Source organism: Enterovibrio makurazakiensis, from assembly GCF_050336585.1.
In the GTDB taxonomy this organism is placed as follows: domain Bacteria; phylum Pseudomonadota; class Gammaproteobacteria; order Enterobacterales; family Vibrionaceae; genus Enterovibrio; species Enterovibrio gelatinilyticus.
In genome coordinates this window covers 1-115,343 of the sequence record NZ_JAKJSE010000014.1, presented here as the reverse complement: position 1 = coordinate 115,343, position 115,343 = coordinate 1, and the positions used below count along the sequence as shown (strand labels likewise).

The 115,343-nt window shown below is 47.2% G+C and carries 86 protein-coding genes, 2 tRNA genes and 1 other annotated feature (1 of these 89 running past the window's edge); of the genes, 60 read left to right on the top strand and 28 right to left on the bottom strand.

The genetic code is table 11. The features are described from left to right. The 3 genes from gltB (L4D06_RS11870) to gltB (L4D06_RS11860) all read right to left on the bottom strand — a co-directional run. Positions 1-2,707, bottom strand: the 5' portion of a protein-coding gene (gltB, locus tag L4D06_RS11870; RefSeq protein WP_429739584.1) for a glutamate synthase large subunit. 1,760 nt of this gene lie to the left of the window's left edge; the window shows 2,707 of its 4,467 coding nt (coding positions 1-2,707); the start codon lies at positions 2,705-2,707; its stop codon lies beyond the left edge, outside the window. 394 nt (positions 2,708-3,101) lie between these two features. After that, on the bottom strand, positions 3,102-4,571 hold the full coding sequence (locus L4D06_RS11865) for a glutamate synthase subunit beta (RefSeq protein WP_429739582.1): 1,470 nt from the start codon (positions 4,569-4,571) through the stop codon (positions 3,102-3,104). After that, the gene (gltB, locus tag L4D06_RS11860; RefSeq protein ID WP_274165001.1) at positions 4,564-9,111 is read right to left on the bottom strand and encodes a glutamate synthase large subunit; all 4,548 of its coding nucleotides are present in this window, start codon (positions 9,109-9,111) and stop codon (positions 4,564-4,566) included. Before gltB (L4D06_RS11860) ends, L4D06_RS11865 begins: the two co-directional genes overlap by 8 nt. Positions 9,112-9,695: 584 nt before the next feature. Between gltB (L4D06_RS11860) and mnmL the strand changes: the two genes are divergently transcribed. The 3 genes from mnmL (at position 9,696) to arcB (ending at position 14,966) form a co-directional block, all read left to right on the top strand. Further along, positions 9,696-10,622, top strand: a complete 927-nt coding sequence (gene mnmL, locus L4D06_RS11855) for a tRNA modification radical SAM protein MnmL/YtqA (RefSeq protein WP_274165000.1) — start codon at positions 9,696-9,698, stop codon at positions 10,620-10,622. A 135-nt stretch (positions 10,623-10,757) separates the two neighbouring features. Then, positions 10,758-12,506: a sensor domain-containing diguanylate cyclase gene (locus L4D06_RS11850; protein WP_429739579.1), complete on the top strand. Its 1,749-nt coding sequence runs from the start codon at positions 10,758-10,760 to the stop codon at positions 12,504-12,506. 114 nt (positions 12,507-12,620) lie between these two features. Further along, positions 12,621-14,966: an aerobic respiration two-component sensor histidine kinase ArcB gene (gene arcB, locus L4D06_RS11845; RefSeq protein WP_429739577.1), complete on the top strand. Its 2,346-nt coding sequence runs from the start codon at positions 12,621-12,623 to the stop codon at positions 14,964-14,966. A gap of 169 nt (positions 14,967-15,135) precedes the next feature. On the opposite strand, the gene arcA is transcribed toward arcB, so the two are convergent. Then, positions 15,136-15,855 (bottom strand): two-component system response regulator ArcA, encoded by a 720-nt coding sequence (gene arcA, locus L4D06_RS11840; RefSeq protein WP_028023885.1) that lies wholly within the window; start codon positions 15,853-15,855, stop codon positions 15,136-15,138. 732 nt (positions 15,856-16,587) lie between these two features. On the opposite strand from arcA, the gene L4D06_RS11835 reads away from it, so the two are divergent. Then, positions 16,588-17,085, top strand: a complete 498-nt coding sequence (locus L4D06_RS11835) for a putative 4-hydroxy-4-methyl-2-oxoglutarate aldolase (protein WP_274164997.1) — start codon at positions 16,588-16,590, stop codon at positions 17,083-17,085. A 43-nt stretch (positions 17,086-17,128) separates the two neighbouring features. On the opposite strand, the gene L4D06_RS11830 is transcribed toward L4D06_RS11835, so the two are convergent. Together L4D06_RS11830 and aceK are read right to left on the bottom strand one after the other, a co-directional pair. Beyond that, positions 17,129-17,605, bottom strand: a complete 477-nt coding sequence (locus tag L4D06_RS11830; protein ID WP_429739575.1) for a hypothetical protein — start codon at positions 17,603-17,605, stop codon at positions 17,129-17,131. Between the two features lie 222 nt (positions 17,606-17,827). Then, positions 17,828-19,543 (bottom strand): bifunctional isocitrate dehydrogenase kinase/phosphatase, encoded by a 1,716-nt coding sequence (gene aceK / locus L4D06_RS11825; RefSeq protein ID WP_429739573.1) that lies wholly within the window; start codon positions 19,541-19,543, stop codon positions 17,828-17,830. Between the two features lie 242 nt (positions 19,544-19,785). After that, positions 19,786-19,904, top strand: a sequence feature (Thr leader region). 49 nt (positions 19,905-19,953) lie between these two features. Here aceK and thrA point away from each other — a divergent pair. From thrA to thrC, 3 genes are read left to right on the top strand one after another with little or no spacing between them, the layout of a single operon-like run. Then, positions 19,954-22,413, top strand: a complete 2,460-nt coding sequence (gene thrA, locus L4D06_RS11820) for a bifunctional aspartate kinase/homoserine dehydrogenase I (protein ID WP_274164994.1) — start codon at positions 19,954-19,956, stop codon at positions 22,411-22,413. A gap of 2 nt (positions 22,414-22,415) precedes the next feature. After that, positions 22,416-23,375: a homoserine kinase gene (thrB, locus tag L4D06_RS11815; RefSeq protein ID WP_274165034.1), complete on the top strand. Its 960-nt coding sequence runs from the start codon at positions 22,416-22,418 to the stop codon at positions 23,373-23,375. Further along, a complete protein-coding gene (gene thrC / locus L4D06_RS11810; protein ID WP_429739572.1) occupies positions 23,372-24,655 on the top strand; it encodes a threonine synthase in 1,284 nt (427 codons plus the stop codon). The genes thrB and thrC overlap by 4 nt, the downstream gene beginning before the upstream one ends. Before the next feature lie 93 nt (positions 24,656-24,748). Here thrC and grcA read toward each other — a convergent pair whose 3' ends face one another. Further along, the gene (gene grcA / locus L4D06_RS11805; protein WP_274164992.1) at positions 24,749-25,126 is read right to left on the bottom strand and encodes an autonomous glycyl radical cofactor GrcA; all 378 of its coding nucleotides are present in this window, start codon (positions 25,124-25,126) and stop codon (positions 24,749-24,751) included. A gap of 402 nt (positions 25,127-25,528) precedes the next feature. Here grcA and nfo point away from each other — a divergent pair, with 402 nt between their 5' ends. The 3 genes from nfo to L4D06_RS11790 all read left to right on the top strand — a co-directional run bounded on the left by nfo (position 25,529) and on the right by L4D06_RS11790 (position 27,815). Beyond that, on the top strand, positions 25,529-26,404 hold the full coding sequence (gene nfo / locus L4D06_RS11800; protein WP_429739570.1) for a deoxyribonuclease IV: 876 nt from the start codon (positions 25,529-25,531) through the stop codon (positions 26,402-26,404). Positions 26,405-26,430: 26 nt separating this feature from the next. Next, positions 26,431-27,111 (top strand): uracil-DNA glycosylase, encoded by a 681-nt coding sequence (gene ung / locus L4D06_RS11795; RefSeq protein WP_429739568.1) that lies wholly within the window; start codon positions 26,431-26,433, stop codon positions 27,109-27,111. 179 nt (positions 27,112-27,290) lie between these two features. After that, positions 27,291-27,815 carry a hemerythrin domain-containing protein gene (locus tag L4D06_RS11790; RefSeq protein ID WP_274164989.1) on the top strand — a complete coding sequence of 175 codons (525 nt, stop codon included), beginning with the start codon at positions 27,291-27,293 and terminating at the stop codon, positions 27,813-27,815. A gap of 134 nt (positions 27,816-27,949) precedes the next feature. Here the strand turns inward: L4D06_RS11790 and L4D06_RS11785 are convergent, their stop codons facing one another. Continuing rightward, positions 27,950-28,132, bottom strand: coding sequence for a DUF3545 family protein (locus tag L4D06_RS11785; RefSeq protein ID WP_028023874.1), 183 nt, complete (start codon positions 28,130-28,132; stop codon positions 27,950-27,952). Positions 28,133-28,759: 627 nt separating this feature from the next. Between L4D06_RS11785 and L4D06_RS11780 the strand changes: the two genes are divergently transcribed. Both L4D06_RS11780 and yaaA read left to right on the top strand, forming a co-directional pair. Continuing rightward, positions 28,760-30,208: an alanine/glycine:cation symporter family protein gene (locus tag L4D06_RS11780; protein WP_429739566.1), complete on the top strand. Its 1,449-nt coding sequence runs from the start codon at positions 28,760-28,762 to the stop codon at positions 30,206-30,208. 139 nt (positions 30,209-30,347) lie between these two features. Then, positions 30,348-31,121 carry a peroxide stress protein YaaA gene (gene yaaA, locus L4D06_RS11775; protein ID WP_429739564.1) on the top strand — a complete coding sequence of 258 codons (774 nt, stop codon included), beginning with the start codon at positions 30,348-30,350 and terminating at the stop codon, positions 31,119-31,121. 104 nt (positions 31,122-31,225) lie between these two features. Here yaaA and srmB read toward each other — a convergent pair whose 3' ends face one another. Then, the gene (gene srmB, locus L4D06_RS11770; protein ID WP_274164986.1) at positions 31,226-32,485 is read right to left on the bottom strand and encodes an ATP-dependent RNA helicase SrmB; all 1,260 of its coding nucleotides are present in this window, start codon (positions 32,483-32,485) and stop codon (positions 31,226-31,228) included. Positions 32,486-32,599: 114 nt separating this feature from the next. Continuing rightward, positions 32,600-33,304, bottom strand: coding sequence for a tRNA1(Val) (adenine(37)-N6)-methyltransferase (locus L4D06_RS11765; protein ID WP_429739562.1), 705 nt, complete (start codon positions 33,302-33,304; stop codon positions 32,600-32,602). A gap of 308 nt (positions 33,305-33,612) precedes the next feature. On the opposite strand from L4D06_RS11765, the gene brnQ reads away from it, so the two are divergent. Next, on the top strand, positions 33,613-34,938 hold the full coding sequence (brnQ, locus tag L4D06_RS11760; RefSeq protein ID WP_274164984.1) for a branched-chain amino acid transport system II carrier protein: 1,326 nt from the start codon (positions 33,613-33,615) through the stop codon (positions 34,936-34,938). Between the two features lie 102 nt (positions 34,939-35,040). Here the strand turns inward: brnQ and fldB are convergent, their stop codons facing one another. After that, complete coding sequence (fldB, locus tag L4D06_RS11755; RefSeq protein WP_429739560.1) at positions 35,041-35,559, bottom strand: flavodoxin FldB; 519 nt, start codon at positions 35,557-35,559, stop codon at positions 35,041-35,043. A gap of 194 nt (positions 35,560-35,753) precedes the next feature. On the opposite strand from fldB, the gene xerD reads away from it, so the two are divergent. The 7 genes from xerD (at position 35,754) to L4D06_RS11720 (ending at position 45,683) form a co-directional block, all read left to right on the top strand. Then, positions 35,754-36,650, top strand: a complete 897-nt coding sequence (xerD, locus tag L4D06_RS11750) for a site-specific tyrosine recombinase XerD (protein ID WP_429739558.1) — start codon at positions 35,754-35,756, stop codon at positions 36,648-36,650. A 146-nt stretch (positions 36,651-36,796) separates the two neighbouring features. Then, complete coding sequence (gene dsbC / locus L4D06_RS11745) at positions 36,797-37,531, top strand: bifunctional protein-disulfide isomerase/oxidoreductase DsbC (RefSeq protein WP_429739556.1); 735 nt, start codon at positions 36,797-36,799, stop codon at positions 37,529-37,531. 229 nt (positions 37,532-37,760) lie between these two features. Further along, positions 37,761-39,488, top strand: coding sequence for a single-stranded-DNA-specific exonuclease RecJ (recJ, locus tag L4D06_RS11740; RefSeq protein ID WP_429739554.1), 1,728 nt, complete (start codon positions 37,761-37,763; stop codon positions 39,486-39,488). Between the two features lie 184 nt (positions 39,489-39,672). Then, positions 39,673-40,771, top strand: a protein-coding gene (prfB, locus tag L4D06_RS11735; protein WP_274164979.1) for a peptide chain release factor 2 whose coding sequence is annotated in 2 segments (ribosomal slippage) — positions 39,673-39,747 and positions 39,749-40,771 — 1,098 coding nt in all. Because the reading frame shifts where the segments join, the coding sequence is not laid out codon by codon here. A 28-nt stretch (positions 40,772-40,799) separates the two neighbouring features. After that, positions 40,800-42,314: a lysine--tRNA ligase gene (gene lysS, locus L4D06_RS11730; protein ID WP_274164978.1), complete on the top strand. Its 1,515-nt coding sequence runs from the start codon at positions 40,800-40,802 to the stop codon at positions 42,312-42,314. A 208-nt stretch (positions 42,315-42,522) separates the two neighbouring features. Then, positions 42,523-43,929: an amidohydrolase gene (locus tag L4D06_RS11725; RefSeq protein ID WP_429739552.1), complete on the top strand. Its 1,407-nt coding sequence runs from the start codon at positions 42,523-42,525 to the stop codon at positions 43,927-43,929. A gap of 419 nt (positions 43,930-44,348) precedes the next feature. Next, positions 44,349-45,683, top strand: coding sequence for a sigma-54-dependent transcriptional regulator (locus tag L4D06_RS11720; RefSeq protein ID WP_274164977.1), 1,335 nt, complete (start codon positions 44,349-44,351; stop codon positions 45,681-45,683). Positions 45,684-45,767: 84 nt separating this feature from the next. Here L4D06_RS11720 and L4D06_RS11715 read toward each other — a convergent pair whose 3' ends face one another. After that, complete coding sequence (locus L4D06_RS11715) at positions 45,768-46,196, bottom strand: PACE efflux transporter (protein WP_429739550.1); 429 nt, start codon at positions 46,194-46,196, stop codon at positions 45,768-45,770. Between the two features lie 625 nt (positions 46,197-46,821). Here L4D06_RS11715 and L4D06_RS11710 point away from each other — a divergent pair. Continuing rightward, the gene (locus L4D06_RS11710) at positions 46,822-47,073 is read left to right on the top strand and encodes a hypothetical protein (RefSeq protein WP_274164975.1); all 252 of its coding nucleotides are present in this window, start codon (positions 46,822-46,824) and stop codon (positions 47,071-47,073) included. Positions 47,074-47,183: 110 nt separating this feature from the next. Here the strand turns inward: L4D06_RS11710 and L4D06_RS11705 are convergent, their stop codons facing one another. Then, entirely contained in the window at positions 47,184-48,218 is a 1,035-nt protein-coding gene (locus L4D06_RS11705) for an NADP(H)-dependent aldo-keto reductase (RefSeq protein ID WP_429739548.1), read from the bottom strand. A gap of 303 nt (positions 48,219-48,521) precedes the next feature. On the opposite strand from L4D06_RS11705, the gene L4D06_RS11700 reads away from it, so the two are divergent. Further along, positions 48,522-48,821: a DUF6482 family protein gene (locus tag L4D06_RS11700; protein ID WP_274164973.1), complete on the top strand. Its 300-nt coding sequence runs from the start codon at positions 48,522-48,524 to the stop codon at positions 48,819-48,821. 50 nt (positions 48,822-48,871) lie between these two features. On the opposite strand, the gene mutH is transcribed toward L4D06_RS11700, so the two are convergent. Then, positions 48,872-49,552, bottom strand: a complete 681-nt coding sequence (gene mutH / locus L4D06_RS11695) for a DNA mismatch repair endonuclease MutH (RefSeq protein WP_429739546.1) — start codon at positions 49,550-49,552, stop codon at positions 48,872-48,874. Between the two features lie 630 nt (positions 49,553-50,182). Here mutH and rppH point away from each other — a divergent pair. The 5 genes from rppH to L4D06_RS11670 all read left to right on the top strand — a co-directional run bounded on the left by rppH (position 50,183) and on the right by L4D06_RS11670 (position 55,594). Next, a complete protein-coding gene (rppH, locus tag L4D06_RS11690; RefSeq protein WP_274165032.1) occupies positions 50,183-50,710 on the top strand; it encodes an RNA pyrophosphohydrolase in 528 nt (175 codons plus the stop codon). Positions 50,711-50,769: 59 nt separating this feature from the next. Then, the gene (gene ptsP / locus L4D06_RS11685; protein ID WP_274164971.1) at positions 50,770-53,028 is read left to right on the top strand and encodes a phosphoenolpyruvate--protein phosphotransferase; all 2,259 of its coding nucleotides are present in this window, start codon (positions 50,770-50,772) and stop codon (positions 53,026-53,028) included. A 10-nt stretch (positions 53,029-53,038) separates the two neighbouring features. Continuing rightward, positions 53,039-53,845, top strand: coding sequence for a sulfite exporter TauE/SafE family protein (locus L4D06_RS11680; protein ID WP_274164970.1), 807 nt, complete (start codon positions 53,039-53,041; stop codon positions 53,843-53,845). A 13-nt stretch (positions 53,846-53,858) separates the two neighbouring features. Next, positions 53,859-54,659, top strand: a complete 801-nt coding sequence (gene lgt, locus L4D06_RS11675) for a prolipoprotein diacylglyceryl transferase (RefSeq protein ID WP_429739543.1) — start codon at positions 53,859-53,861, stop codon at positions 54,657-54,659. Positions 54,660-54,754: 95 nt separating this feature from the next. Next, on the top strand, positions 54,755-55,594 hold the full coding sequence (locus L4D06_RS11670; RefSeq protein ID WP_429739541.1) for a thymidylate synthase: 840 nt from the start codon (positions 54,755-54,757) through the stop codon (positions 55,592-55,594). Between the two features lie 123 nt (positions 55,595-55,717). Here L4D06_RS11670 and L4D06_RS11665 read toward each other — a convergent pair whose 3' ends face one another. Next, the gene (locus L4D06_RS11665) at positions 55,718-56,863 is read right to left on the bottom strand and encodes a Na/Pi symporter (protein WP_274164967.1); all 1,146 of its coding nucleotides are present in this window, start codon (positions 56,861-56,863) and stop codon (positions 55,718-55,720) included. Positions 56,864-57,285: 422 nt separating this feature from the next. Between L4D06_RS11665 and nhaA the strand changes: the two genes are divergently transcribed. From nhaA to L4D06_RS11650, 3 genes are all read left to right on the top strand, one after another. Continuing rightward, positions 57,286-58,473 (top strand): Na+/H+ antiporter NhaA, encoded by a 1,188-nt coding sequence (nhaA, locus tag L4D06_RS11660; protein ID WP_274164966.1) that lies wholly within the window; start codon positions 57,286-57,288, stop codon positions 58,471-58,473. A 112-nt stretch (positions 58,474-58,585) separates the two neighbouring features. Then, entirely contained in the window at positions 58,586-59,473 is an 888-nt protein-coding gene (nhaR, locus tag L4D06_RS11655) for a transcriptional activator NhaR (protein WP_429739539.1), read from the top strand. 137 nt (positions 59,474-59,610) lie between these two features. Next, complete coding sequence (locus L4D06_RS11650) at positions 59,611-59,913, top strand: ArsR/SmtB family transcription factor (RefSeq protein ID WP_274164964.1); 303 nt, start codon at positions 59,611-59,613, stop codon at positions 59,911-59,913. Between the two features lie 71 nt (positions 59,914-59,984). On the opposite strand, the gene rpsT is transcribed toward L4D06_RS11650, so the two are convergent. Then, complete coding sequence (gene rpsT, locus L4D06_RS11645) at positions 59,985-60,245, bottom strand: 30S ribosomal protein S20 (protein WP_028023845.1); 261 nt, start codon at positions 60,243-60,245, stop codon at positions 59,985-59,987. 294 nt (positions 60,246-60,539) lie between these two features. Between rpsT and murJ the strand changes: the two genes are divergently transcribed. From murJ to L4D06_RS11595, 10 genes are all read left to right on the top strand, one after another. Next, entirely contained in the window at positions 60,540-62,099 is a 1,560-nt protein-coding gene (gene murJ / locus L4D06_RS11640; protein ID WP_429739537.1) for a murein biosynthesis integral membrane protein MurJ, read from the top strand. Between the two features lie 61 nt (positions 62,100-62,160). Further along, positions 62,161-63,120: a bifunctional riboflavin kinase/FAD synthetase gene (gene ribF / locus L4D06_RS11635; RefSeq protein WP_429739535.1), complete on the top strand. Its 960-nt coding sequence runs from the start codon at positions 62,161-62,163 to the stop codon at positions 63,118-63,120. Between the two features lie 7 nt (positions 63,121-63,127). Further along, positions 63,128-65,974: an isoleucine--tRNA ligase gene (ileS, locus tag L4D06_RS11630; protein WP_274164961.1), complete on the top strand. Its 2,847-nt coding sequence runs from the start codon at positions 63,128-63,130 to the stop codon at positions 65,972-65,974. Positions 65,975-66,042: 68 nt separating this feature from the next. After that, positions 66,043-66,555 carry a signal peptidase II gene (lspA, locus tag L4D06_RS11625; RefSeq protein WP_274164960.1) on the top strand — a complete coding sequence of 171 codons (513 nt, stop codon included), beginning with the start codon at positions 66,043-66,045 and terminating at the stop codon, positions 66,553-66,555. A gap of 159 nt (positions 66,556-66,714) precedes the next feature. Beyond that, positions 66,715-67,146: an FKBP-type peptidyl-prolyl cis-trans isomerase gene (fkpB, locus tag L4D06_RS11620; RefSeq protein WP_274164959.1), complete on the top strand. Its 432-nt coding sequence runs from the start codon at positions 66,715-66,717 to the stop codon at positions 67,144-67,146. A 27-nt stretch (positions 67,147-67,173) separates the two neighbouring features. Next, the gene (gene ispH, locus L4D06_RS11615; protein WP_274164958.1) at positions 67,174-68,118 is read left to right on the top strand and encodes a 4-hydroxy-3-methylbut-2-enyl diphosphate reductase; all 945 of its coding nucleotides are present in this window, start codon (positions 67,174-67,176) and stop codon (positions 68,116-68,118) included. A 208-nt stretch (positions 68,119-68,326) separates the two neighbouring features. Next, positions 68,327-69,136, top strand: a complete 810-nt coding sequence (dapB, locus tag L4D06_RS11610; protein ID WP_429739612.1) for a 4-hydroxy-tetrahydrodipicolinate reductase — start codon at positions 68,327-68,329, stop codon at positions 69,134-69,136. Positions 69,137-69,629: 493 nt separating this feature from the next. After that, positions 69,630-70,769 carry a glutamine-hydrolyzing carbamoyl-phosphate synthase small subunit gene (gene carA / locus L4D06_RS11605; protein ID WP_274164957.1) on the top strand — a complete coding sequence of 380 codons (1,140 nt, stop codon included), beginning with the start codon at positions 69,630-69,632 and terminating at the stop codon, positions 70,767-70,769. A 16-nt stretch (positions 70,770-70,785) separates the two neighbouring features. Further along, positions 70,786-74,022 (top strand): carbamoyl-phosphate synthase large subunit, encoded by a 3,237-nt coding sequence (carB, locus tag L4D06_RS11600; protein ID WP_429739534.1) that lies wholly within the window; start codon positions 70,786-70,788, stop codon positions 74,020-74,022. Positions 74,023-74,601: 579 nt separating this feature from the next. Continuing rightward, the gene (locus L4D06_RS11595; RefSeq protein WP_274164955.1) at positions 74,602-75,453 is read left to right on the top strand and encodes a magnesium transporter; all 852 of its coding nucleotides are present in this window, start codon (positions 74,602-74,604) and stop codon (positions 75,451-75,453) included. Here the strand turns inward: L4D06_RS11595 and dacB are convergent. After that, the gene (gene dacB, locus L4D06_RS11590; RefSeq protein WP_429739532.1) at positions 75,428-76,843 is read right to left on the bottom strand and encodes a serine-type D-Ala-D-Ala carboxypeptidase; all 1,416 of its coding nucleotides are present in this window, start codon (positions 76,841-76,843) and stop codon (positions 75,428-75,430) included. The two genes, L4D06_RS11595 and dacB, sit on opposite strands and share 26 nt — an antisense overlap. A 101-nt stretch (positions 76,844-76,944) precedes the next feature. Continuing rightward, positions 76,945-77,877, bottom strand: coding sequence for a porin (locus L4D06_RS11585; protein WP_429739530.1), 933 nt, complete (start codon positions 77,875-77,877; stop codon positions 76,945-76,947). Positions 77,878-78,385: 508 nt separating this feature from the next. Here L4D06_RS11585 and greA point away from each other — a divergent pair. Further along, a complete protein-coding gene (greA, locus tag L4D06_RS11580; protein WP_274164952.1) occupies positions 78,386-78,859 on the top strand; it encodes a transcription elongation factor GreA in 474 nt (157 codons plus the stop codon). Between the two features lie 65 nt (positions 78,860-78,924). Here greA and yhbY read toward each other — a convergent pair whose 3' ends face one another. Next, positions 78,925-79,221 (bottom strand): ribosome assembly RNA-binding protein YhbY, encoded by a 297-nt coding sequence (yhbY, locus tag L4D06_RS11575; RefSeq protein WP_028023831.1) that lies wholly within the window; start codon positions 79,219-79,221, stop codon positions 78,925-78,927. Between the two features lie 131 nt (positions 79,222-79,352). Here yhbY and rlmE point away from each other — a divergent pair, with 131 nt between their 5' ends. The 15 genes from rlmE (at position 79,353) to nlpI (ending at position 95,268) form a co-directional block, all read left to right on the top strand. Beyond that, the gene (gene rlmE / locus L4D06_RS11570) at positions 79,353-79,982 is read left to right on the top strand and encodes a 23S rRNA (uridine(2552)-2'-O)-methyltransferase RlmE (protein WP_028023830.1); all 630 of its coding nucleotides are present in this window, start codon (positions 79,353-79,355) and stop codon (positions 79,980-79,982) included. A 41-nt stretch (positions 79,983-80,023) separates the two neighbouring features. Beyond that, the gene (gene ftsH / locus L4D06_RS11565) at positions 80,024-81,967 is read left to right on the top strand and encodes an ATP-dependent zinc metalloprotease FtsH (RefSeq protein ID WP_429739527.1); all 1,944 of its coding nucleotides are present in this window, start codon (positions 80,024-80,026) and stop codon (positions 81,965-81,967) included. Positions 81,968-82,054: 87 nt separating this feature from the next. Beyond that, positions 82,055-82,906, top strand: coding sequence for a dihydropteroate synthase (gene folP, locus L4D06_RS11560; RefSeq protein ID WP_429739525.1), 852 nt, complete (start codon positions 82,055-82,057; stop codon positions 82,904-82,906). Beyond that, the gene (gene glmM, locus L4D06_RS11555; RefSeq protein WP_429739523.1) at positions 82,903-84,240 is read left to right on the top strand and encodes a phosphoglucosamine mutase; all 1,338 of its coding nucleotides are present in this window, start codon (positions 82,903-82,905) and stop codon (positions 84,238-84,240) included. The genes folP and glmM overlap by 4 nt, the downstream gene beginning before the upstream one ends. Positions 84,241-84,450: 210 nt before the next feature. Beyond that, the gene (gene secG / locus L4D06_RS11550) at positions 84,451-84,789 is read left to right on the top strand and encodes a preprotein translocase subunit SecG (protein ID WP_274164948.1); all 339 of its coding nucleotides are present in this window, start codon (positions 84,451-84,453) and stop codon (positions 84,787-84,789) included. Between the two features lie 11 nt (positions 84,790-84,800). Continuing rightward, positions 84,801-84,887 (top strand) — tRNA-Leu (locus L4D06_RS11545). 75 nt (positions 84,888-84,962) lie between these two features. Next, positions 84,963-85,039, top strand: a tRNA-Met gene (locus tag L4D06_RS11540). A gap of 169 nt (positions 85,040-85,208) precedes the next feature. After that, positions 85,209-85,664, top strand: a complete 456-nt coding sequence (gene rimP, locus L4D06_RS11535; protein WP_274164947.1) for a ribosome maturation factor RimP — start codon at positions 85,209-85,211, stop codon at positions 85,662-85,664. Between the two features lie 21 nt (positions 85,665-85,685). After that, positions 85,686-87,173, top strand: a complete 1,488-nt coding sequence (gene nusA, locus L4D06_RS11530) for a transcription termination factor NusA (protein WP_274164946.1) — start codon at positions 85,686-85,688, stop codon at positions 87,171-87,173. A gap of 21 nt (positions 87,174-87,194) precedes the next feature. Beyond that, the gene (infB, locus tag L4D06_RS11525) at positions 87,195-89,891 is read left to right on the top strand and encodes a translation initiation factor IF-2 (RefSeq protein WP_028023823.1); all 2,697 of its coding nucleotides are present in this window, start codon (positions 87,195-87,197) and stop codon (positions 89,889-89,891) included. Between the two features lie 85 nt (positions 89,892-89,976). After that, entirely contained in the window at positions 89,977-90,375 is a 399-nt protein-coding gene (rbfA, locus tag L4D06_RS11520; RefSeq protein WP_028023822.1) for a 30S ribosome-binding factor RbfA, read from the top strand. Beyond that, complete coding sequence (gene truB, locus L4D06_RS11515) at positions 90,375-91,322, top strand: tRNA pseudouridine(55) synthase TruB (protein WP_274164945.1); 948 nt, start codon at positions 90,375-90,377, stop codon at positions 91,320-91,322. Before rbfA ends, truB begins: the two co-directional genes overlap by 1 nt. Positions 91,323-91,466: 144 nt before the next feature. After that, on the top strand, positions 91,467-91,736 hold the full coding sequence (rpsO, locus tag L4D06_RS11510; protein WP_274164944.1) for a 30S ribosomal protein S15: 270 nt from the start codon (positions 91,467-91,469) through the stop codon (positions 91,734-91,736). A gap of 422 nt (positions 91,737-92,158) precedes the next feature. Beyond that, positions 92,159-94,288 (top strand): polyribonucleotide nucleotidyltransferase, encoded by a 2,130-nt coding sequence (gene pnp, locus L4D06_RS11505; RefSeq protein ID WP_274164943.1) that lies wholly within the window; start codon positions 92,159-92,161, stop codon positions 94,286-94,288. Between the two features lie 74 nt (positions 94,289-94,362). Further along, the gene (gene nlpI / locus L4D06_RS11500) at positions 94,363-95,268 is read left to right on the top strand and encodes a lipoprotein NlpI (RefSeq protein WP_274164942.1); all 906 of its coding nucleotides are present in this window, start codon (positions 94,363-94,365) and stop codon (positions 95,266-95,268) included. 98 nt (positions 95,269-95,366) lie between these two features. On the opposite strand, the gene L4D06_RS11495 is transcribed toward nlpI, so the two are convergent. From L4D06_RS11495 to L4D06_RS11485, 3 genes are all read right to left on the bottom strand, one after another. Next, the gene (locus tag L4D06_RS11495; RefSeq protein WP_274164941.1) at positions 95,367-96,233 is read right to left on the bottom strand and encodes a U32 family peptidase; all 867 of its coding nucleotides are present in this window, start codon (positions 96,231-96,233) and stop codon (positions 95,367-95,369) included. Positions 96,234-96,245: 12 nt separating this feature from the next. After that, entirely contained in the window at positions 96,246-97,241 is a 996-nt protein-coding gene (gene ubiU / locus L4D06_RS11490) for a ubiquinone anaerobic biosynthesis protein UbiU (RefSeq protein ID WP_429739517.1), read from the bottom strand. Between the two features lie 175 nt (positions 97,242-97,416). After that, positions 97,417-99,465: a sensor domain-containing protein gene (locus L4D06_RS11485; protein ID WP_429739515.1), complete on the bottom strand. Its 2,049-nt coding sequence runs from the start codon at positions 99,463-99,465 to the stop codon at positions 97,417-97,419. A gap of 353 nt (positions 99,466-99,818) precedes the next feature. Between L4D06_RS11485 and ubiT the strand changes: the two genes are divergently transcribed. The 4 genes from ubiT to rimI all read left to right on the top strand — a co-directional run bounded on the left by ubiT (position 99,819) and on the right by rimI (position 101,838). Next, positions 99,819-100,346, top strand: a complete 528-nt coding sequence (ubiT, locus tag L4D06_RS11480) for a ubiquinone anaerobic biosynthesis accessory factor UbiT (protein ID WP_429739512.1) — start codon at positions 99,819-99,821, stop codon at positions 100,344-100,346. Then, positions 100,330-100,833, top strand: coding sequence for a GNAT family N-acetyltransferase (locus L4D06_RS11475; RefSeq protein ID WP_274164937.1), 504 nt, complete (start codon positions 100,330-100,332; stop codon positions 100,831-100,833). Before ubiT ends, L4D06_RS11475 begins: the two co-directional genes overlap by 17 nt. Before the next feature lie 173 nt (positions 100,834-101,006). Continuing rightward, positions 101,007-101,402 (top strand): DNA polymerase III subunit psi, encoded by a 396-nt coding sequence (locus tag L4D06_RS11470; RefSeq protein ID WP_429739510.1) that lies wholly within the window; start codon positions 101,007-101,009, stop codon positions 101,400-101,402. Further along, positions 101,392-101,838 carry a ribosomal protein S18-alanine N-acetyltransferase gene (rimI, locus tag L4D06_RS11465; RefSeq protein ID WP_429739508.1) on the top strand — a complete coding sequence of 149 codons (447 nt, stop codon included), beginning with the start codon at positions 101,392-101,394 and terminating at the stop codon, positions 101,836-101,838. Before L4D06_RS11470 ends, rimI begins: the two co-directional genes overlap by 11 nt. A gap of 36 nt (positions 101,839-101,874) precedes the next feature. Here rimI and L4D06_RS11460 read toward each other — a convergent pair whose 3' ends face one another. The 6 genes from L4D06_RS11460 to L4D06_RS11435 form a co-directional block, all read right to left on the bottom strand. Then, positions 101,875-103,809 (bottom strand): EAL domain-containing protein, encoded by a 1,935-nt coding sequence (locus L4D06_RS11460; RefSeq protein WP_429739506.1) that lies wholly within the window; start codon positions 103,807-103,809, stop codon positions 101,875-101,877. 79 nt (positions 103,810-103,888) lie between these two features. Continuing rightward, on the bottom strand, positions 103,889-104,482 hold the full coding sequence (locus L4D06_RS11455; protein ID WP_429739504.1) for an OmpA family protein: 594 nt from the start codon (positions 104,480-104,482) through the stop codon (positions 103,889-103,891). Further along, positions 104,482-105,885, bottom strand: a complete 1,404-nt coding sequence (locus L4D06_RS11450) for a TolC family outer membrane protein (RefSeq protein ID WP_429739502.1) — start codon at positions 105,883-105,885, stop codon at positions 104,482-104,484. The genes L4D06_RS11455 and L4D06_RS11450 overlap by 1 nt, the downstream gene beginning before the upstream one ends. Positions 105,886-105,905: 20 nt before the next feature. After that, a complete protein-coding gene (locus L4D06_RS11445) occupies positions 105,906-107,288 on the bottom strand; it encodes an HlyD family type I secretion periplasmic adaptor subunit (protein ID WP_429739500.1) in 1,383 nt (460 codons plus the stop codon). Beyond that, positions 107,281-109,461 (bottom strand): type I secretion system permease/ATPase, encoded by a 2,181-nt coding sequence (locus tag L4D06_RS11440; RefSeq protein WP_274164930.1) that lies wholly within the window; start codon positions 109,459-109,461, stop codon positions 107,281-107,283. The genes L4D06_RS11445 and L4D06_RS11440 overlap by 8 nt, the downstream gene beginning before the upstream one ends. Before the next feature lie 89 nt (positions 109,462-109,550). Beyond that, a partial coding sequence (locus L4D06_RS11435) for an Ig-like domain-containing protein (RefSeq protein WP_429739498.1) occupies positions 109,551-115,343 on the bottom strand: 5,793 nt, incomplete at its 5' end.

Genomic DNA, 115,343 nt, shown 5'->3' with positions numbered 1-115,343 from the left:
AGTTAAAGCGGCGTGGATCTTCGCCACCTTCGCCCGAGTTGGAATTACCGCCAAGGCGGTTCATCGCAATCGCGAGGGCTTCATGCGCTTCTGGGCTCAGAGCACCAATGGACATGGCGGCGGAGTCGAAACGTTTAAACAGTTCGCTGGAAGGTTCAACGTGCTCAAGAGCGGCTGGCTTTTCGACGGGCTTGAGGCGCATCAAATCGCGAATTGACGAAACAGGGCGACTGTTGACGGTTTTCGCGTAAGTCTTGTAATCGACACTTTCGCCGGATTTCACCGCAGATTGCAGCGAGTTCACGACATCTGGGTTATACGCGTGGTATTCGCCATTATGGACGTATTTGAGCAAGCCACCGTGTTCGAGTGGTTTACGTTTGAGCCAAGCGCGACGTGCCAGATTGATAAGGTCTTGCTGGAAGTCATCAAAATCTGCGCCTTGAATACGGCTTGCCACACCTTTAAAGCAAAGGTTTACCACGTTGTCATTAAGGCCGACGGCTTCAAACAGCTGAGAACAGCGGTAAGAGGCAATGGTTGAGATACCCATTTTAGACATGATTTTAAACAGGCCTTTATGGATACCATTTCGGAAGTTAAGTGCCGCTTCCGCCATGGTTTTGGCAATGACCTTGTTGTCGACCATCTTGCCGATGGACTCATACGCGAGGTAGGGGTAAACCGCTGTCGCGCCAAAGCCAAGCAGAACGGCAAATTGGTGTGGATCGCGAGCAGACGCGGTTTCGATAACAATGTTGGCATCACAGCGTAGATTGGCGTTCACCAAGCGTTGTTGGACTGCACCTACCGCCATGGCTGCTGGAATCGGGAGTTTGTCTTTTGTAATGCCGCGATCTGACAATACAACCAATACTGTGCCGTCACGAACGACGCGTTCTACTTGGTCACAAACATCAATAATGGCTTGTTCGAGATCTTTCTCTTCTGGGTTGAAGTTGATGTCGATAATGCTGTTTTGATAATACTCATCGTCCAGTTCAAGTAACTGCACCATGTCTGAATAGAGTAGGACAGGACTTTTGAATGAGACGCGATGTGCGTGACCATCGGTTTCTGAGAAGACATTTTTCTCACGACCAATCGAGGTTGCCAGCGACATGACGTGGTTTTCACGCAAAGGATCGATCGGTGGGTTGGTCACCTGCGCGAATTTTTGTCGGAAGTAATCCGCAACGTTTCGTTCTTTGGAAGAGAGCACTGCCATCGGCGTATCATCACCCATTGAGCCTGTTGCTTCTTGACCAATGTCACCGAGAACACGCAGCACTTGATCGAGCTCTTCGCCGGAGACGCCATAGAGTTTTTGATAAACCTGAAGTTCATCATCGTCCATGCTGCGCTGACTTGCGTGATCGCTTTGATCCATGTCTTCAAATGGCGTGAGGCGTCGAACGTTTTTGTCGAGCCACGCTTTGTACGGGTGGCGACCTTTGAGATCGTTGTCGATGTCGGCAGAGTGCCAGACTTCACCGTCAAAGGTATCAATAACCAGCAGCTCACCAGGGCCAACACGGCCTTTCTCTGCGACTTCATCCGGCGCATAATCCCAGATGCCCACTTCGGAGGCGAGGGTGATCAGTTTGTCTTTGGTGACAACATATCGCGCAGGGCGCAGACCATTTCGGTCGAGGTTACACGCGGCATATCGACCGTCTGACATGACGATGCCAGCTGGGCCGTCCCACGGTTCCATGTGCATGGAGTTAAAATCGTAAAACGCGCGTAAGTCTTCATCCATGTCTGGGTGGTTTTGCCATGCTGGTGGTACAAGCATGCGCATCGCACGGAATAGATCCATGCCGCCAGCCAAAAAGACTTCCAGCATGTTATCAAGGCTAGAGCTGTCAGAGCCTGTTTCATTAACAAACGGCGCGGCTTGTTCTAGGTCAGGCAATAGCGGCGATTTGAATTTGTAAGCACGGGCACGGGCCCATTGGCGGTTGCCTTCAATGGTGTTGATTTCACCATTGTGCGCCAAATAACGAAACGGTTGAGCCAATGGCCAGCGAGGTGTGGTGTTGGTTGAAAAACGCTGGTGGAACAAACAGATCGAAGACTCAAGGCGAAGATCAGCGAGATCAAGGTAGAACCTTGGCAGATCAGCAGGCATACACAAGCCTTTGTAGACAATGGTACGCGTCGACAGGCTGGTGATATAAAAATCAGGGTCTTCTTGAAGGGCTTTTTCTGCGCGGCGACGGGCGATATACAGACGTCGCTCAAGGTCACGGGCGCGCCAACCAGCAGGACCGTTGATGAAGACTTGCTCAATGGTAGGGACTGAGCTTAAGGCAATTTCACCCAGTACGTCTGAGTTTGTTGGCACTTCGCGCCAACCGACGATAGACAGGGTTTCGGCTTCAATTTCCCGCTCAAAGATCGCTTTGGCTTTTTTTGCCTTCTCGGGATCTTGGCTGAGGAATATCATGCCGACGCCATAGAGTTTACTGAGGGTCCAGTTGTTCTCTTCGGCAATAATACGGAAAAAGTTATCGGGCTTTTGAAGTAGTAAGCCGCAACCATCACCGGTTTTCCCATCGGCGTTAATCGCGCCACGGTGGGTCATTCGGTCTAGTGCGGAAATAGCGGTTCGGACAAGTTTGTGGCTTGCCTCGCCCTCGGTATGGGCAATGAGGCCAAAGCCGCAGTTGTCTTTCTCCAGCATTGGATCATACAGCGACATTGCAATTCTCCCTTGCGACTGCTCCAAGCAGTGACTGCAGTTCTATGCCTTCCTGGCATTTAGGTTGAGTCATTGTGCTCAACGGTATTTATTTTGGGCAGAACAACTTATCGGTTAATGATGACTAGGTCAAATTTCGTCACATCACATTAACCTCGTTTTTAAACAGATATATATGTCGAATTGTAGGGGGTGATGTAGCATTTTGTGGTGGTTTTTTTAACTCTGTCGCAGAGATTCACTTATCCGTATGCTGAGAATCATCTAAGCGTGTTGCTGGCTTTTTGCGAGGAGTTGGGGAAGTTGAGGCGGAAGTGACACGAATGCTGGGAATCAAAAAGAAAAAAGCCAGCCGCGGGGGCTGGCAAAACTGGAAGATAACACTTACTTATAGTTATGCGGAGAGCATCAAAGAGTCTGCTTTAGCCTCAAGATGCGTATCACCCATTAGATAAGTATCAATTGCACGGGCACATTCGCGGCCTTCATTGATACAACGTACAACGAGAGACTGACCAGTACGCATATCGCCAGCGGCAAATACGCCTTTTTGACTTGTTTGATAATTGGTCGCTGCGACGTTGCCGCGGTCATCCAAGGCAACATCTAGCTGCGCAAGCACACCGTGAGGTTCTGGGTGGAGAAAGCCCATTGCCAAGAATGCGTTATCACAAGGGATAACACGCTCAGAGCCTGCGACCTCTTCAAAGCCTGGACGTTCGCCTGGCGCTGCATCTTTCCAAACAATATCAGCGATACGTAGTGCTTTTACATTGCCTGCATCGTCACCGATAAATTCTTTGGTCAGGATGTTCCAATGACGATCACAACCTTCTTCGTGAGAAGTCGAGGTACGCATGATCATCGGATATTGCGGCCAAGGCATATTAGCGGGACGCTTCTCTGGTGGGATCGGCATGATTTCCACTTGGGTAATGCTCTTCGCACCATGACGGTTTGATGTACCTACACAGTCAGAACCGGTATCACCACCACCAACAACCACGACGTGCTTGTCTTTTACGTGGATTTCTTCAGTTTTCAAATCCATGCCGTTTGCACGGCGGTTGTTTTGACCGAGGAATTCCATCGCAAAATGAACGCCTTTCAGATCGCGACCCGGGATTGGCAAATCGCGTGGCACGGTTGAGCCACCTGTTAGCAATACCACATCGAAATCTTGACGGATTTGCTGTGCGTTAACGGTAACACCGACGTGAGCATTTACTTCAAATTGAACGCCAGCTTCGGCCATTAGGTTGATCTTACGATCGATAATGTCCATACCTAGCTTGAAATCAGGGATGCCGAAACGTAGCAAACCACCGACTTTCTCATCACGTTCAAAGACGGTGACGGAATGGCCTGCACTGTTAAGTTGCTCGGCAGCAGACAGGCCCGCTGGACCTGAACCGATGATCGCCACTTTTTTACCGGTGCGAGACGTTGGGATTTTTGGTTTGGCATAGCCTTCACGGTACGCCGTCTCAACGATGGTTTTCTCGATATTACAAATCGTGATTGGGTCTTGGTTAATACCAAGAACGCACGAAGTTTCACAGGGAGCAGGGCACACACGTCCTGTGAATTCAGGGAAGTTGTTGGTAGAACTTAAAATGTTCCACGCTTCTTCCCAGCTGTCGCGATATACCGCGTCATTGAATTCAGGAATGATGTTACCGATTGGGCAACCGTTATGACAAAACGGTACGCCGCAATCCATACAACGTGACGATTGCTCGTTAATCTTTTCACCAAACTCTTCGTTCAGGACAAATTCCTTGTTGTCTTGAATACGAACAGCAGGGTCTTTTTTGCCCGGGAGTTCACGGCCAAATTCTAAAAATCCAGTTGGCTTACCCATTTACAGCCTCCACTTCTTCCTTGTTTGCGGCTTCTGCTTTGCGTTGTTCCAGCACAGCTTTGTAATCGCGTGGCATCACTTTCACAATGCGCTTGAGGTTCTCATCAACATTTGACAAGAAGGTCTTCGCAACGGCACTGCCAGTCAATGTTTGGTGCTTACCAATCATTTCTTTCAGCAGTTCGATGTCTTCTGCATCCAATGGATCCAAGTCAACCAACTCAGGGTTTAGCTTAGATTCAAAGTTTTCAAATTGATCCCAGATATAAGCAACGCCGCCGCTCATACCCGCTGCAAAGTTGCGGCCGGTTTGACCAAGAACGATAGCAACACCACCGGTCATGTATTCACAGCCGTGGTCGCCAATGCCTTCAACAACCACTTTCGCGCCGGAGTTACGAACACAGAAACGCTCGCCTGCTACACCGCGAATGAATGACTCACCAGAGGTTGCGCCATAGAAACAAACGTTACCTACAACAATGTTGTCTTCGGCAATGATGTCGCTCTTCGCATCTGGGTACAGCACCAAAGTACCGCCAGACAAACCTTTACCCCAGTAATCGTTCGCGTCGCCTTCGACTTCGAACTTCACACCTTTCGCAAGGAATGCACCGAAGCTTTGACCTGCAGAGCCTTTGAATTTCACATTCATTTGCTCAGGTAAGCCTTGGTCTTTGTAAATTTTCGAAATCTCATTCGACAGCATGGTACCGGCACTGCGGTCCGTGTTGACGATAGCGAACTCGGCATCCACTTTGCGGCCTTCATAAAGCGCACTAGAAGCGACTTCAATCAAGCGGCGATCCAGAATGGTTTCAAGACCGTGGTTTTGCTCGCGCTGGCAGTACATGCCGTCGCCTTCGCGTGGTTCTTCTTTGTGAAGAACAACGTTGAGGTCAAGATTCTGGTATTTCCAGTGACCCACATCGCTACGTACTTTCAAATGCTGAGATTGACCGACCATTTCATTAATGGTGCGGTAGCCTAGCTCTGCCATGACTTCACGCAGGCCTTCAGCCATGTAAGTGAAGAAGGTCACGATGTCTTCTACGCGGCCGTCAAAACGTTCACGCAGGGTTTTATCTTGTGTTGCGATTCCAACAGGACAGGTGTTGAGGTGACACTTACGCATCATGATACAACCTTCAACAACCAGTGCTGCGGTTGCCACGCCCCATTCTTCAGCACCTAGTAGTGTTGCCACTGCAAGGTCTCGAGGTGTTTTCATCTGACCATCTGATTGAACGACGATACGGTTACGTAGGCCGTTTTTCAGCAGTGTTTGGTGTGTTTCCGCCAAACCCAGTTCCCATGGCAGACCCGCGTGTTTGATTGACGACAGTGGTGATGCACCTGTACCGCCATCAAAGCCCGCAATCAGTACAACGTCAGCTTTTGCTTTTGCTACGCCTGACGCGATGGTACCTACACCTGCTTCAGAAACCAGCTTGACGTTGACACGTGCTTCGCGATTCGCGTTCTTGAGGTCATAAATCAGCTGCGCCAAATCCTCGATAGAGTAGATATCGTGGTGTGGCGGTGGAGAAATTAGACCGACGCCAGGGGTGGAGTGACGTGTGCGACCAATCCAGTCATCAACTTTGTGACCTGGAAGTTGACCACCTTCACCTGGCTTCGCGCCTTGCGCCATTTTAATTTGGATCTCAGCGGCATTGGTCAAGTAGTAAGACGTTACGCCGAAACGACCCGATGCAACCTGCTTGATCGCAGAACGTTCCCAATCGCCGTTTTCTTTCTTCTCAAAACGTGCTGGGTCTTCGCCGCCTTCACCTGAGTTAGATTTCGCGCCAATACGGTTCATGGCAACAGCAAGGGTAGAGTGCGCTTCATGTGAGATAGAACCAAAGCTCATTGCACCTGTAGCGAAACGCTTCAGGATGCTTTCAATTGGCTCAACCTCTTCAAGAGGAATGCTGCCCGCTGGGTTTTTCACGAAGTCGAACTGGCTACGAAGCGTTGCAGCGTCATCACCTTGGCTGTCTACTGCGTGGCAATACTCTTTGAACTGCTTAACGTCTTTGTTACGCGTTGAGTTTTGCAGCAAGTGGATAGTTTCAGGGTTGAACAGGTGCTTTTCACCACGTTGTTTCCACTGATACACACCACCTACATCCAGCATTTGCACGGGGATTTCACGGGTTGGGTAACCCAGACGGTGACGGATCAGTACTTCTTTCGCAATGTCATCAATGCTCAAGCCTTGAATACGTGAAACCGTGCCGGTGAAGTATTTGTCGACAACTGCTTTACTGATACCCAGTGCTTCAAAGATTTGTGCGCCGTGGTAAGACTGAAGGGTTGAGATACCCATCTTCGAGAAAATTTTCAGCAAGCCAGCGTTGATAGACTTACGGTAGTTCTCGAACAACACATCCACATCTGCTTCAGGATCCAGCTTCTTCGTGCGCTGTAGATCGACCAAAGTTTCGTAGACCAGGTACGGGTTAACAGCATTCGCACCGTAGCCAACGAGTGTGGCAAAGTGATGGGTTTCACGAGCATCGCCCGTTTCGATAACAATGTCCGCTTTTGCACGAAGGCCTTTACGGATCAGGTGGTGGTGAACTGCGCCAACTGCAAGCATCGCTGGGATAGCAGCATGGTTAGAGTTCACGGCACGGTCAGTCAGAAGGATGATGGAGTAACCATCGTTAACGGCATCTTCTGCATACTGACAAATACGTTTTAGTGCACGCTCTAGCTTGCCATTCTCGCCGCTTGCGCGGAATACGATATCCAGCGTTTTCGCTTGAAGGTGATCGTTATCGATAGCGCGCAGTTTTTCGAGCTCTGCATTGCTCAGAACGGGGGTTTCCAATTCTACTTTACGGCAATGCTCAGGTGTTTCAATCAGCAGGTTCTGGTCTTGACCTAGGTAGGTTTTCAAAGACATAACCATACGCTCACGGATCGGGTCGATCGGTGGGTTGGTGACCTGTGCGAACAATTGCTTAAAGTAGTTTGATAAGTGCTGAGATTGGTGAGACAGAACAGCCAATGGCCAGTCTGCGCCCATGGCACCAAGAGGCTCTTTGCCATCTTTTGCCATTGGCAGAAGAATCTCATTTACTTCTTCAGTGGTGACACCAAACGCTTGTTGATGATGCAGCAGACGAGCTGGTGAAGGCTGGTGGTTTTTCGTGCCAGCTTCAGGAAGCTTATCGAGTTGCAACAAGTTCTTTTCAACCCACTCTTGGTAAGGTTGAGCAGAGGCAATTTCGTTCTTCACTTCTTCATCAGAAATGATGCGGCCTTGTTCTAAGTCAGCAACGAAGATACGACCAGGTTGCAAACGACCACGGAAGTGAACATTTTCAGGTGCGATTTCTACAACACCTGACTCGGATGCCATGATGAGGTAGTCGTCTTTCGTCACGGTATAGCGGCTTGGGCGAAGACCGTTACGGTCAAGTGTTGCACCAACTTTCACGCCATCGGTGAAACATAAAGAGGCTGGGCCATCCCATGGTTCCATGATGTTGGCGTGGAATTGGTAGAAAGCACGGAGTTTAGGGTCCATGTCTTTCTTCTCTTGCCAAGCTTCCGGCACCATCATCATTAAGACGTGCGGCATGCTACGACCAGAAAGGGTCAGCAGTTCTAGCGCCATGTCGAAGTTAGCCGAGTCCGATGCACCTTCTTGACAGATAGGCAGTAGCATCTTGAGCTCTTGATCGCTAAACAGCTTTGATTCCAGCAGGGCTTCGCGTGCTTTCATCCAGTTCAAGTTACCACGAACGGTATTAATCTCACCGTTGTGTGCAATGTTACGGAAAGGCTGTGCCAAGCGCCAACGTGGGAACGTGTTGGTCGAGAAGCGGGAGTGAACCAGTGCCAATGCCGTGACCATCGAAGGGTTTTGCAGGTCTAAGAAGTACTGAGGAACTTGCTCAGTTGTTAGCTGACCTTTGTAAACGAGGGTCTTGGCGGAGAAAGAGTTGATGTAGAAATCGTCGCCAATGTTCGAGATGCTTTCTAGGCAAACACGTACTGTGTAGTTACGAAGCACAAACAGTTTACGTTCAAGTTCATCAATTGAAAGGTGGTCGCCACCGGTGACAAATGCGTGTTCGAATTGAGGTTCTGTGCTGAGTGGGTCAGCACCAATCATTGAATTGTCGGTTGGCAATACACGATAACCGATCACTTCTAACTCAAGACGTGCAGCATTACGCTCGAAGATGTCACGGCACTGCTGGCGTTTGTTCTCATCTTTCGGGAACAACATAACACCAACACCGTACTTATCAGCAGATGGCAGTTGGAAGCCTTGCTTACGGGTTTCTTCGAGTAAGAATTCGTGAGGTTTTTGTAAAAGAATACCTGCACCGTCACCACTACAAGGGTCACAGCCTTGGCCACCGCGGTGTTCCATGCGGGCCAGCATATCAAGTGCCTGAGTAACAATCGCGTGCGACTTTCTGTTTTTTAAGTGGGCTACAAAGCCAATACCACAGGCGTCATGTTCCATTTCGGGCACATAAAGCCCCTCTGTGCGTAGCACTGAATCAGTCATTTTTACGTCCTTCCAGTTGACACAAATGCAGCGGGCGCATTTGTCTTCCCTTGCTGTACCTGTTGCGGGTACAGGCTGAGCGGGTGCCAATTTTGAATAAACAAACATTGTCTATTCGCGGTACCCAAGCCCGGTAACTACTTTGAAAGTAGTCACCTTCTCCGTTCTGCAATCCTATGCAGTAGTGCTGCGTTTCATTTGAATAGCCAGATAAGTCACTGGATAAGTGCCATATCTCGCGAATTTTATTGCTCACAATTTAGACGCAGCTGTAGCTATCCTACATATTTCGAAATTTAATTACCATCAAAAATTGCCAATCAATTGCTCTGAAATCGCCTTCTCTTGACTGTGTTTTCGAAAATAATGAATAAAAAATCGCCCATCTGGGGTGGGGGTGAATATTGATGTTTTCTCCGAAGACGCTTCCTTAACTTGAGGAAATTGAAATGTAATTAACTTTCATAAGAAGTGGCTAAATTTAAATCAACATTGATTTGATCGAGGTTTTCAGTGACGTATCGGTGATAGTATCCCGCGCTTTTTTATTCCCCCTCTCAATCTAACAATGCAGGTAGACGACAATGGAGCTTCATCACTTGGTGAATACCTTTGGTCAGGACTTACAACGCAGGTATGGCGAAAAAGTTCACAAGCTAACGCTTCATGGCGGATTTAGCTGTCCTAACCGTGATGGAACGATCGGGCGAGGAGGGTGCACGTTTTGCAATGTCGCCTCATTTGCGGATGAAACGGCGCAGCAGTTATCGGTGTCAGACCAACTCTCTCGCCGCGCGATAGAGGTAAACAGAGCCAAGCGTTATTTGGCGTATTTTCAGGCTTATACCAGCACTTATGCGGAAGTGGAAAAACTGAAGGCGATGTATGAAGAAGCCTTAAAGCACGCCGATATTGTCGGGCTTTGTGTTGGCACTCGACCTGATTGTGTGCCAGATGCGGTGCTTGATCTTCTGGCGAGCTACAAAGATCAAGGGTTTGAGATTTGGCTTGAGCTCGGCTTACAAACAGCCAATGACAGAACATTGCAACGCATTAATCGTGGTCATGATTTTGCATGCTATGACAGAGTAACTCGCCGAGCACGTGCATTGGGCTTGAATGTTTGTACGCATTTGATCGTGGGTTTACCGGGTGATACTAAAAATGATCACATTCAAACCATTGAACGCGTCGTCGACACGGGCACGGATGGTATTAAGTTGCATCCGCTGCATATTGTTGAAGGCAGCATCATGGCTAAATCATGGCGAGCAGGGCGTTTACAAGCTATCTCTCTTGAAGACTATGCCGATAGTGCCTCTGAAATGATTTTGCGGACGCCTGCAAACATCGTTTATCACCGTGTGTCGGCAAGTGCACGTAGACCTACGTTGCTCGCTCCTGAATGGTGTGAAAATCGTTGGTTAGCCATGACAGATATCGCACGCTCTTTGACAGTTAAAGGTGCACAAGGAAGTTTGATTGGCGATCCGTTTAATGCCGCACAATAGTGTGACAAGCGTTTAATTGTCAGAAAAATTAGTAAGCCCTGTTCGTGTTCTCTCATATCAATGTGGCAAGATAAAGCGTGATGTTTATTCAAAAATACAATGCTGCTTCAAGGATGTTGAGCAAAGGACGAGTTAATGAGTGAGTGGGTGCCCTTCGCGGTATTGATTCTATCTGTGGTTTTCTTCGTGGGGTCTTTCTTGATTTCCCGCCGACGTGTGATGTCAATGAAGACGTGGCAGGCTTATCTCGCAAACCTTCATTCTCCGAAGGCAATGGTGAGTGAAAAAGACGGCAGCATTCTCTACGCTAACCGAAGCTTCGTTCGCCTATTCAATATTGAGCATGAGAACAACGCTTATCGCATTCAAGGTGAACGCGAGCGTCAGTCAATAGAAGCCTTGCTTGCCAATCGATGCTGGCCACACCCATTTATTGAAGTTACCCCTGATTTTCGATCATCGTCGGATACCCGTGTTCGACGCTATGCGCGTTTTTCTGCACTTCCAGTTTGGTGCAATGGGCAGCGGACTTGGATTGTTTCATTAGAACCTGAATCGGACTCTATCTATAGCGAACCGTTTGTCGAGAACGATAATCAGATTTTTCGAAGTGTCATTAACTCGCTTGCAGAACTGGTGTGTTTTCAAGACAGAGATGGCAAAGTTGTTGGTTCCAACCTGGCCTTTGATCGGTTTTGGGAAGGGAGAGAAAAAGAAGGTGTGCTCCTTCACTCTCATCGAGGAATAGAAGGCCGCCGAACACAACAAAGTTGGACGACTAACCCTAATGGCGATAGTTGTTTGCTTGAAACTAGCCAGACTGTTTTGCGAGATGACCATAATCGAATCTATGGCACCTTGAGCATTAGTCATGACGTGACAAACTGGCACATGATGCGACAAGTCATGGAACAAGAAATCGAGGCGCGACAGGAAGTGGAGCAGCAGCTCAAGAAGCACTCCAACGTCTTGGCTTCTATATTCAAAGCCAGTGTCGACCCTATTGGTATTTACAACAAAGACTATGAGTTCCTAGGGGGTAATGCTGCGTTTGCAGAAGCTATGGGTGCGACGCATGATAACCTTGAAGGCGAGCATGCTGTTGATGTGATGGATCCGGAGATCCTGACTCAACATCAACGTATTGACGTACCTGTGATTGAGCAAGGTAATACCGTTAAATACGAAGATTTGGTCATGAAGCGTGATGGATCTCAGGTTTGGTATGAGCTAACAAAAACCCAATTCTGCGACCCGACTGACGATACGATCGGTGTGTTAGTTATTGCTCGGGACGTGACCGAGCGGAAAGCGACTCAGCAAGAACTGGCTGATGCGATCATGGAGCTTGAAGAGTTAAGTTTCATGGACGGATTGACCAAGGTAGCCAACCGACGCAGCTTTGATGAGCAGTTAGTGAAGATGTGGCACTCACACATTCGCGAACAAGAGCCGTTGTCGTTGATCCTCTGTGATATTGATTATTTTAAACCCTTCAATGATAACTATGGTCACCAACAAGGCGACACTGCGTTGCGTCGTGTTGCGGAAGTCTTCCAACATGTGATTCGTCGTCCATTAGATGCGGTTGCACGCTATGGGGGTGAAGAATTTGCCATTTTGCTTCCTAATACGTCAGAAGAAGGGGCTCGAGTGGTGGCAGAAAACATTGCGTACGAGCTTTCTCTTGCAAATATTCCACATGAATTCTCCAAAGTCTCAGAGCGCCTCACGCTGAGCCAAGGTGTCGCTACCTTGTACCCTAAAGCTGGGCAAGATTACGGCGATGTAGTATCGATGGCTGATAGGGCGCTATATCAAGCCAAAAATGCGGGGCGTGATCGGATTGCGTCAAATACTGAGGCTAAAGTAGAAACATCCTAATATTCCTCCCCATCGTGTACAGCTAACGTCTTAAGTGGCTCTGCGCGTCTTTTTCTTTTTCTTCCCAACGTGCAACGCTATCATGGCTGCAATTCACGTTGATCAGGAAGTTCAATGAAGCAGATAAAGCTATTAGCGCAATATTATGTCGATTTACTTGTCAAACTCGGCATTGTTCGCTTCAGCATGTTGTTGGCACTTGCATTGGTGGCACTTGCTGTCGTTGTGCAAGTGGGAATCACCTTATTTCTTAGCGGCACCGTTCATGACAGCGATATTGTTCGCTCTGTTTTCTTTGGCCTGCTTATTACACCTTGGGCGGTGTACTTTCTCTCCGTTGTCGTTGATCAACTTGAAGAGTCACGCCAACGTCTCACCAAATTAGTGGCAAAACTTGAAGAAATGCGCGCTCGCGACATGGAACTCAATCGCCAGCTTACGGATAACATCACCCAGCTAAATTTAGAAATTGAAGAGCGAAAACGCGCGGAAGAAGCCCGTGAAGAAGCCATGCTCGATCTTGAAAACGAAGTGTATCAGCGGGAAAAAGCGCAGGTAGAATTGGCAGAACAAACCGCGCTTCTTCGTTCCTTTATTGATGCCTCTCCTGATTTGATCTATTACCGTAATGAAAAAGGCCAGTTCTCCGGCTGCAACAAGGCAATGGAAGAGCTGACAGGTAAGAAAGAAACAGACTTAGTGGGACTAACCCCGTGGGATGTCTACAGCGAAGATGTCGCCAGCAAGGTTGTTGAAACCGATCAGCAAGTGTTTGATAACCGCGTCTCTCTCACTTACGAGCAGTGGCTCGAATACAAAGATGGCCGAAAAGCCTACTTCGAACTGCGTAAACTCCCGTTTTATGCGCGTGATGGACGCCGATTGGGGTTGGTTGGCTTTGGTCGAGAGATCACTGAACGTAAGCGTTATCAAGATGCCTTAGAAAAAGCCAGTCAGGACAAAACCGCATTTATCTCAACCATTAGCCATGAGTTACGCACTCCTCTAAATGGTATCGTTGGCCTAAGTCGAATGTTGCTCGACACCAAACTCTCTGACGAGCAATTGGGGTACCTGCGAACCATTCATGTAAGTGCGATTACGCTAGGCAATATTTTTAACGACATTATCGACTTGGATAAATCGGATCGCAGCCGTTTGGCATTGATGCCGGAGCCTGTCGATTTACCTGATTTTGTCTCTGAAATTGATAACATTAGTGCGCTGATGGCTGAGCAAAAAGGTCTGCGGTTTAGCCTCGATAGATTGACCTCTCTGCCTGCCTCTGTCAAAGTTGATGCAACGCGTCTTCGTCAAATTCTGTGGAATTTGGTGGGGAATGCCGTGAAATTTACTAAGCAAGGTGCCGTGAATGTCACAGTGAGCTGTGATGTGGAAGACGATACGGCCTATCTGCAATTTGATATTGAAGACAGTGGAATTGGTATTCCCCAAGAGGAAGTCTCTAAAATATTCGCTATGTATTATCAAGTGCAACAAGGCGAAGATAATTTGCACGCGGTAGGTACAGGTATCGGTCTCGCGGTGTCGCGTAAGCTGGCGCGTTTGATGGGCGGTGATATTACTGTTGATACCGAAGAAGGAGAAGGCAGTACGTTTACGGTTTCTTTGGCTGTGCCGATTTGCGAATCAGCTGTGAATACTGAAGTGGTGAGAGTTGAGCAAAGTCCGCTTCATATTTTATTGGTAGAAGACATCGAACTGAACATTACTGTGGCGTTGAATTTGCTTGAGAGTTTGGGCCATACAGTGACTGTTGCTCGAAGCGGACAAGAAGCGTTAGATACCTTCCCTACTGAATCGTTTGACCTGTTGTTGTTGGACATTCAATTGCCAGACATGACAGGATTCGATATCGCAAAGGTGTTAAGAGTGAGTGGCAAATCATTGCCGCCATTAGTGGCTTTGACTGCCAATGTTATCAAAGACAAAACAGAATACATCCGCAAAGGGATGGATGACGCGATCAGTAAACCTATCAGTGTCGCAGCCGTCACCGATGTGATTGAGCGTCTAGCTTTGCAGAGTGAAGCTGATCACGAGTTAGTGATTGAGTCTCGCCGCCATCAGCCAGCGACAGAGATGTTTGAAACCTTGTTAGACCTCGATATGTTGACCTCTTATGTCGATATCGTTGGTGCGGAACCTGTTTATCAAAGTATTGCCATGTTTGAAGAGGTGATGCCTGACTACCTGAAGATTTTAGACAGTAACATGATGGCGAAAGATCAGGATGGCATTGCCAGTGAGGCGCATAAGATAAAAGGTGCAGCTGGTTCAATTGGTCTGAAACATATTCAGAAGATCGCCCAGAAAGCTCAATCTCCTGAACTGCCTGCATGGTGGGAAAATATTGATGATTGGGTTGATGAAATCAAAGAAGGTTACAAACACGACTTGAGTGTACTGAAGGAGTGGCTGGACGAATACAGCAAGTAGCCCTGCAGTTTGCTATGAAGCTATGAAGCCATGACGAAGGGATGAAAGTTGACGCTTTTGTCCCTTTTCTTTTAGCTGGATTCTGCCAATCAATATGCGGGTGGAAGCAGACAACAAAAAGGCCTGCAATGCAGGCCTTTTCAGTATGTGTCGTTTGCGTCACTGAAGATTAAATATCTTCAAGCTCGCCGCAGAAACGGTAACCTTCGCCGTGGATCGTAGCGATGATTTCTGGCGTATCACCAAATGACTCAAAGTGCTTACGGATACGACGGATAGTCACGTCAACCGTGCGGTCATGCGGCTTCAGTTCACGGCCAGTCATCTTTTTAAGAAGATCAGCACGTGTTTGGATTTTGCCTGGGTTTTCACAGAAATGCAGCAGAGCACGGAACTCAGAACGAGGCAGTTTAAACTGCTCTTGATCTGGGCTAACCAGTGAGCGGCTGTTGATATCAAGCGTCCAACCATTGAATACATAGCTTTCTACTGAACGCTTGTCTTCTGGCAGAGCGCCTTGGCTCATTGCGCGAGTTAGCAAGTTGCGTGCACGGATAGTCAGTTCACGTGGGTTAAATGGCTTGGTGATGTAATCATCCGCACCGATCTCTAGACCCAAGATTTTATCGACTTCGTTGTCGCGGCCAGTTAGGAACATCAGCGCCATGTCGCCTTGTTCGCGTAATTCACGCGCAAGTAGCAGACCATTTTTGCCTGGCAGGTTGATGTCCATAATGACCAAGTGAACCTGACTGTGAGACAGCACTTGATGCATTTCTTCGCCATCGTTGGCTTCTAGAACCGTGTAACCTTCTGCTTCAAAGATACTTTTTAGCGTGTTACGGGTTACGTGTTCGTCTTCAACAATCAGAATATGAGGGGTTTGCATTGGCGTTACCTAATTTCTTTAAGGAATCTGGTATTAACAATCACAGAGTACTCAGACTCTATGAAGAAAATTTACAAACAGGACAAGTATATCAAACATGTTCAAGTTGCTTAACAAGCATACTTTCCTGATACAAACGCCATCCTTAGAGAAGGTGATTGCAGATGCGGTTAATCGCGCTGCATGCTACTAGTCAATTCAATCTGACTAGCAAATCCATTGGATAGGGTGATTGTATTCATTTAACAGCGTGCTAACAATATTTAGTAATAAATCAACGCAACTTTTTTTAATCTTTATTGATATACGTCAATCTCAGCCGCTGTGGTCACAAATGATGGAATATTGTGTCAAAAAGCGCTTTAGAGTTTACCAGTAAGTTTAATCTATTTCGTAATATTACAACAGCTGTGAAAATTGTGTAACAACATGGTGGTATCACACCACTTTGTGTTGAAACGGTCAACCGTTTCACTAAGAGAGTAATGCGGTTTTCTTAGCCATGTGTGCAAAATCTGAGTGTTTTCTCGAAGAACAATCAAAGGATAGTATTTGTTGCTTAATATTTGATTTTGAACATTTTAATTTTATATTTCTCGCCATTTTTGTGACGTTTAGTGTATTGCCATATTCGTTGGGTTGTAAGAGGGTCTCATTTTGAGGCGGACGGACGGGCATTACTCGCTGCTGTTGCTACTTTTATGGGGTATACGTCAAGCAGAGGAAAATGACATGGACGATTTATTGCCAGACATTAGTGATGCACACGGAGACGAAGTTCACTGGATCCCTATTCAATGGCGGGATTTTGGTGGGAATCCTGCATTTTCAGGGCGAGCAGAAACCTTGAGGTGTTTCGAAGACAATACCAAGGTCAGAGATATCTTGGGTAAACCTGGCCAAGGTCGAGTGCTGGTGGTTGATGGTCACGGTAACTTGAACAAAGCACTATTGGGGGATCAACTTGCTGAGTTAGCCGTAACAAATGGGTGGGAAGGTGTTGTTGTATTCGGTGCCGTGCGTGATGCGGGCGCATTGAGCAATATGCAGTTAGGTGTAAAAGCCTTGGGTGTGTGTCCGATAAAAACAGAGAAGCGTGGAGCAGGTGACGAAAATGTTCCTCTTCGCATCCATGATGTCCCTATCTCTCCAGGAGACTATGTATTTGCTGATCTGAACGGGGTGATGGTAAGTCAACACCCCATTGAGTTTGGTGAACACGAAAAGTGAGCAATGAATAGTAAGCCATAAATAAAGGTGTTGGATATTGCAGTTAGAAGCGGTATCCGACACCCAGCTGATAGTTGGCTGAGGCCGCGGGTTCTTGATTCAAGCTGTAATCAAACTTGGCTTCAAGGTTCAACTTTTCTGTGAGTCTGAACTGACTGCTCATTCCCACGCTGCCAACGGTTTCTTCATTGACACGCTCTGCTTGAACCGAACTCCCAAAGCTGAGCGAATCGCTAAAATTAAACTCTAACCCGCTGAGCACACCTTTAGCACTGGCGTTGTAGTCTGACTCCGTGGTCATTTCCGTCGCCAAGTAGACATTAATGTTTTTCAGAACGGGATAATGATAACCAGAGCTCATGGTCCAGCTGTCAAAGTGTTGGCCACCTGTTGACACTGAGTGCGAAAACCATGGTGTTTGGTTATTGTCTTCTATGTATTCATACAGCGGTAACGAACCCTGCGCGAATGTCAAAAAAGCCACTGATTGCAGGGTGATGGCAAGCAAGAATTGTTTCATTGATACCCTCCCTGATTCGTTTTTATTTGATTGCGTGATTCAGTCTAGCTCACTTGTCTTAAGTTTGTTACTAGACTGTCATGAAATTTGCGCCACTTCTAACTCACCTCTGCCATAGCGATGTCAGTACATTGCCGCCATGACGAGGTGATTAAAAATGAAGCAATTTTCGCGCCTGAAATAATGACGTTTTTCTGTCAGAGGGTGCGTAAGCTCTCATATTTAAAGGTTGGAAAAACGAGATACCTCACTGTATGGGAATACATCGTTGAACTGGCCTTGCTGAATGTTGTTTTGAAGGCTCTTCCAGTAGTTAGCATCAAACAAATCTGAGTGCAGTTCGTCGAACAACGCTCGGATTTTAGGATTGATTAACAAAAAGGTGCGAAACTCTTCAGGGAAGACATCATATTCTCCCACGCTATACCAAGGCTCGGCGGCCATTTCATCTTCAGGAAAGCGTGGTGCTGGTATATGGCGAAAGTTCACCTCAGTGAGATAGGAAATTTCATCATAGTCATAGAAAATGACGCGGCTGTGGCGTGATACCCCAAAGTTTTTGAACAACATGTCTCCGGCAAAAATGTTGGCTGCGGCTAACTGTTTAATGGCATCGCCATACTCTTGCACAGCCTCACGCAATTCATCGTCATCAGCCTGTTCAAGATACATGTTAAGCGGGATCATCCGTCGTTCCATATATAGGTGGCGAATGTGCACTTCTTTGTTTGTCAGTTTGATGTTTGATGGGGCGACCTCTAACAGCTCTTCAATCAATGATTCACTAAAACGGTGTCGCGGAAATATGAAATGGCGGTAATCGAGTGTGTCGGCCATTCGACCCACACGGTCGTGTTCTTTAACTAACTGGTATTTCTCTTTGACCACGGCGTGAGTGACATCTTTTTGAGGGGCAAATTTGTCTTTTATGATTTTGAACACAAAGCCATAGGATGGCAGTGTGAACACGGACATCACCATGCCTTTGATACCGGGCGCGACAACAAACTGATCATCGGAATTGTCCATGTGTTGCAAGAACTCTCGATAAAGCTCGGTTTTACCGTGTTTCTGACAACCAATCGCCGTGTAGAGCTGTGCTGGCGTTTTGTGAGGCATCAGTTGATTCAGAAAATCTACGAGTGCTGCCGGCGCAGGGGCGTACACCATAAAGTAAGAGCGAGCGAAACCAAAGATGACACTTACTTCATCAGAATCGGTGATGCAGGCATCGACATACAGCTCACCGTGAGAATTGACTAGAAGCGGAAGGACTAAAGGACGGGTTTGATTTGTCATATCAATTCGTCCGATTAAGTAAGCGGCCTTATTACGAAAGAAGGGCTCGCGCACCATATCGATAGTAATTTCGTTGGTCAATTGCGGCCCTAATCGGTGTTGAAGCGATTCAACAATACGATGGACATCTCGCGCCTTATTCACCCAAGGGAGCGTAAAAGGGGTGTCATCAAGGATGCGCTCAACGGTTTGAATAAGGTTTTGTTGTGAAGGGTAACGTTTTAGCAGTGGCGTTGGGTATTTGGGAATTCGGCCACCTTGGGAGCTGTTAACAAACAACTTGTCGCGACGAATATTTCGATGGTCGAACATCCGACAATAGACCGAGTTGAAAAAACTCTCCGCAATGTCGTACCGAGGATAATCGTCTAGTAGGTGGCTGTAAGACTCTTTAACGGCCATTAAAAATGAACGCGTAGCATGCTGTTTGTCCAGCATGGTTTTTAGCTGTTGGCTTACCAGTGCCACATGATGGTCGTAAAAGTTAATGCGGGTTTTTAGTGCGCTTTGCACGCTTTTCCAGTCTCGCTGTTCAAACCGTTCTTGTGCGCCAGCAGTGACATCTAAAAAGCGCCCATACATGGCGTCAGAGCCTTGTAATATGGTTTGTGCAACCAGTTCCTCCATTTCAACAGCCATGGTTCCCTCCTTTGCCATTGGTGGTTTTCTGTTCGATTCAATTCACTATGTCGTGCTCACTGAACAATCGCAAGCGTCAAGGGGCGGAATGCTGCGCTCTCTCATCTTTTAATAATGTTAATTTAATCTTGCGAATTGATGCGTTTTTTTGACAGATAACTTAAATTTTTGTTGACCTGATACCCTGCCTTGAGTAAAGGTTATAAAAAAGCAGCAAGGAAGGTCCGAAGCGATGCTTCATACAGTCGGCACCACGAACATTATTACCATTATTACCATCACCACAGGTGAAGGTGCGGGCTGACATGCACAGAATTTTTAAAAGAAGCCCGCACTAAAAAGATGTGCGGGCTTTTTTTTCGCTTATTTGTTATTGAATCTTCGGATTCAGGAAGGAGTTGGAGGTAAGGATGCGAGTTTTAAAATTTGGTGGCACATCGCTAGCCAATGCGGAACGATTTAGCCGCGCAGCAGAGATCATAACAAGCAATACCTGTCAAAGTGACGTATCAGCGGTATTGTCCGCCCCCGCAAAAATCACCAATGCATTGGTCGATGTCATTGATAACACCGTCAAGCATGGTGAAGCAGACAGCCAAGTCGCACTCATCGAGTCAATTTTCTCGGCGCTATTTGATGGCCTTGCTGATATGGAAGCGGATTTTGATAAAGCTTCTTTGTACGTTGAACTAGAACGCTCAATTGGCCAGCTCAAGCAATACATTCATGGTATTGCACTGCTAGGCCTTTGTCCTGACAACATTTACGCCCGCATTATCAGTAAAGGTGAACGCCTCTCTATCGCGACCATGTCAGCCTTGCTGCAAGCCCGCGGTCACAAAACATTTGTGATCGACCCTGTACATTATCTGCAGGCGAAAGGGGATTACCTTGAAGCCATGGTTGATATTGAAGTCTCTTCAGACAACTTCAAGCGAGAGCCAATTCCTGCGAAACACATTGGTCTTATGCCTGGGTTCACGGCTTCTAACGAAAAAGGTGAGCTGGTGACTTTGGGCCGAAACGGTTCTGATTACTCTGCAGCAGTGCTTGCCGCGTGTGCGCGTGCCGAGTGTTGTGAAATTTGGACTGACGTAGATGGCGTATATAGCTGTGACCCACGTTTGGTGCCGGATGCGAAGCTACTTAAGTCACTCAGCTACCAAGAGGCAATGGAACTGTCTTACTTTGGTGCTAAAGTCCTCCACCCGAAAACCATCCTTCCCATCGCGCGTTTCCACATTCCATGCTTGATCAAAAACACGGCCAACCCTCAAGGTGCAGGGACGTTGATCGGGATCGACAATGGTGAAGATAAGCTGGCAATCAAAGGCATTACCACGTTGAGTGACCTTAGCATGGTGAACGTGTCAGGGCCTGGCATGAAAGGCATGGTAGGTATGGCGGCTCGTGTATTCGGTGCGATGTCTACCGCTGGCGTTTCTGTTGTGCTTATCACTCAGTCTTCTTCTGAATACAGCATTAGTTTCTGTATTGAAGCTGACGATAAAGCGTTGGCTGAGCGTGCGCTGCACGATAGCTTTGAGCTTGAACTAAAAGACGGTTTGCTAGAGCCCGTTGATTTCGTTGATAACGTGTCGATTGTGTCATTGGTCGGCGATGCAATGCGTACCGCGAAAGGCGTAGCGTCTCAGTTCTTCACTTCATTGGCTGAAATGAACGTCAACATCGTGGCGATTGCGCAGGGCTCCTCTGAGCGCTCAATCTCTGCGGTTATTCCTGATAACCGTGTATCAGAAGCGGTGAAAGCGTGTCACGAGAACCTCTTTAACAGTAATCACTATCTCGACGTGTTTATTGTCGGCGTGGGTGGCGTAGGCGGTGAGTTGGTTGAGCAGGTTAAGCGTCAACAAGCCAAACTGGCAGGGCAAGGCATCATCATTCGCGTTTGCGGCCTTGCGAACAGCCGTCAAATGAAGCTAGATAGTAAAGGCATCGACCTGAACAACTGGCGTGAAGCGTTGGTGAATGCAGAAGATAGCTTCAGTTTGCCACGCATGGTTAAGTTGGTTGAGCAAAACCACATCATCAACCCTGTATTTATCGATTGTACTTCTGATCAATCGATCGCTGATCAGTATGCGGACTTCTTATCTGCAGGCTTCCACGTGATCACACCGAACAAAAAAGCCAACACGGCTAGCATGGCCTACTATCAGCAGCTTCGAGCGGCTGCGCGTGGAACACGTCGTAAGTTTATGTACGACACCACGGTTGGTGCAGGCTTACCCGTTATTGAGAACTTACAGAACCTAATTTCAGCGGGTGATGAGCTTGAGAAGTTCACTGGCATTCTGTCGGGCTCATTGTCTCATATCTTCGGTAAGTTAGATGAAGGCCAGAGCTTTAGCGAAGCGACCACCGTTGCGCGTGAAAGTGGCTTTACCGAACCTGACCCACGTGATGACCTGTCCGGTATGGACGTTGCACGTAAATTGTTGATTCTTGCGCGTGAAGCAGGAATGAACCTTGAATTGGAAGATGTTGACGTTGAGCCAGCACTGCCGCCGGGTTTTGATGCATCAGGTGATGTTGAAGCCTTTATGGCCAAGCTGCCAGAGGCTGATGTTTACTTCAATAAGATTGCATCAGAAGCGCGTGAAGAAGGCAAAGTGCTGCGCTACATCGGTAGCATCGACAACGGTCAATGCTCGGTGAAGATACAAGCCGTGGATGCAGACGACCCAATGTTCAAAATCAAAGAAGGCGAGAACGCCTTAGCATTCTACAGCCGTTATTATCAGCCAATTCCTCTGGTATTGCGTGGTTACGGTGCGGGTACTCAAGTTACCGCGGCCGGCGTGTTCGCTGATTTGATGCGTACACTGGGTTGGAAGTTAGGGGTGTAATGATGAGTGTTGTTGTTTATGCGCCAGCGTCGATCGGTAACGTGAGTGTAGGTTTTGACGTATTGGGCGCTGCAGTGTCTCCGATTGACGGAACACTGCTAGGGGATCGCGTACAAGTGGCAGACGGTGGCAACGTACCATTTAGTCTACATTGCGTGGGTAGCTTTGTTGATAAGCTGCCAGACGTACAAGAAGATAATATTGTTTACCAAAGTTATGTCGTGTTTTGCCGCGAAATGGAAAAGCGCGGTGAGCCGGTACGCAATATTTCCATGACGCTAGAAAAGAACATGCCAATTGGCTCAGGGTTAGGGTCAAGTGCATGTTCTATCGTTGCCGCTTTAGATGCATTAAATCGTTTTCATGATAATGCCCTTGATGAAACCACGCTTCTGGCCCTGATGGGTGAAATGGAAGCCGCGATTTCTGGCAGCCTACATTACGATAACGTGGCACCTTGTTATCTGGGTGGTTTGCAGTTGATGGTGGAACAAATGGGCATCATCAGCCAGCAAGTGCCTTGTTTTGATGAATGGTACTGGGTTATGGCGTACCCAGGTATCAAAGTCCCAACAGCTGAAGCACGTGCGATTTTGCCTGCGCAATATCGTCGTCAGGATGTGATAAATCATGGTCGCCATCTGGCAGGCTTTATCCATGGCTGTTACTCTGGTCAGCCGCAATTAGCGGCGAGCATGATCAAAGATGTGGTTGCAGAACCGTATCGAGAAAAGCTGTTGCCAGGCTTTGCGGATGCCAGACGTTACGCAACGGATGCCGGTGCGCTTGCTACAGGCATTTCAGGCTCAGGCCCAACGCTATTCAGTATCACTGACGATAAAGAGATTGCTGAACGCGTCGCTAAGTGGCTACAGGATAACTACGTTCAAAATGAAGAAGGATTTGTCCACGTCTGTCGATTGGATGTGACCGGTTCGACAGTGACAGGAAGTGAACTATGAAGCTTTACAATATCAAGGAAAACGACGAGCAAGTCTCGTTCGGACAAGCGGTAAAACAAGGTCTTGGCCGTAACCAAGGATTGTTCTTCCCGAGTGAATTACCCGCATTTGATGATGTTGACGCACTGCTAGAGAAAGACTTTGTATCTCGCAGTACCGACATCCTGTCTGCATTTATCGGCGATGAATTGCCACAAGAAACCGTGCGTTCGATGGTTGAAAATGCATTCCAATTCCCTGCGAAAGTCGAAAAAGTCACCGACAGTGTGAGTGCTTTGGAGCTATTCCATGGCCCAACACTAGCGTTTAAAGACTTTGGTGGTCGCTTTATGGCGCAATCACTGGCTGCCGTGTCTGACGGCGGCAAAGTGACCATTTTGACGGCGACGTCGGGTGATACAGGCGCAGCAGTTGCCCATGCGTTTTACGGCATGGAAAACATCAACGTTGTTATCCTTTATCCGAAAGGCAAAATCAGCCCGTTACAGGAAAAACTTTTCTGTACCTTGGGTGGCAATATTCACACCGTGGCGGTTAACGGCACATTTGATGATTGCCAGACCATGGTGAAACAAGCATTTGATGATGCTGAACTTCGCCAAGCGATTGGTCTCAACTCGGCTAACTCCATCAACATCAGCCGTTTGATGGCGCAGATCTGTTATTACTTCGAAGCGGCTTCTCAATTGACGCCAGCGCAACGCGAAAACTTGGTAATTTCAGTACCAAGCGGCAACTTTGGTAACTTAACGGCGGGTTTGTTGGCAAAAGCGATTGGCTTGCCAATCAAACGCTTTATCGCTGCGACCAACGTGAATGACACCGTGCCACGCTACCTGAAAACCGGAGAGTGGACGCCAACCCCAACCATTCCAACATTGTCGAATGCGATGGACGTGAGTCAGCCGAACAACTGGCCGCGTATCGAAGAGCTATGCCAACGTAAAGGTTGGGGCTTGAACGAATTGGCTTCTGGCGCTGTGACGGATGAAGAAACGGCTGATACGTTAAAAGCTATGTTTGACGCAGGCTACTTGTGCGAACCACACGGTGCGATTGCGTACCGCTTGTTGGAAGAGCAATTGCAGGATGGTGAATACGGCTTGTTCCTTTGTACTGCGCACCCTGCGAAGTTCAAAGAATCGGTAGATGAGATTCTGGGACAAGATATCCCATTGCCAGGTCCGCTGGCGAAACATGCTGTGATGGAGCTGTTGTCGGCTGAACGCGATGCTGATTTTGCTCAGATCCGCGCTTACCTCATGGATGTGGCTGGCTAAGAAAAAGCCCCACTGAAAAGCGGAATGCACAAATAAAAAAACCGACTCAAGAGTCGGTTTTTTTCATTCTAGCGGTTTGTATAGAGTTAACTATTACAGAGAGCTAGTGAAAGTACGTGCGATAACGTCACGTTGTTGTTCAACTGTCAGTGAGTTGAAACGTACAGCGTAGCCTGATACACGAATGGTTAGCTGTGGGTATTTTTCTGGGTGTGCTGCTGCATCTTCCAACGTTTCACGCTTAAGCACGTTTACGTTCAAGTGTTGGCCACCTTCAATTTTCGCTGGTACTTCAATCGCGATATCGCGGCTTTCATACTCACCGAGATCTGCGGCTGGGATAACTTGGTCTGCGTCAAAGCCTGCATTTGCAGCAACGCAACGTGCTTCGTTAGTTTCGCTGTCTAGCAGCCAGATAGAATTCAGCAGGTTGTCGTTAGCGGCTTTCGTGATTTGAATACCAGTGATCATATTCTTTCCCCTTGATAGGCTTTGGTGGTTTTAATATTCCATCATTTGATGAGCTGGGTACTTGTATACCTTACTATTTATAAGGTTATTTTGATTTTCGTCAAAATACAATCAAAATATGCAAAAATTAGCGCTTTGATTTATTGTTCTTAATCAATAAAACTTCAAATATATGTATTTAAACATAAATTTAACAAGTGCGYATTTTGAATAAAATTACGTTTGTAATTAAATTACTACATTTTTAATGATTCACCAGATGGGATATTCCAGCTGAATAATGTCTAAAGCATTGCCATGACCGAGAAGAGTGATGTTTCGGGTGTGAAAAACAGTCGAGGACATTGGGCTTCGAAGTAACTTAAAATGTTGTCGGTTACGGTTTTGGCGAAAGGAGAGAATATGAAGTATATCGGAGCACATGTGTCAGCTTCCGGTGGTGTCGAAAATGCCCCAATCAATGCAGCTGCTATTGGCGCCAATGCGTTTGCGCTGTTTACCAAGAATCAGCGTCAGTGGCAGGCAAAACCGTTAGACGTCGAAAAAGTGGCAGCATTCAAAGCCAATTGCATCAAGCACGGCTTTCTTCCTGAAGCCGTATTACCGCATGACTCCTACCTGATTAATTTAGGTGCCCCCGAAGCGGACAAGTTAGAGAAGTCTCGAGCCGCCTTTGTTGATGAAATGGAACGCTGCCAGATGTTAGGCTTACCATTGCTTAATTTCCACCCAGGCAGTCATTTAAAAAAGATCAGCGAAGCCGCATGTTTGTCTTTGATAGCTGAATCTATCAACCTTGCTCACCAAGCGGTCCCGAATGTCGTTGCTGTAATAGAGAACACGGCAGGGCAGGGAACGAACATGGGCTGGTCGTTTGAGCAGTTAGCGTCAATCATCGAACAAGTTGAAAATAAAGCGCGTGTGGGCGTTTGTATTGATACCTGCCATGCCTTCGCGGCTGGTTATGATTTGCGTACTCACACTGCAGCAGAGCAATCGTTCGCCGAGTTTGAGCGCATTGTCGGTTTTAACTATTTGCGCGCGATGCACTTAAATGACTCAAAAACCCCGCTTGGAGGGCGCGTGGATCGTCATCAGGCGTTGGGTGAGGGAGAAATTGGTCTACCTTGCTTTGAAGTTATCATGCAAGACGATCGATTCGATGGTATTCCCCTTATATTAGAAACCATCAAACCTGAACGATGGGCTGATGAGATCCGCCTTCTGCGTCAGTTTGAGGCTGCTGCCAACGTGCCTATCAGCGCGACGTTAGCCTAGGTTCATTTACACATAGCGAGGACACCATGACACAGCCAGTAACTTGGGATGATGTGATCGGTCAGGAACAAGAACAAGATTACTTTAAACAAACATTGCAGGCCGTGGCAGAAGCGCGTGCGCAGGGAAAGGTGGTTTACCCTCCTGAAGAAGAGGTGTTCAATGCCTTTACGTTTACCGAGCTCTCAGATGTTCGTGTGGTCATTCTAGGGCAAGACCCCTACCACGGTCCTAATCAAGCTCATGGTTTGTGTTTTTCGGTACTGCCGGGCATCAAAACGCCGCCGTCGTTAGTGAATCTGTATAAAGAGCTGGCCCAAGATATTGACGGCTTCAGCGTGCCACAGCATGGCTATTTAAAAAGTTGGGCGGATCAAGGCGTGTTGCTATTGAATACGGTACTGACGGTTGAACAAGGGAATGCGCATTCTCACTCACATTTAGGTTGGGAAACGTTTACCGATCGCATCATTGGTGCTGTCAATCAGCACTGTGAAGGGGTTGTGTTTCTTTTGTGGGGAGCCCACGCCCGCAAGAAAGGCCGATCGATTGATCGCGCTCGCCATCATGTACTTGAAGCTCCACATCCTTCCCCGCTTTCAGCGCACCGTGGGTTTCTAGGGTGTAAGCACTTCTCTACCACCAATATATTGCTGCAAGAGATGGGGAAACCGTCGATTGACTGGCAGCCTTCCCTTGATAGCTGATAGCTGATAGCTGATAGCTGATAGCAGGAAACCAAGCCCGCATTCGTGAGACGGATCGCGGGCTTTTTTCATTGGGCTCTGATTGTGCATTATTCGAACAAAGCATGATTGTGCTCAATTTTTGTTCACGAGGGTTAGTTAGACTGAAATTCAGACGTGAATGAAAGAAGGGAATCACTGTGTTAGTAGACAGCATTCATAGAGATCACCGTAATATTAGTCGCCTGCTAAGGTTACTGACGGACAAGTTGGCCGCGATCCGAAGCGAGCAGCCTGTCGACTATGGTTATATCCGAGATACTTTGTTGTATCTAAAAGACCATGCTGAAAGGTGTCATCACCCCAAAGAGGATCTCATTTACCACTATTACCTTACCAATTACGCCGATACAGAAGGTGTGGCTGCGTTAGATGAGGAGCATGAGACCTTGGCTGCGCTCACTGCCGAGTTTGCGATATCCGTTGATATGATCCTTATGGACTCAGTGATCCCACTCGATGTGTTTGCTGGTAAGTTGACCGAGTTTGTTGAGCAGCAACAGCGTCACCTTGAGTTGGAGGAAAGGTCAGTATTGCCAGCGATTGAGAAAGCACTAACCGCTGAAGATTGGAACTACCTGCAATCGCAATGGGAAGAAGAGGACGATCCTTTGTTTGGTGAACAGGTTGCTGCTCGCTTTAAAGCGTTGGCAGCAGCAATGTAATTGAGTTTGCTGACACGCTGGGAATTGGGTTTGCAGTGAGAGCAACAAAAAAGGCACCGAGAGGTGCCTTTTAATCATCCGTCTAGCGCACCATCCAGTGCGTGGGAGGGTTAAACCAAATGGGCGACTTTCAATTACAGTTCAAATTCACTGCTGTTAAAGTCGCTTAGCATATCGATATCTTGAAGCTCTTTACGCAGACGCTGACGATCTTTCAGCGCTTCAATCTCTCTCCATTTACGTTTTGCTTGTTTGGTTCGTCCACCGCGTTGTGGGCGCTCTTGTTCAAAGATGTTGTCAAAGGCAAAGCTATCCATAAATTCACCTCGTTTTACCTAGCGGTTACTAATTAAGTATCAAACCTTCAATAAAATAAAATTGAAGTGTTTCTCATTTGTTACACATCAGTGAAGTTTTTATGAGACGGTCATCACTATTGTCAAGGTGATGGTTAAAAAACACACTTTGATTGAGCGTTTAAGAAAGCGTGCAATGCTTGATGTGGGCTTTGGGTCAGATGATAGGAAAAGCCCAATTACAGCAATATACTTGCGCTGTACATAAAATAGTCACAGAGGAAGGTGAGGAGGCAAATCGGAGATGACATCGCAAAAAAAATGTTTCGTTCATGTTGATAGAATGCATATTTATTTGCCGCTCAATGGCTTGTAAAGCAATACCAATCCCATTTATATGTAACTTTATGCATATTGATTTTTGTGTGGACAGCCTTCATCATCTCGCCTCAATTTGCGATTGTTATCCGCAACATCAATACGAAAACGACACGTTTCTTGGAGTTTTGCGTGATTTACTCACTCAGAAACTCCTCATCAATTTAGACCAATGCAAACACGTTCTAGTGAGTTGGTCGTTTCAAATCGCACGCTCCGAAACGGAGATTTAATCACTGCGAGAATGTTTATGCGTAAAGAGAGGTCTGCGTGGTAGGTCTAGTTAACTTTTTAAACGATCTGATTTGGGGATCGGTACTTATCTATCTCCTGATCGGTGGTGGGATATTTTTTACTTTGCGTTTGGGGTTCATTCAGATCCGTCATTTTGGTCATATGTTCAAGGTGATGAAAAATAGCCGAAAATCTGATAGCGAAGGGATTTCTTCTTTCCAAGCTCTGTGTACCAGTTTGGCTGCACGAGTCGGAACAGGGAACATGGCGGGTATTGCCGTAGCGCTGACGCTTGGTGGTCCCGGTGCGATTTTCTGGATGTGGCTGATTGCCATTTTAGGTATGGCAACCGCGTTTGCGGAAAGTACGTTAGCACAGCTCTACAAGACCCGTGACGAAGACGGAAACTTCCGTGGCGGCCCAGCATACTACATGGAGAAAGGGCTAGACATGAGATGGATGGGTATCGTCTTTTCCATCTTGCTCATTATTGCTTTTGGTCTGGTGTTTAACTCGGTTCAAGCGAACTCTATTACGCAAGCCGCATACGTTGCCTTTGGTTTCGACCCTCTTTACGTCGGCTTTGCTCTGGTTCTTATGTCTGCGTTCGTCATTTTTGGCGGGATCCGCAAGATAGCGCGTACTGCTGAACTGATCGTTCCTCTGATGGCACTGCTTTATCTGGTGCTGGCGTTTTACATTATGCTCACCAATCTTGAAAAAGTGCCTGAAGTGTTTGCACTGATTTTCCGAAGTGCATTTGGTTTAGAAGAGGCCGCATCTGGTGCATTGGGATACACGATTGCGCAGGGCATGGTACAGGGTATCAAACGCGGTTTGTTCTCCAATGAAGCGGGTATGGGTTCTGCGCCGAATGCGGCAGCGAGCGCAACACCTTATCCTCCTCATCCAGCATCACAAGGCTATGTACAGATGCTTGGTGTGTTTGTCGATACGATTGTTATCTGCACCGCGACGGTAGCAATTATTCTGATGTCAGGCGAGTACATGCCTGGGAGTGAAATCACGGGTATTGAGCTTACACAGCGTGCGTTATCGAGCGAAGTGGGGAGTTGGGGCAGTTCTTTTATTGCTGTTGCTATTTTCTTTTTTGCGTTTACATCGATCATCGCCAATTACTCTTATGCCGAAACCAACCTTATCTTTTTGGAGCACAACCACAAAGCGGGCTTAAATATTTTCCGCTGTATCGTGTTGGGCATGGTGATGTTTGGTGCCATGGCAGAGCTACCTGTGGTGTGGATCATGGCGGATACTTCGATGGGGCTCATGGCTATCGTCAATATGATTGCCATATTGCTGCTCTCCGGCACCGTCGTGAAGTTAGCTAAGGATTACAATCAACAACTCGCTCGAGGAAAAGTGCCCGCGTTTGATAGTCGTCAGCACCCTGATATGTTGACGCAGATTGAACCGGGTATTTGGGGGAAACCCTCAGAGATCGTGAAAGAAGAGAGTCGTTAATGGATGAGTAACCGGAAGTGATGTGATTGCTTCGGTTTCGTCTATTGCTGATATCGGAAAAAGCCATGCTGTACAGCGTGGCTTTTTGCTTATCGGATGGTACTCTTTCCCTTAATAAAAGATTGAAGGGAATAACATTATGCTGATTGTGGTTTCTCCGGCCAAAACACTGGACTACCAATCTCCGCTGGCGACGGAACGCTTTACGCAGCCGACGTTGACCGAGCACTCGCAACAACTGATCGAGGTTTGTCGTCAGCTAACGCCAGCAGATATCTCCAGCCTAATGAAGGTGAGCGATAAAATTGCAGGCCTGAACGCTGCACGCTTTTCTGAGTGGTCACCGACATTCACTCAAGACAATGCTCGCCCTGCAATCCTTGCGTTTAAAGGCGATGTTTACACAGGCCTTGATGCCGAAACGCTAAGTGACGAAGACTTCAGCTGGGCGCAAGATCACTTGCGTATGCTGTCAGGTCTTTATGGCTTGTTGCGTCCCTTGGATTTGATGCAACCGTATCGCTTAGAAATGGGCACGCGCCTTGAAAACCCGCGTGGTACGAACTTGTACCAGTTTTGGGGAGACATCATCACTGATTCATTGAACCAAGCGCTTCAGGCTCAAGGTGATAAGGTACTCGTGAACCTCGCGTCTAATGAATACTTCAAATCGGTGAAGCCAAAGACGCTAGATGGGCAGATCATCACACCGGTATTTAAAGACTGCAAGAACGGTCAATACAAGGTGACTAGCTTCTTTGCCAAAAAAGCGCGCGGTATGATGGCGCGTTATATCATCGACAATCGCATTGATTCGGTTGACGCCTTAAAGGCTTTTGATACTGCGGGTTATTGGTTCAGTGCTGAAGAGTCTAACGACAAAGAATTGGTGTTCAAACGCGAAGAGCAGTAATCGAACAGTTAGGCTGATAATATTTTTATCATCAGTAACGCAAGATATGAAAAAGGAGGCTTTCGCCTCCTTTTTCATGTCGTTAGGATGGGGAGTCCTGACGATTAAGATTCCGTGGTTTTCTTTGCTGACTTTTTAGCCGCTTTCTTAGCCACTTTCTTCGCTTTAGCTTTCAAGACTTTCTTCGGTGCTTTGACCTTTTTCTTCTTAAACGCTGGCTTCTTATGAGAAGGCTTCATACCTTCTACGTAGCGTTCTTTTACGTCTTCATTCATGTAACGGCAGATACGGTCCATCATTGGTTGGTCATGCGCTTCAACCAATGAGATCGCGTTGCCTTTTTTACCTGCGCGAGCAGTACGACCAATACGGTGCAAATACACGTCTGCTTTACGCGGTAAATCGAAGTTAATTACGTGGCTGATGTTAGGCACGTCGATACCACGCGCCGCAACGTCAGTGGCGAGCAAGAAGTTCACTTCACCTTTTGAGAAACGCTCGATGGCATTGGTGCGCTTGGCTTGCGCCATTTCACCTTGAATCCATGCACAATTGATCTTTTGACGAGTCAATTCTTCACGAAGTGCTGCAAGACGATCACGGGTTTTAACGAAAATGATCGCACGGTTTGCTTGGTCCGCCAAAATGGCTCTGAGCAAGGTGTACTTGTGCTTCATGTCGTCACAGCGGTAGTACCACTGAGTAATTTTCTTACGCTCACGACGAGGTGGCTCAGCTTCGACTTCGACGGGGTCAGTCAGAAGTGTTTCTTTAAAGCCGGTGATGCCTTTGCCTTCTAGCGTGGCAGAAAACAGCATACTTTGCTTACGCCAGCGACACTCGTTGGACAAACGATCGACTGCAGGGCCAAAGCCCATGTCTAGCATGCGGTCAGCTTCATCCAGTACCAGACTTTCGATTGCACGACAGTCAAAGCGCTCACCTTCCACGTATTCCATCAAGCGACCTGGCGTTGCCACCACGATGTCTTGTGTCTTACCTAGAATTTCAGCGTGTTCTTGATACGAAATACCACCGGTGATGGTGATAATTTTCAAATCGGTATGTTTGGCTAGTGCACGTGCTTGATCAGCAACTTGAATCGCCAACTCACGTGTTGGCGTCAGGATCAATGCACGAGCAGGACCAGGAGCTTGACGCGGGAAGTCCAACAGGTGCTGTAGCAATGGCAGCACGAATGCAGCTGTTTTACCTGTCCCGGTTGGCGCTGACGCCAGTACATCACGGCCATCCATTCCATGAGGGATCACGTCAGCCTGGATTGCTGTTGGTCGCTCGAAGCCAATGTCATCTAGCGCTAATAGCAGTTGAGGATCCAGTTCTAGTTCTGCAAAAGTTCGCACGCGTTGTTTCTCCACTCAAAGTTAGGGGCGGATTATATACTCAAACATCTTCAAGATGCATCGTTCAGTGTGAATAACTCGCTTAGGAATAAAATAATATTTCAAGTGGGATCATCACATCTTGAGGTAAAAGTCTCTTGTTAGCGCCACAAAGTCTACGGTGTAAGCGCCATCTTCTTGTATTACTAACGTATTTTCCTGGCATTTGTCAGGCTTAGTGGCTGTCAGTGTCATGAGTTTTCGGCTAACTGGCTTAGCGGGTGTCGGTTTCACTAATGTCAGTCTTTGGCAATAAAGATCGTGCTCATGCGCTTTGGCGCTCAACTGGTCAGCTTCTACTGAGGGTAAGATCAAATGTGCCTGCCCGTGAGGGAAAAGGTGTGCTTTTATCACTTTTAATAAGCTGTCATGAGAAAGGGTATCAGTATGGCGTGCTGTGGCACGACGCTGATCAGACGCCTGTTCTCCTGAATTAAAGTAAGGCGGATTACAGATGATAGTGTCGAATAGAGGTCCATTACGCCATTGAATAATGTCTTGATGAATGACATTGATGCGATTTTGCCAAGCAGATTGTTCTGAATTGTCGCGTGCACAGTTCACCGCATGTTGATCAATATCGATAGCCGTAATTTGTGCATGAGGGAATCGTTGCGCCATCATTAATGAAAGTAGACCTGTCCCCGTTCCAATATCGAGTACAGCGTCGTGCTCTCCTGCGTTTGCCCACGCCCCAAGTAGGACGCCATCGGTGCTTACTGGCATACCGCATCCATTATCTACGATTGAGAACTGCTTGAATTGGAAACCTTTATTCACTTTTATCCCGTCTGGTGTTTATCGATAATTGGTTAAAAAACAGTTTATTATGTTGCTGCATTGTTACCGAGGCTTGTTGTTAATATCTTTTGATAGTTTGGTGTTTTTCATGAAAATTGGATTTTAATTCTTACTATTAATTATAATTTGGTTTTATATTTCAATTTTGCTCACCCTATTGTTTGTATGGTGAAACTTCGTCATTATCCTGTCTACTCGGTAAAGCTCAGTAAAAATAACTAAAAAGCTAACCGGTTGATTACACGTATCGCAAACACACATCTGCAAACACACATAGGTAGTAAATAGTGAAAGAGAGTTTAAAGGTTAGCGACATACTCGCGCTAGGTTTTATGACCTTTGCGTTTTTCCTCGGAGCGGGCAACATTATTTTTCCACCGCAAGCAGGTTTTCTTGCTGGTGACCACACTTTCCCAGCCATGCTCGGCTTTTTGACGACGGCAGTGGGTTTGCCTCTAATTGGTATTGTTGCCGTTGCCATCGCTGGTGGTGGTTGGAAAGGCTTAACACGCGATCTTCCAACCTCTGTGGCGACACTGATGGCGGTGCTGATTTTCATCATTATCGGCCCTGCATTTGCTGCACCACGTGCTGGTTTGGTGGCTTATGAGATGGGCTTTAAGCCTTTCTTAACTGACGCAGGCCAATTTGAGCTCTCTCTATTCTCAGTGGTGTTCTTTGCGGTTGCGATGTTCTTTTCTTTGTCGCAAGGCAAGTTGATTGACACGATCGGCAAACTGCTGACGCCTGCACTTTTTGCGGCACTGGTTGTGCTTGCCATTGCCGTTGTGGTTAACCCTCAAGGTGACGTAGCCGCTGCACAAGGTGCATATGTAGACCAAGCGTTTGCCACGGGTTTCCTTGAAGGCTACAACACCATGGACACCTTCGCGGCACTGATGTTTGGTATGTTGATTGTCGATGTGATCCGCAAGAAGGGCATTAAATCTGAAGCGAAAACGTGCCAGTACCTGATTTACGCAGGTGTGATTGCGGCAACGGGTTTGGCGTTTGTTTACGTATCACTGTTCTATTTAGGCGCGACGGCAACGGGCGTGGCAGCAGGTGCTGCAAACGGTGGTGCTATTCTGTCGGCCTATGTGATGGCGCTATTTGGCCCAGCTGGCCAAATTATTCTGTCGACCATCATTGTGTTGGCGTGCTTAACGACCGTTATCGGTTTGGTGTCGGCATGCTCTGATTACTTCAGCAGCTTGGTCAAAGTCTCTTACCGTCAGTGGGTAGTGATCTTGTCTATTGCATGTGCGGTTGTTGCGAACGTTGGTTTGAATCAACTCATTGCCGTGTCAGTTCCTGTGCTGTTTGGTCTATACCCGGTAGCGATTGCTCTGATTGCGTTGACCTTCCTTCGCCGCTTTATGCCTAACCCTGCCATTGCATACCGTGTGGTATTGAGCGTGTCTTTGGTCTTTGCATTGTTCGATGCGGCGAAGATTGCAGGTTTGGACGTATCCGCACTTAATGTTCTGCCACTGTTTAACTACGGCATGGCATGGCTATTACCAACAGTGATTGCGATGGTGGCGGTTCGTTTTGTTCCTGCACCAAAAGGCGATTCATCCCAAGCGCCATTGAACGGAAAGCTTAATTAATAGCTCGGCACTGTTGATAAAAAACCACCGCAAGCGGTGGTTTTTTTCTGCCTAAAAGTTGGCATCGGTTTTTAGCGACAGAGCATCGCGAACAACAGCGGTTCACAACAAGGCTTGATATTCCGTCAGCACTTGTTCGCACCACGTTGCAATGCGTTCATCACTAAGATCGTATTGGCTGTCTTCATCCAATGCGAGGCCAACGAAGTGTTTGCCATCTTCAGTGAGCGCTTTTGATGCTTCAAAGGTATAGCCTTCCACAGGCCAATAGCCAATAAACGCAAGTCCTGTCGGGAGTAATTGGTCGCGAAGCATGCCCATCGCATCAAGGTACCATTCCGCGTAGCCTTCTTGGTCGCCCAGCCCAAATAATGCGGCGACCTTACCTTGTAGTTTGAGGCCATCAAGTTGGTCCCACACCGCTTCCCAGTCTTCTTGCAGTTCACCGAAGTCCCACGTTGAGATACCGAGTAACAGGAGATCATACTGATTCATGTCACTCACAGAGACGTCTTTGATGTTATGCACATCGACCAAGTCATCGCCCAAAATATCGCGAATTTTCTCGGCTGCCATTTCGGTGTAACACGTGGTTGAACCGTAGAACAATCCTATCTTCATGCCTTAATCCTGCTGTTGCGCTTGGCGCGATTTTACCTGTCAGCGGTCTGCTTCTCTACCCCAGAGTTTGGTTACTGTCCCCACTTTGCTGAACAAATATGCGAGAAAGCCTTCAAAACACCTGCTGTGCTTGCATTCGAAGCTCACTGAGGTAGTTTGAATAGAGGGAAAATACCTCGTTAAGTGAGTGAAACGTGGAACAAAATACCAGTTTGGTTGAACAGTTTTTAGATGCGATGTGGATGGAGCGAGGTCTGTCAGAAAACACCTTGGTTTCTTATCGTAATGATTTAATGAAGCTGTGCCATTGGTTAGCGCAAGACAATGTGCAATTAACGACGGTCTCGACGGCAACATTGCAGGACTATCAACATTGGTTGTTTGACCAAGATTTCAAGCAGACCAGCCGTGCGCGCATGCTGTCTGCCATGCGCCGACTGTTTCAATACCTTTATCGTGAAAAGCAACGCGAAGACGATCCCAGCGCAACCTTGATTAGCCCTAAACTACCGAAACGTTTGCCCAAAGATTTATCTGAAGAACAGGTTGATGCCTTGTTAGAGGCTCCGGATGTGGAAGACATGTTGGAACTGCGTGATAAAGCCATGATGGAGTTGCTGTACGCGACAGGGTTGCGTGTGACAGAGTTGATTAGCCTCACCACGGAAAATGTCAGTTTGCGACAGGGCGTGGTGCGTGTGATTGGTAAAGGCGGTAAAGAACGATTAGTGCCGATGGGGGAGTCTGCCATTGATTGGCTAGAGCGCTATTTGGCGCACGGGCGTCAAGGTTTATTGGGTGAGAAAACCTCGGATGTGTTTTTTCCGAGCCGCCGAGGCCGGATGATGACCCGACAAACCTTTTGGCATCGCATTAAGTTTTATGCTGCGTTAGCTGGTATAGACAGCGAACTTTTGTCGCCACACGTATTGCGCCATGCTTTTGCTACGCATCTACTCAACCATGGTGCGGATTTACGTGTGGTGCAGATGCTGTTGGGTCATAGTGATCTATCGACCACGCAAATCTATACCTTTGTGGCAACCGAGAGGCTAAAACAATTGCATCAAGAGCACCATCCTCGGGCATAATGGCACACGTCTCGAAGTGACTCAAAACAGCATGACTGGATTTTTTTCGAACACTCAGGGACTTTTTCTCTGTCTTTCCGGTCTGTATTAAAAGATGGTATGCCTGTGTTTACGGGTCTTCATAGATTAAGTAGGAAATATATACGATGAATTTCAAACGACTGCTTGCGGGTGTGATGCTCTCTTCAGCCATGTTGTCTTTTGGCGCAAACGCGGCGGAAGGTGCAGATAAAGCCGCTATTGCGGACGTGTTGGCGCAGTATCGCCTGAATATCGAGAGCATCGAGACTTCCCCTGTTGAGGGACTTTTTGAAGTGGTCACCAATGGCGGTGTGGTATATGCCAACAAAGATGGCTCTTATTTTATCTATGGGCAACTGTTTCATACCACAGAACAGGCCTCGATTAACCTGACTGAGATCGCTCAAGCTAAGCGTAACAAAAAACTGTTTGATGCTGCGGATGTTGAGAAAGAGCTGATCGTCTACCCAGCAAAAGATGAAAAGCACGTGGTGAACGTGTTTACAGATACCACCTGTGGCTATTGCATGAAGCTACACCGCGAAATGCAGGAATATAATGACCTGGGTATTACCGTACGCTACTTGGCCTTCCCGCGTTCAGGTGAGCGTTCGCCAAACATGGAACAAATGAGCGCTATTTGGTGTGCTGACGACAAAGTGGGCGCAATGAATGCCGCGAAAGCCGGTAACTTTGATGAAGAAACCGCTGTATGTACCCCACTAGTCCGTCGCCATATGGCCCTTGGTTCTGCCATGGGTGTGACGGGTACACCCGCCATCATGTTGCAAGATGGCACCATGTTGTCGGGCTATCTGCCGGCTCCGCGATTGGCTGAAGTTCTTAACCAAAAAGGTTAATCACGAAAGAGCACTGAATATGCTTATATCCAAGTAACCTGAATCCTGCATCTTCGGGTTACTTGGGTATAAAAGGCGCTGACGAAAGTTAGCGCCTTTTTTCGATCACGGCGCGAGCGATTTGCTTGTTAGGGTTTCGCTTTGTTCCGTTCTCGCTACAATGATTGCCTCAATCCGCATTCTATTGACCGTCGCTGTCATGCGCCGTCTCAGACAGGTATTTGTCCCCATGATTGAAATTAAACGTCGTCAAGCCACGCCCGATGCTATGTTTCCTGCTTCAATTCCGCCTTTGCTTCAGCGTATTTATGCTAACCGAGGTGTGATTAACGAGGGTGAGCTAGAGCGCAGTGCGAAAGGCCTACACAGCTACAGTGAATTACACGGTATTGAAAAGGCCGTACAACTGCTCGCCAATGCGATGGCAGACGGGCGACGTATCATTGTGGTGGGGGATTTTGATGCCGACGGTGCAACCAGTTCCGCCTTATCAGTGACGGCGTTTCGTATGATGGGTTGTCACAACGTTGATTATTTGGTGCCGAATCGCTTTGATGATGGTTATGGGCTGAGTCCTGATGTTGCTGCGCAAGCTGCCGCTAAAGGTGCTGAGGTCATTATGACTGTGGACAACGGCGTGTCATCGGTTGAAGGGGTGGCGGCAGCCAAAGCTCTCGGTATTCAAGTGGTGGTGACTGACCATCACTTGCCGGGCAATGTGTTGCCAGATGCAGATGCTATGGTGAACCCAAATCTTGATGAGTGCGGTTTTCCGTCCAAGTCATTGGCTGGTGTCGGGGTCGCGTTTTATTTGATGCTCGCGCTACGCGCACATCTTCGCGAAACCCATTGGTTTTCTGAGCGTAATATGCCAGAGCCTAACTTGGCGGACTTGCTTGATTTAGTGGCACTCGGCACAGTGGCGGATGTGGTCGCGCTAGATACCAACAATCGGATTTTGGTACACCAAGGCTTGATGCGTATTCGTGCGGGGAAATGTCGCCCAGGCATCCAAGCTTTGATTGAAGTGGCAAACCGCAACATGTCAACGCTAGTGGCCAGTGATTTTGGCTTCGCGCTTGGCCCGCGTATCAATGCGGCAGGGCGTTTGGATGACATGTCTTTTGGTATTGAGTTACTGTTGACTGACAGTTTGCCTGCAGCGAGGCAGATGGCGAGCGAGCTTGATGCGCTAAACCAAAGCCGTAAAGACATCGAGCAGGGCATGAAAGATGAAGCCATGGCGATCTGTGAGCGCTTGCAGTTTGGTGAAGATACGCGCCTACCAAGTGGCCTCGCACTTTTCCAGCGTGAGTGGCATCAAGGTGTGATTGGCATTGTTGCATCACGTATCAAAGACAAATTCCATCGTCCTGTGATTGCTTTTGCAGCGGGAGAGGAAGGTGAAATCAAAGGCTCTGCGCGCTCCATTCAAGGGCTTCACATGCGTGATACCTTAGATTTAATCGATACCCAAAACCCAGGATTGATAAAGAAATTCGGAGGGCATGCCATGGCGGCAGGCCTGACGATTGCAGAGGCAGATTATTCGCGTTTTTCACGTTTGTTTGATGAGGCCGTTCAGAACATTATCAGTGAAGACCAACTGAAAGGCGTGTTGCTGTCAGATGGTGAACTGATGCCTGCTGAAATAAGCATGGACGTTGCTGAAACATTGCGTGCGGGTGGACCATGGGGCCAAGGCTTCCCTGAACCCTTGTTTGATGGGAAATTCAAATTGCTGCACCAAAAGCTGGTGGGCGGCAAGCATCTAAAAATGATGTTGGAGCCTATCTTAGGTGGACAAATGGTGGATGGGATTGCATTTAATGTTGACCTGCGTCGATGGCCAGATCCATCAGTTCAGACTGTGGAATTGGCTTATCGTCTTGATGTGAATGAGTTTCGCGGAAATCGCACGGTTCAATTGATGGTGGAGCACATCATCGCGGGGTAATGTTTGATTCGATTCAGGTAGTCGCGGGCACATTCGCCTAAGCGGCTACGTGCTAATTGTTGTCTTGTTTTTCACTCTTTTTCGCTAATTTTTCTTCTTTGATCCTCATCACACTCTGTTTATTCTGCCCGCAATTCTGTAGAATTCGGCGGTTAAAACTCATTCTGAACTTAGATAAGTGACCATGTTTGAAATCAATCCTATCAAAAACCGCCTAGCGGACATTGCCGAGCGTGCAAATGTCCTTAGGGGGTATCTTTGACTATGACGCCAAGAAAGAGCGTCTAGAAGAAGTTAATGCTGAACTCGAACAACCTGATGTATGGAACGACCCTGAGCGTGCGCAAGCACTTGGGCGCGAGCGTGCATCATTGGAAGCTGTTGTCGAGACAATCGACCTGCTGGGCCAAGGTGGCGAGTACATCACTGATTTGTTGGAACTGGCCGTTGAAGAAAGCGACCAAGATACGTTCGACGAAATCGAGCCAGAACTGTCAGAGCTGGAAGGCAAGCTAGTCAAGCTTGAGTTCCGCCGCATGTTCTCTGGCGACCACGATGGCTCTGATTGCTATATCGATCTACAGGCCGGTTCTGGTGGTACAGAAGCGCAAGACTGGACATCTATGTTGTTGCGTATGTACCTGCGCTGGGCTGACTCGAAAGGCTTCAAAACAGAAGTCATCGAAGTGTCAGAAGGTGATGTGGCAGGATTGAAATCAGCGACGGTCCGTATCAGTGGTGAATATGCCTATGGCTGGTTGCGTACCGAAACCGGTGTTCACCGTTTGGTGCGTAAATCTCCGTTCGATTCAGGCGGTCGTCGTCACACCTCGTTTGCTTCTGCGTTTATCTACCCAGAAGTTGACGACAACATTGAAATCGATATTAACCCTTCTGATCTGCGTATCGACGTTTACCGTGCTTCGGGCGCGGGTGGTCAGCACGTAAACACCACTGAATCAGCGGTACGTATTACTCACGTACCGACCAATACTGTGGTGCAGTGCCAGAACGACCGTAGTCAGCACAAAAACAAAGATCAGGCGATGAAGCAGCTTCGCGCAAAACTGTTTGAGCTGGAAATGCACAAGCAAAATGCTGAGAAGCAAGCGAATGAAGACTCGAAGTCTGACATCGGTTGGGGTAGCCAGATCCGCTCGTACGTATTGGATGACTCACGTATTAAAGACCTGCGTACTGGCATTGAAAACCGTAATACCCAAGCGGTACTTGACGGTGATCTCGACAAGTTTATTGAAGCCAGCCTGAAATCTGGTTTGTAATTTTTTACGTTAATTTCAAAGGTTCACTATGACTGACCAGTTACAAGACGAAAACAAGCTAATTGCGGAGCGTCGTGCAAAACTGAACCACATTCGTCAAACCTGCAATGCGAATGGCCACCCGAATGATTTTCGTCGTGAGCACAAAGCGGCAGACCTTCAGGCTGAATTTGGCGAAAAGAGCAAGGAAGAGCTAGAAGCATTGGATCACAAAGTGACCGTTGCTGGCCGTATCATGGCAAAACGTGGCCCATTCCTTGCGCTACAAGACGTATCTGGCCGTATTCAAGCGTATGCTGCGAAAGACGTTCAGAACGAGTTGAAAGAAAAATTCCACGGTCTTGATATCGGTGACATCATCGGTGTGAAAGGTGCCCTGCATAAATCAGGCAAAGGCGATCTTTACGTGAACATGGAAGAGTACACATTGCTGACCAAAGCACTGCGTCCTCTGCCAGAGAAATTCCACGGTCTAACAGACCAAGAGACGCGTTACCGTCAGCGTTATGTTGACCTGATCGTAAACGAAGATTCTCGCACAGCGTTCAAAGTACGTTCAAAGCTGATTTCAGCGATCCGCCGTTACATGGAGTCAAAAGACTTTATGGAAGTGGAAACACCGATGATGCAAGTGATCCCTGGCGGTGCGTCTGCACGTCCATTCATCACGCATCACAACGCGCTTGATCAAGAAATGTACCTGCGTATCGCCCCTGAGCTTTACCTGAAGCGTTTGGTTGTTGGTGGTTTCGAGCGTGTATTCGAAATCAACCGTAACTTCCGTAACGAAGGGTTGTCTCCACGTCATAACCCAGAATTCACCATGATTGAATTCTACATGGCGTACGCGGATTATAATGATCTGATCGACCTAACCGAAGACATGCTGCGCACTGTTGCTATAGAGGTTCTAGGTAATTCGGCGATGCCGTACGGCGACCACACTGTCGAATTCGGCGGTAAATACGCACGTATGACTATGCTAGAAGCGATCAAGCACTACAATCCTGAGCACGCTGATATCCAAGCGTTGGATGACGAAGGCGTTCAAAACCGTGACTTGATGGTATCTATCGCAAAATCTCTAGATATCTACGTTGAGAAGTTCTGGACTTGTGGTCAGCTACTTGAAGAAATCTTCGGTGAAACCGCTGAGCCTCAGTTGATTCAGCCTACGTTCATCACAGGTTACCCAGCAGACATTTCTCCGCTGGCACGCCGCAGTGATAATAATCCGTTCTTTACCGATCGTTTTGAGTTCTTCATTGGCGGCCGCGAAGTGGCAAATGGTTTCTCTGAGCTTAACGACGCAGAAGACCAAGACAACCGCTTTAAAGCGCAAGTTGACGCGAAAGAATCGGGTGATGACGAAGCGATGTTCTACGACGCAGACTATATCACTGCTTTGGAACACGGCTTGCCGCCTACAGCAGGTCAAGGTATCGGTATCGATCGTTTAGCGATGCTGTTTACTAACACGCACACGATTCGTGACGTGATTTTGTTCCCTGCTATGCGTCCACAGAATCCTAAGAACGACTGATTCCGTCTGACTTTTGAGACGTCGTTAAGACAACTCTGAGACACCAAAAACACTGGCTTTGGCCGGTGTTTTTTTATGCCTGTAAGTGAGTGTGCAAACGTTTGCTCAATGTCACATTTTTTGCGACGCAATTAACGTTTTTGTTTGGGTTTACGCCGTCACCGCGGATGATAGTCGCGACATTCCTGAGCCATTATTGAAGACAATCATGCTGAAAAAATCACTCCTATCTGCCAGTGTGGCGCTTGCTACCTTGGCGTCATCTGCTGTGTTCGCTGTTGAAAATATCGATCTCTTAATCACTGATGCAACCGTGCTCACAATGAACGCAGATAAGACCGTTTACCAAAATGGTGTTGTGGCCATTGATGGCAACAAGATCGTTGCATTGGGCGACGATTCATTGGTGAAAGACTACAACGCAAAAACAGTCTTAGACGTCGATGGCGATATTGTTATGCCGGGTTTGATTAATACACATACTCACGCGTCAATGACTGTGTTTCGCTCGTTAGGAGACGATGTGCCGGATCGTCTGCACCGTTATATCTTTCCACTAGAGAAGAAGCTGGTTAGTCGCGACATGGTGCGTATTGGCGCACAGCTGGGGAACGTAGAAATGCTGAAGGGCGGCGTGACAACATACGCCGACATGTACTATTTCGAAGATGAAGTAGCGAAAACTGTTGACCAAATCGGCATGCGAGCCATTTTGGGTGAGACCGTGATTAAGTATCCGGTTGCCGATGCTGAGAATGCGGAAGCGGGGATCCAATACGCGGTGAACTTTATCAATGAATATAAAGATCACCCTAGAATCACCCCTGCTTTTGCACCGCACGCGCCGTATACCAACACCACCGAAGTATTGCAGAAAATTACCAAGCTATCGCTGGAACTTGATGTCCCTGTGATGATTCATTTGGCTGAGTCTGATCGCGAAAACGAAGTCATCGCAGAACGTAGCGGCGGAAAATCGCCTGTTGCCTATATGGCGGAGATCGGCGCGTTAACACCTAACTTGGTGGGCGCACATGTGATCAATGTAGATGACGCTGATATTGCGCTGCTGAAGAAGCATGACGTGGGTGTGGCGCATAACATGAGCGCGAATATCAAATCAGCGAAAGGCGTCTCTCCGGCATTGAAAATGTTTGATGATGGTCTGCGTATCGGGCTAGGTACGGATGGACCGATGTCAGGTAATACACTGAGCACCCTTGACGAGTTCAATCAAGTTGCGAAAGTACACAAACTGGTTAATCAAGACCGTGCAGCAATGCCGCCTATCAAAGTGGTTGAAATGGCCACGATAGGCGCCGCACGTGCACTGCATATGGAAGACACGATTGGTTCACTGGAAGTGGGTAAGCTTGCTGATATCATCGTGATTGATACCCAAGCCCCAAACATGGTGCCTATGTATAACCCGTATTCGGCGCTGGTATATTCTGCGTATGCTTCAAATGTTAAACATGCAATCGTTGATGGTAAGGTTTTGATGCAAGACCGAGACGTATTGACCGTGAACGAAGATGCGATTCGTGAAGAAGCGTTGCAGTTTGCAGACAAGGTGCGTGAAACCGTGGTTGCTAGCGGTGAAGAGGTACGTTGATTCCACCCGCCTTTTGAATTCCCTGCCTTAACTAAAAGACCGTGTCTCATAGAGATACGGTTTTGTTTTCTCTATCAATAGATACCCTCACGAAAGCGGAGCATAGTCTATGATTTAAGAAAACTTAGAGAGATGTCCTTTTTTCTCTAAATTGAGACTCATAGAGATCTCCGTTTATGTTGTGATGTGTAAATTGTCTGCTTTTCTCGGCTAATTCGCTGAATTGTAGGCAGTTATCCCTTGGGTTTGTCTATTCACTTGTCAAAACTTGAAACAACAGAAGTGTCTCTTTTGCTATGTGTGCAGATTTGAGAGTCATGTTGTATCTACAATGAGACAGAATAGTTTGTCTTACAAAATATAATGAACTCACAACATTTTGAACACATGTCGTTAATGGATGACTAAAGGCAGGCGTTATGGGTATGCAATTCAGATCTGAGGCGGTTCCAAGTTCACTCGTCGTAGTAGGCGGAACTTATGAACCATGGTTAGCAACGTTGGAACAAGCAGGATGGCGTTGCCACCGCTGTTACGACCTTAGGGCTGCCCAATCTCTTCTCCAAGATATCGGTCCATGTATTGGTATTGTCGATATCAGCCACGATGATTTCAGCCTCAATGGCGTGGCTTCTCTCGTTAACCGTAACAAACAAGTACGCTGGTTAGCATTGATCCGTGAGGATCAACTCAATAATGACGCAATTTGCCAGTTCATTGTGAGCTTCTGCATTGACTACTTTACCTCTCCAATTCCAGATAGCCAGTTGATGAGCACCATTGGTCACCAATTGGGTATGTTGAAACTTGAGCGTCATGTTTGGCCGCAACTGGGCGATCATAGCGATATGGGGCTATTGGGCAAAACGTCCATTATGAAAAAACTGCGAGACCAAGTGCGACGCGTCGCGCCAACCGATGTCTCTGTGTTGATCCACGGTGAAAGTGGTACAGGTAAAGAGTTGGTAGGCATGGCAATTCACAATGCTTCTACCCGTGCGAAAGGTCCTTTTGTCTCGGTGAAATGCAGTGCGTTACCAGAAAAACTGATTTCTTCTGAATTGTTTGGTGATGGCACATCAGAAGGCAAAGTTCAGCAAGCGCATCAAGGCACCTTGTTCCTTGATGAAATTGGCGATTTACCACTCAACCTTCAGGCCAATCTGTTGCACTTGCTTCAAGATGGCACGGTTGAGTCACATGATGATAAATACGCGAAAGAGATTGATGTTCGTGTTATTGCTGCCACTCATATGGATCTTGAGAAAGCCGTTGCGGAAGGCTTGTTCCGCGAAGATTTGTTCTACCGTCTCAATGTATTGCGTATTTCCGTGCCTTCGCTGAAAGAGCGTGCGGCGGACATTCCTGATTTGGCTGAGCACTTCTTGCTGAAGTTTGCTCGTCAGTACAATACACAGGCAAGAACCTTCTCTGAAGAAGCGAACAAAATTCTTACCAACTACAGTTGGCCGGGCAACGTTCGCGAACTCATCAATCAGGTGAAACGTGCTGTGCTGCTTGCTGACAACTTGGTGATTGAAGCTGAGCATTTGGATCTTCCCCGTCAGGGTGATTACAAACAGAGTCTGCGTAAGATCCGTGAAGAATCTGAGCGTGATGCTTTGCTAGCGGTACTTGAAAGCAATAATGGTCAAGTCTCTGCTGCGGCGAAGGAGTTGGGTGTTTCTCGAGCGACCATGTATCGCTTGCTGAACAAACACAGCTTGATCCCTGCACCGCGCAGCTTTCGCTAGCGGGTAGTTCGCGTCAAATAAGCGAATGAACACCAATAAAAAACCGCCACATCAGTGGCGGTTTTTTTCTGTGTTTTACCGTGCTTAGTGGGCAGGTTGCATATCTGACTTCACCGGAAAAATTTTGTCGTATGCGAGGTTATAGATATACGCATAAACCAGATAGAAGGCTACGAGACCAATATCCATCAGGAATGCTTGATACAAACTAATGTTAAGCCACCATGCAATGGCAGGTAGCGTGACCCATAACAAGCCCAATTCAAACATCACGGCATGCAATATGCGATGTTTTTGCGATTTAGTCGTTGTGCCTGCCCACTTGATCATCCCCTTGTCAAACCACAGGTTATAAACGTAGTTCCATCCTGTCGCGATCACTGAAAACGCGATGCCTAATACGCCAGTATGGGCTGCATCAAAGCCAAATAGAGACAAGATACTGACGATACATAGTAGGCCTATGATTTCGAACGCGATGGCGTGTCGAATACGGTCTAAGGTTGTTCTCATTAAACATTCCTCCGAAAAGATGACGCTATATTATCCAAATAATGGATTGATAAAAGTTACTAACTATCCGAATTTCGGATGATTGGATGATTTCTTGGATCGGATTGGCTTAGGTTGGCTGGTGGTTTTGCCGATGAACGTGACTCTACCGATGTTTCTCTCAACATTTCTCTCAATGAATAGCGAGAACATCGGAACTTGTATAGGGAAATGGCAAATATGCACTTTCAGAAGTATGTACTAACTATTAGGCATTTTCATGGTTATCACGTGATGAAAGTTTGAACAGCTAGGGGTGGCTAGAGAATGACTTTGAATTCATGGATATATCTAATAACGCATTGATATATTGATCCATATCATTAAAATTAACAGTGAATTTACAAGTGCGATATTTACTCAAGGTTACGGATTTAAGGAGGCGGTAAACATGACAAATCAAACATTTACATCAGTTCATACTTGCGCCTTTGATTCGTGCGCAACCATGCGAAAACCTGTACAGTAATTTCCGCACCCTTAGCAAAATGGGCCGCGGATATTTCTGCGGCTTGAATGCAAAGCACCATTCTCATTTTCTCCGCAGATTATCCAAGGCCTCCTAATACACAATATGGAGTCCACAATGAATCAATCACTATATCTACGCCTAGCCGTTATGTTTGTTCGCTTAGATCTCAAGCGCGAAGAAAATCAATGGCGCAAGGAACATCGACGCGTGCGTTATCTCGGTCAACCATTATCTGATCATCTAATGCGTGATATTGGCTTTGAAAAAGATGGCTTTTCTATCGGTCACACGGTTGCCCCTCAATATAAAGCGCAACGTGAAGTTGTGCGTATGAGAAGACGGTTAAGGATGAACGCTACAACATAACGCAAAGGGCAACCTGAAGGGTTGCCCGATGTGATATCTCATCAAGATAAGCGCCAACAATGGCGCTTTTTTGATCCTTAAAACGAATAATGAACAATGGTCACTAAAGCTTAAGGGCAGGGGTTGGAATACTTAGCGCCAATGGCGTCAATGCGTTGGAGTAATTCTTTAGACAATGTGAGGTCAATGGATTTGATATTGGCTTCAAGTTGTTCGCGTGTTGTTGCACCAATAATGTTACTGGCGACAAAAGAGCGACTGTTTACAAATGCGAGTGCCATTTGCGCTGGGTCGATTGAAAACTCATTGGCTAAATCGACGTAGGCTTTTGTGGCGGCTTGACCTTGCTCGGTGAAGTAACGGGCAAACCGCTCCCAACGTGTGCAACGAGCCCCTTCTGGACGTGCCCCGTTGAGGTATTTTCCTGTTAACACACCAAACGCCAACGGGGAGTAGGCTAATAACTCAACGCCTTCCTGATGACTTATCTCTGATAGCCCTACTTCGAAACTTCGGTTAAGCAGGTTGTAAGGGTTTTGAATCGAGACGATGCGACTTAAACTGTGTTTTTCAGCCAGTCGCAAGTAATTCATTACTCCCCACGGCGTTTCATTAGAGACGCCTATATACCGAATCTTCCCTTCTCTAACCAACTCCGAGAGCGCATCAAGCGTGTCTAGAATCGTCACACCCGAATTGTCATCTTGGTGAGCGTAGTTAAGTTGCCCGAAACTATTCACATGTCGCTGTGGCCAGTGTACTTGGTAAAGATCAAGATAGTCGGTTTGCAACCGTGCAAGGCTATCATCCACGGCTTGACGCACATTGCGACGATTCAAAGACATGTCTTCACGAATATACGGTACACCACGAGGGCCTGCGACTTTGGTGGCAATGACCACCTTGTCTCGTTGGCCTGATTTTGCCAGCCAACTACCGATGTACTTTTCAGTAAGCCCTTGTGTTTCAGGTGTTGGTGGGACGGCATACATCTCAGCGGTATCAATGAAGTTCACACCTAAATCTAACGCTAATGACAACTGTTCATGAGCATCCGTTTCGGTATTTTGTTGGCCAAATGTCATGGTGCCGAGACATATTTTACTGACATCTAAGCTGGTATGAGGAAGGGTATGATATTGCATCCGTTCTCCTTGAATAGTGCCTGTTACACAATGAGATGAATTGCTCTCATTGTCGAGAGAAGCAAATTTATCTTCCATCTTAGGAGGTTTTTCGCGAGGTACAAGCATCAAAATGGCAAACGGGGGAGGGGGCATCAAGCATGAATAGAATGTTCAGCTTTGCTCTTCGGGCATGGCGTGTGTCGATAATGCGCGAATGTGTTAAACACGTGACCAATAAACCAAAATTTCATCAAGATACGCTGTCTTATACTGGCGCTTCTATACTAGTATTAACATCTGATTAACAATGCGGAAAGCAAGATGAAATTAAAGCAATTGAAAAACTGGATACAGGCTCATCCTGATAATGTGCCGCATTGCTATGTGGTTGCTCATGCGGGTGGTGCTCAATATATCGTTGAGATAGAAGTGAGGCATCAGCTTGAACCGCTTAGAGACGATAAAACGGATGAAGTGATGCACTTCGATAACGTTGAGCAGATTAGTGCGAAGCTAAAAAAGTTAGGGGTAAAGAAAGCGACGATGCGTTTGCTAGACCCTTACGACGAGTTTGGTCCCGCTGATCCTTCGTGCAAAGAAGACATGGAGATTTCACTTTAGCACCAAAGGCGTCAGTTTCATCGCAGTGTCGCGATATTTGCGTAATTTGGTTACTCGCTTTCTGGCAGCATGAAATGTCGGGCGAGTATCCTTGCTGTGAATTGTGTTCTTAGGTAAAACCCTCTAGGTAGTGTCTTAATCGGCTGGCCTTTTGCGCCGTACGCTTCGGTTTTAACTTTGCTGTTAGCGGCTTTAGGACGAAGCTGTAGATATTCTCCATGCCTTGCTGAGATTTCATGCACTTTCCCCAGCACGATAAATTCCATTAGTTCTTCCCAATCGGCTTTAAGTTGATGCTCTTCCTCTGCCGAGGGTTGCCACATAAGAGGCATACCGACATGCCGTTCTGCAAGGGGTATTTCTCTTTCTCCCTCTACTGGAACCCACAGTACTTTTGATAATTTGTTGCGGATGTGGCTGTTTTCCCAGGTGAGTCCGTGCACGCCAGTTAATGGGGCGACACACACAAAAGTAGTTTCCAGCGGTTTACCTGTATGACTGACAGGGATCGACTTTAACTCGATGCCAAGATCCTGAAAATCCTGCTCCGGTTTACTTCCGGCAGTTGCGCCAAGGCAGCTTTCCAACAGCATTCCCACCCATCCTTTCTCACGACGAAGATCCGCTGGGCAGTCAATACCCTGTAGAGAGGCAAGTTCTCCGAGCGTAAAGCCTGCGAGTGTGTAAGCGCGCTCAAGCAGCTCTTGCTCTGAGGTTGGAGGAAGGATCATTGAGTATTCCTATCAGTAACAATCGGCGAAAAACTATCAGCCCAACGATGAAAACGCCAGCCTTTGTCATTGTGACGGTAAGGATCGAGTTGAACAACATGCATTTTAAAGGTTATCCACAAGGGCGGGGGCGTAAACGTTAAATTCAAAGTACATGGATGCTTATACAGTGCTTTTAACGCATTGATTACTCAAATTTATGCCATGATTGGTGGCTAATCGTACGAATGGTGTGAGTAACTGTTACTTTGGTGGATCTTTGAACACTTTAAGATCTTTGCTGTTTCTGATGAGGATTTATTTATTGCTCTTCGCGTATTTTAATTTTAACGATTTGATTTTAATTGATTTAAGTAGATTTTGAACTGAGGGGGTTCGAATTGGATCAAGTGATGCAACTTGCTTCAATTCAGTTTAAATGGTGTTCTTCACAAATCTATCCACAGAAAGCGTGAATAAATGTGCGCTTAGTCTCATCGGGTTGTTTATAACTTGGTGCGGGCACTTGTTTTATCCCTAAAGGCGGTTGAACTCCCCAAAAAATGCGTTTCATTCACAATGTTTGTTTACCACTGTGCACATAGTGTGAAAAAATCACTGTTAATAGAGATTTATATTTGGGGTCGTCCAGTGATAGATGGCGATGGTTACCGTCCCAATGTAGGGATTGTAATATGTAACAGCCACGGTCAGGTTCTCTGGGCTCGTCGATATGGACAACATTCCTGGCAATTCCCACAAGGTGGTATTGATGACGGTGAAACGCCCGAGCAAGCCATGTATAGAGAGTTATACGAGGAAGTAGGACTCTCTAAAAAAGACGTGAAGATACTGGCGACAAGTCGCCATTGGCTAAGATATAAGTTGCCAAAGCGTCTAGTTCGTTGGGATTCAAAGCCGGTGTGTATTGGGCAGAAGCAAAAGTGGTTTTTGCTGAAGCTTGAATGTGACGAGTCAAAAGTGAACATGCAGCGAAGTGGTACGCCAGAGTTCGATGGCTGGCGTTGGGTAAGCTACTGGTATCCGGTGAGACAAGTGGTGTCGTTTAAGCGTGATGTTTACCGACGCGCAATGAAAGAGTTTGCTGCTATTGCGATGCCTTTTCGTGAGCGAAAAGTAAAACGTAGTAAAAGCAAACGAGGATCAGCTAAGTACTAGAAGATCAGCTAAGTACTAGAGGATCTGCCAAGTACTAAGGGAAGACTTCGAGGGCGCCGATGCTGACGAAACTGCGAGATATCGTAAATAACGTGGCGTCATCCAGTGACGTTAAGCAAGCGCTCAATACTCTTGTGAGTGAAACCTGCTCGGCGATGAGTACAGAGTGTTGCTCTGTTTATATCGCGGATCATGATCGCAAAGTCTATGAATTGATGGCCACCCAAGGCCTCAATGCCCAATCTCGCCCTGTTACATTGTCTTTTAGCGAAGGCCTCGTTGGCCTCGTTGGTCGTCGCGCTGAGCCTATCAATCTCGCGAATGCTAGCGAGCACAATGACTTCAAACATTTCCCTGATATCGGTGAAGACCTCTTTAACTCTTTTCTTGGTACGCCAATTATCTATCGCCGTCAGGTTTTGGGTGTTTTGGTGGTTCAGCAAAGAGATTCTCGCCAATTTGATGAAAGCGAGGAGTCTTTTCTCGTCACACTGTCTGCGCAACTAGCCGTTGTTTTTGCTCATGCCAAAGCACAAGGCTTGTGGCCGAGCAATGTCAAAGGCACTTTGCTGCTGCAAGGGGCTGCCGCTTCCCCTGGTGTTGCCATTGCCAAGGCGTGGTGTGATGTCTCGCAGCCGCGGTTGGACTTGGTATTCCCTGCATCTTGCTTGGATAACCAACAAGAACGCGATCGTCTTGATTCTGCCATCGGTGCAGCGGTTGCTGATTTTCGCCGCTTGCGAAAGCGTCTGGATAACGAACTCAATCAAGACACACTGGCGATCTTCGATCTGTTTATCCACTTGCTGAACGATCCCGTGCTTCGCAAAGCGATGAATGAACATATTCAGCAAGGCGATCTTGCTGAGTGGGCGGTTAAGCAAACGATAGATGCGTTCGCCGTTCGTTTTGAAAATATGTCAGACCCTTATCTTCGTGAGCGTGCGAGTGATGTGAAAGAGCTGGGTCAGCGCTTGCTGTATTTCCTCGAAAACCAGCAAACAAAGCAATGGAACTTTGATGAACCTGTCGTCCTTTTTGCCCGAGAACTAACGGCGGCGATGCTCGCTGCTATTCCAAGAGAAAGTTTAGCGGGAGTGGTTGCAGAAGAAGGGGCCGTGAATGCTCATGCCGCGATTTTGGCGCGTGCTTTGGGCATTCCTGCGGTGATGGGCGTGGAATTCAACCCGCAATTGATTCATCAAAAGAACGTGGTTTTGGATGGCTTCAAAGGCCGCGTGCTGGTGGAGCCATCGGAGCCTATTCTCGAAGAGTATAAACGCCTTCGTGATGAAGAGTTCGAGTTGCAGCAGGAAGTTGATAGCACGTTTACTCGGCAAACTGAAACTGCCGATGGGGTGCGTGTCGAGATCTACCTCAATGCGGGGTTGAGTGCAGATACCAGCATTGCCATCAACCGCGGTGTAGATGGTGTGGGTTTGTATCGTACCGAAGTGCCGTTTTTGATGCAGAGAAGTTTTCCTTCAGAAGATGATCAGGTGAAGCAATACCGATCGATTCTTGATAGCTATCCGACACAGTCTGTCGTCATGCGTACTTTGGATATCGGTGGTGATAAACCGTTACCGTATTTGAAAATCGAAGAAGACAATCCTTTTTTAGGTTGGCGTGGTATTCGCTTTACGCTTGATCATCCTGATATTTTTCTCATTCAGGTTCGCGCTATGCTTCGCGCGAGTATTGGGATAGATAACCTCGCCATTCTTTTGCCAATGATCTCCGGTCTTTCTGAACTGTTAGAGGCGAAGGCGCTGGTCGACCGCGCTTTCACAGAGGTGGCAGAGTTAGCCGTGCTTGAAGGTAAGACGTTGAACAAGCCGCGTTTGGGCATCATGGTTGAAGTCCCCTCTGTGCTTTATCAATTTGATGCAATTGCTCCTCATATCGATTTTCTATCGGTAGGGACGAATGATTTGACGCAATACTTATTGGCGGTCGATCGAAACAATGCTCGTGTTGCAGACGTGTATGATACATTCCACCCGTCTGTGCTCGCCGTATTGCATCAAATACTACTTAACAGTCAGCGGTTAAAGCTTCCTGTGAGCGTGTGTGGCGAGTTTGCTGGCGATCCCATAGGGGCTGCTTTGCTGGTCGGCATGGGCTATCGTCAACTGAGTATGAACACGCGTAGCGTCGCTAAAATTAAATACGTATTGCGTCATATTCCGTCAAAGGCATTGCAAAAACACGTAGTAGCGATGCAACAACTTTGTTTAACCGGTGAAATTCGAAAAGCCTCGGAAGACTTTTTAGAACGCTATCACTTGGGTGGTCTCATCCGAGTAGGAAAATAGGAACACTTTCATGATTGAAGCCACCTTGTGGCTATTCGGTGCATGTCTTGTACTGGGAAGCTGTGTGGGTTTGCTAGCAGGTTTGCTTGGCATCGGCGGTGGCTTATTGGTGGTTCCTGCATTATCGGTATTGTTACCGTGGGCGGGTATTTCCGCGTCGTTAGTGATGCCGATGGCGCTGGCGACTTCTCTCGCAAGTATTGTCATGACTTCTGCTTCTTCCGCTTACACGCATTATCGATTGGGCAATGTGCAGCCTGCCGTTGTAAAAACGTTGCTACCGGGCGTATTACTCGGAGGGTTAATGGGCAGTGCGATTGCTGATCGGTTACCCACGGAATATCTCCCTAAAGTATTTGGTGTCATCGTGCTGTTCTTGGCACTTCAAATGGCGCTGTCTTTGCGTGTTAAGCCTGCTAAACCTTTGCCTGGACCTGCAAGAAACGTAGTGAGTGGTGGTCTAATAGGTATGGTTGCGAGCCTCGCTGGGATTGGTGGGGGCTCTTTGACTGTGCCTTACCTCAATTATTATGGCGTTGAAATGCGCCGTGCTATTGGTAGTGCCTCGTTGTGCGGGGTGTTTCTTGCTCTATCGGGCATGACGGGTTTTATCTTTTTTGGGCTGACACAAACTGAAACCTTACCAAGGTTTAGCGTCGGCTATGTTTACTTACCGGCATTGATTGGTATTGTAGGCACCTCTGTGTTTACGACACGATATGGCGCGAGGCTCGCATCGCGTTTACCGACACCAACGATAAAGCGTGTTTTTGCTGTTTTCTTGCTCTTGGTTGGGGCAAGTATGTTTATAAGCTAAGGATGACAACCCTATGTCTCTGACATTTCCCCAAATAGATCCCATTCTGATTGAAATTGGTCCGCTTGCTGTGCGCTGGTACGGCCTGATGTACTTGGCCGGATTTGCGTTTGCCCTATGGCTGGCTAATCGTCGTGCAGACAAACCGGGCAGTGGGTGGACGCGTGACGAAGTTAGCGATTTATTGTTCGCCGGATTTTTAGGGGTGGTGCTTGGCGGTCGCATTGGCTATGTGCTGTTCTATCAGTTTGATGCCTTCTTGGCTGATCCGTTATTCCTGTTCAAAGTGTGGACCGGTGGCATGTCATTCCATGGTGGCCTGCTAGGCGTTATTACTGCGATGTTTTGGTTTGCACGTAAAACCAAACGTACCTTCTTTACTGTCTCTGATTTTATTGCACCGCTGGTACCATTTGGCTTAGGTGCGGGAAGACTGGGGAATTTCATGAATGGTGAACTTTGGGGTAGGGCGACCGATGCACCTTGGGGCATGGTGTTCCCAACTGGCGGCCCGATCGCTCGTCACCCTTCGCAGTTGTATGAATTTGCGCTTGAAGGCGTGGTCTTGTTCTTCATATTGAATTGGTTTGCACGTCAGCCTCGACCTGCTGGTGCGGTATCAGGGCTGTTTTTAGCCGGGTACGGTACGTTTCGCTTCATTGTTGAGTTCTTCCGCGAACCCGATGCGCACCTTGGCTTGTTTGGGGATTGGATCAGTATGGGGCAAATCCTCTCCAGTCCGATGATTATTGGCGGCGTGTTGATGATGGTTTGGGCCTACCGCCGCGGACAAAACGCAACGCATTCAGCATAATTGTATATTCAAAGCCGCAGCTCATTCTGCGGCTTTCGTTGTTTTTAATTGACTGCCCTACATAAGTGGCTGGGTAGATGACGTAAGGATAAATCATGAAGCAATATCTTGATTTGATGCAGGATATCATCGACAACGGCAGTGATCGTGGCGATAGAACCGGAGTCGGTACGCGTTCTGTCTTTGGCCGACAACTGCGATTTGATCTCAGCGAAGGCTTCCCTATGCTGACAACCAAGAAGCTTTATACGCGAGCTATCATCGAAGAGTTGCTGTGGTTCCTCAATGGTGATACCAACATCAAATACTTGCAAGACAATAACGTGAGCATTTGGGATGAGTGGGCAACAGAAAGTGGCGACCTTGGTCCTGTATATGGCGCACAGTGGCGTTCATGGGCATGCCCGGATGGCTCGACGGTAGATCAGATTGCCGAACTTATTGAGCAAATCAAAATGAAGCCAAACTCTCGTCGCCACATTATCACTGCATGGAACCCGTCAGACTTACCTGATGAGACGATGAGCCCTCAGGCGAATGTTGAGCAAGGTAAAATGGCACTGGCACCTTGTCACTGCTTGTTCCAGTTCTACGTTGCCGACGGCAAACTTTCTTGCCAACTCTATCAACGTAGTGCGGACTACTTCCTTGGCGTACCGTTCAACATCGCTAGCTATGCGTTGTTGACGCACATGATTGCGCAGCAGTGTGACTTGGATGTTGGTGATTTTGTGCATACGTTTGGTGATGTTCATCTTTACCATAACCACCTCACTGACGATATTGTGTATGAGCAGATGAAGCGTATTCCGGGTAACAAACCTAGCTTAAGCATTGCGCGCAAGCCTGCGTCTATCTTTGATTACACGTTGGAAGACTTTGTGATTGAAGGCTATGAGGCTCAGCCTAGCATTAAAGCGCCGATTGCGATTTAAAGCGTGAATCGCACTTAATGAAAACTGCATATTTAAAGCCGGGCTAGCTCCGGTTTTTTTACGCCTGTATTTCAAAAACAAAAACGCCCGCATCAGCGGGCTTTTTTTGTATCTTCGTGATGATTATTGCGTTGCTAGCATCACAATAGAGGGAACCACGACAAATACAAGGCCAAGGTAAGCCACGACAGCCAGTTTGTTCTTCGCTGCAGCATCACCCAGCATCTCTGCACACTTCAATGGAATTTCGCGCAGGAACGGCGTACCAAAGATAAGTAGAGTTGCTAGAACGTTGAACGTTAGGTGTACCAGAGCGATTTGCAGAGCAAATACTGCATTCGGACCTGTTACCGCTGTCGCTGCTAGCAGCGCAGTGATACATGTACCGATGTTAGCACCCAGAGTGAATGGATAAACATCACGTACTTTCAATACGTTTGTACCAACCAGCGGAACCATCAGGCTTGTCGTTGTAGAAGAAGACTGAACCAGAATCGTTACCAAGGTACCTGACGCGATACCGTGAAGTGGGCCACGACCGATTGCGTTGTGAAGAAGTTCTTTTGCGCGACCAACCATCAGTTTACGCATTAGTTTGCCCATCATAGTGATAGAAGCAAAAATCAGTGCGATACCGAGAACAATCAGCGCAACGCCGCCCCAGTCACCAGGTAGTGAAGACAACAGATCTTTTGAACCGTTAACCAAAGGCTTGGTCAATGGACCCATGAAGTCCATACCTTTCATGCTTAGGTTGCCTTCGAACATTAAAGGAGCAACCAACCAGCTAGAAATTTTGTCTAGTAGGCCAAACATCATTTCCAAAGGAAGGAAAATAGAGACTGCCATCAAGTTGAAGAAGTCATGAACGGTTGCACAGGTAAATGCGCGACGGAACTCTTCTTTACAACGAGCGTGGCCAAGGCTAACAAGTGTATTGGTAACAGTCGTGCCGATGTTCGCACCCATTACCATAGGAATCGCGGTTTCAACCGGCAAGCCGCCAGCCACCAAACCAACAATAATTGACGTAACCGTGCTTGAAGATTGGATCAGTGCAGTTGCAACGATACCGATCATCAAACCTGCTACAGGATGAGAGGCGAATTCGAATAGGGTTTTCGCTTCATCTCCGGCAGCCCATTTAAAACCACTACCAACCATGGACACTGCAAGAAGCAGAATATAGAGCATGAGTGCCAGGTTGGCCCAACGTACCCAATTCTTAGAGCTGTTAATTGGAGCAGCAGTAGAAGCTTGGGATGTCATAAGGAAATCTCCGAGACAGTTATATGTCAGATTTGTGTCAATGAATTAATCTGGGCGGAATAGTAGGTAGGAAATATTTCACTAATATTACAGTTTTGAGTCACTGTGTGCGTCATGCATGAGGTGGTGTGTAAAGGTAAGTGTCCTTGTTTTATTTTTTAATTATAAAACAATGATTTATGTGGATTTTCTGGTTAAAGTTAAAGTGCTCAAAAAGCAATCAAACGCACTTTGGTCAAGTGATTATTTGAGACTGCGGACAAGTTTTGTGACAAAAGATTCTTTCATAATGCGAAAAAAGCGTCAGTTTTAAGTGGAAAGTTCGGATATTCCGATGTTTAATCTCTAAAGAACCGATTTTTCTTAAATGGCGATCGGTGACTAGACTACAAGGGATTAATTAATTTAACGGAGTGCTTTAAATGACTGATGCGATTCGTCAGTTTATGAAGATGGAATCAGCAGGTGGTTTGGTGCTGATTGTTGCGGCTATATTAGCGATCGTTATCGCTAATTCGCCATTGCAGCCGCTATATGATGGTGCTCTTCATAGCTATATTGCTGGTTTGTCAGTTGCGCATTGGATTAACGATGGTCTGATGGCTATCTTCTTCTTGCTGATCGGACTTGAAGTAAAAAGAGAGCTTATTGAAGGCGCTCTAAATACGAAAGAAAAAGCCATCTTCCCAGCCATTGCGGCTGTGGGGGGAATGTTAGCACCTGCGTTGGTGTATTTGGCGTTCAACTATTCAGATCCTGTTACCGTCAACGGTTGGGCTATCCCTGCCGCGACAGACATTGCATTTGCGCTTGGCGTGATGGCACTGCTGGGCAAGCGTGTTCCTCTTTCATTGAAAGTTTTCCTATTAGCATTGGCAATTATCGATGACCTAGGTGTCATTGTTATCATTGCTCTGTTCTACAGCAGTGATCTGTCTGTGACGGCGCTGACTGTCGCCTTCATTTCAACGGCGGTTCTGTTCATTATGAACAGCAAAAATGTCACCGGAGTAAAATGGTATTTAATTGTCGGAGCCATCCTTTGGTTCAGCGTCTTGAAGTCTGGCGTCCACGCCACACTGGCAGGCGTTGTGCTTGGCTTCGCTATTCCATTGAGTGGCGGTAAAGACGGTAAATCCCCGTTAAAAACCTTGGAACATGCTATTCACCCTTATGCGGCGTTTCTTATCCTTCCACTCTTTGCGTTTGCCAATGCAGGCGTTTCACTGGAAGGAGTATCGCTGGACAGTTTGACCAATATGTTGCCTCTAGGCATCGCGTTGGGCTTGTTGGTAGGTAAACCACTGGGTATCTTCACGTTTAGTTGGATAGCAGTGAAAACGGGCGTTGCTCGATTACCTGAAAATGTTGATTTTAAACAAGTGTTCGCTGTATCACTGCTATGTGGTATCGGCTTTACGATGTCGATATTCATTTCTTCGCTAGCATTTGTGGGTGTAGACCAAAGCTATATCACCTTCTCTCGATTGGGGATCTTGATTGGCTCTACTGTGTCAGCTATTGCGGGTTATGCGCTGCTGAATGCGGTATTGCCTAAGACGCCTGCAATAGAAGAAAGTGACGAAAACAAAATGAGTATTGATTATTAGTCGCGTTTTATTGAGTGACGAATATCACAGTGAAAGGTTGGGTTAGAACCTGACAAGAGGGCGTCAGAGCTGCGTAGAGCGTAGTTTTGGCGCCTTTTTTAGTTGAGAGCTTATGTCACATTTAAACTATAACCATCTCTATTACTATTGGATGGTCTGTAAGCAAGGCTCTGTTTCTAAAGCAGCAGAAGCTTTGTTCCTAACACCTCAGACGGTAACAGGGCAAATACGAGCCCTAGAAGACCGCCTGAACGGTAAGTTGACTAAACGTTCAGGTAGGAGCGTCGTGCCAACTGAGCTCGGTCAGCTCGTTTACAAGTACGCTGACAAGATGTTTGGTATTAGCTATGAAATGTTAGATATCATTAATTACAGTCAGCGGGAAAATGAGCTGTTTGATGTCGGGGTGGCGGACGCCTTGTCAAAAAGCTTAGTCAGTCGAGTGCTGCTAAAAGCGGTTCCTGTCGGTGACGGTATTCATCTTCGTTGCTTTGAATCGACTCACGAGCTATTGCTTGAGCAATTAAGTCAGCACAAGTTGGATATGATTCTGTCAGACTGCCCCGTCGATTCCAGTCAGAGTCCTGGCCTCTTTAGCGTGAAGATCGGCGAAAGTGTTATGAGTTTTTTTTGTTCAGATGCTGTCTCAAGAAAAAGATTTCCTGCCATAATCGAAGAGCATAAGTTACTTATTCCAAGTAGCAGGACCGCGATGGGTCGAAAACTCATGCATTGGTTTGATAGCCAAGGCATTACACCGGATATCTTGGGGGAGTTTGATGACGCGGCCTTGATGAAAGCGTTTGGGGCGAATCATAAGGCAATGTTTGTTGCACCAACCTTTTACTCCGCAGATGTGCTCGATTTACCTGATATTCATGAAGTGGCAAAGGTGGAGGAGCTCAAGGAAGAGTATTATGCAATTTTTGCGGAAAGGATGATCCAACACCCTGCGGTTAAGCGTATCTGTGAGGCTGACTTCAGTAAGTTGTTCCACTAGTGTTTGATTATTCAGTTTATTAGTGTTTGATTATGCAATTAGTAGTCTTAAACGCAAGGCAATAGCACTAAGTGTTTAAGTGATAAACTAATGCCAATATAAGCAACCTTTTAGAGTATGGTAAATAGGCAGTACGTATGGAACTAAAACAAATGCAGGAAGCTGGGCCAAAAGCAGTGAAATTGCTTAAAGCAATGGCAAATGAGCGCAGACTATTCATACTTTGCTATTTACTCGAAGGTGAGATGTCAGTGGGAACGTTAAGTGACAAGTTAGAATTAAGTCAATCAGCGTTGTCTCAGCATTTGGCATGGCTTAGGAGAGACGGTTTGGTCGCGACGCGCAAAGAAGCGCAGACGGTATATTACTCATTGAAGAGTGTTGAAGTTCAAACGATCATGATGACCTTACACGAACTTTTCTGTAAAAACATTAAGTGAAAAGTTGGAAAAATACACAAATAAAAAAACCGGCTTTTGGCCGGTTTTTTTAGTTCAAATCTAAGCGATTATTACAGAGCTTTGATTTGAGCAACTAGGCTAGCTTTATGACGAGCAGCCTTGTTCTTGTGAATAAGGCCTTTAGTAGCCATACGGTCAAGAATAGGTTGTGCTTCAGCAAATGCTTTAGTAGCTGCTTCTTTATCACCAGCTGCGATAGCTGCGATGGTTTTTTTCAGGTAAGTGCGCATCATAGAGCGACGGCTTGCATTGTGCTGACGGCGCTTCTCAGATTGGATTGCACGCTTCTTAGCAGATTTGATATTCGCCAAGGGTCTAACTCCCAAATCTTATATTCGGTGACAATTTAAGGCCGAGGAATATGCCCCGTTTTACCCGAGTTGTCAATTCATTTGTGCAATAATCCGCCGCATCACCATAGCAATGGCATGTGACGAACATCGCGGTTAATATGGCGGCAGATTCTACCAGCATTCTTAGTATGAAGTAAGCCTTTTATCTGCCTTTTCGCACTTGTTGTACCGTCTAGAATTCAATTAGAACAGACGTGATAACATGAACGGACGGATGCATCTTACTTTATTTTTGGTTTTAAGGGGTTATAGGTGTCAAAGCGATTGCTTCGCTCAGGGATGATTGTCAGTTTTATGACGATGGTGTCACGCGTAATGGGCTTGGTACGTGATGTGGTTATTGCAAACCTCATGGGGGCTGGTGCCGCCGCGGACGTTTTCTTTTTCGCGAATAAAATCCCTAATTTTTTACGTCGTCTGTTTGCAGAAGGTGCGTTTTCACAGGCGTTTGTTCCTGTTTTAGCCGAATACCAAGCCAGTGATGATAAAAATAAAACCCGTGAGCTGATTGCTTACGTATCAGGCACCTTGGGTGTATTAGTGACCATTGTCACCGTGGTCGGCGTGATTGCATCGCCTGTGATCACTGCACTATTTGGTGCGGGTTGGTTTTTGGATTGGGTCAACGATGGCCCTTCGGCGCACAAATTTGAATTAGCGTCTTTGATCTTGAAGATCACGTTCCCTTACCTTTGGTTTATTTCTTTTGTTGCGTTGGCTGGATCGATCCTTAACACGTTAGGACGCTTTGCAGTGTCGTCTTTTACGCCAGTGTTTCTTAATATCGCGATGATTTCCGCAGCCATTTGGATCGCGCCGAATTTAGAACAACCAGAAATTGGTTTGGGTATTGGTGTTTTCCTCGGCGGTTTGATCCAATTTGCGTTTCAATTTCCTTTTCTTTACCGCGAAGGGATGTTGGTTAAGCCGAAGTGGGGATGGTCTCACCCTGGTGTAGTAAAAATTCGTACCTTGATGATTCCTGCGCTTTTTGGTGTGTCCGTAAGCCAAATTAACTTGCTGCTTGATACCTTTATCGCGAGTTTTCTTGCGACGGGCTCTATCAGTTGGCTGTATTACTCTGACCGCCTTTTAGAGTTTCCGTTGGGGTTGTTTGGTATTGCGATTGCCACCGTGATATTGCCAGCGCTGTCGAAAAAGCACGTTGAACAATCATCCGGTCAATTCGCCAGTACGATGGACTGGGGCATTCGCATGGTCCTGTTGCTTGGCTTGCCTGCCATGGTCGGCATGATGGTATTGGCAAAGCCAATGTTGATGGTGCTATTTATGCGTGGTGAGTTTAGCCCGTCTGACGTGGATGCCGCCTCGTTATCGTTGATGGCTTATGCGTCAGGTTTGCTTAACTTTATGCTGATCAAGGTGCTTGCACCGGGGTATTACGCTCGCCAAGACACGAAAACCCCAGTGCGCTATGGCATTATTGCTATGGTTAGCAATATGGTGTTCAACCTTATCTTTGCGTCATTTTATGGCTATGTCGGTCTTGCTATGGCCACGGCGTTGTCTGCGTTGGTTAATGCTGGCCTACTTTACCGAGGTCTTCATCAGCAGGGCGTGTACCGCGTGAGCCGTGAAACACTGTTCTTTACGCTACGTCTGGTGATTGGCGCGTCACTGATGGGCAGTCTTGTGTTTTGGTTAATGCCAGAAAATACGGATTGGCTTGCTATGGGGCTTTGGGAGCGCACGTATGTACTCTTCGGCTTAATTGCTTTGGGTGCAGCGACTTACCTAGTGTCTTTAGCTGTTTCTGGCGTAAGGCCGCGTCAACTTAGAGCTGAAAGCTGATTGCTGCGCATAACTAGTATATAATCCGTCGGTTTTTTTAGGGGAAAGCAGTTTTACCATTATGGAATTGATCCGAGGCATTCATAACATCCGAGAAAGACACCGAGGGTGCGTTCTGACGATCGGTAACTTTGATGGTGTGCATTTAGGCCACCAACAAGTGCTCATTCAGGTGGTAAAAAAAGCGCGTGAGTTAGGCGTTTCGCCTACCGTTATGCTGTTTGAACCTCAACCTAGAGAATTATTTGCAGCCGAAAGTGCTCCGGCAAGGTTGACTCGTTTGCGTGACAAGTACACGCAGTTGGCTCAATTAGGTGTTGAACGGCTGCTTGTGGTGAATTTTAATGCGAAATTCGCCTCTATGACGCCCTATGACTTTGTTCATCGCTTGTTGGCTGAACAATTGGGTGTTAAGTTTCTGGTAGTTGGTGACGACTTTCGCTTTGGTGCTAAGCGTCAAGGCGATTTTGTTTATCTGCAACAAGAAGCTAAATCTGCACATTTTGATGTGGTGAGCACACAAAGTTTTTGTGTCTCCGAGCAGCGTGTCAGTAGCACCGCCATTCGTGATGAATTGGCGCGAGGCGAACAAGACGCCGTGGAGCAGATGCTTGGACGACCTTACAGCATTAGTGGGCGAGTTTCCCACGGTAAGAAGCTGGGTCGTACCATCGGATTCCCTACCGCAAATGTACCTTTGAAGCGACGTGTCACGCCCGTGTCGGGTGTGTATGTTGTTAAGGTTGGCGGTATTGATGAGAACACATGGTTAGGTGGCGTTGCCAATGTAGGCACTCGACCAACCGTCAACGGTGTAGGCCAACAATTGGAAGTGCACCTTTTTGACTTCGCTGGTGACCTTTATGGTCGACATGTTGAAGTGCAGCTTCTTCATAAGCTGCGAGATGAGAAAAAATTTGGCTCGCTAGACGAGCTAAAAGCCCAAATTGAACTTGATGCCCAGACAGCACGTACGTGGCTGGCTGGTCAAGATAATGTCGAAAACGTCCATACGGAATGAACAATCAATGAGTGACTTTAAAGATACCTTAAACCTGCCGGAAACCGCGTTTCCGATGCGAGGTAATCTTGCACAACGTGAGCCGCAAATGCTTAAACGTTGGTACGATGAAGATCTTTACGGCGAGATCCGTAAAGCGAAAAAAGGCAAGAAATCTTTCATCCTGCATGACGGCCCTCCGTATGCAAACGGCAACATCCATATTGGTCACTCAGTAAACAAGATTCTTAAAGACATTATTATTAAGTCCAAAACCTTGTCGGACTTTGATGCCCCTTACGTACCAGGCTGGGACTGTCACGGTCTACCAATTGAACTGATGGTTGAGAAAAAAGTCGGTAAGCCAGGCAAAAAAGTGTCTGCTGCTGAATTCCGTCAGAAGTGCCGTGAGTACGCTGCAAAACAAGTTGAAGGCCAAAAGGCGGACTTCAAACGTCTTGGTGTGTTGGGTGAGTGGGACAAGCCATACCTGACCATGGACTTTGACACCGAAGCGAACATCATTCGTGCATTAGGTAAAATCGCAGGCAACGGCCACCTACATAAAGGCTTTAAGCCTGTTCACTGGTGTACTGATTGTGGCTCAGCACTGGCTGAAGCAGAAGTAGAATACGAGAACAAAGTATCTCCATCTATTGATGTGATGTTCCGTGCGACTGACGAAGCTGCGGTATTGGCAAAATTCGGTTTGGCTGAAGGTCATGAAGGTCACGGTGACGTGTCTATCGTTATCTGGACCACGACGCCTTGGACATTACCTGCAAACCGTGCAGTTGCGGTATCTGATGCGTTGGAATACGTGCTTGTTCAAGTGGAAGGCGAAACACCTCGCCGTTTGATCGTGGCATCTGAACTTGCGAAGCAAGTGATGGATCGCGCGGGTATCGAACACTTCCATAACCTTGGCTTCTGCCAAGGTGAAGCACTGGAGTTGTTGCGCTTCAACCACCCGTTCTACAGCTTCGATGTGCCAGTGATTTGTGGCGAGCACGTCACGACTGAATCGGGTACGGGTGTTGTTCACACTGCACCAGGTCACGGTCAAGAAGACTTCGTGGTGGGTCAAAAGTACGGCCTAGAAGTGGCGAACCCAGTCGGTAGCAACGGTGTATACCTGCCTGATACAGAGCTGTTTGCTGGTCAACACGTATTGAAAGCAAATGACAACGTGATTGAAGTACTGAAAGAACACGGTTCTTTGTTACATCATCACGCGTACGAGCATAGTTACCCGCATTGCTGGCGCCATAAAACGCCGATCATTTTCCGTGCAACACCGCAGTGGTTTATCTCTATGGAGAAAGCGGGTCTGCGTGCGAAAGCATTGGAAGAGATCAAAAGCGTACAGTGGATCCCTGAGTGGGGTCAAAACCGTATCGAGTCGATGGTGGAAGGTCGCCCTGATTGGTGTATCTCTCGTCAACGTACTTGGGGCGTGCCAATTGCGCTGTTCGTTCACAAAGAAACCTCAGATCTTCACCCGAACACGGTTGAATTGATCGAGCAAGTAGCGCAGAAGGTTGAGCAATCAGGCATTCAAGCGTGGTGGGATCTCGACACTGCGGAATTACTTGGTGACGACGCTGAAAGCTACGAAAAAGTACTGGATACGCTAGACGTATGGTTCGACTCAGGTGCAACGCACTATGCAGTTGTAAACCAACGCGCGGAATTCAACGGTCACGAAGCTGATATGTACTTGGAAGGCTCGGATCAACACCGTGGCTGGTTCCAGTCGTCGCTAATGACCTCTGTTGCTATCAAGAACAAAGCCCCTTACAAGCAAGTGTTGACTCACGGTTTCACCGTTGATGGTCAAGGCCGTAAGATGTCTAAATCGATCGGTAACGTGGTTTCTCCGCAAGAAGTGATGAACAAGCTGGGTGGCGACATTCTCCGTTTGTGGGTGGCTTCAACGGACTACACCGGCGAGATGACGGTGTCTGACCAAATCTTGAACCGCAGTGCCGATGCGTACCGTCGTATCCGTAACACCGCGCGCTTCTTGCTAGCAAACTTGAACGGTTTCAACCCAGAAACTGACATGGTTGCAGCGGAAGACATGGTGGTTGCTGACCGTTGGGCTGTAGGTAAAGCGCTTGAAGCTCAGGAAGAAATTCTGAAGGCGTTTGAAGAGTGTAACTTCCACGCAGTAACTCAACGTTTGATGCAATTCTGTTCAGTAGAGATGGGCTCATTCTACTTGGATATCATCAAAGACCGTCAATACACAGCGAAAGCGGGTGGTCATGCACACCGCAGCTGTCAAACGGCGCTATTCCACATCGTGGAAGCATTGGTTCGCTGGATGGCGCCAATTATGTCGTTCACTGCAGATGAAATCTGGAACGAGATGCCCAAGAAGCAAGCTGATCAAACAGCCCGCAACAAGTACGTGTTCACCGAAGTGTGGTACGACGGCTTGTTTGGTCTGAACGATGACGAGCAACTGAATAATGCATTCTGGTCTGAACTACTGCGTGTTCGTGGCGCGGTGAACAAAGTCTTGGAGCAAGCGCGTAGCGAGAAAACGCTGGGTGGTTCTTTGGAAGCCGAAGTGACCCTATATGCGAAAGCAGATTTTGCTGCCAAGCTTGAAGCAATGGGTAATGAGTTGCGCTTTGTGTTGTTGACGTCGAAAGCCGATGTTGTTGCGACCGATGCTGCGCCTGAAGCTGCTGTTGCGACAGACATTGAAGGCTTGTCCGTGGTTGTTGCTAAGTCTGCCGCCGAGAAGTGTGAGCGATGCTGGCACCATGTGCCGGATGTTGGCACAATTGCTGGGCATGAAGCCTTGTGTGGTCGTTGTGTAAGCAACATCGATGGTGAAGGCGAAGAGCGTCAATTTGCTTAATCGCTAAGATGAAGAAAATGCTGAACCGAACGTGTTCAGCATTTTCTGAATGATAATAGGAACCTTGGATGAAAGATCTGGCAGCGAAACAGTCAGGTATTCGTTGGCTTTGGTTGGCGTTACTGGTTTTTGTTTTAGACATCGGCACGAAACTGCTAGTGATGGATACCATGGGGTATGGTTGGGCAAATCGCATAGAAATTTTGCCTTTCTTTAACCTCTTGTATGTACATAACTACGGCGCAGCATTCAGTTTTCTGAGTGATGCAGGTGGTTGGCAGCGCTGGTTCTTTGCCACGATTGCGCTCGGTGTATCAGGAATGCTTATCTATTGGATGCGCTGTACCCCAGCCACTAATAGAATTCTTAATGTGGCCTATGCGCTAGTCATCGGTGGTGCGATCGGTAATTTATTTGATCGTTTAGTGCATGGCTATGTCATCGACTTTCTCGATTTCTATATCGGCAACAGCCATTGGCCTGCATTTAACCTTGCTGATGCAGCGATTTGTGTGGGTGCCGGATTGATTGTTTTGGATAGTGTGAAAGCATCAAAAAAGCCGCACGCTGAAACCGAGTAAGCTCTGTGCTTACTATCGGGTAAGAATACATAGATAGCGCTGGTCGCAATTGCGAACGGCGCTTTCTTATATTTGGTGTTTTAAAACCCGTTATTTTTTAGGGTCTTAGGTGCTGCCTTTGGAGGCGGGACCAATAGTTTAATTCAAGGATGTGATTGAATGACACAGATTATTGCCAACAGTGAAGTCATTATGCACTTTACGATTAAGATGGAAGACGGTTCCGTTGCAGACAGCACGAAAACATCAGGCAAGCCTGCTAAGTTAGTGATGGGCGATGGTAGCTTGACGGAGAATTTCGAAAAGTGTTTGATGGGCTTAAATGAAGGCGAAGCCGCCAGCTTTACATTAGAGCCAAACGATGCGTTTGGTATGCCAAATCCTGATAATATCCAGCACATGGATCGCACTTTGTTTGTCGGTGATGCACCTGCAGAAGAGGGGACGATTATTGCCTTCGCTGGGCCGGGCGGACAAGAAATTCCAGGCGTTATCACTGAAGTGGCTGGCGAATCAGTGACGGTAGATTTCAACCATCCATTGGCGGGACACCGCGTAATCTTTGACGTTGAAATTGTTAGCGTCAACTAAAAAAATATTGGTTATAAAGGCAACTCAATGAAAATCATGCTTGCTAACCCAAGAGGGTTTTGCGCCGGTGTTGACCGTGCTATCAGCATTGTCGAGCGTGCACTAGAACTGTATCAGCCTCCTATCTATGTGCGGCATGAAGTGGTTCACAATCGTTTTGTCGTGGAAGGCTTAAAGTCTCGTGGAGCCGTGTTCGTTGAAGAGCTCAGTGAAGTGCCAGATGACAGCATTGTTATTTTTTCTGCCCACGGCGTATCACAAGCTGTTCGTATCGAAGCTAAATCACGCAGTTTGACTGTGTTTGATGCGACTTGTCCTTTGGTGACCAAAGTTCATATGGAAGTTGCGCGTGCGAGTCGCAAGAATATGGAAGTGGTTCTAATTGGTCACGCTGGTCACCCTGAGGTGGAAGGCACCATGGGACAATATGCCAGTGAAACGGGCGGCATGTACTTAGTGGAAACGCCTGATGATGTGCATTCACTTAATGTGAAAGATCCTTCTAATTTGCACTACGTTAGTCAAACGACGCTGTCTGTGGATGAAACCGCAGACGTGATCGATAGACTGCGTCAAGTGTTCCCTGAGATCCAAGGCCCGCGCAAAGACGATATTTGCTACGCGACCCAAAACCGCCAAGACGCGGTGCGTGAACTCGCGGCGCAATGTGATGTGATGGTGGTTGTCGGCTCAAAGAACAGCTCAAACTCCAATCGTCTGCGTGAATTGAGCGAAAAGCTCGGAACGCCAGCGTATTTGACCGATTGCGCGGAAGACGTGAAAGCTGAGTGGTTTGAGAGCAAGGTGAAAGTGGGTGTCACGGCGGGAGCATCTGCGCCTGAAGAGCTTGTGAATCTCATTATTGCTCAAATTGAAGCGTATGGCGGTACGGCAGTAGAAGAGCTTAAAGGGCGTGAAGAAAACATGTTCTTTGAAGTGCCGCGAGAGCTGCAAGTTAAGCATATCGACTAACAACACGTTGATTATTTAAGATTGTATTAAAGGAGCCTTTGGCTCCTTTTTTCGTTTTACGTCGTGACCAATTGCTTCAACGAGGAACAGGTATGTTTGAAGCATGGCTCGGATATACATCACTGTTTGAAAAAGGTAGAGTGATAAACGAATGATTTCATGGCGCTGCGTTGATGTGGCGTTGACCGAGAGTAAGAAGGGGATTTACATGGTTCGCATTGCAATTGCGGGCGCTGCTGGCCGTATGGGTCGACAGCTAATTCAAGCCACGGATGGAATGGAAGGCGCAATACTGGCTGCTGCAAGTGAACGTCCAGAATCCAGTCTTATCGGTACTGATGCCGGTGAGCTTGCAGGTATTGGTAAACGCGATGTCACCATTGTTGATGACTTAGCAAAAGTGGCTGATGATTTTGATGTCATTATTGATTTTACCGCACCCGTTGTGACATTGGCGAATCTTGCGCTTTGCCAAGCGCACGGAAAAAAATTGATCATTGGTACAACTGGCTTCACCGAGGAACAGCGTGCTCAGATTGACGCTGCTGCTGAGGGTGTCGGCATCGTAATGGCACCGAATTACAGTGTTGGCGTGAACCTTGTCTTTAAGTTGCTTGAGAAGGCAGCGAAAGTGATGGGCGATTACTGCGACATTGAGATTGTTGAAGCGCACCACCGTCACAAGGTCGATGCTCCTTCGGGGACGGCGATTGGCATGGGGGAGGCCATTGCTGGCGCAATGGGCAATAAGTTGAGCGATGTTGCTGTCTATGCGCGCGAGGGCATCACTGGCGAGCGAACCCGCGATGAAATAGGTTTTGCGACGATTCGTGCTGGCGATATCGTAGGTGAGCATACTGCCATGTTTGCTGATATTGGCGAGCGTGTGGAAATTACCCACAAAGCGACAAACAGAATGACATTTGCCAATGGCGCTGTACGTGCTGCGATCTGGCTGAATGCAAAAAATGCAGGGTTCTTCACCATGCAAGACGTATTAGACCTAGACGCACTCTAATTAAAAAATGATTAACTATGCAGCCTGTGCACGCCGGCTGCATAGCATTTCTTTCGTTTTATCCTCCTAGCGCTTTTACCCCTTCCCTTATGCTAAGGTCTAGTTAATGCCTGCTTTCAAGGCTTAGTGGCGCGTTCCCTCTGTACTGCCTCCAAATAACAACATAAGTGCCCATTGGGAAACGGTTGCGTATAGCAATGACTGTTTTTTTGTTTGTATGCCTAATAAGGGGCGGTAAATGATATGTCCTGAGCTTCAAATTATGACTTTCGCCTAGGATTAATGGGGTTTTTATGGGCTTGGTGGTGAAATTCATATAGGTTGGCTGAAAGTTATGTTCTTTTTTACCTGTTCTGTTGACACATTCCGCAGCTATCACTAGAATGCGCGCAATTTGTCAAATTTCGGCTTGACGTCGAAGTGGCAATTGTATGGAATGACTTAATGCGAATTTATCTATTTATTTTGCATTTTTATTGATTTGGAGGTTGTCTTGAGCAAGTCTGCGCTCTTAGTCCTAGAAGATGGGACTGTATTCCACGGTGTGTCCATTGGTGCTGATGGTTCCGCTGTTGGTGAAGTTGTTTTTAATACCTCGATGACGGGGTACCAAGAAATTCTCACTGACCCTTCCTACTCTCAGCAAATTGTTACTCTCACTTATCCTCACATTGGCAACACCGGTACTAATACCGAAGACGAAGAATCCTCAAGAATCCACGCGCAAGGCCTGGTCATTCGCGACCTTCCCCTCATTGCTTCAAACTTCCGCAGTCAACAAACACTTTCTGATTACCTTAAATCTCAAAACATCGTTGGCATCGCTGACATCGACACCCGTAAATTGACACGTATTTTGCGTGAAAAAGGCGCTCAAAACGGCTGTGTTGTTGCGGGTGACAACCTTGATGAAGCATTGGCACTTGCTAAGGCAAAAGCATTCCCTGGCCTAAAAGGCATGGATTTGGCGAAAGAAGTGACCACGGCGGAATCTTACGAGTGGAAACAAGGCTCTTGGACGCTTGAAGGCGGCCTGCCAGAAGCAAAAGACAATAGCGAATTGCCATACCATGTCGTCGCGTATGACTTTGGTGCAAAACGCAATATCCTGCGCATGCTGGTGGATCGCGGTTGCCGTTTGACTGTAGTGCCAGCGCAAACGTCTGCTGAAGAGGTTCTGGCGCTTAACCCAGATGGCGTATTCCTATCGAACGGCCCTGGTGACCCAGAACCATGTACTTACGCAATTGAAGCGACAAAAACTTTCTTGGACAAGGGGCTGCCAGTTTTCGGCATCTGTCTTGGTCACCAGATTCTGGCTCTCGCATCGGGCGCTCAAACGGTGAAAATGAAGTTTGGTCACCACGGCGCAAACCACCCAGTTAAAGACTTGGATCGCAACGTAGTGATGATTACGTCGCAAAACCACGGTTTTGCCGCTGATGAAACAACACTTCCTGAAAATCTACGTGCTACTCACGTATCGCTATTTGATGGCTCTTTGCAAGGTATCCACCGCACAGATAAGCCAGCCTTTAGCTTCCAAGGGCACCCTGAAGCGAGCCCTGGTCCGCACGATGCGGCACCACTTTTTGATCACTTCATTGAACTTATTAAGCAACACAGCGCGTAATCCGGAGTAGCAGAGAATGCCAAAACGTACAGACATAAAAAGTATTCTTATTCTAGGCGCAGGCCCAATTGTTATTGGTCAGGCGTGTGAGTTTGACTATTCAGGCGCGCAAGCTTGTAAAGCGCTGCGTGAAGAGGGTTACCGCGTTATTTTGGTGAACTCTAACCCAGCCACCATCATGACAGACCCAGAAATGGCAGATGCAACTTACATCGAGCCAATCCAATGGGAAGTAGTTCGCAACATCATTGAAAAAGAACGCCCTGATGCGGTTCTGCCGACCATGGGTGGTCAAACGGCATTGAACTGTGCGCTTGAACTTGAAAAGAACGGTGTTCTGGCTGAGTTCGGCGTAGAAATGATTGGTGCAACGGCGGATGCGATTGATAAAGCGGAAGACCGTTCACGTTTCGATAAAGCAATGAAATCAATTGGCCTAGACTGTCCTCGTGCAGACACCGCAAAAACCATGGAAGAAGCTTACGGCGTTCTCGATATGGTAGGTTTCCCTTGTATCATTCGTCCTTCGTTCACCATGGGTGGCACGGGCGGCGGTATCGCTTACAACAAAGAAGAATTTGAAGAAATCTGTCGCCGTGGTTTGGATCTATCGCCAACCAACGAGCTACTCATTGACGAATCATTGATTGGTTGGAAAGAGTACGAGATGGAAGTGGTCCGTGACAAAGCGGATAACTGCATCATCGTGTGTGCGATTGAGAACTTTGACGCAATGGGCATCCATACGGGTGACTCTATCACTGTCGCTCCAGCGCAAACGCTGACAGATAAAGAATATCAATTGATGCGTAACGCATCGCTAGCGGTTCTCCGTGAAATCGGCGTAGAAACAGGCGGCTCAAACGTTCAATTTGGTATCAACCCGAAAGATGGCCGTATGGTTATCATCGAGATGAACCCACGCGTTTCTCGCTCTTCTGCGCTTGCATCAAAAGCAACAGGCTTCCCGATTGCAAAAGTAGCCGCCAAGCTAGCGGTTGGTTTTACTCTTGATGAGTTGATGAATGACATCACTGGTGGTGCAACCCCAGCTTCATTCGAACCAACCATCGATTACGTTGTGACTAAGATCCCTCGTTTTAACTTCGAGAAGTTCGTAGGTGCTAACGACCGTCTAACCACACAGATGAAATCTGTGGGTGAAGTGATGGCAATTGGTCGTAACCAACAAGAATCACTGCACAAAGCACTACGTGGCCTAGAAGTGGGTGCGACAGGCTTTGATGAGATGGTCGATCTGGATGAGCCAGATGCAATGACCAAGATCCGTCATGAATTGAAAGACGCGGGTGCTGAGCGTATTTGGTACATCGCCGATGCATTCCGTGCAGGCATGTCTGTGGATGGCGTATTTAAGCTGACCAACGTTGACCGTTGGTTCTTGGTACAGATTGAAGACATCGTCAAAATCGAAGCGGAAGTGAAAGAAAACGGCTTCGCAGGTTTGAACAAAGACGTACTTCGCAAGTTAAAGCGCAAAGGCTTCGCGGATGCGCGCCTGAGTAAACTTTTGGGTGTGAGTGAGAGTGAAATTCGTAAGCTTCGTGACCAATACGATATTCACCCTGTTTACAAACGCGTTGATACTTGTGCAGCAGAGTTCTCTTCTGACACGGCGTACATGTACAGCTCTTACGATGACGAGTGTGAGTCTAACCCTACAGACAAAGATAAAATCATGGTGCTTGGCGGCGGTCCAAACCGTATCGGTCAAGGCATTGAGTTTGATTACTGTTGTGTGCACGCATCACTGGCGCTTCGCGAAGACGGCTACGAAACTATCATGGTTAACTGTAACCCTGAGACGGTTTCTACTGATTACGACACCTCTGACCGTTTATACTTCGAGCCAGTAACGCTGGAAGACGTATTAGCGATTGCACGTGTTGAAAAGCCAAAAGGCGTTATCGTTCAATACGGTGGTCAAACACCTCTGAAGTTGGCTCGCGCATTGGAAGCGGCAGGCGTACCTATTATTGGTACTAGCCCAGATGCGATTGACCGCGCAGAAGACCGTGAGCGTTTCCAATCAGCTGTTGACCGCTTAGGCTTGAAAACGCCAGAAAACGCCACAGTGACCGCGATGGAACAAGCGATTGAGAAGTCGAAAGAGATTGGCTTCCCATTGGTTGTTCGCCCATCTTATGTTTTGGGTGGTCGCGCAATGGAAATCGTTTATGACGAAAGTGATTTGCGCCGTTACTTCAACGAGGCAGTCAGCGTTTCGAATGAATCTCCAGTCCTTCTTGACCGTTTCCTTGATGATGCGACTGAAGTGGACGTGGATGCTATCTGTGACGGCGAGCGCGTCGTGATTGGTGGCATCATGGAGCATATCGAACAAGCCGGTGTTCACTCTGGTGACTCTGCATGTTCTCTGCCAGCTTATACCTTGAGCCAAGATATTCAGGACGAGATGCGTCGCCAAGTTGAAAAACTGGCGTTGGAGTTGGGTGTTCGCGGTCTGATGAACACACAGTTTGCAGTAAAAGACGGTGAAGTTTATCTGATTGAGGTAAACCCGCGTGCTGCACGTACGGTTCCGTTCGTGTCGAAAGCCACAGGTGCACCCCTAGCGAAAATTGCGGCGCGTGTTATGGCTGGCCAATCACTTGAATCACAAGGTTTCACACAAGAAATTATCCCGCCTTACTACTCAGTAAAAGAAGTGGTGTTGCCATTTAACAAGTTCCCGGGCGTTGACCCACTGTTGGGCCCAGAAATGCGCTCTACCGGTGAAGTCATGGGCGTGGGTGACACATTTGCTGAAGCGTTTGCAAAAGCGGATCTTGGCTGTGGCAAGCAATACAGCGAAAAAGGCCGCGCACTACTGTCTGTTCGTAACAACGACAAGCAGCGTGTTGTTGACCTTGCCGCGAAGCTTATCAAGCTTGGCTTTGAGCTGGATGCAACGCACGGTACGGCGGTAGTTCTGGGTGAAGCGGGCATTAACCCACGCCTTGTGAACAAAGTACACGAAGGTCGTCCACACATTCTTGACCGCATTAAGAATGGTGAATACAGCTACATCATTAACACCACTGAAGGCCGTCAGGCGATTGAAGATTCGAAAGTACTTCGTCGCGGCGCTCTGGCTGAGAAGGTGAACTACACGACAACGCTAAACGCAGCGTTTGCAACGTGCATGGCACATGCAGCGGCAGACCTGTCGAAAGTGAACTCTGTACAAGAGTTGCACGCTCGTGTGGCAGAAAAATACGGGAAAGCTTAATCCCTTTCTTGGAAACAAAGATATAACCAATGAGCCAGCAGGAAGCTGGCCTAGATAACCTCCTTGCCCGCCAAATTGGCGGGCTTTTTTGTGTTTGGAATTGGCCAAATGAATACGAGTGCAGCGTGTTATTGCACAACCAAATTTCAATGCTCACTGTCATGAAATCTTCATGATTTGCTCTCGGTTGAGTGTTTGATTGAGGACTAAATGAGAGTAGTATTGCCTCGTCGCAATACTGCGGCACTTTTGGAGAAAACCATGAACGTTATCGACCATCCTCCGAGTTGTCAGGGAGGCCAGTAAGATCGGCGGTTTCATTTGTGAATCTTCACATTTCGACTGCCCAGTCGGAATGATCTCTACGCTTCTATTCCCAGCGCCTCCCCAACATTCAGAGTGAAAATACGCAAGGAGACCCTTGGTCTTCAATCATGCATTGTGAGAAATCTCAGGGTGTGAGAGCGATTCGCCGCTGTGCTTCTAAAAACAGACAGACGGCATCGAACTTCGTATTTTCATGGTCGTTACCCTCACCAGATAACTAACATCTGGCACTAGCCAATCGGGAGGTTCGCTATGGCGGTAATGAATGCCACTATGCTGGAAAACCAGCAAAATTATGTCGCTGCGCATGAAATTGAAGCAGCAAAAAATGCGTTTCTTATTCACAGTGGAGAAGACAGAATTCGGTTGCTGTCTGTGATGCCTGTTGCTGAAGCGATTGGTGTACTGAATTGCTGTCCGTTGGGCTTGGTCAGAAAGCTACTTGATGATCTGGCTGAAACTGGCGATGCGATTAGGGTAAGGAAAATCGCGACTGGGCTAGGGCTCATCAATTCTGAGGTAGAGCCTGACGGGAACTATTTAGCTAATTCTGTCATGTCGCATGTCCGCCAGCGAATCGGTTGGATTATTGGACTCGCTTTGCTAGGGGTCGTTTCTGGGCTGATTATCTCGCACTACGAAGATTCGATCAGCCAGCTCATATTACTGGCTATTTACATGCCAGTGGTTGCGGCGGCAGGGGGAAATGCGGGATCACAAGCTGCCACCTTGGTGGTGCGTGCGATGGCGATGAACGAAGTGCGTCCATCTCACTGGCTATGTGTCATGTGGAAGGAAGTGCGTGTGGCTTTTGTTATCGCATTTGCGCTGGCGGCAGTGATCATGGCGAGGGTGATGCTTTTTAGCGACAGCTCTTCTTTGCCATATGGTTTTTCGTTGGATGATATCGCCATTGCAATTGGGGTAGCACTAATTATTCAAGTGATTTTGTCTACCACGATTGGAGGTGTACTTCCGTTGATTGCGACTAAGTTTCGTCTCGATCCCGCTGTACTTGTGAGCCCAGTGTTAGCCTCTGTGGTTGATATCAGCGGGATGGCGATTTACTTCATGACGGTTAATGCGTGGTTAGACTTGATGTGAGCAGCGCTTGGTAGAGCTCTCGTTCAAATTGGGTGATCGGGCTGGCCACGTTGCTAGGGCGATCATCCGATTTTGGAATGTGGTAGTTGGTTACCAGTTGCACAACGAGGACGTCTTGTCCTTGGTTGTTTTTCAATATTCCCGCGAGGTTGTAACTCCCATAGAGAGAGCCTGTTTTTGCCGTCAGCTTATTTTTGAGCGGAGCATGACGGACACTACTGCGATATTTCAAAGTCCCGTCCACACCCGATACAGGTAGCATCGCCAAGACGCCCAACTGCGGGTGTGAGTAAACATATTGAATCACTGACATTAACTGTGTGGCGGTCATTCGATTATTGCGAGACAACCCTGATCCATCCACGATCACAGCAGTGTTGAGGTCAATGTTAGTTTGTTGCTTCAATATTGCTTTTATCGCTGCTGCCCCGTTGCTAAATGAACCGGGTTGTTTGAAGTAGCGATGCCCAAGTGTCTTAAGGATGTTGTCGGCAATTAGGTTGTCAGAACGTTTAAGCATGGTGTTAAGCAACGCGTCTCGCGGGGCTGACTTGTGTACGGCGATGACGCGATCCTGATTTGTCGGTGATCCAAGTCGGATGTTGCCTTTCACGGTAATTGCTGCCTTTCTTAGCTCGGCTGCAAGCACGTCACTCACATACTTTTGAGGGTTTTGTACCGCGAACTTAAGAGGAAGAGGATTGGAACGGTGAACTAAACAACCACTCAGCTGATAGTGGTTGCTGTCGTTGTAATTAAGTTCTAAATCACAATGCTGGGTTTGTTGCTGTGCTTTGGTCACGGCAAGCGCATCTGTCGATATTTCTATCGGTTGATGCTCAGGAACAAACACGCGTGTTTGACGCTGCCCCTTGTTGCTGTATATCGAGCCTTGTACGCAGTTGCGCTCTAGGGCAATCGCTGATGATGGGGCGCTGTAGCAGACCCCCAGTATATCCCAAGGCCAACCGACTGCTCGCTCATATCCGGTAAATATCTCTTCATCAAGCCAGACGTCACCACGTATCTGGTTGATGCCCTTTGCTTTCAATGCGCTAACAAGTAGTTGTAAGTCTTTACGCTTTAGCGTCGGGTCGCCCCCAAACTTAAATACAATGTCTTTGCCCGATTGAAGTACTTTTGTCTCGAAGCTAAAGTCCGATGGAAGATATAGAGAAGCGGCTAGTGCCGTTACCACTTTTTGGGTGCTGGCTGGTGGGAGCAATATGTCGTCATCGCGCTCAACAAGCTGTTGGCCACTATTCACGTTATAAACAGATAGGGCAAGCTGACTTCCAGCAGGTAGCATAGCTTCAAGGGTATTGAGAGGCACTGAGAAGGCGGTCGCGGAGAAAAACGAACAAACGATTAGAACAAAGAGACGCACCATAAGAAGTTCCTGCAATCTAGGAAGATTCAGTATGGTACAAAAAACGCCTACTCGGAGGTAGGCGTTTTTGTTTCTAAATTAAGTGAAGTACTTAAGTTAGATTAGAAATCGTAACGTAGACCGAATACCATTTCGTCTTCTGCTTGGATCTTAGTTGCAACTTCGTTTTCGTTTAGAAGGTTGAAGTTGTAAGACACGTAAGTGCGGAAGTTGCTGTTGAAGAAATGCGTCGCGTCGATTGCGATAGAGTCAGCAGTGTCTTTTGACTCAGTTTCAGCTTTACCGTAAGTGGTGGTGAACTTGGTTTGGCCCATGGTGTAGGCTGCAGCGAATTCGTAACCAGTTAGGTCTTCTTTAACACCTGAAGTTTTGTTTTCACCATCTTTGTAAAGTGCAGCAACGTAGATGTCGCCCATGGTGTAAGAAACAGCCGCTTCGATTTGGCTTTCGGTCAGAGTGTTGGTGGTGTCTTGGTCAGCGTAACCTAGAGCCATTGCTAGACCGTTCTCCATTGCGTAAACCGCGCCTAGAGAGTAGCCTTTTTTAACGTCGTCATTTTCGCCAACGTAGTTAGCTTTAACGGTTAGGCCGCCAAACTCACCTTTGTACGCGATGTTGTTGCTAGTGCGGTCTGCAACGTCGATTTTTGAGCTTGCAACAGCACCATGGTAAGACATGATATCAGTGAAGTCAGTGATCATGCCTAGAGAGCCGTCGTTCAGACCGTAAGTTACTAGGCCGTATTCGGTACCGATACCTGCGAAGATGTAACGGTTCTCGTCTGCACTTTCGTCTGATTTGAACTCACGCTCGAAGAAACCAACACCGTAAGCGCCTTCGCCAATAGCGGTAGTGCCAAGGAAGTTTAGACGTACGCGGCTGTTGTCAGCCATGTCGCCATCTTGGATAGCTGCACGTGCTTCAGCGCGGCCACCGATAGCCATAGAAGAAGTACCGTCGTTGAAAACTTCAGCAGCAGAAACAGAGGTAGAAGCTAGAGCAGCTACAGCAAGTGCGATAAACGTTTTGTTCATTACGTTGTCCTTTATAAGATTTTGATTTTCGAGATGTAATCTCCAAACATCCCGATGGCATGTTTGTAACCGCTCGCGAAATGCAACTGTTAGTAAAACGATAAAAAAACAAATAGAAAACATTGTTTTTTATGTGGCGAGTTTATTTTAAATGGCTTTAAAACAGTTGCTTACAGAAATTCTGAAAGGTTCGATTCCATCTGTTATTTTTATAATTTTTCATCTTTTAGGTTTTTCTAAATACTGAGAGTTGAGTTTGTTTGTGTGATATGTGTCGAGGAATTATCATGGTGGATATGTTTAAAAAGGCTTTAGTAGAAGGTTGTTGTTTGTAAGGATCTACTGATATGGGCGTTAGGCACGGCCCTGAAAAAAATGGTAGGTGACCAGAGCAAGTAACTTGTTTACACTGAGGTATAAATATTCGTTTGCCGCGCTCATACCTTTGCTTGGGCGTGGCTTTGTTATTGCCAAAACGTAGGTTTTGGACATAGAGGTAATGTCGTTTATGGATAAGGTACCCATGACTGTTCGTGGCGAACAGCAGCTTCGTACAGAGTTAGAGCGTTTGCTGAAACGTCGTCCAATTATTACTCAAGCGATCGGTGAAGCTCGTGAATTGGGCGATCTTAAAGAGAATGCGGAATACCACGCAGCGCGCGAAGAGCAAGGCATTTGTGAAGCGCAGATTCGTGATATCGAATATAAACTTTCTGTCGCTCAAATCATCGATATTGCAAAGATGCCAAACAATGGCAAAGTTATCTTTGGCTCAACAGTGGGCTTGATAGACATCAATACTGACGAAGAAGTGTCTTACCAGATTGTTGGTGATGATGAGTCTGACATTAAAAAGCACCTGATCTCTATCAATTCGCCGATTGCTCGCGGGCTTATTGGTAAAGAAGCTGGCGATGAAGTATCTATCACTACCCCTGGTGGCGTGAAAGAATTCGAAATCGATAGCGTTGAATACGTTTAATCGAATAAAAATGTTAGCGGTTATTACCATCGCAGAAACAAAAAAGGCCGCTTAGCGGCCTTTTCTTATTTACGTGGTAGTTCGATTTTGCGCTCTTTGCTTGGGCGATACAGAACAAGCACCTTACCGATGACTTGAACTTTTTCTGCCTTAGTTTCACGAACAATTGCGTCTACAATCAGGTTCTTAGTGTCGCGGTCTTCAGAGGCCACTTTCACTTTAATCAGTTCGTGGTGATCGAGAGCGATTTCAATCTCAGCAAGCACGGCTTCTGTTAGGCCATTGGCACCCATCAGAACGACAGGTTTAAGTGAGTGTGCCAGACCTTTTAGATGCTGCTTTTGTTTTGTGCTTAGATTCATGTTGACTCGATTTGTTGTTTTATCGGGGTTGAAAACGTGACATTCTACCGCCATATCCTTTCAAACTGAACAAATATCCCCCTAAGTAGTCCGTTAACATTTAACGGTCGGAAATGTGGGCTAGGTAAAACATGAGTAAAAAGAAACACTCAGCGAGTTCTGGCCGCTGGTTGAAAGAGCATTTTGATGATAAATATGTTCAAGAAGCCCAGAAAAAAGGATTTCGTTCACGCGCAATTTTCAAATTGGATGAAATTCAAGGTAAGGACAAGCTGCTAAAACCGGGCATGACTGTGGTCGATTTGGGAGCCGCCCCTGGTGGTTGGTCTCAATACGCCGTAGAGCAAGTTGGAGACAACGGTCAGGTTATTGCGTGTGACATTCTTCCTATGGACTCCTTGCCGGGTGTAAGCTTCTTGCAAGGTGATTTTCGCGAAGAAGCAGTGTTGAACGCATTGTTGGATCGTATTCAACCAGACATGGTTGATGTGGTGATGTCAGACATGGCGCCCAATATGAGCGGTAATTTGGCATCTGATCAACCCAAAGCAATGTACTTAGTTGAACTTGCAATGGAAATGTGTCGCGAAGTTCTTGCTCCAAATGGTGCTTTTATTGTCAAAGTTTTCCAAGGTGAAGGGTTTGATCAGTATTTGGCTGAAGTGCGTAAGATGTTCAAAGCGGTGAAAATCCGTAAACCAGACTCCTCTCGAGCTCGCTCGCGTGAGGTGTACATTGTGGCTACAGGTTATAAACTGTAGTACTCTACTATTATTACTAAAGTTTCCGCGGAGCTAACACCTTGAGTGACATGGCAAAAAACTTGATTCTTTGGTTGGTTATCGCTGTTGTACTGATGTCTGTGTTCCAGAGTTTTGGACCAGGCGACAGCGCGGGCCGTCAAGTCGACTACACAACGTTCGTCCAAGAGATAGGACAGGATAAACTACAGGATGTACAGTTCGATAATCGCGAACTGAAAGTGACACGTCGTGATGGCACGAGCTATGTCACCTACATGCCTGTTCTCCAAGATCCTAAGCTTCTAGACGACCTTATCAATTCTAAAGTTCAGGTTCGCGGTACGCCTCCTGAAGAACCAAGCATTCTTGCTTCAATTTTCATCTCTTGGTTCCCAATGCTTCTGCTTATCGGTGTGTGGATTTTCTTCATGCGTCAAATGCAAGGCGGCGGTGGCAAAGGGGCGATGTCTTTCGGTAAATCGAAAGCGCGCATGATGAGCGAAGAGCAAATTAAAACAACGTTCGCTGATGTCGCTGGTTGTGACGAAGCAAAAGAAGACGTTAAAGAACTGGTTGATTACCTGCGCGACCCAAGTCGCTTCCAGAAACTCGGTGGTAAAATTCCAACGGGTGTCTTGATGGTTGGTCCTCCTGGTACAGGTAAAACCTTGCTGGCTAAAGCCATCGCAGGTGAAGCGAAAGTACCATTCTTTACGATTTCTGGTTCTGACTTCGTAGAAATGTTCGTGGGTGTGGGTGCATCTCGTGTCCGTGACATGTTCGAACAAGCGAAGAAAACATCACCTTGTATCATCTTTATTGATGAAATTGATGCTGTAGGTCGCCAACGTGGTGCGGGTCTAGGTGGTGGTCACGACGAACGTGAACAAACGCTAAACCAGATGTTGGTCGAAATGGATGGTTTCGAAGGTAACGAAGGTATTATCGTTATCGCCGCAACAAACCGTCCAGACGTTCTAGATCCAGCATTGTTACGTCCTGGCCGTTTTGACCGTCAAGTCGTTGTTGGCTTGCCTGACGTCCGCGGTCGTGAACAAATTCTTAAAGTACACATGCGTAAAGTGCCACTGGGTGGTGATGTTGAAGCATCTCTTATTGCTCGTGGTACGCCAGGGTTCTCAGGTGCAGATCTGGCAAACTTGGTGAACGAAGCGGCATTGTTTGCAGCTCGTGGTAACAAGCGTGTTGTGTCTATGGTTGAGTTTGAACTCGCGAAAGACAAAATCATGATGGGTGCCGAGCGTAAATCGATGGTACTTACAGAAGAGTCCAAAGAATCGACTGCTTATCATGAAGCTGGCCATGCTGTTGTTGGTCGCCTAGTGCCAGAACACGACCCTGTCTACAAGGTGTCTATTATCCCTCGTGGACGCGCATTGGGTGTGACCATGTATCTTCCTGAACAAGATCGCGTGAGCATGTCTCGCTTGCACCTAGAGTCGATGATTTCGAGTCTTTATGGTGGACGTTTGGCGGAAGAGATTATTTACGGTGTCGATAACGTTTCTACAGGGGCCTCGAACGATATTGAGCGAGCCACTGACATTGCTCGTAAGATGGTTACTCAATGGGGTTTCTCAGAAAAACTGGGTCCATTGTTGTATGCCGATGACGAGGGCGAAGTATTCCTTGGTCGTTCTGTTGCGAAATCTAAGCATGTTTCGGATGAAACGGCGCGCCTTATCGATAGTGAGATTCGTGAGCTTATTGACCGTAACTATTTACGTGCGCGTAAACTCATCGAAGAAAATATGGATATCATGCATGCAATGAAAGATGCATTGATGAAGTATGAAACTATTGATGCAGCGCAGATTGATGACTTGATGGAACGCCGCCCAGTGCGCGAGCCTGCGGGTTGGACTACTGACGACAGTTCAGATAACACGCCGAAGAAGCCTGATGCAGAAGCAAAATCAGAATCTTCTTCAGATGACTCGGGATCTAAACCGGTCGATCCAGACAACCAGTCAGAAGCGTAATCGCCTCGTTAGCTATTTCAAACCCCGGGATTACTCGGGGTTTTTCTTTTGGTAGTGATAAATTCTCGCCTAAAACAAAGTCCGACTATGATACTGACCAGTAAAGAATTCTCTCTCGACCTGTCTTCTCCAAAAGTGATGGGTATCCTTAACGTCACGCCCGATTCGTTCTCCGATGGTGGGAAGTTCAGTCACCTTGATACGGCGCTTTATCATGCTGAGAATATGCTCAGTGCAGGTGCGTCGGTATTAGATATTGGTGGTGAGTCAACAAGGCCAGGGGCGGCAGATGTATCGCTCGATGAAGAACTCTCAAGAGTCATTCCTGCAATCGAAGCTATTAGAAAAAGGTTTGATTGCTGGATTTCTATTGATACCAGCAAAGCGGCGGTTATGACGGCAGCGGTAAATGCAGGTGCTAATCTAATCAATGACGTACGTGCACTACAAGAGCCCAATGCGCTTAACGCAGCAGCCTTGGCTGATGTACCAGTGTGTATTATGCACATGCAGGGACAACCTCGTTCAATGCAGGTTGATCCTACGTATGTGGATCTTTTCGAAGATATCCATCGTTTCTTTGATGAGAGAATTGATGCCTGTTCTGCAGTGGGCATTGCCAAAGAAAAGCTCATTTTGGACCCAGGCTTTGGGTTTGGTAAGACACTTACACATAATTATCAGTTACTAGTAAAACTGGAATCGTTTCATCGTCATGGGCTGCCTATACTTGCGGGTATGTCTCGGAAGTCTATGATTTTTAAATTATTGGAAAAATCCCCTACTGATGTGTTGGGGGGGAGTTTAGCTTGCGCCACTATTGCTGCTTCGAAAGGAGCGCAGCTCATTCGTGTACATGACGTAAAAGAAACCGCCGATATGGTTCGTGTTGTCAGCATGATGCAAGAAGCAGCAGATCTACTTGGAGATACACAATGACAGAACGTAAATACTTCGGCACCGACGGTGTACGCGGTAAAGTTGGCCAATTCCCAATCACGCCAGACTTTATGCTGAAACTGGGTTGGGCTGCAGGACGAGTGCTTAGCCAACAAGGCACAAAGAAAGTCTTGATAGGAAAAGATACGCGTATCTCTGGCTATATGCTTGAATCAGCGTTAGAAGCAGGGTTATCTGCAGCAGGTCTTCAGGCCGCATTTACTGGCCCAATGCCAACACCTGCCATTGCGTATTTAACGCAAACGTTCCGCGCCGAAGCCGGGATTGTTATCTCTGCCTCACACAACCCGTATTATGACAACGGCATCAAATTTTTCTCGTCAGAAGGCACCAAACTTCCTGATGAAGTTGAACTTGCTATTGAAGCTGAGCTTGAAAAACCACTGACCTGTGTGGATTCTGCGGAACTGGGTAAGGCAAGCCGCATCGTAGACGCTGCTGGTCGTTACATTGAATTCTGTAAAGGTACGTTCCCGTCAGAAATGAACCTGAAAGGCCTTAAGATCGTTATCGATTGTGCACATGGTGCGACCTATCACATTGCACCTTCAGTGTTCTCTGAATTAGGCGCTGATATCATTGCAATGGGTGTAGAACCAAACGGTACAAACATCAATGCAGAAGTGGGTGCAACGGATGTTCGCGCACTTCAAAAGCGTGTTGTAGAAGAAGAAGCCGTTCTGGGTATTGCCTTTGATGGTGATGGTGACCGTATCATCATGGTTGACCATGAAGGCAACAAAGTAGACGGTGACCAAATCGCTTATATCATCGCACGTGAATCCTTACGTCGCGGTGAATTAAAAGGTGGTGTGGTGGGCACTCTTATGACCAATATGGGCATGGAAGTAGCACTGAAGCAACTCGGAATTCCATTTACTCGCGCTAAAGTTGGCGATCGCTACGTGATGGAAAAACTGCTGCAAAACGATTGGAAAATTGGCGCTGAAAATTCAGGCCATGTGATCCTTCTTGATAAGGTGACCACGGGTGACGCGATTGTTGCAGCCCTTCAAGTGCTTGCTAGTGTCGTTGGCACTGGCTTGAGCTTGAAAGAGCTATGCGATGGCATGAGTATGTTCCCGCAGGTACTAGAAAATGTGCGCTTTAGTGGAAGTAGCGATCCGCTAGAATCAGATGCAGTGCTGTCTGCTAAAGCAGCTGTAGAAGCAAAACTCGGTGATACAGGTCGCGTACTGCTTCGTAAATCCGGCACAGAGCCACTCATACGCGTTATGGTGGAAGGCGAAAATGCTGAAGAGGTTCAAGCCTATGCGCTTGAGATTGCAGAAGCGGTGAAAGCGAACTGCTAACCTGCAAAAAGCACGATAGAAAAACGACATGGAGTGGGAGTCAAGGTGGTTACAAGATGTGCAAACGGGATGAAAACTACCGTTTTTTTGCATTTTTCTCTTGTTTCACCGTCTGGCATTCGTTAGTATTCTCCCGCTCCCAATGATGGGAGTTGCGCTAGTGAACTTAAATGTCAGCTGGCTCAACAATTTGGAACATAGGTGGAACCCATGTACGAAATTCTACTTGTGATTTATCTGTTGGCCGCGCTCGGTGTTATTGGCCTGGTTTTGGTTCAACAGGGTAAAGGCGCAGATATGGGAGCCTCTTTCGGGGCTGGGGCATCAAATAGTGTATTTGGCTCTGGCGGCTCTGGAAACTTTCTGACCCGAATGACTGCGATTTTCGCAACTGTATTCTTTGTACTTAGCTTAGTGCTAGGTAACTTAACATCTCACCAAATCCAATCGGGTAGTGAGTATGAAGACCTGAGTGTGCCATTGACTGAGCAGACGCAGGCAGGTGATGTTCCAGCTACTACTGGTAGCAATAGCGACATCCCTAACTAAGAAATAGATTTGCCGAGGTGGTGAAATTGGTAGACACGCTATCTTGAGGGGGTAGTGCCTGTATAGGCATGCGGGTTCAAGTCCCGCTCTCGGCACCAATTTAAAAATCCTGAAATATGGTTCACAGTACTTGTATTAGTGTGTGAGGCGAAGATATACTATTCGCCATCGGACGCGGGGTGGAGCAGTTTGGTAGCTCGTCGGGCTCATAACCCGAAGGTCGTCGGTTCAAATCCGGCCCCCGCAACCACTTTACGGTGATTGTTTAGAGAGACCAAAACAGTCACTGGTCATGGGCAACCATGACACAAGGGTCCAGTTGCATTAAACCCCGATATTCGGGGTTTTTTGTTATCTGAAGATGACCATTCGGATGGATAACTGGGCTTTTTAGCCCTTTTTTTATTTCTGGGGTTTGTATGACAGGATTAGAAAAACAGCTTTTCGCTATGCTTGAAGCACCTGTTGCGGCGTTAGACTATGAGCTTGTAGGGCTTGAGTTTGTTCGCGCTGGACAGCACTCAACCCTTCGTATCTTTATCGATCACGAGAACGGCATCACAGTTGAATCTTGTGCTGAAGTGAGCCGTCAGGTTAGTGCAGTCATGGACGTAGAAGATCCAATTACTGTGGCTTACCACCTTGAAGTTTCATCTCCAGGTTTGGAGAGACCACTTTTTATCGCTGCACATTACCAGCGTTTTATTGGTCATGAAGTCAACATAGTGCTGAAAATGGCTATGCAAAACCGCCGCAAATGGAAAGGCGTCATTCTTTCTATGGAAGGTGAGACTGTGACCATCAACGTCGATGGCAACGAAGAAGCGTTCGCCCTGAGCAATATTGCCAAGGCCAACCTGGTTCCTTCATTTTAAGCTTAAATGAGGCATTAGTTCATGAACAAAGAAATCTTGGCTGTCGTCGAAGCGGTATCCAACGAAAAAGCAGTTCCTCGCGAGCGCATTTTTGAAGCGTTGGAAACAGCGCTGGCAACGGCCACTAAGAAAAAACACGAAGCAGAGATCGAAGTACGTGTTGTAATCGACCGTAAAACGGGCGAATTCGAAACGTTCCGTCGTTGGGAAGTTGTTGAAGAAGTCACTCAACCAACTCGCGAAATCACGCTTGAAGCTGCTCAGTTTGAAGATGAAACTATGGTAGTTGGTAGCTTCGTAGAAGACGACATCGAGTCTGTTACGTTTGACCGCATTACCACACAAACCGCGAAGCAAGTTATTGTACAAAAAGTACGTGAAGCTGAGCGTGAGCAAGTGGTTGAGCAGTTCATGGACAATGAAGGTGAGCTGATCACTGGTATTGTGAAGAAAGTTAACCGTGATGTGATCATCGTTGACCTTGGCAATAATGCAGAAGCGGCAATCCAACGTGACGATCAGTTGCCACGTGAAAATTTCCGTCCAGGCGACCGCGTGCGCGGTTTGCTGTATGCTGTGCGTCCAGAAGCGCGCGGCTTCCAATTGTTCATGACTCGCTCTAAGCCTGAAATGCTGATCGAACTGTTCCGCATTGAAGTGCCAGAAATCGGCGAAGAAATGATCGAGATCATGGGCGCAGCCCGCGATCCTGGCTCACGTGCAAAAATTGCCGTGAAGACAAATGACAAGCGTATTGACCCTGTTGGTGCGTGTGTTGGTATGCGTGGTGCGCGAGTTCAAGCCGTTTCGGGTGAACTAGGTGGCGAGCGTATCGATATTGTTTTATGGGATGACAACCCAGCGCAATTGGTTATCAATGCGATGGCACCTGCTGAAGTTGCGTCTATTATCGTAGACGAAGATACCCACACAATGGATATCGCAGTTGAAGCTGACAATCTGGCGCAAGCGATTGGTCGTAACGGTCAAAACGTACGTCTAGCATCACAACTAACTGGTTGGGTGTTGAACGTGATGACTGTTGAAGATCTTAAGAAGAAGCACCAGGAAGAAGCGGGTCAGTCTATTGAGCTGTTTAGTAAGCACCTAGACATCGACGAAGACTTCGCAGCAATGTTGGTTGAAGAAGGTTTCACCACATTGGAAGAAGTGGCTTATGTGCCAGCCGCAGAGCTAATGGAAGTTGACGGTCTTGATGAAGATACCGTTGAAGAACTGCGTAGCCGTGCGAAAGAAGCACTGACCACTATTGCATTGGCGAAAGAAGAAATCCTTGACGGTGCAGAGCCTGCTGAAGACCTGTTGGGTCTAGAAGGCTTGGAGCGTGATATGGCGTTCCGCCTGGCGACAAAAGGTATCTGCACATTGGAAGATCTGGCCGACCAAGGCACTGATGATCTTCTAGATATCGAGGGAATGGATGAAGTTAAAGCGGGCGAGCTTATCATGGCAGCACGCAATATTTGCTGGTTCAGCGACGAAGCTTAAGCGCAGCAAAGGAGGAGCAGAATGTCAGAAGTTACAGTTAAATCACTGGCGAGCGAGATCGATACGCCGGTAGATCGTTTGCTTAAGCAGTTTCAAGATGCAGGCATTCAAAAGTCAGCAGAAGACAGCGTAAGCCAAGATGAGAAGCAGACTCTGCTTTCGCATCTGAAGCGTGAGCACGGCGACGATGGTAGCGCTCCAACTCGACTGACGTTACAGCGCAAAAAACGCAGCACCTTGAGTGTTTCTGGTGCTGGCGGAAAGAGTAAGGATGTTCAGGTAGAAGTGCGCAAAAAGCGCACCTACGTGAAGCGCAGCGACCTCGAAGAACAACGTGTAGCGCAGGAAGCTGCACAACGTGAAGCTGAAGAAGCAGCACAGCGTGAGGCTGAGGAAAAAGCCCGTCGCGAAGCTGAAGAAGCAGCGAAGCGAGAAGCCGAAGAAAAAGCAAAGCGTGACGCTGAAGAAAAAGCGAAACGTGACGCCGAAGAAAAATTACGCGTTGCGGCTGAGAAATCAAAAGCTTTGAACGAGACTGCAGAGCAAAAAGCATCTCGTGAAGCTTCTGAGGCGCAAGCAAAAAATGAAGCTGATGAACTCAAGCGTCGCCAGGAAGAGGAAGCCAAGCGTAGAGCTGAAGAAGAAAGTCAGCGCCAGCTAGAAGAGGCACGCAAGATGGCAGAATTGAACGAAGAGCGTTGGAGTAAGCAAGAAGTGGTAACAGATGTAATGGAAGCAACAGATCATCACGTTACAACTTTCCAACATGCACGCGAAGCAGAAGACGAAGCGGATCGCCGCCAAGAAGCTGCACCACGTCGTCGCAAGAAGAAAAAATCAGCACAAGATAAAGACGACTCGTCAGCAAATCGCGGACGTGGTGGTAAAGGCGGCAAGCTGAAAGGCCGTATGTCTAAGCCAACGTCTATGCAGCATGGTTTCCAGAAGCCAGCACAGAAAGTTAACCGTGATGTAGAAATCGGCGAAACTGTCACTGTTGCTGAACTTGCTAACAAGATGGCTGTTAAAGCTACCGAAGTTATCAAAACCATGATGAAGATGGGCGCAATGGCGACCATCAACCAAGTTATTGACCAAGAAACTGCAGCACTGGTTGCAGAAGAAATGGGTCACAAGGTTGTTCTTCGTAAAGAGAACGAACTTGAAGAAGCGGTCATGCTGGATCGTGATGACAGTGCAAAACGTGAACCACGTGCACCTGTTGTTACTATCATGGGTCACGTTGACCACGGTAAAACATCGCTACTTGATTACATTCGTAAAGCACACGTTGCTTCTGGCGAAGCCGGTGGTATTACCCAGCACATTGGTGCATACCACGTTGAAACTGAAAACGGCATGATCACCTTCTTGGATACTCCAGGACACGCAGCGTTTACATCAATGCGTGCACGTGGTGCTAAAGCAACGGATATCGTTGTTCTGGTTGTTGCAGCGGACGATGGCGTAATGCCACAAACTATCGAAGCTATCCAGCACGCAAAAGCGGCCGATGTGCCACTTATCGTTGCTGTGAACAAGATCGATAAAGAAGCTGCTGACCCAGATCGCGTGAAGAATGAACTGTCTCAGCACAACGTTATGTCTGAAGACTGGGGCGGCGAAAACATGTTCGTTCATGTTTCTGCTAAACAAGGTCTTAACATTGACGAACTGCTTGAAGCAATCTTGCTGCAATCAGAAGTTCTTGAGCTTGAAGCCGTACGTGACAGCATGGCGAGCGGTGTGGTTATCGAATCCCGTCTAGACAAAGGCCGTGGCCCAGTTGCTACTGTTCTTGTACAAGAAGGTACGCTGAAAAAAGGCGATATCGTTCTTTGTGGTCTTGAATATGGCCGTGTTCGTGCAATGCGCGATGAGAACGGTAAAGATGTTGAAGAAGCTGGCCCGTCTATCCCTGTCGAAATCCTGGGTCTTTCCGGTGTTCCTTCTGCAGGTGATGAAGCGACTGTTGTTCGTGATGAGCGTAAAGCGCGTGAAGTTGCTCTTTACCGCCAAGGCAAATTCCGTGACGTTAAACTGGCTCGTCAGCAGAAAGCGAAACTGGAAAACATGTTCTCTAACATGGCTGAAGGTGAAGTGTCTGAGCTGAACATTGTACTGAAAGCTGATGTACAAGGTTCTGTTGAAGCCATTGCTGACTCACTGGTTAAACTGTCTACTGACGAAGTAAAAGTGAAGATCGTAGGTTCGGGTGTTGGTGCTATCACCGAAACCGATGCGGTTCTAGCTGCTGCTTCAAACGCTATCTTGGTTGGCTTCAACGTTCGTGCTGATGCGTCTGCGCGTAAGACGATTGATGCTGAAAGCTTAGATCTGCGTTACTACTCAGTGATCTACGCCCTAATTGATGAAGTGAAACAAGCGATGAGCGGTATGCTTGCGCCTGAGTTCAAACAAGAAATTATGGGTCTGGCTGAAGTACGTGAAGTCTTCAAATCACCTAAGATTGGTGCAATTGCAGGCTGTATCGTTTCTGAAGGTACCATCAAGCGTAACAACCCAATCCGCGTACTGCGTGACAACGTTGTTATCTATGAAGGTGAGCTAGAGTCACTGCGTCGCTTTAAAGACGATGTCAACGAAGTAGCGAAAGGCTACGAGTGTGGTATCGGCGTTAAGAACTACAACGATGTTCGCACTGGCGACCAAATCGAAGTATTCGAAATCGTTGAAGTGAAACGCACCATCGAATAATAGCTACCTGTAACAGGTTGTTTATAAACACCATGGGGGGAAGTGCTTAGCGCTTTCCCCCCATTCTTTATGAGAGAAGAGAGTTATGGCCAAAGAATTTAGCCGTACCCAGCGTGTATCGCAGCAAGTGCAAAAAGAAGTCGCACTTATCCTGCAGCGTGAGATCAAAGACCCGCGCATCAGCATGGTAACGGTATCAGGCGTTGATGTTTCTCGTGACCTTGCATACGCAAAAGTACACGTGACCTTTTTGACGACTGGCGATCAGACCGCAGAAGCGGGTCTGGAAGCATTGAATGAACAAGCATGGTACGTGCGCACATTGCTTGGTAAAGCAATTCGTCTACGTATCACCCCTGAAGTGATTTTTGTGTTTGACCAATCACTGACTGAAGGCATGCGCATTTCTAACTTGGTGAGTCAGGCTGTGAAGTCTGATGAAGAACGCCATGTAGAAGACGACAATGACGGAGACAAAGAATAATGGGTCGCCGTCCTCGTCGTCAGGGACGCCCAGTTGATGGGATTGTTCTACTAGACAAACCAACGGGTATTACTTCAAACGGTGCTTTGCAGCAAGTGAAACGCATTTTCTTCGCAGAAAAAGCGGGCCACACTGGTGCACTTGATCCACTGGCGACGGGTATGTTGCCAATTTGTTTTGGTGAAGCCACTAAGTTTTCGCAGTTCTTGCTCGATTCTGACAAGCGCTACGTGGTTGTCGCGAAGTTGGGCGAGCGTACGAACACCTCTGATTCAGATGGTGAAGTAGTTGAAACGCGCGACGTGAACGTGACCCAAGAACAATTGGAAGGTTTCATTGCAAGTTTCCGTGGCGAAACCATGCAAGTACCATCTATGTTCTCTGCGTTGAAATTCGAAGGCAAACCACTTTACGAATATGCTCGTGCTGGCATCGAAGTGCCACGCGAAGCGCGTAAAATCAACGTTTTCGAAATCACGCTACTTCGCTTCGAAGGCGATGAAATCGAGATGGAAGTGCATTGCTCTAAAGGTACTTACATCCGCACCATCGTTGATGATTTGGGTGAAATGCTGGGTTGTGGTGCGCATGTTACGGCACTTCGCCGTATCGGTGTGTCTCGTTACCCCGTTGAAAAAATGGTCACGCTAGAGCAGTTAGAAGAATTGTTAGAGCAAGCGCGTGAACAAGGCGTTCAGCCTCGTGAACTACTTGACCCTTTGCTACTTCCTCTTGACTCTGCTGTTCAAGATTTAGAAGAAGTGAATATTCTCCCTACCGTCGCAAGTTATGTATTGCAAGGTCAAGCCGTTCAGGCGGCAAATGCGCCAGCTGAAGGGCAAGTCCGTATGACAATGGGCGAAGAGCGCACCTTCATTGGTGTGGGTGAAATTGATGCTGACGGCCTGATCGCACCAAAACGTTTGGTTAAGATCCGTCAGGAATAAATTTCCAAAACAGAAAATAGTATTTTGGTAGAGACTATATCGATTGCCTTATCGAGGTAAGCGCTGTAGAATCCGCCGCTCGGGTGTCGGCTGAATCAGAGATTGGCTGGCGCAAATATAACCTTTTACATTTAGGAATAGACTATGTCTCTGAATGCAGAAACTAAAGCAGCAATCGTTGCAGAATACGCACAAGGCACTAACGACACTGGTTCTCCAGAAGTTCAAGTAGCGCTTTTGACTGCTTCTATCAATCACCTGCAAGGCCACTTCGCTGAGCACAAAGGTGATCACCACAGCCGTCGCGGTCTACTGCGCATGGTTTCGCGTCGTCGTAAACTGCTTGACTACTTGAAAGGCAAAAACGCTGACCGTTACCTTGACCTGATCAAGCGTCTGGGTCTGCGTCGCTAATAAGCCTTTGGCTTTTAAGCACCGCATACCGAAAAGGAGCCCTAGTGGCTCCTTTTCTCGTTTTTGCTCCCGTCTTTTTTAATGTGTCGGCTAGGCTTATTGTTCGATAGTCAGTGGGTCTGTGCTCGATGCAGCACTTTTCAGATCGGCTTGAAAGCCGTATGAATACTCACCCTTGAGCATCACCCCAGTAATTCTTGCCGAAACATGCATATTGCGTCAGTTTGGGTATATAATATTGGCGCTTTCATTGGCTTCGCAGTCTACGAAGTCGACCATCAGGTCGCGACTATTGAGAACACTCTATTGCTGTCTTCTTTTTACGAAGAATTATTGAGTTTTGTCATTAGTCGCGATTGGTGAAGCCATTGAGAATAAAGTGACTCGCACTAAGTAAGTGCAAATAAAACAAGGAATTTCACGTGAATCCAATCGTAAAAACATTCCAGTATGGTAACCACACCGTAACGCTGGAAACTGGCGTTATGGCTCGCCAAGCAACTGCAGCTGTTATGGCTAGCATGGACGACACTTCAGTATTCGTAAGTGTTGTTGGTAAAAAAGACGCGGTAGAAGGTCAAGACTTCTTCCCGTTGACGGTTAACTACCAAGAGCGTACTTACGCAGCGGGTAAAATCCCAGGTGGTTTCTTCAAACGTGAAGGTCGTCCTTCAGAAGGCGAAACACTGACTTCACGTCTGATCGACCGTCCAATCCGTCCACTTTTCCCAGACGGCTTCAAAAACGAAGTTCAAGTTATCGCAACTGTGGTTTCTGTAAACCCAGACGTTAACCCTGACATCGTAGCAATGCTTGCAACGTCAGCGGCACTGACCATTTCTGGTTTGCCATTTAACGGCCCAATCGGTGCTGCACGTGTTGGTTTCATCAACGATCAGTTGGTATTGAACCCAAGCAACACTGAACTAGAAAGCAGCCGTTTGGATCTGGTTATCGCTGGTACTGAAGGCGCTGTTCTGATGGTTGAATCAGAAGCTGACCGTCTAAGCGAAGAGCAAATGCTACAAGCGGTTGTTTTTGGTCATGACCAACAACAAGTTGCTATTAAAGCAATCAACGAGTTCGCAGCTGAAGTTGCTACTCCTTCTTGGGATTGGGCTGCACCAGTTGTTAACGCTGAGCGTAAAGCACGCGTTGCAGAACTGGCTGAAGCACGTTTCGTAGAAGCGTACCAAATCACCGAGAAAATGGCGCGTTACGCACAAGTTGGTGAAATCAAGCAAAGCGTTATCGCTCAAATGAGCGAAGAGAATGACGATCTGAACGTTCGTGAAATCCAAGGCATGCTGGGCAGCCTTGAGAAGAACGTTGTACGTGGCCGCATCATTGCTGGTAACCCACGTATTGATGGCCGTGAAAAAGACATGGTTCGTGCGCTAGACGTACGTACTGGTGTACTTCCACGTACCCACGGTTCTTCATTGTTCACTCGTGGTGAAACTCAGGCTCTTGTTACTGCGACCCTTGGTACGCAGCGTGACGCACAAATCATTGATTCAATCACTGGTGAGCGCACTGACAACTTCCTACTGCACTACAACTTCCCTCCATACTGTGTAGGTGAAACAGGTTTCGTTGGTTCTCCTAAGCGTCGTGAAATCGGCCACGGTAAACTGGCTAAGCGTGGTATTGCAGCAGTAATGCCTTCACAAGATGAATTCCCGTACACCGTTCGTGTGGTTTCTGAAATCACTGAATCTAACGGTTCGTCTTCAATGGCGTCTGTATGTGGTACTTCTCTTGCGCTAATGGACGCGGGTGTACCTATCAAGAAATCTGTTGCGGGTATCGCAATGGGTCTTGTGAAAGAAGAAAGCGACTTCGTTGTTCTGTCTGACATCTTGGGTGACGAAGATCACCTAGGCGACATGGACTTCAAAGTAGCGGGTACTGATGATGGTGTTACTGCGCTGCAGATGGACATTAAAATCGAAGGTATCACTAAAGAGATCATGGAAATTGCTCTGAACCAAGCTAAGGGCGCGCGTCTGCACATCCTAAGCGTGATGGACCAAGCAATCTCTGCAGCTCGTGACGATATCTCTGAATTCGCACCACGCATCCATACCATCAAGATCAACCCTGAGAAGATCAAAGATGTTATCGGTAAAGGCGGCGCTGTTATCCGTGCATTGACTGACGAAACTGACACAACTATCGAAATCGAAGATGACGGTACTGTGAAGATCGCAGCAACTGACGGTGAGAAAGCGAAAGCGGCAATTGCACGCATCGAAGCGCTGACTGCTGAAGTAGAAGTAGGCCGTATCTACACGGGTAAAGTAACGCGCATTGTTGACTTCGGTTGCTTTGTGTCTGTTATCGGCACTAAAGAAGGTCTGGTACACATCTCTCAAGTGGCTGATAAGCGCATCGAGAAAGTGTCTGACTACGTAGAACAAGGTCAAGAAGTTCAAGTTAAGGTTCTGGAAATCGACCGTCAAGGCCGTATCCGCCTGAGCATGAAAGAAGCAGTAGAGCAAGCGCCTGCTGCTGAAACTGACGCTCAGCCTGAAGCTGACGCAGAATAAGTGACACACTCGCGTTAAACGCGGTATAAAAAGGGGGCTATGCCCCCTTTTGTTTTATCTGGAGATACGCACACATGCGAAATATGAGATGGCTGCCGTTGACCATTGTTGGTTCGTTGCTACTGCTTTCTGGCTGTGCGACTTCGACGTCAACGCAAAACTCGCAACCTTGGCACTATTTGCCAATGGCTGTGCCACTGCAGTCAACCACGCAACAAGAAGTGCAGTTGGCGCGAATTGATCAAATCTTGCTGAGAGAAGATCTCACAGAACAAGACAAAGCGCAGATTTACTACGAGCGTGGTTTAATCAACGATAGCCTAGGGTTGCGTGATCTGGCTCGTTTAGATTTCAACCGTTCACTGTCCTACAACCCAGCGCAGCCTGATGTATTTAACATTCTAGGCGTTTATTTTACCCAAAGTGGTATGTATGACGCTGCCTATGAAGCCTTTGATTCAACGTTAGAGTTGGATGAAACCCATCAGTATGCAGAACGTAATCGTGGTATTGCTTTGTACTATGGCGGTCGCTATGACCTTGCTGTACGCGATCTACTAAAGCATTACAATGACGACGGGAACGACCCTTACCGTGCAATATGGCTGTACTTGGCTGAGCAGCAAAAGTCGGGTAATGAACAGGCGACAGAAGCGCTACGTGCTCACTTCCAAGCGTCTGACAAAAAAGACTGGGGTTGGCTGATCGCGCGTTTATACCTTAACGACATTAGTGAAGAGGCGTTCTTTCGAGAGATCATGAGATCGAGTACTGATAACGCTCAATTGGCGCAACGACTCTGTGAAGGGTATTTTTATCTGGCGAAGCGTTATCAATCTCAAGGCGATTTAGGCTCTGCGGTTGCATTGTACAAGCTTGCGATGGCCGGCAATGTCTACGAGTTTGTTGAGCATCGGTATTCTATGCTCGAGTTGAGCCTGATCGCCCAGCAGTTGAATCGAGCCGTGCCAGTCTCCTAACTTCGTTTGTGAGCGCCAGCAACGATAGAAAATCGTGATTCTATGATGAATAAAAAAGAGCCGCAGTTGCGGCTCTTTTACGTTCAGCGTTAAGGCAATTAAGAGTGAATCGCCATGCCTTCAATACTATGCCAATAACCATTGCAGTGATGTGTTTGCGCGGTGCTATGGCGCTCGCCACGCTTAAACCCAGCGATAACATCAAGAGAGTTGATGTCTTGTGGGCTAATACGCGCTACATCCACAATGCCGTGCATAGAGTCGACATCTTTGCTGAGGTCGTAACAGTAACCTGATTGGGTCTGAATGCCATTGAGCGTAAACACGGCTTGGCCTTCTTGGCTTTTCACTTCTAAACCCTGTGGGTAGTTAATACAACAGGTTTCGCATTTGTCCTTCGGGCGGTTTTCCGCACGTGCACTGAAGCAGCGTGCAGAGTAGGCCAATGGCAAATGACCAAATGAGAATACTTCAACCTCGAAGCGGTCTCGAATTCCCATTGTTTCAGTTTCTGCCAGCACTTTAAGTAGCCATTCACGAGAAAGCTCGACGGGCATACACCAGCGCGTCATGCCTTTTGACAGTAGAACGTTAAGCGCCTGTGCATTGTAAAGATTGAGTGCAGGACCAGCGACGAAGGGCAATTGTTTTTCATGAGCTAATTGAATGGCAGATACATCGTTGGCTTCAATGATGAAGTCGCCATTGTCGATGTAGCTTTGCATAACCTTCACTTCACTCGGGGCTTCGAGTAATGCCATGGTTGAGAGAACCACTTGCTTGCCACTTTTCGCGAGTTCGCGACCAAGATCCATCCAGTCAGCCAAACGTACTTCGCGGCGTTTAGAACACACGGTTTCGCCAAGATAGACAATGTCGGCGTCGCTGCTGATCGCTTGTTGATAAAAGCTCTCAACGTCTTGTTTGGGCCAAAAGTAAAGAAGTGGGCCAAGAGAGTATTTCATGGGGAGCTCCTTTTACTGCCATTTACGGTGGTAGGCACCGAGTGTGGTTTGCGCGCCTTCCGAGACGCTGTCTAAGCACTGATTCCATTGGGGAAGCACGTTATAGGCTTCTGGATTGCGTTGATAACTATCAATGGCTTGACGCCATGTGCGAGTCACTTGCTCGACATAAGCAGGGCTGCGCTGACGCCCTTCAATTTTCACCGATGCAATATTGGCGGCGAAGAGTTCAGGCAAAATCGACAGAGTGTTCAAACTGGTAGGCTCTTCCAGCGCATGGAAAGGTTCGCCATCAGTGATGAATCTGCCTTTGCATAGAGTAGGGTACCCAGCGTTTTCCCCCACTTTGTAGCGATCGATTAAAATGTCATTGAGACGAGACTCTAACCCTTGAGGGGTTTCTTGCCAGCGGACATATTTGGCTGGGGAACATGCGCCAACCGTGTTTGGGGATTCACCCGTCAGATATGATGATAGGTAGCAACGGCCTTCCGACATGATACAAAGGCTACCAAATGCAAACACTTCGAGATCGACATCAGTGGTGCGAGAAAGCTGTTTCACTTGATGCATAGACAATACGCGCGGTAAGACAACACGCTTTACGTTGAAGTGATCGCGATAAAAATCGATGGCCGCACTGTTGGTAGCCGAGGCTTGCACCGACAAGTGAATCTCCATGTCTGGGTGTTTTTTGGCTGCGTAATCAAGAACGGCGAGGTCGGCGATGATCAGTGCATCGACACCAAGATCGACAGCGGCATCAACGGCATCTGTCCAGCGTTTAAACCCGTCAGGGTGCGCAAATGTGTTCAGCGCAACGTGAAGGTGTTTTTTCTTATCATGGACATAGGAAACGGCCTTTTCGAGTTTTTTGCCGTCAAAGTTCAGACCCGCAAAATGACGAGCGTTAGTGCCATCTTTGAACCCGATGTATACCGCATCGGCACCATTATCAATGGCTGTTTTTAGGGCAGGGAGATTCCCTGCTGGGCAAAGCAATTCCATAAATATCCCCACATCGCGTGGTCAGCATCTGGCTATGAGTTTGAGCGTAGGGTTGGGATTTTAGGCACAGTCATACCCCATAGCATTGATGTGAGGCAGGTTTGATTAAACAAATGAAGAAACGAAAGGAAAATGAGGGGAAGATAAGTTGGCGCAAAGACTGCGCCAACCAACATTAGGACGCGGCTTTTATGGCCTTATAATTATTGATCAGTAGCGCTTCAAATTCAGATCTCGGCATAGGCTTGTAGAAATGAAACCCCTGAATAGTGTCACATTTTAAGTTACCGAGCACACTGGCTTGCTTGCCAGTCTCAACCCCTTCAGCCACCACAGACATGTTCAATGAACGGCCTAAATTGATGATGTTTTCAATCAAGGTCACCTGTTTTGGAAAGGTTTCCATGTCGCAGATAAATGCGCGGTCGATTTTAAGTTCATCAAGCGGGAATTTGGCGAGATAGGAAAGCGACGAGTAACCGGTACCAAAGTCATCGATGGATAATGCAAACCCCAACTCTTTAATGGCATTCAGCATTTGAATCGCATGATCGCCATCATTCATGACGGCACTTTCTGTTAGCTCGAAAGTGATTAGCGAAGGATCTGCCTGCGTGGCAGCCTGAAGCTTTTTCATGTGGGTGGTTAGGTTCGGGTTGCGAAACTGCTGAGGAGACAAGTTAATGGCCACGCGGCCAGGCAATACTTTTAGGCCTTGCCAGCGGCGCACTGCTTGAAACACTTCGCGCATCACGTTTCTACCTAGCAGTTCAATCATGCCAGAGCGCTCGGCGACAGGGATAAAGCGGGCAGGGCTGATATAGCCTTCTACAGGATGTTTCCAGCGTACCAAGGCTTCTGCACCATTGATCGTGTAGTCCTTGGCGTTGACTTTAGGTTGATACCAAACTTCTAGGCCATTATTTTGCAGGGCTTTTTGGAGTTCTATTTCCAGCCAAAGTCGCATACGCGCTTCTTTGTTCATGTGCTGGTTGTAAGTAACAACACGATTGCGCCCTTGCTCTTTGGCTTCATACATTGCGGTATCAGCATTCTGCAAAAGGCTGCGTGCATCTTTACCATCTCCCGGAAATTTGACCGAGCCGATTGAGCAGGCGAGATATTTACTAAAATGGTAGAGATCAAACGGTTGACTGATAACTTCGACTATTTTATTGGCAAGATCGGTAGCGGTTTCATCACCATTTTGCTCAGGCAAGAGAACTGCAAACTCATCCCCCCCGAGATGCCCCAATATTGTTTCAGCGGGCAAATGACGACGAAGACGTTGCGCTATTTCTTGTAAGACACGATCACCAATGTGATGCCCGAGAGAATCGTTGATGTTCTTAAAGTTATCGACATCTAGGTATAGCATCAACAGAGGCGTATCGTTGGTAATGAGCTGTTCAAGGCGACGAGAAAATCCGTGTCGATTATACAGACTCGTTAACGCGTCAAACTGCGCCAACTTTTCTATGGTTTGCTGATGGTCAGAAACAGCAACGGTATGAGAGAGCGTAATAAGTGCGCCACTGCTACCTAATAGGCTGACAGCGCCATAAGAGACGTTTAAGGGTTTGCTGTTGGCGTTCGCTTTACTTGCATGACATACCAACTGTTTACCTGTACCTAAAGTGGTGAGAGAGGCGACAACGGATTGACCTTTGACAGGGCTTGCCAGCAGGTTTTCGATGTCCTCACCTAGAATTTCATTTGGGTTGTCAAAACCTAGCATGCTAACGGCATGATGATTGGCACTGAGCACGATACCGTCATCGAGGACGCAACATCCTTCTCCGACTAATTGGCAAAGGTTGCTAAAGCGACTTTCTGACGACTCTAACGCACTGGTTAGAACTTGCCTTTCTGATGTATCAGCTGCATGGAAAATGATGGCGCCTTCCGGCCATTCATTGTTGTCGAGTGGGGAGACACTGAAATGAAAGCTGGAGTCGTGGATACCATCATTGAGCACTATTTCGCCTTCCGAGTGTTCCCCGACGAAAGCACGTTGATAGTGAGGTGACAGCGCCTCATAAAAGCCAAGACCAAGAATGTCTGAATCCTGTTTGCCGACCAATTCGCTTTGATCTAACCCGCTAATTTCACAATATCGCTGGCTGACCCAAAGATAATGGTGATTTTTGTCTAGGACGGCAAAAAGGAAAGGGCTGTTATGAGTTAGGCGCGAAAACCAATAGGTTAGTTGCTCAATTGGCATTTAGGCTCCATACATCCAAGCTAGCGAAGCTATTTCCTACTTCAACTCCAAATTTGAAGCAATACTATATAACGCGAGTGTATCAGGATAAACACATATGTTACCAAACTGCTTAAGGTAACTTGTTAATTGAACGCGTGCCGCTTTTTATGTATTCATGGTGGTTATGTTGGCCTTTAAATGCTACTGAGTTGTGAATGCCTTTTTGGGTGTGTGCTACCTGTAGTAAACAGAATGAATCAAAAAAGAGTGAGGCTGTGCTTCGAGTTTTTTGATTCAAGGCATGATCTAACAGGGTCACAATGGCATACAATGAAGCATACTTTTCGCTCCCTTAGCGTTGGAACATTATCTTGCTCGATAAACTTCATACAGCCTTGGTGCAACAGGCACCTGCACTTTTTCGATTGCCCGTTAAACTTATCCCAGCAGCCGCACAGCAGGCGCTCATGTTAGAGACGCTCAAACGTGTTTTCAGTGAAGCATTGGATGATGGCGAATTTGAATTTCTTGAAAATCGCTGGTTGGAAGTGCATGTTCGCGATATAGGTTTTAAGAGCTACATTAGTTTTGATAACGACAAGCTTGTCGTAAAACAAAATATTGAAACCCCTGACGTAAGATTTAGCGGTGATCTCAATGACTTGATTTTGATCGCTGCTCGTAAAGAAGATCCTGATACCTTGTTTTTTCAACGTCGTTTGTTGATTGAAGGTGACACAGAGCTCGGTTTGGAAGTCAAAAACTTGATGGACAGTGTTGATCTGGATCTATTACCACCTTTACTTCGCCAAGGATTGTTTTCGTTAGCAGCGTTCGTTCAAAAAGGCCTGCAAACATCCGCCCATGCTGATGAGGCGCACTATGCTCATAAGATCTGAAGCACCTGCCGATCTACTTCCGATCGACCGATTGAATAAAAAAACGTTCCCAACCCATGCAGAAGCTAAGCTGGTGATGTCATTGCGTGAGAATGGGCATAACACCTTGTCATTGGTGGCTTGCACTGATGAAGGTGAAGTGGTTGCGCATACTATGTTTAGCCCTGTCACCATTGGTGGACAAGACACAGGCGTACAGGGATTGGCTCCCATTTGTGTACATCCAGATTATCGTAGGCAAGGTATTGCGGCAGCGCTGATAAAGGAAGGCTTTGAAATACTTCGTGAGTTTGGTTACCCAGCCTGTGTGGTGTTGGGCGATCCTGCCTACTATTCGCGAGTGGGCTTCACTGCAGCCAAAAAATTTGGCTTCCATTGTAAGTGGGACGTGCCTGCAGAGGCATTTATGGCGATTGAACTGATTGATGGCGCATTCGATTCATTACAAGGGCTAGTGGATTACTGTCCTGAGTTTGATGAACTCTGATATTGCGACTCATGCATTTTTAAAAGAGCAGCGTGAGGCTGCTCTTTTCGTTTTATTGGCCGGATTTTGGGGCAAGAAAAGAGCCAAATTGGCGTGCTCATTCCGATACCCGCAGAAGTTTGTTAGGATGCATCGCATATTCTCTTGGTTCATATTTTGATATTCGTGGTGTCATGAACGATTTACAGCGACTCAAAGAAATGGGGATCACGGTATGGGACGTTAAGCGTCCTGACTTGTTTCCAAACAATGCGGACAAGGCCATAGCGTTACCGTCGTCGTGTAAACTCTTGTTCGTGAGTGATGCCGAGTTGAGTGAACGTGATGCTTGGTTATTTGGAAAGATCTTAGCCAGCATGAAGCTTACCCCCGAGCAGGCACTGAGGTTGCCTTCAAGAGCGCTAGCCAATCTTGGAGAACACTCCTTGATCTGGTGTTGGTTTGCAGGTGCGTCTGTACAGACATTATCGGGCGTTAATTCGCTCTCCTCGCCAGTACTCTCGATACTCAATGACGATCAAGACGCCAAAAAGGCGTTATGGAAACAAATCAAACGTTATGAAAACTGAATTTCTCTTGATGGATGATGCCTGGCTAGACTCAGTCGTCGCCATAGAACGAGCAGCCCATAGTCACCCTTGGGCTGAAAGCTTATTGCGAAAGCCGCCAACCAAGTTTAGCTGCAATCGCGTTCTGGTCATGGATCATGAAGTGGTCGGGTACTTTTTTGCGCAATGTGTGGCTGGAGAGGCATCGTTACTCAATATCGCTGTTGCGCCGCAGCACCAAGGTAAAGGTTTTGGTAAGCAGCTACTTAATGAGTTTCTTATTTGTATGCGCAACGCTGATGCACAAGAAGCGTGGTTAGAAGTTCGAGAAAGTAACCAATCGGCAATTAAGCTTTATGAATCGCTGGAGTTTAATGAGTTTGACCGCCGTTATGGGTATTACCCGAAAGAGGGTGGCAAGGAAGATGCGCTAATTATGAGTTACTGGTTCGAATAAAAGAAAACCCGCTGAATGCGGGTTTTTTTGTGGGGTTTACATGGCTTTTTCTTGAGCCATGACGACAACTGGAGGGTGTATAAAACCTTGGTAGGCATCAATAAACTGCGTGTCTAACTGTGATTTGCTTTCTTCATCTTTCACACCCGTTGCAATTACGGTGATATCTAAAGAATCTGCAATGTTGGCCAGCGTTTCGGTAAACAAGCGGTTTTGACTGTTTTGTTCTTGGCTCAATGCTTGGTCTAGCTTGACGTAACTCGGTTTAAGCTTTGCCAAATACTCGACGCCCTGTAGATAGCGGCCAAAATGATCAACGCCAACAAAAGCACCTGTTTTTCGGATTTTCTCGCTAAACGTAATGCAGGCATCTAAGTTATTGCGCGCACTCGCCTCGCTGATTTCAAAATACAGGTTTTTGCTTGGCAGCTCGGTATGAATCTTCTGTACTAACCAATCGCAAAAGGCTTTATTTGAAAGACTTTCGTCAGTTAGGTTCAAGGCAATACGAGTTTCAATAGGCAGGTTTTTATGTAGTGCAATCAAAGACTCAATTACGACTCTGTCAAACTCAACGCCTTTTTTAAATAACTGAACGTACGGCATGATACGTCCCGCTGAATGCCATTGATTCTCTATCAAAGCCTGAGTGAATAGCTCGTAGTGAAGGGGCTTAGATATAGAGGAGTCGAGGTTGTTGACCGCTTGCCACTGAAATCTAATCGTCTTCTTTTGTAAGGTGTCAGTGAGCAATGCTCGCCATGTTTCTCGATCAATGACTTGTTCGTCGGCTCCGCGATTAAAGACGAAGACTTCGTTGACTTGAATAGCGCGCTGTAATGCATTGTCTGCTAAAGACAGCAACTGAGAGCCAGGTACGCCATGACCGTGGACGACGCCAATAGAAAACCCTTCGTTGGCTTCAAACCCAGCCATTGCGACTTCATTATTGAGGGTGCTGATCAAAATGTGTAAGCAATGTCGGCTCTGCTCTTCGCTGTATTCAGGAAGAAGTAATGCCACTTCGGTTTCGCTGATACGTGCAATGCAGATGTTGCTTTGGCTACCCAATGCACTTTGGAGAGAGCTGGATAGAAGACGCCAGGTTTCATCTCTGGCCGCAAAACCATAGTGGCGGTAGATTGTATCTAGCCACTCCATTTTTGTAATGAGTACCGCTCCTTGTGAGTCGTTATCTTCACCCATCCAACTGTTGAGCTGGTGGATGAAAAATTGACGATTTGGAAGGCTCGATACCGCGTCGTACATCATGCTGTTGTGTAGCGTTTTCAGTTCGTTGTTCAGTGATTTTATGAGCCGTTGCACTTGCTGAGCCAAGCCATCTATTGCTTGGTCCAATAGGGGAAGCCCTGAGCGCTTTGATGACTCCAATGATGAGAAGTCTTGAACCGCTAACTGATGAATGGTTGATGTGGCTTTCTTTATGGCTTGGCGTCGTTTTTCGTCAAGAATGGTAAAAATGAAAAGCAATGCCAAAGTTAGAAGACTCGCACTTGAAATCAGGCCTGACAAATGTGAAGCAACGTCTTGATTCGCAATGTTGGGTGATAGTGTTAAAGACAGTGAAGCAATGATTGCACCGTCATCTTCCAGCTCTACGGTTCGTTCAACGGGAGTCACTTGGCTTAACGAAAAAAACCAGCCCAAATTGTTTGGTGTGGTTTTATGTGTCCAGGTTATTGATTCCGAAGTGATCTGATCGGTGAGAGATATCGCAGTGATTTCCTGTGACAGTATGCTATTGGCGATAAGCTTAATCGAGTCAGTGTCATAGTAAGTAATGAATTTTGGCAAAGTTTGCACGAGTTGATCCGTGGCAACATCAGCGCGCTGTATAAGCCTCGCCTGTTGTTCATGGGTGCTCATAAACAATTGCCCCGTTAGAAACACGGCGAGTAGCAGCATTGCGGAAAAGTAAACCAACAGCAAAGAATAGCGTTTTGTGATCATAGAAAACTCGTGGTGGCGCAGAACACAACAGGGCTGACACCTTCATGTGTCAGCCCTTGCTTTTAGTTAGATATCAGGGTTATTCAGACGTAAAGATGGTCCATCTCATGTCTGTGACATTGTATTCGCCCGACAATGAGGCCATTACTCGTCGGTTAGTTTCATGAGCAAGCTCAGAATCTTCATCCATGAGTGGTTCGGTGTGCCCGTAGCCAATGGCTTCAACACGCGACGCGGGAATATCGAAATCCTCGACCAGTGCATTCGCCACGGCATCAGCACGGCGCTGAGACAGTGCCAAGTTATAAGATGCGCTGCCTACCTTGCTTGCGTGTCCTTCAATTGTCACGACGGCACCGTCTTGTTCTTCCAAAAACGCCGCGAGTTGCTCCAGTTTACCGTAGTAACTTGGAAGCAATTGAGCTGAGTCATTCGGGAACTTAACGTCGAGCCTAAAGCTCTGCTTAACGGTTTTATCTTTCGCACAACCGTCGTTGTTTACCGCTGCACCACTTAGCGTTTCGTCGCAAAGTTCACGTGCTTTAATGACGCCATCATTGTCCAAATCCCGTAAGTCACTCACCTGTGGTGAAGCGTCTTCCATAGTGATTATCTCTTGATTAGCGCAACCGGCTAAAAACAAGGCAGGAAGTAAGAGAATGAGCTTATTCATTATTGAACGCCTCCTTTGTAAGCGTCTTCACCTAGCCATACCTCTGGCGTTGTTATGCGTAGTGAGTCGAGCAGTTGACCTGTTGCGTTTAGCAATCGGTATTGTGCAATTAAGTCATCATATTCTGCGGTGAGGTATTCACGACGGGCTTGGAAAAGCTCATTTTCAGAATCAAGTACGTCAATCAAAGTACGTTGACCGAGTTTGAACTGATCTTCATAGGCATTGCGGGTTTCAATGGCGGATTCCACATGCTGACGAAGATAGGTCATTTGTTGGCTTAGGAAATCACGTGCGTTCCAAGCCAAGGTCGTACCTTCAACAACGTCACGATAGGCTTCTTGTTGAATCGCTTTGGATTGGTTGATGCTATAGGCAGCTTCGCGCTCTCTTGCTCTATCCGCACCACCAGAGAACAGGTTGTAGCTGACACGAACCATCGCGAGTACTTCATCGCTATTGCCGCCGACATCTGCACCAATCGGGCTTGTACCGTCGGTGCCATCTAGGTTGTCATCCCAACCGGCAGATAAATCAAACGTCACCTGTGGGTAGTAGTTCCCTTTGGCAGATTCGCGCTGCGCTGTAGCTGCATTAATGTCGTTACCTGCTGATTTCAGCGTTGGATGTTCGATCGTAGACATATCAATTGCTTGCTCTAGGCTAGTTGGCAACATGACTGCATCGGGAACGGGAAGACGTGTATCTGACGGAGCGATGCTGACCAGCTTTTTGTAAGTGATAGTGGCATCAGAAAGGTTATTTTTTGATGAAATCAGGTTGGAATGGGCACGAGCAAGACGGCCTGTTACCTGAGAGAGATCCGCGGTAGAACCCAAACCAGAGTCAGTTTTTTGTTTTACCTGGTCAAAAATAATCTGATGGCTTTCTAGGTTACGTTCGGCAAGTACTACGATTTGGGTAGCGCGCAAAAACTCCAAGTAGGCACGTGAGACTTCCAGTGCCACATCTTCTGCAGAAGCAAATAGCGCCCACTGTTCGGCACTGGCTTCATATTCGCTGCGTTCTACTTCGTTGGTGGTTTGAAAGCCACTAAATATGACCTGGCGAAGTGATACACCAATCTCGCGACGTGTCAGCTCTTTCGTGTCGTCAACATTGTAGTTCAGTGCATCTCGACGGGTTGATGGACTTTCTGTCCATTCACGTCCTATCCCTGCATCGAAATCAATCGTTGGGTAGTAGCCAGCAAAAGCTTGGTTCACCTGCTCTTCACGCACCTTGAAGCGGTTGAATGCTTGACGAATTTGAGGATGGGTGTCCAATGCTGTAGCCACTGCCTGTTCGAGTGATTGAGCAGCAACTGACGTTGGTAGCAATACGGCAGCCACTGCCAATGCTGCCACGCTTTTTTTAAGCGTTCGGCTAACACTGTTTTTCATGTCTCTCTCCTTGATTATTATTAGCGCTCTCTTAGCGCCGATTCTTTTGCCCTTAAAATGGGATTGAGCAAGTACTCCAGAACTGTCCGCTTCCCTGTGATGATGTCCACGGATGTCAACATTCCTGGGATAATGGGCAATTCACCGCCATCTTTTTTTTCTAAGCTAGATCTTTCCGTTCGGATCCTAACTAAATAGAAACTGTTTCCTTCTTCATCTTGAGTCGTATCTGCGCTGATGTGTTCAAGCGTGCCATTTAACCCGCCATATCGAGTGAAATCATACGCAGTGACTTTAACAACCGCGGGAAGTCCCGAATGCAGGAAAGCAATATCTTTTGGGGCAATCTTTGCCTCGATAAGCAATTTATCTTCTGCGGGAACGATCTCGATCAAATCAATACCAGGTTGAACCACGCCGCCTAATGTATTGATATGAATCGTCTTAATGGTGCCAGTCACCGGAGCGGTAATGACCGCCTTGTCGACTTTGTCTTGTGAGCCTACTTGCGCCTGCGTTAATCGAGATAGGCGCGATTCGAGTTCACCCATTTTTGAGCGAGTCTCGTTGTTAAAAGACAGCACAGCCTCTCGACGTTTTAAAATCGCTTCATCGACGGTGGATTTAATTTTTGGTTGCATCAAACGCAATGACTCAAGCTCACCTTTAAGGTCATTAACTTGGCGTTCAAGCTTGAGTAAATCGATAGCTGATACGATGCCTTTTTTGGCCAGAGGGACGGTTATTTTCAACTCGCGGCTGATCAGTCCATAACTGTCTGACAGTGTTCGAAGTTTTGAATCGATTTCTTGTCGTTCTTGCTGTTTTTGCTGAATTTGACGAGCCAGTATCTCTAGACGGTTTTTCAAGTCGAGTAAGCGACCTTCATACTCCTGACGCTGTCCCGCAATCAAATCGGGCTCTTCGCTCGCCAAAGCGACCGGAAATTCTAGAGGGGATATGACGATCTGAATCTGCTCCCTCCAGTTAGGTGCCGTCGGTTTTAGCGTGATACTGCCGAGTTCTGCTTGCATACGAATGATATTGGCGCGAAGACTAGACACTTCTTCTTCTTGCTGCGCCAAGTCGGAGCGAAAGCGAGTGTCATCAATGCGCGCAAGTGGCTCACCTTGCTGAACAAGCTGGCCTTCTTGCACGTACATAGCTTGAAGAATACCGCCATCTAGGCTTTGGATGAGCTGAACTTGAGAAGAGGGAATAACCTTTCCTTCTCCTCGGGTCATGCGATCTAGTGCTGCAAAACTCGCCCACGCCAACATCACAGCAAAAAATGCAAACACTCCCCAGATAACGATGCGATAGCGCAGCGGGGCATCAGTAAGCATTGCGCCATACACATCGTCCGTCATTTCAAGATCATGGCGCTTTAACGTGTTAGTCATTCTGTCCTCCGGCGTTACCACTGTTTAAACGCTCTAGAACTTTGTCTCTTGGTCCATCCATGACGACACGGCCTTTATCCATCACAATGACGCGGTCAACGAGTTGGAGTAATGCCATTTTGTGAGTGATCATCACCAAGGTGCGATCTTTGGCTGCAAACTTCATGGAATGAATAAATTGATTTTCTGCGTGGGCATCTAAGCTAGCTGTTGGTTCGTCCATGATCAGCAACGGAGGATCGTTCAATAGGGCGCGAGCCAAAGCGACCGATTGTCGCTGGCCACGAGACAGTGTTTCTCCCCGTTCGCCGACTTGCTTGTCTAAACCTTCGCTATCTTGAGAAGTGAAAATCCCAACACCAGAAAGTTGTGTTGCGCGAATTAGTTGATGCTCGGTCACTTGGCGAGTGCCAAACATAATATTTTCACGAATAGTACCGTGAAAAAGCGTTACATCCTGCGCCAAATAACCCACATTGCGGCGCAGATCTGCTGGATGTATTTGTTTGGCCTCGATTCCGTCAAAACGCAGACTGCCAGCACTAGGTTGGTATAGCCCTGCGAGCATTCGGATCAGCGTGCTTTTCCCTGTTCCGTTTTTGCCCAGAATGGCAATTTTTTCACCGGCTTTTATCGTGAAATTTGTGGGATGTAGCGTAGGCTTTTCTGACTCTGGGTAACTGAATCCAATGTTGTCGGCATAGATATCACCTTTTAGGCGCTTGCGGCTAATCAGATGCCCTTTGTCAGCAAATTCATCCTCTTGTTCCATCATGGCGTTGAGCTGGCGCATGCCTGACTGTGTCTGATTCCAGCGACTCATTAATCCAGCCAACTGTGCCATAGGAGATACCGCACGGCTCGAAAGCATGACTGCTGCAATGATCCCGCCCATGCTGATTTGCGCATCGGCAACTCGGTAAACCCCCATGACAACAACCGCTACTGAAGTTACTTGCACGATGAAAGCGGCGAAGTAAGAGACTGAGTTGGTGATTTGTTTAACTTTGAGGTTCCAGTTGGCGGTATGCGCCGTCATCTGTTGCCAGCTTTTCTGCACAATGCCTTCCGCGACATTGGCTTTGATCCCTTCTAACGCAGAGAGGCTCTCAATCAAATGACCATGCTTTTGGCTGGCATATTTGTTGGACTCCTCAATGGCAGCCTTAAGGCGTGGTTGTACGAATAACGCATAGCCCAAAATGAGTATGCCTGCGACAACGGGGACAACGGCCAAGTCACCCGCGAACAGGTAAATCACAAACAAGAAGAATACGGCAAATGGTAAATCGACCAAGGTGGTAATGGTTGCGGACGTTAGCATGTCACGAATGCCGTCGAACTCTCCGAGCTGCTTTGCCATGCCGCCAACACTTTTTGCGCGCTTCTCAAGTGGAATACCCATCAATCTAGCGAACAAGCGCGATGACACAATAATGTCAACTTTCTTACCTGCTATATCAATGAGATATGATCGCATTTTCTTCATCAGAAAATCGAAAGCAAAGGCGATAAGCGCACCTGACGCTAACACCCACAGGGATTCGAAGGCGAGGTTAGGCACAACCTTGTCATATACGTTCATGACAAACAGCGGTGACACCAAAGCAAATAGATTGACTAAAACGGAAGCAATTAAGGCATCCCGATATATCGGCGAGGCGTCTTTGACTGTTTGCCAGAACCAATGGATTTTAGAGTCGTGCAGGTGCAGATCGACACTGGAATCACCGCGGTATTGGCGTTTAACCAAAAAGGCATAGCCCACATACATGGACTCAAGCTCTGCTAAAGAAATTTCATCTTCGCCTCCGTTCTCGGAGGTTTGGATCAGAGCCATGCCTGTATCTTCGTTAATCTCACGAAGGATACAGGATCTTTTGTCAGTCAAAAGAAGTATGCAGGGTAACAAAAGTTTCGGTAGCGCTTTTAACTGGCGCCGCGAAAGCTTAGCAGTTAACCCCGCACGTGCCGCCGCCTGCGGAAATAGATCCGCCGTTAGCAACGCATCTGTCATGGGTAAACCTGCCGTTAAGGCATCGCCAGAGCACGGTGAACCATAGTGCTCGGTCAGTAAGACCAAGCAATCTAACAACGGGTCGTCAACCGCCTGTGTTGACGCTGAAATGCGCCACTGCGACGGTTTGCGTTCAGCGATAGCTGCTTCTGTCACCTAGTTCTCTCTATGAAAAAGTAAAAACAAAAAGAGTTAACGAAAGAGCATCGGCCATCTAGCCGATGCTCTCAAAAGCCATTGTGGAACTATGGCTGTTCTTCATACGTGGGAACTGGTGAGATAATCTGCACACTCAATTCTCCACCATTATCAGTAATTGCTAATTGCTTTTCTTCGCCATTAATCAAGGTATTGATAACAATGCCATCATTTTTCAGACTGCCGTCGTTCTCGTAGATTGTCGAGTTATGGACACCACCTTGGCTGTATTCATCCAACACAATATGTTGCGTCACTTCTCCATCCGCTTCGGCGTTGCTGCCTGTTTCATCTATACCGTCTACGTCGATGGAGATGACTATCCGAGAATCACCGTCGTACTTGACGGTCATGTTTTCCAAAGTGTTATCGTCGCTTAACACAACCAGATCGCGGAGGTCTAATTTATCCTCGTATTGATTGAAATCACCAATAAAGTCAGTGATATGGTCATAGCCACCGACCGTGCCAATATTGACTAAGTCCTCTTTCATCCAAAGGAAGGTATCGGAGCCTGCACCACCCTCAAGACGATCGCCTTCGCGGGCTCCTACATTGCCAGAAGAACCATGTCCGTTTGAACCGCCACGGATGATGTCAGCTCCATCTCCTCCTACAATGTTGTCGTTACCACCACCACCGTTAATGTAAGCCCCCGTTAGTGGGTCATACTCGGTCTTAACGATGGGTTGAGCGATATCCCAGCCGTGTTCTGATTCCGTCCAACCAGCCTCTCGAAGGGCTTCTTCCGTATACGCTTGCCCTGAGCCTGTAGGGAAAGCCCCGCCTACAAATCTAATGTCAGAATTATTGTCGATGGTAATACTATCGTCAGCACCCAGCCCTGACGTTGTTGGCGTTGGTCCTTCAGGTGACGGAAGTTGAAGGGTGTCGGAGAATTCAACTGTCACTGAATCTGAGTTTGTGTCTCCATCTTTGTCAGTGATCTGGATGTCAAAGCTGAATGAATCACCATCAATGGGTTCATACTGCTCAAGCTCCCATTCTGGCGGAGAAATATTGGTGTTTAGCGTTATCTTAAATGCAGGCTGCTCTTCATCGCCGTTAATCAAACCGACCAAGTTGCCATCAATTAGCTTCACGATAACAGCTTCACCAGCGACGGTTAGACTTGGCTGAGTAACTGGCAGCAGCAGTTGCAAGGGCAACGTTGCCGCTTCACCATCACCACCGAAGTTGGCCGTGATAGAGCCAGACTGTTGGTAAGCCTCGGTTTGAGGCTCAGTAAATATTTCAAGATCTTTTAGCGTGAAGTCACTGTTGTCACCGTCGTTATCGTTATTTACAGCGATAAGTTCGACCTTATCAAATCCTTGAGTGCTGCTGATGGTGACAGAACCAAACTTATTGGCACCTTTTGACGCAAATTCCAGATCAGATTGGCTCAATTGCATTTGGCCGATGACGGAACCATCTTTGTAGAAGCGGACAATAAACTCGGTCTCAAATGAGTCATTCTCCTGAAGAGAGCCCAGAGTGATTTTCGCGCTATAACCAGTTTGAGGTAGCACTGCCTCTATTGATTCAAAACTATCAGTACCCAAATACTGCACTTCATGCTTGTTTGAAGCATTTTCCCCATGATCATTTCCCGAAACGACGCCATACCCATGACTACCGTGAGAATCGACGCCATGGCTGACATCTATTTTTTGATAGTTTGAGGTGTATACATAGCCGTTTAAAATGATCGTACTATCACCATCGCTAAGTTTGAATGAACTGCCATCGTTCGAATCATACGTCGGGGATTGTACTGAAACTGAAGGGCCGTGATCCTTAACTTCAATATTCAAGTCGGCGGTATCCGTCAGCTCTCCGTCAGTTACTGTGATTGTTACTGGGATATTTAGGCTTTCGTCAGAGACACTCGTATCATCATGCTTAATGGCTTCATGCAATGTGACGTCATAACGCCATTGACCTTCAGCACCTAGAGCTGGTGGTGTTAGCTCAACGATGACAACTGTCACCTCGCTTAGGATTGCATCTTGGTAGTAGCCAACAAGCTTGGCAGTTTCTCCATTTTCTGCAGGTACCCATTTCCACGACAATGTTTCACCGGAGGCGGTTTCAATAGATTGCCCTTGAGGCAGGTTGATACTTAGCGATACGTTATTTTCTACCAACTCTGAATCTGGATCTGAGATATCAAATGTTCCCGATGCGGTTGGAAGTGCGGCATCGGCATCTACGAGCTTGGCCTCTTCAAGTAACACGCTAGATTGGGAAATTCCTATCTCAGGTGATTGAGGCTGTACAACGGCTTCTTTACCAATAATATCAATATGTACTTTCGCCGTATCGGTATCGCCTTTCACGTCTTTGATTGTGTAGTCGAAGGTAAAGGTATCGGTTTCACCTTGGCCCAACTCGTCACGATCATTGGCTGTGAAACTAAACTCTCCCGTCACACCATTAATGCTCAGTATCCCTTCGTCAAAGACGACTGTTGCCTCTTCTTCGTTAAAGGTGAGCGGTTCGCCGTTGATTTCAGTGATGCTAAATGTGTGGCCTTCAGGATCTATGTCGTTGCTAAACAGAGAGCCTTGAATAGTTGCTGTGGAATCTAGCGTGTCGCCTTCGACAACTTGATAAACACCCGTGCTATGGACGGTGATTTCGGTGATGACAAAGTCTGAAGAGTCGCCACCGTTTCTATCGCCATCGTCTTTACGTTCAGTCGATTCCAGAACCACTCGGTCAAAAGGAACATCTGAGCTGATATTGATGATGCCAGCATGCCCATCTTCAAACGAGAACTTGGCCTCTCCAATTAAATCGTCACCGTCATAGATTAGGTACTTGCCGATCTCCCCACCACTCTCTGTGGCATAAAGTCTAGATATGCCTACGTCTATGCTAAACGTCGGATTGACGAGATCGATTTGAAGGGCTTCGGAAACATCAAGCTCATGATTATGTTCAACCTGGTATGCTGCGCTTTGGTTATCAGAACGCGCAGCATCCGCAACACCAATGCCTCTATTGTGAACGTGCACCGAATCTTCAGTAACTAATTCGCCTTCAGTGACCCTGCTTCCATTTTCGATCTTCAGGGCTTTGATGGTGAAATATTCATTCCCATCCAGATTTTGCCATCCGTCAGCACTGCTGGTAGTGAACGCTGTTGAGAGTCCATCGTTATGCGCATGAACCGCATTAACAATGATCGGTACATTGGCTATGTTTGAATGGCTCATGCCATCGGTGACTTGATAGCTGAGGTTTACCTGTCCGCTATAGTCAGGGTTTGGCGTAAAGATGATACTTTCCAGCGACTCGCCATCTTTCAGTTGATAGTCTTTCGATACGGTTTTCGTTTCGCTTTCAGACACTTTCACAACAAGCTCAAAGTCTCCAGCGTTAAGGTCATCAAGTTTGAGACTACTTAAGACGATCTTAATTGCATCATTTTCATCGGCATCAGAGGCATTGTTGAGGATAAGGTCTGCTGGGATAGTGACGATTTGCCCCGTATCATTATTGGTCCAATACGCTTTACCGGTATCTGGGTTGTTTAAATTGTCCCCGGCTTGAGGCGCATCATTCTTACCATCAATCGTGATCGTTGCCGTGGTCGGCGTGCGAGAGATTTCAGTGTCGCCTTCATACTCAACGACATCATAGGTATAGGTGATCTCTTCTTGTTCACCTTCGCCGAGATACTCATATTCACTCGGGTCTACTTCCAGCTTGCCGTCTACAACCTTGATACCCAATGTGTTGCCTTTAGAAAGCTGAATATTTTCGGCTTTTAGCACGTCATCTTCATCACCGTCACTGCTGTTTTCTAGCGGGTCGACAACAAACGTCTGGTCGTCTTCACTAGCGCGTGCTGTGACTTTCTCGACGATTGGGGCTTCATTTACACCGACAATGGTAATTTTGACGTTAGCCGTGTCAGTGTCACCTTTCGAGTCTTCTATGGTGTACGCAAAGTCGAACGATTGAGAATCACCTTTCTTCAGTGATGCTTGGTCTTTGGCATCAAATTCAAAGGTACCATCGGCTTTTATGCGAAGCGTCCCTTCAGGGAACTCAACCGTTGCGAAGCCTGTGTCGATGTTAAAATTAAGGTCTGTTTCATTGATTTGTGTGATTTGGAAGCTATGACCTTCTGGGTCACTATCATTGTCTAACAATGAACCTTGTGCCGTTGAAGTTGAATCCAGTGTATTGGTTTCAGTGACCTTATATTGCTCTGTGTATACTGAGACAGAGGTAATGGTGAAATCTGAAGAGTCGCCACTCGTTTTGCCACTGTCCGCTTCATTGACTCTCGGTAAGGCTTCAACAACAACACTCGCAATGCCTATTGCTTCAATGGTGAATAGCCCTTTTCCGCTGGTTCTGTCACCAAAATGGAAGGAGCCTGAAGAGATCACATTGCCGTTTTCATCATATGCCGTCCATTTTGCGACTTCATGGTTGCCTTCGCCGTGCTCACTGTTGAAAAGACGGGCAACGCCAATTTCGACCTTGTCTACTGGGCTAGTTAGATCAATCTCAATGGCTTCTGATGTGTTTGTACCGTGGTCATATTCAACCTGATAGCTTACATCGCCCGCGTTGTTCTCTCGGGCTTCATCCGCTACACCAATTCCGTGTTGGCTATGTATATGCTCTGAGTTTTCGGTCACAAGATCCCCTTCTGGGACTCGTTGACCATCTTCACCAATTTTTACTGCTTTAATAGTGAGAATGCCGTTGCCATCTAAGTTTTGCCAGCCATCCTCGCTCGAGGTGGTAAACAGCAAGCCAGAACCGTCATCGTTCGCATTTACTTCATTGACGTAAATGTGGATGTTGGCCGGTTCGAGTGACTTATTTGTTCCATCTGTCGCAAAGTATTCGATTTGAACTGGGCCGTTGAACTCTGGATTTGGCGTAAATACTAGCCCTTCACCATCGTCACTCAATGCGATAGAACCAGCATCGCTTGGCACCAACGTGAAGCTGTCTAAGTCATCTTTGTTCCAGACAGATACCGTATCGCCGTCGTCTTTGTCGGTATCGTTTTTCGCAATGTCGTTAAATGTTATGAAGATACCGTTCGAATCGCTGTTGTTCACCCAGTAGCTGTCGCCACCGTCAAAGTCGTCGTTTGCAACGGGTGGGTTGTCGTTGTCCAGTATCGTCGCAGTATCGGATAGTTGGTTACCTGACTCCGCCAAAGCTACGTCAGTTTTCACATTTAGAGTGACCGATTCAGAACCTTCAAATTCACTATCATCTTTGGTGTAAATATTGACGCTAAAGTTCGTATCATTGCCCGCAAGTGTCAGGTTATGACCTTGGTTAAAGAACATAGCAATGTCGTTAAGATCAGTAATCTCATCGCCATTTACGCTAATAGACGTGATGTCGGAAATATTGAAACCATCGTTGCTTTCAAGCTTGAGTGTGTAAGTTACTTTGCCATTAACGTCATTACCTAACTTAACGTTAAATGCGGCCAAGTTTCCTTCTTCGATATCTCCGAGACTTTTGACGTTTAATGTTGGGCGGTCGTCATCTGGGTTGTTACCTGGGCCATTGCCGTCATCAGAAATGGTGGCATCTTGTTGACCGCTTAGGATCAGGTTGCCCTGACCATCAACGGCAATGCCGGTGTCTGCGGAGACATTTAGGGTGAAGCTTTCATCACCTTCAAAGCGTTTGTCATCACGGGTTTCGAAGACCAGGTCAAAGGCTTTGTTACCACCGCTGATGGATTGGGTGTAGGTACCAGCAAAGACGGCATCAATTTCGTCGTCAGTCAGTACCTTGTTGTTGATGGTGAGGCCAGTGATATCACCGCGCTCAACACCTTGCTC

Bases quoted from the DNA above. Each gene is read 5' to 3' on its own strand.
- L4D06_RS11865 (WP_429739582.1), bottom strand. From the start codon at position 4,571: ATGGGTAAGCCAACTGGATTTTTAGAATTTGGCCGTGAACTCCCGGGC.
- gltB (WP_274165001.1), bottom strand. From the start codon at position 9,111: ATGACTGATTCAGTGCTACGCACAGAGGGGCTTTATGTGCCCGAAATG.
- mnmL (WP_274165000.1), top strand. From the start codon at position 9,696: ATGGAGCTTCATCACTTGGTGAATACCTTTGGTCAGGACTTACAACGC.
- L4D06_RS11850 (WP_429739579.1), top strand. From the start codon at position 10,758: ATGAGTGAGTGGGTGCCCTTCGCGGTATTGATTCTATCTGTGGTTTTC.
- arcB (WP_429739577.1), top strand. From the start codon at position 12,621: ATGAAGCAGATAAAGCTATTAGCGCAATATTATGTCGATTTACTTGTC.
- arcA (WP_028023885.1), bottom strand. From the start codon at position 15,855: ATGCAAACCCCTCATATTCTGATTGTTGAAGACGAACACGTAACCCGT.
- L4D06_RS11835 (WP_274164997.1), top strand. From the start codon at position 16,588: ATGGACGATTTATTGCCAGACATTAGTGATGCACACGGAGACGAAGTT.
- L4D06_RS11830 (WP_429739575.1), bottom strand. From the start codon at position 17,605: ATGAAACAATTCTTGCTTGCCATCACCCTGCAATCAGTGGCTTTTTTG.
- aceK (WP_429739573.1), bottom strand. From the start codon at position 19,543: ATGGCTGTTGAAATGGAGGAACTGGTTGCACAAACCATATTACAAGGC.
- thrA (WP_274164994.1), top strand. From the start codon at position 19,954: ATGCGAGTTTTAAAATTTGGTGGCACATCGCTAGCCAATGCGGAACGA.
- thrB (WP_274165034.1), top strand. From the start codon at position 22,416: ATGAGTGTTGTTGTTTATGCGCCAGCGTCGATCGGTAACGTGAGTGTA.
- thrC (WP_429739572.1), top strand. From the start codon at position 23,372: ATGAAGCTTTACAATATCAAGGAAAACGACGAGCAAGTCTCGTTCGGA.
- grcA (WP_274164992.1), bottom strand. From the start codon at position 25,126: ATGATCACTGGTATTCAAATCACGAAAGCCGCTAACGACAACCTGCTG.
- nfo (WP_429739570.1), top strand. From the start codon at position 25,529: ATGAAGTATATCGGAGCACATGTGTCAGCTTCCGGTGGTGTCGAAAAT.
- ung (WP_429739568.1), top strand. From the start codon at position 26,431: ATGACACAGCCAGTAACTTGGGATGATGTGATCGGTCAGGAACAAGAA.
- L4D06_RS11785 (WP_028023874.1), bottom strand. From the start codon at position 28,132: ATGGATAGCTTTGCCTTTGACAACATCTTTGAACAAGAGCGCCCACAA.
- yaaA (WP_429739564.1), top strand. From the start codon at position 30,348: ATGCTGATTGTGGTTTCTCCGGCCAAAACACTGGACTACCAATCTCCG.
- fldB (WP_429739560.1), bottom strand. From the start codon at position 35,559: ATGAAGATAGGATTGTTCTACGGTTCAACCACGTGTTACACCGAAATG.
- dsbC (WP_429739556.1), top strand. From the start codon at position 36,797: ATGAATTTCAAACGACTGCTTGCGGGTGTGATGCTCTCTTCAGCCATG.
- recJ (WP_429739554.1), top strand. From the start codon at position 37,761: ATGATTGAAATTAAACGTCGTCAAGCCACGCCCGATGCTATGTTTCCT.
- lysS (WP_274164978.1), top strand. From the start codon at position 40,800: ATGACTGACCAGTTACAAGACGAAAACAAGCTAATTGCGGAGCGTCGT.
- L4D06_RS11725 (WP_429739552.1), top strand. From the start codon at position 42,523: ATGCTGAAAAAATCACTCCTATCTGCCAGTGTGGCGCTTGCTACCTTG.
- L4D06_RS11720 (WP_274164977.1), top strand. From the start codon at position 44,349: ATGGGTATGCAATTCAGATCTGAGGCGGTTCCAAGTTCACTCGTCGTA.
- L4D06_RS11715 (WP_429739550.1), bottom strand. From the start codon at position 46,196: ATGAGAACAACCTTAGACCGTATTCGACACGCCATCGCGTTCGAAATC.
- L4D06_RS11710 (WP_274164975.1), top strand. From the start codon at position 46,822: ATGAATCAATCACTATATCTACGCCTAGCCGTTATGTTTGTTCGCTTA.
- L4D06_RS11705 (WP_429739548.1), bottom strand. From the start codon at position 48,218: ATGCAATATCATACCCTTCCTCATACCAGCTTAGATGTCAGTAAAATA.
- L4D06_RS11700 (WP_274164973.1), top strand. From the start codon at position 48,522: ATGAAATTAAAGCAATTGAAAAACTGGATACAGGCTCATCCTGATAAT.
- mutH (WP_429739546.1), bottom strand. From the start codon at position 49,552: ATGATCCTTCCTCCAACCTCAGAGCAAGAGCTGCTTGAGCGCGCTTAC.
- ptsP (WP_274164971.1), top strand. From the start codon at position 50,770: ATGCTGACGAAACTGCGAGATATCGTAAATAACGTGGCGTCATCCAGT.
- L4D06_RS11680 (WP_274164970.1), top strand. From the start codon at position 53,039: ATGATTGAAGCCACCTTGTGGCTATTCGGTGCATGTCTTGTACTGGGA.
- lgt (WP_429739543.1), top strand. From the start codon at position 53,859: ATGTCTCTGACATTTCCCCAAATAGATCCCATTCTGATTGAAATTGGT.
- L4D06_RS11670 (WP_429739541.1), top strand. From the start codon at position 54,755: ATGAAGCAATATCTTGATTTGATGCAGGATATCATCGACAACGGCAGT.
- L4D06_RS11665 (WP_274164967.1), bottom strand. From the start codon at position 56,863: ATGACATCCCAAGCTTCTACTGCTGCTCCAATTAACAGCTCTAAGAAT.
- nhaA (WP_274164966.1), top strand. From the start codon at position 57,286: ATGACTGATGCGATTCGTCAGTTTATGAAGATGGAATCAGCAGGTGGT.
- nhaR (WP_429739539.1), top strand. From the start codon at position 58,586: ATGTCACATTTAAACTATAACCATCTCTATTACTATTGGATGGTCTGT.
- L4D06_RS11650 (WP_274164964.1), top strand. From the start codon at position 59,611: ATGGAACTAAAACAAATGCAGGAAGCTGGGCCAAAAGCAGTGAAATTG.
- ribF (WP_429739535.1), top strand. From the start codon at position 62,161: ATGGAATTGATCCGAGGCATTCATAACATCCGAGAAAGACACCGAGGG.
- ileS (WP_274164961.1), top strand. From the start codon at position 63,128: ATGAGTGACTTTAAAGATACCTTAAACCTGCCGGAAACCGCGTTTCCG.
- lspA (WP_274164960.1), top strand. From the start codon at position 66,043: ATGAAAGATCTGGCAGCGAAACAGTCAGGTATTCGTTGGCTTTGGTTG.
- fkpB (WP_274164959.1), top strand. From the start codon at position 66,715: ATGACACAGATTATTGCCAACAGTGAAGTCATTATGCACTTTACGATT.
- ispH (WP_274164958.1), top strand. From the start codon at position 67,174: ATGAAAATCATGCTTGCTAACCCAAGAGGGTTTTGCGCCGGTGTTGAC.
- dapB (WP_429739612.1), top strand. From the start codon at position 68,327: ATGGTTCGCATTGCAATTGCGGGCGCTGCTGGCCGTATGGGTCGACAG.
- carB (WP_429739534.1), top strand. From the start codon at position 70,786: ATGCCAAAACGTACAGACATAAAAAGTATTCTTATTCTAGGCGCAGGC.
- L4D06_RS11595 (WP_274164955.1), top strand. From the start codon at position 74,602: ATGGCGGTAATGAATGCCACTATGCTGGAAAACCAGCAAAATTATGTC.
- dacB (WP_429739532.1), bottom strand. From the start codon at position 76,843: ATGGTGCGTCTCTTTGTTCTAATCGTTTGTTCGTTTTTCTCCGCGACC.
- L4D06_RS11585 (WP_429739530.1), bottom strand. From the start codon at position 77,877: ATGAACAAAACGTTTATCGCACTTGCTGTAGCTGCTCTAGCTTCTACC.
- greA (WP_274164952.1), top strand. From the start codon at position 78,386: ATGGATAAGGTACCCATGACTGTTCGTGGCGAACAGCAGCTTCGTACA.
- yhbY (WP_028023831.1), bottom strand. From the start codon at position 79,221: ATGAATCTAAGCACAAAACAAAAGCAGCATCTAAAAGGTCTGGCACAC.
- rlmE (WP_028023830.1), top strand. From the start codon at position 79,353: ATGAGTAAAAAGAAACACTCAGCGAGTTCTGGCCGCTGGTTGAAAGAG.
- folP (WP_429739525.1), top strand. From the start codon at position 82,055: ATGATACTGACCAGTAAAGAATTCTCTCTCGACCTGTCTTCTCCAAAA.
- glmM (WP_429739523.1), top strand. From the start codon at position 82,903: ATGACAGAACGTAAATACTTCGGCACCGACGGTGTACGCGGTAAAGTT.
- secG (WP_274164948.1), top strand. From the start codon at position 84,451: ATGTACGAAATTCTACTTGTGATTTATCTGTTGGCCGCGCTCGGTGTT.
- rimP (WP_274164947.1), top strand. From the start codon at position 85,209: ATGACAGGATTAGAAAAACAGCTTTTCGCTATGCTTGAAGCACCTGTT.
- nusA (WP_274164946.1), top strand. From the start codon at position 85,686: ATGAACAAAGAAATCTTGGCTGTCGTCGAAGCGGTATCCAACGAAAAA.
- infB (WP_028023823.1), top strand. From the start codon at position 87,195: ATGTCAGAAGTTACAGTTAAATCACTGGCGAGCGAGATCGATACGCCG.
- rbfA (WP_028023822.1), top strand. From the start codon at position 89,977: ATGGCCAAAGAATTTAGCCGTACCCAGCGTGTATCGCAGCAAGTGCAA.
- truB (WP_274164945.1), top strand. From the start codon at position 90,375: ATGGGTCGCCGTCCTCGTCGTCAGGGACGCCCAGTTGATGGGATTGTT.
- rpsO (WP_274164944.1), top strand. From the start codon at position 91,467: ATGTCTCTGAATGCAGAAACTAAAGCAGCAATCGTTGCAGAATACGCA.
- nlpI (WP_274164942.1), top strand. From the start codon at position 94,363: ATGCGAAATATGAGATGGCTGCCGTTGACCATTGTTGGTTCGTTGCTA.
- L4D06_RS11495 (WP_274164941.1), bottom strand. From the start codon at position 96,233: ATGAAATACTCTCTTGGCCCACTTCTTTACTTTTGGCCCAAACAAGAC.
- ubiU (WP_429739517.1), bottom strand. From the start codon at position 97,241: ATGGAATTGCTTTGCCCAGCAGGGAATCTCCCTGCCCTAAAAACAGCC.
- L4D06_RS11485 (WP_429739515.1), bottom strand. From the start codon at position 99,465: ATGCCAATTGAGCAACTAACCTATTGGTTTTCGCGCCTAACTCATAAC.
- L4D06_RS11475 (WP_274164937.1), top strand. From the start codon at position 100,330: ATGCTCATAAGATCTGAAGCACCTGCCGATCTACTTCCGATCGACCGA.
- L4D06_RS11470 (WP_429739510.1), top strand. From the start codon at position 101,007: ATGAACGATTTACAGCGACTCAAAGAAATGGGGATCACGGTATGGGAC.
- rimI (WP_429739508.1), top strand. From the start codon at position 101,392: ATGAAAACTGAATTTCTCTTGATGGATGATGCCTGGCTAGACTCAGTC.
- L4D06_RS11460 (WP_429739506.1), bottom strand. From the start codon at position 103,809: ATGATCACAAAACGCTATTCTTTGCTGTTGGTTTACTTTTCCGCAATG.
- L4D06_RS11455 (WP_429739504.1), bottom strand. From the start codon at position 104,482: ATGAATAAGCTCATTCTCTTACTTCCTGCCTTGTTTTTAGCCGGTTGC.
- L4D06_RS11450 (WP_429739502.1), bottom strand. From the start codon at position 105,885: ATGAAAAACAGTGTTAGCCGAACGCTTAAAAAAAGCGTGGCAGCATTG.
- L4D06_RS11445 (WP_429739500.1), bottom strand. From the start codon at position 107,288: ATGACTAACACGTTAAAGCGCCATGATCTTGAAATGACGGACGATGTG.